Here is a 110140-nt window from a genome sequence, read left to right on the forward strand (position 1 = left end):
GCACCGACCCGGCGCTGCCTGTGGACATGGTGGAGCGCCTGAAGTCGCATCTCGGGCGCGGCCGTTCCGGGGTCGGCGCTGCGAAGCGCCGCGGAGACGATGCCGCGGTGGCCGAGGCTCGGACGAGGGTCGGCCTTGCCAAGCACGGGCTCGGGGAGCGCGGCCCGCGCTGGTGGGATGAGCCGGAGGAGGTGCGTCTGCAGCGCGCTCGGGAGGCGCTCACTGATCTCGACGCCCTCGACGAGTCGGGCACCTGAGGTCTCGACTGCCACACGATCGACCACCACTGTTTACACGTGGGAAACTGTGTTCACTGGATACTTGGTTCATGAGCACTGAATTCCTGAGCGTCGACGCCGTGACCACCGCCGTACCGCCGTTCCGGGTGACCCCGGACTTCTGGTCCGAGCTGCCCCGGATGCCGCTCGAGCAGTACCCGGGCACCGATGGCTACATCGCGGACGTCTACTCGAACCCCGACGGATCCGCCATGTCGGCCGGCTACTTCGCGTTGAACCACACCGATGCGCCGCTCGACTACTTCTACGACTACGACGAGATGAAGGTCGTGCTCTCCGGCACATTCCGCCTCGAGAACGTCGACACGGGGCAGGTCTCGTTCGCGGGCCCGCGGGACGCGATCTTCTTCCCGAAGGGATCGCGCATCCTGTTCAGCACCGAGGATTCGGCGCTCGCGTTCTACGTCGGCCACCGCTCCGTCGCGCCCTGACCGTGATGGAGGCGACAGTTGTGGAACCGGTGGCAGGCGCTGCAGCGGTCGAGACCGAGGTCGCCCCGGGGGTGAGCCTGGCCGCGACGAGCTCGGCTCGCTGGCGGCGGCTGCTGGCCTCGGGGAGCAGCCGGGAAGTGGACCCCGACCTGGGTGAGGACGCTCGCGCCCGCTGCATCACGTTCCTCGTCGACACGGCGGATGAGGCGTGTACCCGCGACGGGGCCGGCGCCGGCATCGTCGTCGAGCTCGGGGACGTGGCCTCGCACGCATCCCGAGCACGGATCGACGCCGCGCTCGCGCGGGCCCGGACCGGGTGGCGATTCCGCGTCGGCGGCGACGAGGCCGCTCTCGGTGCGTTGCGGGCGATCCTGCACGGGGCGGGTGTCCTCGACGAGGAGATCGAGTTCGTGCTGGCGGCGCCCGGGCAGAGCGACGCGCAGGTCACGGTGTACTGCGGCCACTGCCACGCGAAGACGCGCACGACGGCGGCGCAGGCGAGCAGTCCGGCGGATTCGGCGCAGCAGGCCGCGCCGGCCGAGCTGGTGTCCTGCGGGGGATGCGGCATCGCACTCACCGTGTACTACCACTACTCGCGTCGCCAGGGCTCCTACCTGGGGTACTTCGCCGCCGCAGAGCAGGGCCGTGCCGAGCAGGAGCCCGCCGAGCAGGAACCTGCCGAGCACTCCTCGGCGGGTCGGCGCCCCGTCAGTCGTGAGCGCTCAGAACTGGCCCTCGCGTGAGCGGCGCCGTCCTCGACATGGTCGTCGCCGGTGTCAGCGAGCTCTGCGTCGGCGTCCGCGCCATCGAGCTGCGGGATCCGGAGGGCCGCGTGCTGCCGTCGTTCGCGCCGGGGAGCAGCATCGCGGTGCAGCTCGGCGACGGGTCGCGCAACTCCTACTCGCTGACCGGCCCCGGTCGCCGCCCCGACCACTACTCCGTCTCTGTGCGGCTCGACGACCGAGGGCGAGGCGGGTCGCGGTGGATGCACGATCGCAGGATCGGCGACCCCGTCACGGTCAGCGTGCCCTCGAGTGCGTTCCCGCCCGTGCTGTCCGCCCGGCATCACCTGCTCGTCGCCGGCGGCATCGGCGTCACGCCGATCCTGTCCCATGCGAGGGCGGCGGCCGAGTGGGGTCGCTCGTTCGAAGTGGTCTACGCGTTCGGCGACGGCGGGGGTGCGCACCGTGAGGAGCTCGAGCGCCTCAGCGGCGGGCGTCTCACCGTGTGCGGCAGCAGGACCGCGTTGAGCGAGCACCTCGACCAGGCGCTCCTCGACCAGCCCCTCGGTGCCCACCTCTACGTGTGCGGGCCGGTGGCCATGATCGACGCCGTCCGCAGGGCGGCGCTCGCCGCCGGGTGGCCCGCGGCGCGCATCCACGCTGAGGCCTTCACGGCTCCAGAGCTCGAGCCAGGCGAGGCGTTCGACGCGCGGCTCCTGGGCCTCGGTCGGACGATCCGCGTCGAGTCGGGCACGACGCTCCTCGACGCCCTGCTCGCCGAGAACGTTCCGGTGCCGAACCTCTGCAGGCAGGGCGTCTGCGGTGAGTGTCGCGTCGGCGTCCGACCGGCGCGCGGCGCGGAGATGGCCGGCATCGAGCACCGCGACAGCTTCCTCACCGAAGAGGAGAAGGGCCGCGGCGACTGCCTCATGCCGTGCGTCTCCCGCCCGAGAGGCGAGATCCTGGAGCTTGAACTGTGACCGCATTCGCCGCCCGCGAGGTCGACCATTCGGTCGCCGTCGCCGGATTCCCCTTCCCGTTCCCCAAGGAGACCTACCGGTACAGCACGAACGTGGAGCCCGCCTCGGTGCCCCGCGCGACGCCGGTCGGCTCCTGGGGCGAGCATCCGGTCGACATCGACCATGCCTACCGCGGCGAGCTCGCTGAGCGGGCCCGCATCCTCAGCGCCGACCCCTCGCGGCTGCAGTGCCTGCCGCACATGGTGCCCGCCGCGTGGGATGCGATGTTCGTGCTCATGGAGCGGCTCTCCGAGGCCTACCCCGAGCACATGAGCCTCACGCGTGAGGGCGGGGGCTGGCACTGGCACAACGGACTCCTCGGCATCGACCGCTGCTTCGCGGTCGGTGAGTCCTCCTCGATGCCGGAGGGGCCCCTCGGGTTCATCGGCCAGCAGATGCAGGAGGACGTCGTGCTGCTCGACCAGCGCGACGACGAGCTCTGGGCCGACGCCGGGCTCGTGACCTTCGCCGCGGACTGGTCGTTCGGCTTCGACGTAGGTATGTCGTTCCTCGAGATCCACGGGCCGGTGCCTCGCGTGCACGACGAGGGGGTCATCCCTCGGGCCCAGGCGTTTCTCATGCGGCTCGAGCCTGGACAGAGCTACCGGCGCACGAACTGGACCCTGACCGTGGATGGGAAGCTGGACACGTCGACGGAGACGTACCCCGAGTGGGGGCCGGACAGGACCTCGCTCGTCGACGGGCCGCTCGCGGACGTCGGCACGCGACTCCACCTTCGAACCGAGGTGCAGCACCTCATCCGCCTGCCAGAGTCGAACGCCATCATGTTCCTGATCCGCAGCTACCTGCTGCCGTTCGCGGCGCTCGCGACGGTGCCGGAGTGGGCGGTGCGGACGGCGGATGTGCTCGAGGAGCTCCCGGAGGACATGGCCGAGTACAAGGGCGTCAGTCGCACGCGCGAGGTGGGCATCCGCTGGCTGCGGGAGTTCGGCGGAGCCTGCGATGGCGAGGCCGCAGGGGCTGCCTAACTGCTCTGCTGGCTGCTGGCCGCCGGTCAGGTCAGCCAGCGCTCGCGCTCACGGCGGTGGCGTCGGGCTGCTGTGTAGCCTTGCCGTCATGGCTGATGCTGACCAGGTCCCATCCGAACTCGCCGACGAGACTGAGCCGCCAGCGCTCACCCAGCAGGAACGCGCCGAGGCGACGCTCCGGTCGATCATGTCGGGCGGCAACCTGACCGCCGAGACCATGAAGCTCTCGAACGAGTTCACCGACCGCCACGTGTCACGCCTGAAGGCGCTCTTCCGGCGCTCGCCCTAGCAGGTGCGGGCTGGCGGCCGGAGGCGAGGAGCGATCTCGGGCAGGCAGCGATCCCCGGCGAGCACCCGCCCCAGGCGAGTGGCGATCTCAACCGAGCCCAGGGCTCAGCCGAGGAGCGTTCTCGGACCTCAGACGAGCAGGTAGACGGCGCCGGCGACCGTGAGTACGAGCACGATGCGGTCGAAGACCTTCTGGCTCAGGCGGGGTGCGAGCCAGCGCCCGAGGAAGGCCCCGCCGATGAGGAGCGGCACGAGGAGCAGGTCGAGCACGAGGGTGCCCGGAGTGATGAGCCCGAGGCCGACCGAGAACGGCAGCTTGGCGATGTTGACGATCGCGAAGAACCAGGCGGCCGTGCCCAGGAAGGCCTTCACGGGGAACTTCGCGGCGAGGAAGTACATCGCCATGACCGGGCCGCCGGCGTTGGCGACCATGGTCGTGAACCCGCCGAGCGAGCCGTAGCCAGCGCGAGCGACCTTCGCCGCCCGATCGCTCGGCGTCTCCGGGGTGCGGTAGCGGCGCCACACGGTGATCGTGACGAGGATGAGCAGGATGATGCCGATGACACGGCGAACCCAGCTGTCGTCGGCGAAGGCGAGGAACGCGGCGCCGGCGAGGAGGCCGACGGCGACGGCCGGGATCAGCTTGACGAGGGTCGGCCAGTCGGCGTGGCGTCGGTACGTCCACAGGGCGAACATGTCGCCGACGATGAGGAGGACGAGCAGCGCACCGGTCGACTGCTTGGCGGGGAGTACCGCGGCGAAGGTCGCGACGGAGAGCGTCGTGACCCCCGGCAGTGCGGTCTTCGAGACGCCGACGGCGAACGCGGCGACGGCGAGCAGCACCCAGGCGAATGTGGGGAGTTGGGGGAGCAGCTCGAGCATCAGAAAAGTCTAGGCCCGAACTCGGTTTTGTCCTGTCGTGACGACAACGGAGTGCTCGGTGCCCGTCGGTCGGTGTCGCTGCGCCTGCGCCCGCTGCCGCGCGCCTGTTACCCCGCACCTGCTGCCTCGCGCCCGTTGCCCCGCGCCCGTCGCCGAGCGTCAGAACCCGAGCGCCGGATCCCGAGCACCAGCCTCCACCCTCCACCCTCCACCCCGAGGCACGGCCCCGAGGCACAGACCCGGGGCGCCCTAGCCGAGTCGGGGTGCTGGCTCCTCGCCGGCCAGCTCCTGCGGCCAGGGTGGGTTGGCGCCCGCACGCGCCACGGTGACGGCCGCGCTGCGTGCCGCGGTCGCGAGGGCCGCATCCGCCCACGCATCTTCATCGAGGCCTTCGACGAGCGCGTGGCGGGTGCTCGCGGCGGAGACGGCGTGCAGGAGTCCGGACATGAAGGCGTCGCCGGCGCCGACGGTGTCGACGACGCGGACCGGCGGAGCCTCTGCGGTGAGCTCACGCCGTGACGTGCGCGCGAGTGCGCCCTCGCTGCCGCGGGTCATGACGGCGAGGCGCGCTCCGAGCGTCGTGAAGCGCCGCAGCACCTCGGAGGGGGAGACGCCCGGGTAGAGCCACTCGGCGTCTTCGTCGCTCAGCTTCACGACGTGGCTGAGCGAGGCGAGGGCTTCGACGCGCTCGCGCACCGTCTCGCGGTCGCCCATGATCGCCGCGCGCACGTTGGGGTCGTAGCTCGTGAGGATGCCGCCGCGTGCCCTGGCCTCGGCGAAGGACGCACGGACGACGGCGCCGCCAGGGTCGACGACCGCGCCGATCGACCCGGTGTGGAGCACGTCGACGCCATCGAGGTGCGGCGTCGGCAGCGAGAAGTCGAGGTCGAACTCGTAGCTGGCGCTGCCCTGCGCGTCGAGGGTGGCCTTCGCCGTCGAGGTGCGCTCGCCGTCGAGTGCTCCGTCGACGAGCGCGACGCCGGACTCCTCGAGGTGCGCGAGCACGAGGCGCCCGAGCTGGTCGTCGGCGAGGCGTGCGGCGAGCTGGGAGGGATGGCCGAGACGCGCGAGTCCCACGGCGACGTTCATGGGGGAGCCGCCCGGCAGGGCGCGCCCCTCCGGGGAGCCGGCGTCTCCCGGCAGGAGGTCGACGAGGGCTTCACCGAGCACGAGGGCGCTCGCGAGGTGGGCGCTCGTGAGGTGACCTGCGGAGTCGTGGCGCTCGGACCTGTCGTGGTGCTCGGAGCTGGACGCTGTGCTGTCGGTGGATGGTTCCCGCTGGTTCATGAGATCGCCTCCGGTGCGACATCGCGACCGCTCAGCCACATGAGCAGGTCGATGGCTGTTCCCCGGACGGCCGGCCCGTGGCCGAGCGTCAGAGATCGGTCTGGTGAGGCACCCGCGTCGATCGCGACGAGGGTGCGGTCGGCGGCGAGCTCCCGGCCGCCGCCCATGGCGACGGGCGTCTTGCGCTGGTGGGCGATCGCCTCGAGCACCGCGGCGCGCGGGTACGTGTGGGTGATGCCGAGGGGCCTGCGGATGTCCTCGCCGTGCACGAACGCTTCCACGTAGCGCGTTGCCACGGGCGTCGGCGCGCTCGAGGTGCGTCCGGCGGCGGCTCGGAAGCGCTCGAGCGTGTCGCGCGGATGCTCCTGCCGCTCGGCCTCCATGCCTCGCTGGTTGAGGGCGTCGAAGTCGAAGCGCGCCGACGCGAGCTGCGCGACGAAGCTGAACGGCGTGGTCTTCGCGTCGTTCACCAGGTGCGCGAGCACGTCGTGCACCGTCCACCCCGTGCAGAGGGAAGGGGTCGCCCAAGCCGTGTCGTCGAGCCGCTCGAGGTCCGCGATGAGCGCCTCGCGCTCCGCGTGCACGACGCTCCAGGGTGCTCCCGATCGACTCACGTGCACGACGCTACCGCCTCGGCGAGCTCCCGGCGAGCCGCAGACACGGCTGGGAAGTCAACCCCGCGCGGCGCAGAGGCGCCGGTCCGTAGCCTCGGGGCGAACCCCAGGGATCTCCGGGCGCCCGCTCGAGGCAGGCGCCCGTTCTCCCGCGAAGAGAGGAATCCTCATGCGCGCACTCACCTGGCAGTCGACCGGCAAGGTCACCGTCGAGACGGTCCCGAAACCCCTGATCCAAGAGACGGGGGACGCGATCATCCGCGTCACCTCCGCCGCGATCTGCGGCTCCGACCTCCACCTGTACAGCGTCTTCGGGCCGTTCCTCGCGAAGGGCGACATCCTCGGCCACGAGACGATGGGCATCGTCGAGGAAGTCGGCGACGGCGTGACGAAGCTCAGCGTCGGCGACCGCGTGGTCGTGCCGTTCGTGATCGCCTGCGGCGACTGCGTCGCCTGTCATTCCGGCCTCTCCACCCAGTGCGAGGTGACGCAGAACACCGATCAGGGCACCGGTGCCGAGCTGTACGGCTACACGGAGCTGTACGGATCGGTGCCAGGCGGGCAGGCGGAGTACCTGCGCGTGCGCCTCGCCGACAACAACGCCATCAAGGTCGGCCACGAGCTGTCCGACGAGCGGTACCTGTTCCTCAGCGACATCCTCCCCACGGCCTGGCAGGGCGTCCAGTACGCGAACGTCCCGGCGGGCGGAACCCTCGCGGTCCTCGGGCTCGGACCGGTCGGCCAGTTCGCGGCACGCATCGGGAAGCACCTCGGCTACCGAGTGCTGGGGGTCGACCCGGTGCCCGAGCGTCGCGCGCTCGCGGAGCGCTACGGGGTCGAGGTCTTCGACTACGACTCGCAGACCGCTGAGGCCCTCCGCGCCGCGACCGAGGGGCGAGGACCGGACTCGGTGGTGGATGCGGTCGGGCTCGAGGCGCACGGTGCCGGTGACGGCAGCGGGATCGCAGAGATCGCGCAGAAGGGCGCCGGGCTGCTCCCGGATGCGCTCGCCAAGAAGGTCATCGAGACGGTCGGCGTCGACCGTCTCTCCGCCGTCATGCTGGCCATCGACGCGGTGCGCCGCGGCGGGACGGTCTCGCTCAGCGGCGTGTACGCGGGAACGGCCGACCCGATGCCGCTCATGACGATGTTCGACAAGCAGCTGACGCTGCGCATGGGCCAGTGCAACGTGCAGCGGTGGATCCTCGAGCTGCTTCCGCTCGTCGAGGACCGCAGCGATCCGCTCGGCACCGAGGACCTCGTCACGCACCGCATGCCGCTCGAGGACGCGCCCCGCATGTACGAGGTGTTCCAGAAGAAGACGGATGGGTGCATCAAGGTCGTCCTGAAGCCCCGAGGCTGACGCGCGACGTCTGAAACCCGTGCGGCTGATGCACGTCGACTGATGCAGCGAGGCTGACGCACCACGGTTGGCGGATGACGGGCTGGCAGATCATGGGCTGGCAGAGATCATGGGCTGCCAGCCGTTGCGCGTCTCGCAGGGCCGACCAGGCGACCCATGCGGGCGCCTGGTCGGCACGCGGAAGATCTCCCTCGCGCGCTGCAGCGCTTGACCTGTCAGCGAGCTACGTGCCTGGCGAGGTTCTCGAGAGCCTGGGTCCAGCCGTCGTGGACGTTGTCATCACCCGGCTCGCCCGCGATGCCTCGCACGTGCAACTCGACCTCGGTCTCGTCGCCGCTCGCGATGACGTCGACGGTCACGACAGGGGACTCCGCGGGGTCGTCGTCGGGGGAGCCCCACGTGAAGACGAGCCGGTCGGGTTCCGAGACGAGGAGGTAGGTGCCCGCCGTCGGATACTCCTCACCATCCTCGTCGTTCACCATCGTGTACCGGTAGGTGCCGCCCTCGCGCACGTCGACGGCGATGGAGTCCCGTGGCGTCGAGACCCCGGCCGGGTGATGCCAGAGGGTGAGCTCGTCTGGGTCGGTCCACGCACGCCAGACGCGCTCGCGGGGAGCCCCGACGCTGCTGTGCAGGGTGAATTCGGGTTGGGCGACGGCTTCCGGACTGGTCATGGCGTCTCTCCTCTGCCTCTGTCGACTCGAGGGCAGCTGCAGATTCGTCAGCGTGCGAGCCGAGCTGGCAGCAGGCTAGGTGCCACGGTTTGGAGTCGCCTCGGAGCGTCCGGAGCGTCCGGAGCGTCCGGAGCGTCCGGAGTGCCCGGGTCGGTCAGGTCGTCCGGGCCGGTCGGAGCGGCTGCAGGGTGCGATCAGAAGAGCGGCCAGGGGGCGGCGGGCATGTCGCCTTCAGGGGCGGGGAACTCACCGTCCTGAACCAGTCGGTCGACGCGCGCTGCGAGCTCGTGGAGCTCGACGTCGGACAGCAGCTCGGACAACCGCGCCCCGAGCCCGGAGTCGCGTTTGTCGTCGAGTGCCGCCCGGAGCTTCCGGACGCTTGCCAGCTCCTTGCCCGTGAACCCCTCGCCGACCCAGCCCCAGAGCACGGTGCGCAGTTTCGGTTCGGCGTGGAAGGAGAGGCCGTGGTCGACGCCGTAGCGGTGGCCGTCGGCCATGGCGAGGACGTGTCCGCCCTTGCGGTCGGCGTTGTTGACGATGGCGTCGAAGATCGCCATGTGGCGCATGGTCTGGGAGTCCTCGTGCACGAGGACGACCTCGCGACCGGTCTCGTCCTCGCCCGTGAGCACGGTCCGCCATCCGTTGTCGGGCACCTCGGAGGCGTCGACGAGGTCGACGGCATCCTGAGATTCGTCGATGTCCTGCCACAGCTGCAGCATGCCCGGCCCGAACTGGCCGTCGCCGAGCCAGGTGCGGGGCACGATATTCCAGCCGAGGCTCTCGGAGACGAGGTAGGCGGCGACCTCCCGCTTGGCGAGGTCGTTGTTCGGGAAGTCCCACAGCGGGCGCTCGCCCTGTGAGGGCTTGTAGACGACCTCGACGGGTTCCTCACCGGGCACCGTGTAGTTCCCGACGAAGGAGGCGTTGGAGGCGCCCATCAGCCTCGCGGTGAGCTCGAGGGTCGGCCCGTTCGGCGTCTCGACCGACGAGGTCCCGTCGTCGGGTGTGTCATCGTGCGCCACGTCAGCGTTCGGTTCTGTGTTCGGTGCTGGGTCGGTCACAGGCCGTCGTCGGCCGGGCAGTCGTGGCCTTCGGGATCCTTGGGGAGGCCGCAGCGCGGGCAGAGCGATCGGCCGGCGCCCACGATCTCGAGGGTGCGCTTCGCGAACGCGCGCGCCGAGCCGACGGGGATGCGGACGCGCAGCAGCTCTTCCGGCTCGACGGCTTCGACGAGCTCGTCGAGGCCCGCCATGCGGGCGAGCTCGGCCTCGAGGGCCTCGGTGTCCGCATCCGCGTCGATCTCGAGTTCGACTTCGACCACGGGGATCACCTCGAGGATGACCTGCGCGGTCGCCGGCTCCCAGCCGAGGCCGATGGTTCCCACGCGGAAGCGCCCGTCGACGGGCGTGTCGAGCGGTTCCTCGTCGATGAGCTCGATGGGGGTCGAGCTGGGCACGCTGTAGCGGTTCCCGTCCTCGAGCATCAGCTGGTCGAGGATCTCGTCGACCTTCTCGGCGAGCAGGGCCGACTGCTCCTTCTCGAGGATGACGCTGATGACGCGGGCGCCGTCGCGGGCTTGCAGGTAGAAGGTGCGCTCGCCGGGCTTGCCGAGCGTGCCGACGATGAATCGGTCCGGCCAGTCGAATTCGTGCACGAGGGTCGTCATGGTCTCAAGCCTATGCTCAGGACGCTCTGCCCGCGCCGCCGCCGACGGTCGCGTCGCCCGAGTGGGACGCGCCATCCGGGGAAGTCTGGGCCGGGACGAGCCAGGCGAGGTCGCCGGCATCGGAGTTGATGATGGGGACGCTCGGGCGCGCCTTGCCGTAGCTGATGATCGAGGTGGAGGCGGGGCCGACCGCGAGGCGCTGGAACAGGTCGAGGTGCATGCCGAGGGCGTCGGCGAGGATCGACTTGATGATGTCGCCGTGGCTCACGGCGACCCACACGGCGCCGGGTCCGAACTCGCGCTCGACCTCCGCGTCGTGGCGGCGCACGGCGGCGACTGCCCGAGACTGCATGGTGGCCATCGACTCCCCGTCGGGGAAGGTGACGGCGGAGGGCTGCGTCTGCACGCTCGCCCACAGCTCCTCCTTGGCGAGATCGGCGAGCTTCCGGTTCTGCCAGGCCCCGTAGCCGCACTCGGTGAGGTCGTCGTCGACGAGGTCGAGGGCCGGCTCCAGGTGCGCATCCGCGAACGGTGCGGTCGGCTGCTGGGCGCGAATGGCTGCAGCTGTCTCGAGGCAGCGCTCGAGGGGGCTCGTGACGAGCCGTGCCAGGGGCACCGCGGCGAGGCGAGCCCCGGTCGCTGCGGCCTGTGCGCGGCCGGTCTCGTCGAGGAGGACTCCGGGGGTGCGTCCCGCGAGCAGCCCGCTCGCGTTCGCAGTGGTGCGTCCGTGTCGGACGAGGATGACGGTGGCCATGCGGCACAGCCTAGGACGTGCGCAGCGGCGGGAGCCGTGCGGGCGTCCAGGTCCGAGCCGTGCGCGTCGGGAGGCTCTGTCGTCGGGAGGCTCTGCTGTCGGAGGCTCCTGCGTTCGGAGGCTCCCGGGGCGCGGCCGCGACGGTCACCGTTCCGTGAGCTGACCGCCCTCGACGTGCCAGGCGCGGTTCAGCTGCACGGTCTCGAGCATCCGCCGGTCGTGCGTGACGAGGAGGAGGGTGCCCTCGTAGCTCTCGAGGGCCTGCTCGAGCTGCTCGATGGCGACGAGGTCGAGGTGGTTGGTCGGCTCGTCGAGCACCAGCAGGTTGACACCCCGGGCTTGGAGGAGCGCGAGCCCTGCCCGGGTTCGTTCGCCGGGGGAGAGCTCGTCGGCGCGGCGTCCCACGTGGTCGGCCTTGAGGCCGAATTTGGCGAGCAGGGTGCGCACCTCGGCGGTTGGCCAGTCGGGAACCTGGGCTTCGAACTGCTCCGCGAGCGGCGCTGGCCCGGTGAGGGCGGCCCGTGCCTGGTCGATCTCACCGAGGGCGACGCTGGAGCCGAGGCTCGCGGTTCCCGAGTCCGGCTGGATGTGCCCGAGCAGCAGGCGCAGGAGCGTCGATTTTCCTGCCCCGTTCGGGCCGGTGATGCCGATGCGGTCACCGGCGTCGACCTGCACGGAGACGGGCCCGAACGTGAAGCTCCCGAGGTGCAGCTCGGCGCGGGAGAGCGTTGAGACCACGGAGCTGGAACGGGGAGCCGTGCCGATCGTGAACTGCAGCTGCCATTCTTTGCGCGGCTCCTCGACCTCGTCGAGGCGCGCGATCCGGCTCTCCATCTGGCGCACCTTCTGCGCCTGCTTCTCGCTCGACTCCGTGGCCGCTTTCCGCCGGATCTTGTCGTTGTCCGGTGCTTTGCGCATGGCGTTGCGCACGCCCTGGCTCGACCATTCGCGCTGCGTCCTGGCCCGCCCGACGAGGTCCGCCTTCTTGTCCGCGAACTCCTCGTACTCCTCGCGTGCGTGGCGCTTCGCCGTTGCCCGCTCCTCGAGGAACGCCTCGTACCCGCCGCCGTACACGTGGTTGCTGTGCTGGGCGAGGTCGAGTTCCAGCACGCGGGTGACGCTCCTGGCGAGGAACTCGCGGTCGTGGCTCACGAGGACGACGCCACCGCGGAGGCCCTGGATGAACGCCTCGAGCCGTTCGAGCCCATCGAGGTCGAGGTCGTTGGTCGGCTCGTCGAGGAGCACGATGTCGAAACGGGAGAGCAGGAGGGCGGCGAGGCCGACTCTCGCGGCCTGCCCGCCGGAGAGGGAGGTCATGAGGGCATCTGCGCTGAGCTCGAGTCCGAGCTCGGCGAGGACGACCGGGAGGCGCTCTTCGAGGTCGGCCGCTCCGCTCGCGAGCCAGCGCTCGAGGGCGACGGCGTACACGTCGCCGGGGTCCGGGGCACCTGGCTTCGCCTCCTCGGCGAGGGCCTCGGCCGCAGCATCCATCTCCGCGGTGGCTTCGGTGGTGCCGGTGCGGCGGCCGACGTACTGGGCCACGGTCTCTCCGGCGACGCGCTCGTGCTCCTGGGGGAGCCAGCCGATGAAGGCGTCCGCCGGGGCCAGCGACACGCTGCCCTCCATGGGCTCGTCGATGCCGGCGAGGAGTCGCAGCAGCGTCGACTTGCCCGCGCCGTTCGCGCCCACGACGCCGACCACGTCGCCGGGGGCGACGACGAGGTCGAGGGACGAGAAGAGCGTGCGGTGGTCGTGGCCACCCGCGAGGTCTTTGGCGACGAGGGTTGCGGTCATTGCTCTATGTTCGCGCACTCTGGGAGCCCGTGCAGACGGCTCGAGGGCTCGCGCACCTCTGCGGCATTCGGCGGCGACCACTTGACCGGGTGCGGGGCCGGGTCGACACTGAACTCGCAGCCGACATACCTTCGCTGGCTGCGTTGCCGCTCGTCTCCGGATGCTTCCGGCTCGTGGGCCGCGGAAGAAGGTTCGGGAGAGGACAGCCAGTGGCAGAGACGCCGTCGAACCCGCCGCAGGAGCCTCCGCTTGGAGGGCCACCGAAGCCGCCTCATACCCTGGGCCGTGCAGCTTCAGGCTCACCGAAGCGAATCGTCGCGTTCGTCGTGACGGGGGCGCTCGCGGTCGCCGCGATTCTCCTCGGTGCGGAGGTGCTGCGGGTGAGCGGCGACACCATCGAGCAGGGGGACCTCGCTGCGTTCTACGTGCAGCCGGACGGGGACATCCCCACAGAGCCAGGGACGCTGGTGCGCAGCGAGCAGCTGTTCGGGACTCCGATCGGCTCGCAGGCGTGGCGCATCCTGTACTCGTCGACCGACCTCCACGGGGCTCCGGTGCTCCTGTCCGGGGTTGTCGTCGTCCCGGACGGCGAAGCCCCCGCAGACGGGCGGACGGTACTCGCGTGGGGTCATCCGACGACCGGCACGGATCCATCGTGTGCGCCGTCTCGGGCCTTCGATCCGTTCATCGGCATCGAGGGGATGCGCCTCATGCTCGACCGGGGCTACGCGGTCGTCGCTACCGACTACCTCGGAATGGGGGTCACCACTGCGGACGGAGCGCAGGCGGGGCAGGACTCCTACCTCGTGGGGGAGACGGCGGCGCGCAGCATGCTCGACTCGGTGCGAGCCGCTCAACAGATCGACCCAGTGCAGGCAGGCGACGACGTCGTGCTCTGGGGGCACTCGCAGGGCGGTCAGGCTGCGCTCTTCGCGGCGCAGGAGGCGCCGAGCTATGCGCCGGAGCTCACGATCGCCGCGGTGGCCGTCGCGGCACCCGCCGCTGACCTCACGAGGCTCATGGGGTCGCACCTGGACGACATCTCCGGGGTCACGATCGGCTCGTACGCGTTCCCGGCGTTCGCCGAGGTGTACGCGAGTGTGCCGGGCGCGGAGCTGTCGAGCATCCTCACCCCGGCCGCGATCGACAGGGCTCCGCAGATGAACTCGCTGTGCCTGATGAGCAGCCTCACCGAGCTGCACGACATCGGGCAGCCGCTCGTCGGCGAGTTCACGCTGAGCGACCCCACTACGGCGGAGCCGTGGGCAACTCTCCTGCGCGACAACTCGGCCGGGAGCAAGGGAATCGATGCGCCTCTCTTCGTCGCGCAGGGAAGCGCCGACGAGCTTGTGCTCCCGGCCGACACGGCTGCGTTCGTCGCCCACGAGGAATCGATCGGGATCGAAGTTCACGCCGTGACCGTGCCCGGAGCGAGCCACGGAACTATCGCCTACGAGGCGCTCCCCGAGCTCGAGCGCTGGCTCGAGTGGCACGTGCCCACCAACGGAGTTCCCTGATGCTCGAGTTCCCACGCCCCGCATCCGTCGGTCTTGCGTTCGCCGCGACAATCGGGCTTGCTGTCGCCGTGAGCGGATGTTCGACGCAACCCACAGCGACGTGTACTGCCCGTGGTCCGCGAAGATCACCGAGATCGAGGTGCTCGAGTAGCGGCCATCAGGGGGCGGCACGCCCAGATGGTGGCGTCCCCGGGTGGGTGGCGGGGTTTCGAGCGGTGTTGACTGACTCGCCGGGCGGATTGACCGGCCCCGTCTGATGGGCCCGCCGGTGCTGTCGTGGCACCTGGCCGGTTGCGCGGATCCGGGGCGAGTCCACGTCTCGCGTGCACGCCGTTCGGAGCCTCGAGTGCTTCCCTGGGGTGAGGGGGGCGGCAGTCAGTCGCCCGCGAGGATCCGAGCGCAGTGAGGCGGCGAAGATCATGGGAGTCACCAACATCGAAGAGGGAGTTCCCGAGGGCGAGGAGAGGTGGCGAGACGAAGGCGGCTCCGGTGAGAGCACGCACTTCCACGCACACGGCTGGCGTCCCGACCCCGTGGTGCCGAACTCGGCGCCGTCAGCAGGGGCCGCACCCGATGGGGTGACGCCGCCCGTCTCGGTGCCGACCGGATCGGACGAACAGGCTCGCTAGCTCCGGGGCCGCTCGCTGACAGTGGGACTCGAGGTCGCGCAGGAGGAGACGTGTCCGAGATCGCGTCCGGCACGACGCTGAGCGGGGCAGCCCTGGACTGGAGCGCTCGGTATGACGCAGCCGCACGGGGCAGTCCAGCTGGGTGCGCCGGTTTTGCGGCTGGGCCGCTAGCCGGACGCACCTGAAATCCTGATGCGCCCGCTTGCGGCTGGACCCGCCATCCGGACGCACCGCTGTGCAGATGCACCCGCTGTCCGGATGCACCCACCGTGCTCATGCGCCCGCTCTGCAGCGGGGCCGGACATCTGACTGGGGCCGCTACCCGGCTGTGCGGGTGTTGGCGGGAGCGCGGCGTCCGGTCCGGCGGCGCCGGGGACGTGCCGCCGCGACGTCCGATTGGTCGTGCTCGACGGGGAAGAGGGCCTCGGAGAGGGCTTCCTGGGCTTCGTCGAGCGTCCCGTAGTCGCCGATGCTCTGGCCCTGTGGGCCCTGGAGGGTGTGCAGTCCGGTGTCTGCGATCGTGATGAAGCCAGCGAACTCGTCGCTGATGGTTGCCGCGTACACGTCGTCGTCGGCTTGTCGCCAAGAGACTCGAGGTGCGGGCAGGGTAAATGGTATTGCGAGTGTGATGCGATTCTTCGTTTCGTTGCGGCGCAACCCGCCAGCGTTGGCGGGGCGCGTTCTTTCAAGCATGTGTGCGCCGCTGTGGGCGCCTGCTGGTCAGCCGACTCGTGCTCGTGAGCAGGGTGGGCGTCTCGGACTTGGGTCCTGGTGGCCACGGATCCGGTGGCGCGGATGGCGACAGGCAGGATCTGGAATGTCCGCGAGAAGCGGGGTGACCATGCGTCGACTCAACCACTATACGGCACGAAGCCTGAATGAGAAGGTTTTCTCATGAGCGATGACATCAACGGCAGCGTTTGCGGGCCGCCGCTCTCGCTGACGGTGCTGCTAGTCGGTGGCGACCGGGTCGAGCGTCGGGTACTTCGGCGTGCGCGAGTCGCCTGACGACTTGCCGGTGAGTCGACGACCAATCCAGGGAAGCACGTACTCACGCCAGTACTCGGAGTTGCGGGGTCGCTGGATGCTGGGGGTCTGGGGCCCGAAGTCAGGTGCGGGCACGTCGAGGGCGGTGAGGACGTTCGCGGCGACCCTCCGGTGGCCGCTCACCCCCATGTGGAGGCGGTCGCGCGACCAGTAGTCGAGGTGGCGCAGCTCAGGGTCCGCCCAGTTGTCGACGAAGGTGACGCCGGCTTGCGGCGGCATCTTGGCGTGCACCGCGGCGGCGAGCGCGTCTCCGCGGGCGGCGATGCGCTTGCCCATGGGGAGGTGGTCCGAAGGATTCGCGCCCGAGAGGAGGATGACGTGGATGCCGGCGTCGAGGGCCTGCTTGGCGCCGTCGACGAGACGCTGGGCGACGTCATCGATGGAGACGCGTGGGCGGAGGATGTCGTTGCCGCCGCCGTTGAGGCTCATGAGCTGCGGCTTGAGGGCAATGGCGGCGGGGAGCTGCTCTTCGAGGATCGCGTCGAGAAGTCGCCCCCGGATGGCGAGGTTCGCGTAGGTGACCGGCTCCGGTGACGAGACAGCGAGACCCTGCGCGACGAGGTCGGCCCAGCCGCGCACCCGGCCATCCGGCAGCTCATCGCCCACGCCCTCGGTGAAGCTGTCACCTACGGCGACGAAACTCGTGAATCCCATGGGGAGAGTCCATCACACCGGAGCACCCGCGCCGCTCAGGAGCGGAGACGCGCGCCGGAGCCAACTCGCGCTCTTCCTGCAGACTCGGCGGCGGGGGAGTTCAGAGCAGAGCTGCTGTGCGGGACGCAGCTCTGCTCTGCTCCGCTCTGCTCTGCTCTGCTCTGCTCAGCTCAGATCAGGCAGGCGTCGCCCTCGCAGGCGATGCCTGCGTCCCCCAGCATCGTGAAGCCGCCTGCCTGAACGGACCCCGGAGCGGCGTCCGATTCCGCGTCCAGGGCAGCTGGCGTCACGACTGAAGCGCTCAGGGTGCCAGTGCTCACGCTCGAAGTGCCCGAGCCCGTGCCCGTGCCTGAGCCCGCAGTCGCGGCCGCATCCGCAGATGCACCTGGAGTCGCCGTCGCCGTCTCCGGAGCCGCCGCAGCTGGATCCACGGCCGCAGCAATAGTGGGGGCGTCGGTCGTGGCGGTGGCGGACTCGTTCACGCTGTCGGTCAAGTGGTCGGTCACGCGGTCGTGTTGTCGCGGTCGGTGGTGACCTTGTTCAGGACATCCGCGAAGGTCGCCGCTTCCTGGGCCCCGGAGACGCCGTACTTGCCGTCGATGACGAAGAACGGGACGCCTTGGATGCCGTACGCCTGCGCCTGCTGCTGGTCGGCGAGGACATCGTCGTGGTGGACTCGCTCTTCGAGCGCGTGCACGGCAGCGGCGCGGTCGAGGCCGAGCTCTTCGGCGAGGTCGGCCAGCACTTCGATGTCGCTGAGGTCGCGTCCTTCGACGAAGTAGGCCTTGAGGAGGCGCTCCTTCGCGTCGAGCTGGCGGCCGTTGGCCTTCGCGAAGTGGATGAGCTCGTGCGCGCGCACGGTGTTGACGTGCTGGACGGAGTCGAAGTCGTAGTCGAGGCCGACGTCCTTCGCGATGCCGGTGACACGGTCGAGCATCTGCTCGACCTGCACGACGGGGAGCCCCTTGCGCTCGGCGAGGTACTCGGTGGTCGAGCCGTGGAAGTCGATGGGCGTATCGGGGGACAGCTCGTAGCTGTGGTATTCGATCTCCACGGCCGGGGCGTCACCCGACGCGGAGAACTGCTCGATGCCGCTCTCCAGTTTCCGCTTGCCGATGTAGCACCAGGGGCAGGCGATGTCCGACCAGATGTCGATGCGGATCGGAGCCTGGGTCGATGCGGCCTGAGGTGTGTTCTGAGTTGCTGTCGTCACACGCAATGCAACAGGGCCCCTTTCTCGCCTATTCCCAGGCGAAGCCTGCGGGCCGACGGTCCAGACGGCACGCCGACGGACCCCTTCCTCAACCCTCGAGTGGAGTCGAGTCGAGTCAGAACGGTGGCTCGGGAGGGGCGCTGGGCGCCGCGGGCGGAGGATCCTCGTCTCTTTTGCGGGGCGGTTTGCTGCCTCGCCGCCAGGGCAGGTCGTCGGTGGGTGTGAAGGTGGGGCCGTGGGGTTCGGGGTGATCGATGTAGGTTTTTCCGCTTGGGGTGGTCCATTGGAGGGTGCCGCCGTCGTGTTGGGTGACGGTCCAGGCGGTGTGGTGCTTGATGATGTGGTGGTTTTTGCAGAAGTCGCTGAGGTTCCAGGTGGCGGTTGTGCCGCCGTATTGGTGGTCGATGGTGTGGTCGAGTTCGCAGTTCGTGGCGGGTTGGCGGCAGCCGATGAAGCGGCAGTGGATGTCGCGGGCTTTTAGGAAGGCGCGCATGGCCGCGGTGGGGGTGTAGGCGTCGACGGCTTGGAGTGCTCCGGTGATGGGGTGGGTGAGGAGGCGGATGAAGGCGGGTGCGGTCGCGGCGAGGTGTTTCGCGTCTTCGATGGGCATGGGGGACATGCCCTCGAGCAGCGCCGGTGCGCGGCGAGGGTGGCCATCTCTGTCGGCTTCGGTCGGGCCTCCGCCTCCGCCTCCGCTGCCGTCCGCGCCGGTGTCGGTGTGGGTGTGGGTGTGGGTGTGGGTGAGGAGTGTCGTGATGGGGATGCTGAGCTGGACGGTGGCTTGAATGCCTTTCGCGGCGCTCGAGACGGTGGGGTCGCTCGTGAGGAGCAGGTCGGCGATGACGTCCGCCATGACCTGGTCGAGGGTGCGCTCGTCGGGCGCGACCGGGTCTTCGGTCGTCTCGGTCGTGCTGCTCTCGGGGGTGTCGGGGGAGTGGGTGGCTGGCTTGGGGCGGGCTTTGATGATGGCCTTGCTCTGCTTGCGCGCTCGGTCGCGGATCGCGTGCGCGACGAACGAGCTCATGAGTACCCGCAGGATGCTCATGCCGTCGCCGAGGTCCTCGACGCTCACGCGGCGCCGTTGCTTCGCGCGTTCGTGGCGTTGCTCGATGGACTCCCCGGTGAGCTCTTCCGCGACGCGCTCGGCCGCGTGCTGCAGCGCTGCCGGCGGGAGGGGCTCCCGGCGCACGCGCTCCAGCATGACCTGGACGAACTCGCCGCGCCGGTGTGTCTGCTCGGCCGGGTCGTCGTGGTTGATCTTCAGGCCGGTCTCGACGAGCTTGTGCACCTGCGCGGGGGTGGTGGTGTTCGTCTCGAGCGCGAGGGCGAGGGCCGGGAACTCGCGCAGCGTCACGGATGCTGACGCGAGGTGTCCCTGGGCGGTGCCGGCGGCGAGCTTCACGAGCAGAGCGACCTCGTTCGCGATCGATCGCACGTGCATGGCCGATTCCGCGCATCCCTCAGCGACATCGAGGGCGTGCCCGAAGTCGTACGCGGCGGCGTGGGCTCGCAGCTGCAGGGCGGCGCCGGCCGCGAGCATCGCCGCGGCTGCTTCCTCCATCGCGAGGATCTCGGAGCGGCGAGCCGCGACAGAAGCCGGGTCCGAAGGGTCGAACCCCGGATCCGGAACCGGGCTCGGCCCTGTGGCCAACCCCTCGTGTCTGTCGCGCTGCTGCATGCCCAAAGTCTACGAACGACCACCGACATTCGAGAGGGTGGTGGATAACTTTCTCGGAGCACTTGGGGTGCGGCTTGCGGTTCAGTGAGTCTGTTCACAGACATGACATGCACTTCATTCGGCAGTTATTGGTACGTGTGTTCTATCCGATGCGGATGAAAACCAGAACTCACGTTAACCGAGAACTGCGACACTCACTCCGCCTTGACGACCGCCAGCTCGTCCCAGTGGGTGGTTGCGCGGGGTGAGACCATGTCGCGGCGCATGGTCCAGCTCCGCCCGCTACGGAGGCCGGCGATGCCGAGCCCAAGCGATTCCTGGCCGAACTTCGCGGCGACGGCGTCGAGGGCCTCGCCCACGCGCCTGTCTTCGCCGCGCTCGTCGAAGATGTCGAGCGCCGCGTACGAGTCTCGCGCGACGAACTCGAAGAGCGAGACGCCGACGCGCACGTACTTCAGCTCGGCTCGCAGCTGCGGGCCGAGGGCGGTGGCGGCGGCGCGGAAGAGCACGACCGGGTCGTCGGTGGGTTCCGGGAAGGCGACGGACACGGCGTGCGACTCGTGCCCTTCGCGGAAGGGGGAGGTCGCCGCGTAGCAGCTCATGGCCCGCGTGAGCGAGCCTTGCGCGCGGAGCCGGGCGGAGGCGCGCTGCGTGTACACGGAGAGCACCTCCTCGAGCTCCTGCACGGTCGAGATGGGCACTGCGAAGGAACGGGAGAACTGGATCTGCTCGCGCTCCGACGGGACCTCATCGATGGGGAGGCAGTCGATGCCGCGCAGCTCCTGGACGACGCGCTCCTGGACGACGCCGTAGCGGTGGCGGATGGCGGTGGGCGAGGACTCGCGGAGGTCGAGGGCGGTGCGGATGCCGAGGCCCACGTATTTCGCGGCCATCTTGCGCCCGACGCCCCAGACGTCGCCGATGTCGATGGTGCTGAGGATCCCGCTGAGCTGCTCGCGTCCGTAGGCGCCGAGGTGGCAGACGCCGCCGAGCGACGGTTCGGATTTGGAGCCGCGGTTGGCGAGCTTGGCGAGCGTCTTGCTCGGGGCGATCCCGATGCTGACGGGGATGCCGATGAGCTTCCGCATCGCCACCCTGATCTCGCGGGCGACGGCGAGGGCCTCCCGGCGGTCGCCTGGCAGCCGGATGAAGCTCTCGTCGATCGAGTACACCTCCTGCGATGGCGTGTAGCGGCCGAGGAGCTCGATGGTGCGGGCGTTGATGTCGCCGTAGAGCTCGTAGTTGCTGGAGCGGGCGACGACGCCCTTCATCGCGGCTTCCGGGGCGATGGCCTGCCAGGGGGCGCCCATCGGGATGCCGACGGCTTTCGCCTCCTCGGAGCGCGCGATGACGCATCCGTCGTTGTTGGAGAGCACGACGATGGGCTTGCCTTCGAGGCTGGGGTCGAAGATGCGCTCGCAGGATGCGTAGAAGTTGTTGGCGTCGACGATGGCGATCGCGGGCTGCCGGAGCGCCAGCGGCGAGGCCTGGGTCGAGTCGCGCGTCGCGTCCGTCATCTCAGACACGGTGGAGGCATCTCGTGACGACGCCCCACACGGTGAGCTCGCTGAGCTCTTCGAGCACGATGTCGGCGTACGCGGGGTTCTCGGGCGCGAGGCGCACGCGGCCGTGCTCGAAGCGCAGGCGCTTGACGGTGAGCTCGCCGTCGACGACGGCGATGACGACGTTGCCGTCGTGCGGTTCGAGGGAGCGGTCGACGATGATCTCGTCGCCGTCGAAGATGCCGGCCCCGATCATGCTGTCGCCGCTGACGCGGACGATGAAGGTCGCGGCGGGGTCGTTGATGAGGTGCCGGTTGAGGTCGACGGGGCCGGAGTAGTAGCCCTGGGCGGGTGAGGGGAAGCCGGCTGGGACTGCTTCGTCCGCGCGTTCCGGGAGCTGCGCATTGGGCGTGCTGCCGGATTCGACCTCTTCCGGGTGCCCGAGGGGAGCGAGGATCTCGACGCCTGCATCGCTCACGGTCGGCACCCTGTCCTTCGTCTCGGCGGAGAGAGCGGGGTGTGGTCCCGCTCGCTCACGCGTGTGTTCGAGCCCCAATTGTCGCGGATGAACCTTCGGGATGCGTGACGGATGCATCCGCCGAGTGGTGGCGACCGATGGGCACCATGAGCGGCCGGCCCGAGACTGGGTCCTCCACGACGAGGCTCTCGAGCCCGAAGACGGCGCGCACCGTGTCGACCGTGAGGACGTCGCCGGGCTCGCCCGCTGCGTGCAGTCCGCCGTCGGCGAGCGCGATGAGGTGGTCGGCGTAGCGCGCTGCCAGGTTGAGGTCGTGGAGCACCATGACGATGGTCGTGCCGCGGGACTGGTTGAGGTCGGTGAGGAGGTCGAGCACCTCGATCTGGTGGCTGACGTCGAGGAAGGTCGTCGGTTCGTCGAGCAGCAGGAGGTCGGTCTGCTGGGCGAGGGCCATCGCGATCCACACTCGCTGCCGCTGGCCGCCGGAGAGCTCGTCGACGTGGCGGTCGGCGAGGGCGGTCGTCTCTGTCGCTTCGAGGGCGGCGGCGACGGCGAGGTCGTCGTCGTGGCTCCACCTGGAGAGGATGCTCTGGTGCGGGTGGCGACCGCGGCCGACGAGGTCGGCGACCGTGATGCCCTCGGGGGCGATGGGGGACTGGGGGAGGAGCCCGAGGATGCGCGCGAGCTGCTTCGCGGGTGTCCTGTGCACTTCCTTGCCGTCGAGGAGGACGTGCCCGTCGCGAGGCGTGAGGAGCCGCGACATGGAGCGCAGCAGCGTGGACTTGCCGCACGCGTTCGCACCGACGATCGCCGTGACCTTGCCTGGCGGCACGAGGAGGTCGAGCTCGTCGATGACGACTCGGTCGCCGTAGCCCAGGCTGAGCTGCTCGACGATGAGGGTGTGGTCTGCGGTCATAGCGAGCCTCCCGCGCGGTTCGTGCGGATGATCAGGTAGATGAGGAACGGCGCACCGAGCACGCCGGTCACGACGCCGACGGGGTAGCGGGTGCCGAGGAGGAACTGGCCGACGAGGTCGGCGACGAGCACGAGGAGGGCTCCGACGAGGCCGGCGGGGATGAGGAGTGATCCGCCTCCGCCGAAGAGCCGGGCGGCGATGGGTCCGGCGAGGAACGCGACGAAGGCGATGGGGCCTGCGGCGGCTGTCGCGAAGGAGAGCACGCCGACGGCGGTGACGATGACGATGAGCCTCGTGCGGTTGACGCGCACCCCGAGGGCCGCTGCGGTGTCGTCGCCGAGCTGCGTTGCCGAGAGGCTGCGGCTCTGGGCGAGGAGGATCGGGACGAGCGCGACGATCGAGATCGCGACCGGGAGGATGGCGTTCCAGGATGCGCCGTTGAGGCTGCCGTTGAGCCAGCGCAGCGCTTCCTGGAGGTCCCACTGGGCGGCCTGCGAGAGCACGTAGTTGGTGATGCTGTCGAGCATGGCGGCGATGCCGATGCCTATCAGGATGAGGCGCGTTCCCGTGACGCCGCCCTTGAACGACAGGACGTAGATGAGGATGGCGACGCCGAGGCCGACGAAGATCGCGAAGAAGGACACCTCGTTCGCGCCAAGCGAGAGCGTGACGATGCCGAAGGCCGCGGCCGCGCTGGCGCCGGAGGAGATGCCGATGATGTCGGGGCTCGCGAGCGGGTTGCGCAGCATCGTCTGGAAGGTGACGCCGGCGAGGCCGAACGCGAGGCCGGCGAGGATCGCGAGTACGGCACGCGGGAGTCGGAGCCGCCCGACCGTGAAGGTCGCGCCCTGCACGTCCTGGCCGAGGACGACGGCGATGACCTGGTCGAGGCCGTAGAAGGTCTGTCCGACCATGAGCGAGACGACGAAGACGACGAGGATGAGGGCGACGAGTACCAGCATCAGCAGTCGGCGTCGCGCGCTGCGTCGGCCGCGGCTGCGCGCGACGGCGCGGGCTGTCGCCTCGATGACGGAGTTCGGGGAGGCCGGGGCGAGCGAGGTCGGCGAGGAGGCTGGCGCGGCAGAGCCCGTAGGGCGGGTCGCGGTCATAGGGCGCGCACTTTCGAGCGGCGGACGATCCAGATGAAGATGGGGGCTCCGATGATGGCCGTGATGATGCCCACGTCGATCTCGGACGGGCGGGTGAGGATGCGGCCGAGCACATCCGCCCCCGTCAGCAGGGAGGCGCCGACGACGGCGGAGAAGGGCAGTACCCAGCGGTGGTCGACGCCGAACATGAGGCGGCAGGCGTGAGGCACGACGAGGCCGACGAACGCGATGGGGCCCGTGACGGCGGTGGCGGCGCCGCAGAGCACGACGGCGCCGAGGGCCGCCGCGCCGCGCGTCAGCGCGACGCGTTCGCCGAGCCCAGCGGCGAGATCGTCGCCGAGGGCAAGCGAGTTGAGGCCCTTCGCGGAGGCGAGGCTGACGAGGAAGCCGACGATGAGGAACGGCAGGACCTGCGAGATGCTGTCCCAGGTGCCTCCGCCGACGCCGCCGATCTGCCACGACCTGGCGCTCTGGCTGATGTCGCCCCGGGGCAGGATGATGGCGGTCACGAACGACGCGAGCGCGGCCGACGTCGCCGCACCGGCGAGGGCGAGCTTGAGGGGCGTCGCGCCGCCCCGCCCGAGCGAGCCGACGACGTACACGAAGACGGCCGCGAGGGCCGCGCCGGAGATGGCGACCCAGATGAAGCTCGACGCGGAGGACAGGCCGAAGTAGGCGATTCCCGTCACGACGGCGAGGGATGCGCCCATGTTGACGCCGAGGATGCCCGGGTCTGCGAGCGGGTTCCTGGTGACGCCCTGCATGACGGCGCCCGAGACGCCGAGGGCGGCCCCGACGGCGACGGCGAGGAAGGTGCGGGGGATGCGCTTCGCGATGGCCGCCTCGTCGAAGCCGTTCGTCGATCCGCCGAGGGCTGCCACCGCATCCGCCCAGCTCACGTCGCGCGATCCGATCATGACGGACACGACGATGAGCGCGCCGAGCGAGGAAATCGCGAGGAGGAACCACAACGCCCGCAGCCGCCGGGGGCGTCGCACGATGGCGACACCCCCGGCGGCTACGGGAGGAGCGGTCTGGGTCACTTGACCTGTTCTGCTGCCTGCGAGAGGAGCGCGACGTAGTCGTCGAGGATCCACGAGATGGACAGCGGCGTGGGGTTCGCGGCCGTGCCGAGCGGCTCTGTGCCTGGCAGGTTGACGATCGAGCCGTTGGCGACGGCGGGGATCTGCGAGAGCACGGGGTCGCCCTGGAGGGTCTGGACGAGCTCCTCGCCACCGTAGGTGACGATGATCTCGACGTCGGCGAGCGTGTCGCTCTGCTCGGCGCTGATGGTCTGCGAGAACTGGTCGGTCGATGCCGACGCGTCGACGAGGCTCTGCGGGAACGTCATGCCGAGGTCCTCGAAGAATGCGCTGCGGGTGTCGTGCGTCGTGTAGAAGCTGACCTGGCTGAGGTCGGTCTCGTCGACGTGGGTGAGGAACATGGTCTTCTTGCCCTGAATGGCCGGGTACTTGGCCGCCGTCGCCTCGATCTCACCCTCGAGCTCGGTGATGAGTGCGTCGCCTTCGGCCTCGAGGCCCATGCCCTGGCTGTTGAGGCGGATCATGTCGCGCCACGAGGTCGCCCAGGCCGTCTCCGGGTAGGCGACGACCGGTGCGATCTCGGAGAGGGTGTCGTAGTCCTCCTGCGTCAGGCCCGAGTACGCGGCGAGGATGACGTCGGGGTTCGTGTCCGCGACGGCCTCGAAGTCGACGCCGTCGGTCTCGTCGAAGAGCACCGGGGTCTCGCCGCCGAGCTCTTCGAGCTTCTCGCTCACCCAGGGGAGGATGCCGTCGCCGTTGTCGTCGCCGAAGTCGGCCCTGGCCATGCCGACGGGCACGACGCCGAGGGCGAGGGGCACTTCCTGGTTGGCCCAGTTGACCGTGGCGATGCGCTCGGGCTTCTCGGTGATCGCCGTCGTGCCGAGGGCGTGCTCGATGGTGATCGGCGTGAAGTCGCCGTTCGCTGCGCCCGGCTCCGCGTTCGTGCCGGCGGAGGGGGTGGTCGAGCAGGCGGCGAGGCCTGCCGTGAGCAGCGCTGTCGCGGCGAGGGCGACGAGCTTGGAAGCGCGGGGCATGGTGTCCTTTCGAGGGGGGAGCTGAGCCTTTTGCGCACGCCGATGAACGCCGTCTGGCGGCGGAGAGGCGGGGTGCGGTGTCGAAGTCAGCGGCAGCCGTGCAGGGCCGAGAGCTTGCCCTGTTAGGAGTGCCTTACCAAAGCTAAGCGACGCGCGTCGCGTTTGCAATCGAGGCGAACCGACACATTTCTTTGCGAAACAGACACCGTGTGGTGCGTGTGGTCGCGATCGGCGGCTGCTTCAGCCCGCCAGGGCTACTGAGCCCGGAACCGCCCCGGACTCATCCCCGTGACCCGCCGGAACGCGGTGCCGAAGGCGCTCGCCGACCGGAACCCCGTGGCGACCGCAACGTCGTCGATGCTCTCTCCGTCAGTGAGGAGCACGATGGCGCGCTGGATGCGAGCCGTTGCGACCCAGCGGCTGAAGCCCAGGCCGGTCTCCGACTGGAACTGCCGTGTGATCGTGCGGGCGCTCACACCCAGCTCGACCGACCACTCCTCGAGTGTGCCAGCGTCGCGGACATCCGCCCTGACCGCGTCGACGATGGGAGCGAGCAGGGGCGAGTCGGGGATGCGCAGCAGCAGTTCATGCGGGGAGGGGGCGAGCACGTCGAGCACCATCGCCTCGGTCGTCGCCCGGGACGCGTCGTCGAGTCCGGGCTCCGCGAGACGGTCGAGCAGCAGGCGCAGCAGGTCGGTGACGTCGACAGCGACGGGTTCGTCGGCGATGGGGGCCGTCGTCTGCACGCTGAACATCGCCGTCCGGTACCAGGTGCCGGCCGGCGTCCACGCCGTGTGCCTGACCCCGGCGGGGATCCAGAGGCCGACGGCCGGCGTGATCGTCCACGTGCGTGGGCCGACGGTCAGCGAGGACGCGCCGCGCGTGTTCCAGATGAGCTCGTGCGTGGGGTGGGAGTGCTCCTCCCAGAACGTGTTCCGCTCGATCGCCTCATTCATGCCGTCGATGACATACGGCACGTCGATGGAGCCTGCCTCATAGAGGGGCAGGCTCCTCCGGTCGACCTCCGGAGCGCCGAACGTGCTCATGGCACCAGCCTACGGAGCCGAGCGGATGCCGCCCGCACGGCGGTCGTCGTTCAGCTGTGCTCGGCCTTCAGCCAGTCACCGGACGTCGGCGTCCACCCGTAGGCGTCCCGCGCGTACTGCCCGGTCGCGGCCTGGTCCTGCAGGAGCGCGTCGGCGAAGGGGGCGCCGAGCCGCTCGCGGCTCGCATCCGGTGTCTCCTCGACGAGCTCGACCGTGCCGTGCCCCGACGAGGCGATCTCGCGAACCGTGGGGTTCTCTCCGCTGGCCGCGATCACGTAGCCGACGGCGGCACCCTTCTCGAGGACCCGGACGTACAGCTCGGCGAGGTCGTCGACGTGGACGAGTGTCCACCGCTGCCTGCCGTCGCCGACGAGGGACACGGGGCCGGACCCGTCACCAGCGAGGAGCTGGGTGACGCCGCCCTGCCCGCCGTAGACCACCGCGGGTGCGATGATCGCGGTGTTGACGTTGCTGTTGATGACCTGGCGGTCGATGGGGACGCGCCACGACACGATCTCGGGTGCGTCGGTTTCGGACTCCTCCGTGATGGACGAGTTGTCGCCGAACAGCCAGATGCCGCTCGTGTGCACGAACTGCGTCGGGGAGTGCACCAGCTCGTTGAGCACGCTGGGCACGAAGCTGGGGTCGACGTCTTGCGCCGATGCGGTGTGGATGACGCCCTCCGCCTGGCGGAGCAGCGGGGCGAGCGCCGCCCGGTCGGTGAGGTCGACGACAACCGCCTTTGCGCCGGTCTCTCGAACGCGCGCCGCCTTCTCCTCGCTGCGCACCGCGGCGGTCACGGCGTGGCCGTTCGCGAGGAGCGCGCGCAGGACTGCCGAGCCGATGTAGCCGGTCGCTCCGGTCAGGAACACCTTCATGTTGTCGCCTTCCGCTGTGTCGAACTGGACACTGGGGTGCAACCGAGGCGGGGTCGGAGTCATTCCGGGCGGTCGCACCCGCCGACCGGATCCTCAGCTTTCGTCCGGCCCCGACGGACGGGCGCGGGTGCCCTGCTCGACGGGCGTCGGGTTGTGCTCGTAGGAGTGCTCGTCGAGTGAGCCACCGGACTTCAGCACCCGCAGCTCCTCGGTCTGCACCCGGAGTGCGGGGGCGGCCGCCAGGTTCGACGGCTGCTCCGGGGTGCCGGGGAGCCACACGTTGAAGAAGAGGTTCAGGACCACCGAGACGATCGCCGCCGCGCTGATGCCCGAGTCGAAGATCGTCACGAACCAGTCGGGGAACGCGTGCCAGAACTGCGTCGAGACGACCGGGATGAGCCCGAAGGCCAGCGACGAGGCAACGATGATCATGTTGTTGTTGCCGGTGTAGTCGACCTTCGAGAGGGTGCGCACGCCGCTGGCCGCGACGCTGCCGAAGAGCACGATGCCCACGCCGCCCAGCACGGGGCTCGGGATGACGCTGAAGACGGCGGCGGCCATGGGGGAGAGGCCGAGGAGGACCAGCAGCCCGCCTCCGGCCGCGACGGCGAAGCGGCTCTTGATGCCGGTCAGTGCGACGAGTCCGACGTTCTGCGCGAAGGCGGTCGCGGGGAACGAGTTGAAGACGGGGCGATGAGCGAGGACAGCATGTCGGCGCGCAGCCCGTCGCCGACGCGGCGCGAGTCGACTTTCGTTCCGACGACCTCTCCGACGGCCAGCACGTCTGCCGTCGTCTCGACCATGATGACGAGGATCACGATCGTCATGGAGACGATGGCGCCGATCTCGAAGATCGGCATGCCGAAGGCGAAGGGCTGCGGGAACGCGAAGATCGACGCGGACCCGACGGCGTCGAAGTCGGCCTGGCCGAGGATGAGCGCGAAGACCGTGCCGATCGCGAGGCCCAGCAGCACGGCGAGCCGGGAGAGGGCGCGGATCTTGCTCAGGATTAGCACCACCGCGAAGGTGAGCAGGGCGAGGCCGATCTTGTCGGCGGATGCGAATCCCTCGGCGGTCGGGTCGGAGCCCGTCACCCAGCGTCCCGCGACCGGCATCAGGGAGAGGCCGATGACGGTGATGATCGATCCGGTCACGACGGGAGGGAAGAACCGCACGATCCTGGCGAAGAACGGGGCGATGATGAGGCCGATGGCGCTCGCGACGATGACGGCGCCGAACACGGTCTGGAGTCCGGTCTCCCCGTTGCTGCCGATGATGGCGAGCATGGTCGAGACGGCCGCGAACGAGATCCCCTGCACGAGGGGGAGCCTCGAGCCGAAGTACGGCACCCCGATGGTCTGCAGCACGGTCGCCGCGCCGCTGACGAAGAGCGCGCAGGCGACGAGCAGCGCCTTCTGGCCGACGTCGAGGCCGGCGGCGCCACCCACGATGAGGGGAACGGCGATGACGCCGCCGAACATCGCGAGGATGTGCTGGACGCCGTAGCCGACGGTCTTGCCCGGGCTGAGCCGTTCGTCCTCCGGGCGAGCATCCGGTGACGGTGATGCGGACGCTGACGGAGGAGTCGAGGGCGCTTGGCTTCTGCGGGGATCGGGAGACATGAGCTGACCTCTCTTGGGGTCGTCAAGCAGCGCTGCCACGCGGGAGCTGGGCGGAGCGCTGAGCTGAGGGTGTGCGGAGAACGCCGGCTCGCTGGCCGGCAGGACCCTAGATGAACCCGGGCGTGTCTGCCCAGGCCTCGGGCGCCGGTGCGACGCCGTCTCGGATGACGGTTCCCTCGATGAGGCCGTAGGGGCGGTCGGCGGCGAAGAACACCTCGCCGGGGTTGTCGAGGTCGAACGGGGAGAGGTCGACGAGGAAATGGTGCTTGTTCGGCATCGCGAAGCGCACCTCCGCGATCTCGGGGAACTGCTCGATCGCGGCCTTGCCCATCTGCCACAGGGTCTGCTGCAGGGCGAGGGAGTGGACGGTCGCGAAGGTCGAGATGAGGACCGCGGAGATCGCCTCGTAGAGGGCGTTGTAGTCGGGCTCCGCATCCACGGCCTCTGGCATGTAGCGCCAGCGCGCCGTGACGGAGGTCGCGAGGATGCGGTCGGTCGCCTCCGCGAGGGTCGTGTACTTGTCTCGCGGGAAGCCGTGGAACTCGCTGCCCGTCGATTTGAGCACCGTCAGGTCCTTGAGCCCGGCCGTGACGTGGGTCGCCCCGTCGATCTTCTGCACGGTCGCGAGCCGGGTCGCCTGGCCTTTGCGCACGAAGGCATGGTCGTGCTCGGCGCCGTCCACGCGGATGCGCTCCCACTCGAACTGCTCGGCCTGCCACAGGCCGCCCTCGATCCACTCGAAGGCGTCGACGAAGTGCGAGCCGAGCTTGAGGAGAAAGCTCTCGGGGGAGCCGACGCCGTGTTCGCGGGCGAACGCGAAGATGGTGTTCTTCTGCGTGTCGGTGGCGACGACGAGCGAGTTGTCGCCGTCCAGGTAGGACCCGGCGAGGGCCGCTCCGCGCAGCTGGCTGGTGATGTTGAGGTCTTCGATCTCGTGGCGATCGGTGTCGCGGGTGATCCTGACGAGGCGGTTCTCCGCCTTGCCGTACTTGTTCGCGCCGAGACTCACGGTGACGTCGGTCATGGTCAGGTCCCCCTGTAGGTCGAGTAGGCGAATGGGCTCAGCAGCAGTGGCACGTGGCAGTGCGGCGGGTCGCCGTCGCCGGGCGTGCCTGGTGCGCTCGCGACGGTGAACGCCACCGTGATGTGCGGGTAGAAGGTCGCGACGCCGCGCTCGGCGAAGTACGCGCCCGTCTCGAAGACGAGCTCGTAGGAGCCGGCGGGGAGGGCCTCCGGGCCGAGGTCGGTGACGCGGCCGTCCGCATCCGTCACCGCCTGCGCCAGCTCCCGGCCGTCGAGTGTCCGGAGGCGGATGTGCACACCCGCGGCGGCCAGTCCGACAGAGCTGTCGAGCACGTGGCTCGTGATGTGGCTGGTCATTCGGTCACCGATTCGTCGAGGCGGAGGAGGGTGATGTCGCGGAGTTCCGAGGCGACGACGGCGAGCTCCGCGTCGTCGTCGTTTTCGAGGCGCGCGTCGAGCTGCTCCAGGATCTCGGCGGGGGAGCGGCCCGCCGCCCTGACGAGGAAGATGCGGTCGAAGCGCGCCTCGTAGCGGCGGTTGCCTTCGGCGATGCGCTCGCGGAGCTCATCGCCCGCGGTGGCGACTGCCCCCTGCTCCCTGGCGGAGTGCCCGGCGCCCGGTTCGGCGGCGCTGGCCCGCTCGCCGATGCGCGGGTGGCCGGACAGCGCGAGCTGCACCTCAGCCTGGCTCCAGGCGGACGCCGCCTCGGCGGCGCGCTCTCGCATGGCGGCCTTCGAGGCGAACGGTCGCGATCGAACCATCGTGGTCGTGAAGGTGGGTATTGCGACGAGCGTCGCGGCGAAGTCGGCTGCATCGGCGTCGCTGAGCCGATTGAAGTCGCTGATGAGCACAGGCAGATCCCTCCGTGGCGGATAACCGTAAAGCTATCCCTTCACGCCCCGTGGGAGATTTCAGCGAGGTAAAAGAGAGGTTTCGATGCGTTTCGAGAACACCGCCGACGAGCCCGCCTCAGCGGAGGGGTGAGCTGCCGTCAGCTGCGCGCGGTGTGCGACTCGGAGAACAGCGGATCGCTCGGGTCGGAGTGCGGGGCCCTTGCGATGACCCAGTTCGCGACGCACGGCTCCGGCGAGCGGTTGCTCACACGGTGCGGTGTCTCCGAGGAGTACGTGATGGAATCGCCGGCACGCAGGGTCACGGTGTCGCCATGCACCTCGACGGTGAGCTCGCCGGAGATGACGACCCCTGACTCGACGCCCGTGTGGGTCGCGAACGAACTCGCGTCGCCCGCAGAGGCGGAGGTCATAGGCGGGAAGGTCGACTCGAAATGGTCGATGCCCGAGGTGCGCGAACCGGAGAGGCGGCGGTAGATCACGCCGTTCTCGAGCACCACGGGAGCGATCTCGCCCTGCCGGAGCAGGCTGTAGCTGCCGAAGCTCGAACGCTCGGCATGCGCGCCAGTGCCGCCCGCGAAGACATCCGTGATGGAGGCACCCAGCTCGCCGACGATCGCGATCAGCCGATTCACGCTCGGCCGCATGACGCCACGCTCGATCTGGGAGACGGCGCTGGCGGAGATGTCGAGGCGCCTCGCCAGCTCCCTGAGGGAGAGGCCGGCCTCCTCACGGAGCACCCGGAGTCGGGCACCCAGCTCGGCGGCGTCGCCCGCCTGATCGGCGAGCGTCGAAGCAGCGGCGATCTCCGCGTCGGACCTGGGGGTGACGGTCTCTGGTTCTGGCACTGGTCACGCGCCTCTCGGCTCTGGGAACCCACAGAGTAGCAAGCGCGAGCTTCACACCGCCGGTAGCCGAAGCTCCGGCGGTGTGAAGGACAAGCTACGCCGTCGTCGGTCCCAGGTCCGGGTCGGTGGCCTCCGCGGCGGGCGCAGGCGCGACGACGTCGCTCTTCGGCACGCCGTCGGTGTCAGCCGAGCTGCCCGCACGGTCGGTGGAGTCCGGGCCGCGGCGCTCGACGCCGACTGTCACCTGCGTCACGAGCGCTGCGATCGCACCCACCGCGACGAGCACCGGGGCGAGCGCCGCGGCGACGACGGTGACGGCGAGGCCAGCGGTCAGGGGGATCTCGAGGAGTGTCGTGCCGTCGTCGTTCTTGATGAACACGCGACGCACGTTGCCCTCGTGGACGAGCTCCTTGACCTTGCCGAGGAGGTTCTCCCCGGAGACCTTGAACTCTTCGTATCCGCTCTTCTTTTCCGTCATGTGGTGCATCCCTTTCGTCGGTGATCTTGCGTTTCGGTGGAACTGGGTCAGGTCATCTTGGAGGAGTCGGGCAGCTCCTGGATGGACCAGGAATTGCCGTCAGGGTCGGCGAAGGAGATGAAGCGCCCCCACGCCTGCTCGTCGATGTCGCTCACGGCGACGCCTCGGCTCTGGAGGTCGGCGTGCGCCTCCTCGATGGACGCGACGACGCACTGGAGCGCGCGCAGGGAACCTGCAGGCATGTCGCTGATGCCCATGCCGAAGGCGATCGAGCACGCGGAGCCCGGAGGGGTCACCTGCACGAACCGGATCTCGTCGCTCACCACCTGGTCGTGGTCGACCGGCCACCCCAGCGTCTCGCCGTAGAAGGCGCGCGAGCGGTCGACGTCGGCGACGGGAACGCCGACGAGTTCGATGCGGTACTCAACCATGATGATGCCCCTGGTTCCCCTCGTGTGCCGTTCGGCCGCGACCGGTGGATGCCGGTGCGTCGACGGTGCAACGTGCGGGCAATCTAGCACCGGCCGCCGACAGTTCCCGGAGGTGCTTTGGACGGGTCGCTCTCGGGTGTCAGCGAACCTCGCGCCAGGCCGCGAGCGCGGCTTCCCGCCCCTCTTTCAGCCCCACGATGGGTTCCGGGTACTCGTCGCTGCCCGCCTCGGGGACCCATCGCTGCACGTACGCCCCGTGCGGGTCGAAACGCTCGGCCTGGCGCTCCGGGTTGAAGACCCGGAAGTAGGGCGCGGCATCCACACCGGAGCCTGCGACCCACTGCCAGTTGAAGGGGTTGGAAGCCTGATCGGCGTCGACGAGCGTGTCCCAGAACCACTCCTCGCCGCGACGCCAGTCGGTGAGCAGGTGCTTGGTGAGGAACGAGGCGGTGACCATGCGGATGCGGTTGTGCATGCTGCCCGTGCGCCAGAGCTCGCGCATGCCGGCATCCACGATGGGGACCCCGGTGCTGCCGCGCTGCCAGGCGTCGAGCGCATCGCGGTCGAGCTCGGGCCACGGGAAGTCCTCGTAGGCGGCTCGCCAGGGCCGCGTGTGCAGCTCAGGGAAGCTGTAGAGCGTGTGCCAGGCGAACTCCCGCCAGAGCAGCTCGCGACGGAAGGTCGCCGCCCCCTCGCCCGTGCGGCCCTCGAGGGCGTGCCAGGCCTGGGCGGAGGAGATCTCGCCCCAGCGCAGGTGCGGGCTGAGCCGGCTCGTGCCCTCGAGGTCTGGCCGGTCGCGATCGGCCTTGTAGTCGCCGACGACCCCGTCGAGGAACGCCTCGAGACGCTCGTGGGCACCGTGCTCACCGGGGGTCCACTCCTCGCGGAGGCCCTCGGCCCAGTCAGGGCGTGTGGGGAGCAGCTCCCAGGAGTCGAGGGGGTCGGAGTCGAGCGAGCTCGCCTTCGAGCCGTGGGGCAGGGCGTCCGGGGCCTCGAGCGGCACGCGGGGCGGCTCGTGCTGGAAGCGGCTCTGGCAGGCGTTGGCGAAGGGCGTGTACACGCGGTAGGCCTCACCCTGGCCGGTCTGGATCTGCCAGGGCTCCGTGAGGAGCGACCCGGGGAGGCTATGCGCCTCGATCCCACCGTCGACGAGGCCCTGCTTGATGCGAGCGTCGATCTCGCGCTCTGCCCCGCCGTAGCGCCGGTTCCAGACGACGAGCTCGGCGCCCGCGTCCTCGGCGACTGCTGGCACGATCTCCTCGGCCTGGCCGCGGCGCAGCACGAGCGCCCCGCCGATCTCCTCGAGGCGCTCGCGCAGGGCGAGCAGGCTGTGGTGCAGCCACCACTTCGCGGCGCCCCCGAGCGCGCGCACGCCTGGGGATTCCTCGTCGAGCACGAACAGGGCGATGACGGGCCGACCGCGCTCGAGCGCGACGTGGAGGGCCGGGTGATCGTGGATGCGCAGGTCGTCACGGAACCAGACGAGCGTTGGGGAGGCCATGCGGCAAGGCTATTGGGCGAACCTCGTCCGCTGGCTGGACGTGAGGCTCGCCCGTGTCATCCCAGAGGAGCATGCGGCCGCGACCTGGGGTGGACGCGACCCAGCGGGGCGCGTCCGTAGCGTCGATGACATGAACACCACACCCCCACTTGTCGCGAGCGTCGTCGACGTTCGGAAGATCTACGGCACCCACGGCAGCGTCGCCGCCCTCGACGGCGTGAGCCTCGGCATCAGAAGCGGTGAGTTCACGGCCATCATGGGCCCGAGCGGCTCTGGCAAGTCGACGCTCATGCACGTCATGGCCGGCCTCGACGGTGCCTCGTCCGGGCGCGTGTTCCTCGGCGACACCGAGATCACGGGCATGAACGACGGCGAGCTGACGGTGCTGCGGCGCCGAGCGGTCGGCTTCATCTTCCAGGCCTTCAACCTCGTGCCCACACTGGATGTGCGCGGCAACATCATGCTGCCGTTCGACCTCGATGGCCGGACCGTCTCGCGCGACGAGGAAGCCTGGATCTCGCACCTCATCCAGACGCTCGGGCTCTCGCAGCGTCTCGCCCACCGCCCGTACGAGCTGTCCGGCGGGCAGCAGCAGCGGGTCGCCATCGCCCGGGCCCTCGCGACCCGGCCGAAGCTCATCTTCGCCGACGAGCCCACGGGAAACCTCGACTCCAAGACCGGCCGCGAGGTCCTCTCGCTGCTCTCGACGGCGAGCAGCCAGTACGGGCAGTCGATCGCCATGGTGACGCACGACCCGATCGCCGCGAGCCACGCCGACCGCGTCGTGTTCCTCGCCGACGGCAAGGTGGTCGCCGATCGTCCGCGCACGAGCGCCGCCGAGATCGCGAACCTCATGCTCTCCATGGAGACGGCAGCATGAGTGCCACGAGCACCGCACCTGCGGCGCAGGCCAGCAGCGCCGCCAAGGCGCAGCGCGCCCCCGAGTCCCAGCAGAGCAGCGGAGGTGCCGCCGTCGTGATCGTCTCCGCCCTCTCGGCGGCCTTCGGCACGGTGCTGATCATGATCGTCGCCGACCTGGCCGCCTACTTCGACGCGATGGGCCTCAGCGAGATCGGCGCCCTCGCCAGCGTGCTCGGCACGGTTGCCGCGCTGTTCTTCGCGATCGCGCTCTTCGTGGGCGCCGTCGTCACGTCGAACTCGGTCGCCACCGTCATCGCCGGACGCACCAAGGAGATCGCGCTGCTGCGCCTCATCGGCGCGTCCGGTCGGTCGCTGCGCCGGCGCACGGTCCGCGAAGGACTCGTCCAGGGTGCCTCGGGTGCCGTTGCCGGGGCCTCCCTCGGCGTCGGGCTGACGGCCCTCGGCGCGCAGCTGGCCATCACGAACGGTGCGCTCGACCCGTTCCCGTTCCCGATCGTGCACCCCGCGATCCTGGCGCCTGTCATCGCCGTCACGGCGGCGACCATCATCGCGTCCTGGGTCGGCTCGCGACGGGTGCTCACGGTCTCGCCGATCGCGGCGACCTCGTCCAGCGCAGAGCCCACCATGCAGGAGCTCCGCGCCGGTCGCGGGCGCAGCGTCACGGCGACGATCCTCATCGCCCTCGGCATCGCCATGCTCATCGGCGGCGTGTTCTTCGGCCTGCAGAGCCCGAGCGGCGTGCTCGTGAGCCTCGGCGGCGGCATGCTCTCGTTCGTCGGCGTCATCATCGGCGCTCCCGTCATCCTCCCGCCCCTCATGAGCCTCGTGGGGAGCGCCCTCGGTCGCGGCCCCGTGCCGCGCCTCGCCGCCGCCAACGCCGTGCGCAACCCCGCGCGAAGCAGCCGCGCCGTCATCGGCCTCGTGATCGGCATCACGCTCGTCACGATGTTCGCGGTCGCCAGCGAGACCTTCCGCGCCATCACCCTCCAGTTCGGGCAGATGGAGCCCGAGATGTACGCAGCCTTCGAGCAGGTCATCGACGTCACGACCGCCATCATGAGCGTCCTCCTCGGCTTCTCCGTGCTGCTCGCCGCCGTCGGCATGGTCAACACGCTGTCCCTGAGCGTCATGCAGCGGCGGCGGGAGCTCGGGCTGCTGCGAGCGCTCGGCTTCACCGTCGGCCAGGTGCGGCGGATGATCGTGACCGAGGCGGTCGCCATGATCGCCTCATCCGCGCTCTTCGGTCTGCTCCTCGGGGTGTTCTACGGGTGGGTCGGCGCCCAGGCCACCTTCGGGTCGCTCGTCGGCCAGCTCGTCCCGCCCAGCATCCCGTGGGTGACCGTCGCCGCCGTGCTCCTCGTGACGCTGCTCATCACCGTCGCCTCCTCGCTGCTGCCGGCTCGTCGAGCCACCCGAGTCTCGCCCGTCGCGGCGCTCGCCGTCGACTGAGGCGCTGGCGCCGGTTGCGAGTCGCCGCCGCCGGCGGTCTCCGCTGGTGCCCGGCCCCGTGCGCACGGCCGCCCGCCCCGCGTGCACGGCCGCCCGCCCGCAGAGTTGTGGCCCGGTGCTGCTCCCGAGATCGGGAGCAGCACCGGGCCACACTTCTGCGCTCAGGCAGGCTCAGGCAGGCTCGGGAGCGTGCCGACGCTACGGCAGCGTGTGGCCGGCCGCAGTGAAGATGCGGTAGTACTCCTCGCGCGTCAGGTGCACGTCAGAGCCCGCGGCCGACTCGGCGACGCGCGACGGGGTCGTCGTGCCGAGCACCACCTGGATGTTCGCGGGGTGACGCGTGATCCAGGCCGTCGCGATCCCCATGGGCGTGACGCCGTACTTGTCGGCAAGCGCCTCCAGCACGTCGTTGAGCTCGGCGAAGTGCTCGCGGTCGCCGAGGAAGACGCCATCGAAGAACCCCTTCTGGAACGGCGACCACGCCTGCAGGGTGATGCCGTTGAGGCGCGCGTAGTCCAGCATGCCGTTGTCGCGGTCGATGGACTGGTCGAGGCCGACCATGTTGGCCGCGATCCCCGACGCAATGATCGGAGCGTGGGTGATGCTGAGCTGCACCTGGTTGATGATGAGGGGCTGCGCGACCACCGACTTCAGCAGCTCGACCTGACCGGGCGTGTGGTTGGAGACGCCGAAGTGGCGGACCTTGCCGCGGCTGTGGAGCTCGTTGAACGCCGTCGCCACCTCCTCCGGCTCGACGAGGGTGTCGGGACGGTGCAGCAGGAGCACGTCGAGGTACTCGGTGCCGAGGGCCTCGAGTGACTCGTCGACCGTGCGAAGGATGTGCTCGGCCGAGAAGTCGAAGTAGCCCTCGCGGATGCCCACCTTCGACTGGATGAGCACCTGCTCGCGCTCGGCAGGGGACAGGCGGATGGCCTCGCCGAAGCGACGCTCGCAGGCGTGCCGCTCGCCGCCGTAGATGTCGGCGTGGTCGAGGACGTTGACGCCAGCGTCGAGGGCCGTGCCGACGAGGGTGCGCAGCTGCTCGTCGTCGAGGTCCATGATGCGCATGAGACCGAGGACGATGCTCGAGGCACGCACGTCGGTCTGGGGGAGAGTGAAGGTCTTCATGCTGGCATCATCTCAAGCCACCTCCCGCCGAACCTGGTCGTCGCGGAGCGTCACAGTCGTTCCCCTTTGGGCCGCACGCGCCTACCCTTTCGGCACAGCATCCGCTGCCACCCCGGGGCTGGCTTCGCTTGAAGCCGTCGCCGAGGTCACCCCCGGAAGACGGAGCATCATGTCGGCACAGACTCGCATCGACCCACGCGGGCCGCGGTTCGGGGCAGCGATCACGGCTGTCCTGCTCCTCGTCACCGTCTTCCTCGGCCTCGTCGCCCCGGCGGCGGAAACGCTGGCGGGCAGGCTCGTGCAGCCCGGCTTCCTCCTCCTTGCCGCCCTGACGGCGCTCTTCGCGTGGGGCGCGTTCGCGGGCATCCAGCGGCACCCCTACGGGCGATTCTTCGCCGCGGTGATCCGTCCGCGGCTCGCGCCACCCGCCGAGACGGAGGAGGCGGCGCCGCCGACGTTCGCTCAGGGAGTCGGGTTCGCGGTGACCCTCATCGGCGTCGTGCTGCACGTGCTCGGTGTTCCGCTCGCCGTGCCTGTGGCCGCGGGGGCGGCCTTCATCGCGGCCTTCCTGAACGCCGCCTTCGGCTACTGCCTCGGCTGCCAGCTGTACGTCGTGCTCCTTCGGGTCGGCGTCATCCGCCCGCGCGGCGTGCAGGCCTGAGGGAGTCGCCCGTGGATGCTTCGCTCGCCGTCATGGTGCTCGTGGGACTCGTCGTCGTCGCCAGCGTGATCGGCGTCGTCCTGCAGCGGACGAACGGTCGCCTGAAGGCCTCGCGTGACCCAGCCGGTGCAGCAGCGGAGGCTACGGACCTGCACCTCCTCGGGGCCGGCGTCGAGCCGGGGGACAGCGCCACGATCATCCTCTTCTCCACGGAGTTCTGCGCGAGGTGCCCCGCCACGAAGCGGATGCTCGACCAGCTCGCCTCGACGGCCCCCGGCGTCGTCGTGGCCGAGGTCGACCTCACCGACCGTCAGGACCTGGCCAGGAGCTACGACGTGCGGCAGACGCCGACCGTGCTGGTGCTCGACGCCGACGGCAAGCGGGTCGCACGCATCGGCGGCCCTCCGAGACGAGCTGAGCTCGAGGCGCAGCTCCTGCAGCTCAGCTCGTGACGCGAACGCCCGCGGACCTGACCTCCGAACCCCCGAGTATGGGAGGCTGAGCGCGTGGACGGATCAGTGGTGTTGCTCGTGATCATGGCGCTTGTGCTCATCGTCGCCGTCGTCGGGTGGGTCGCGCGACGAGGGGTGAGCCGCTTCGACGGCGAAGGCGAGCCCGAGCCCGAGCAGTCCGAGATCGACCTCGAGCTCCTGCCCGAGGACGTGCTGCCCGGCCGCCGCGCGACGATCGTGCTCTTCACCGCCCCCGACAGCGCGGAGTGCGCCGCCACGAGGTGGATGCTGCAGGACGTCGCGGCGACCTCGGCGGGGGTTGTGCTCGCGGAAGTCGACACGAGCATCCGGCCCGAACTCGTGCTGCCCTACGACATCGTGGTGACCCCCACGGTGCTGCTCCTCGACGCCGACGGGAACCGCGCCGGTCGCTTCGACGGGTCCCCGCTGCGTGAGTCGGTCGAGGCGCAGCTCATCGAGCTCAGCGTGCGCTGACGGCGGTCTTGGTGGCAACCCGCGCCGGCACCGGCGCCGTCAGGTGTTGAACGGCCAGAAGTCGAAGCTCGCCGAATGCGCGAGCGCGTCTCTGAGCAGGAAGAAGCCGACGATGGCGATGATCCAGGCTGTGTTCTCCGCGGCGTTGCGGCTCAGCCAGTCGGCGAGCCGACGCAGGCGCGGCTCGACCGCGCGTCGAGCGGCGACGCGGCCGAGGAGCAGCAGCAGCGCCGGCGCGACCATGACCACGCAGTAGGCGGCGAGGAGCGGAGCCGAACCGGCGATGCCGAGCCCCGAGCCCGTGAGGAGGCCGACCGCCGCCAGGTACGGGATCATCGTCGCGAGCTCGATGAGCCCCGCCGCCAGCGCGAGCGCGATGACGGTCACGGGTGGGCCATCTCCGAGGGCGCGGTCGCGCCAGCGGGAGAGCCTGCCCTTGGCGGGCTTCGCCGGCTCCCCGGGGCGTGCCGGCAGCGCTCTCCCGTCCTGGGCGGCCCCGGCCCCGGCCGCGACCCGGTCCCGCTTCTTGGTCGGCATGCAGATGCCCACAACAAGCAGTCCGCCGCCGACCACCAGCTGAACGGCGTAGGCCGCAGGGGTCTCGAGCACGGCAGCCGCGTTCTCCAGGAAGGCGGATGCGCCGGCCGTGAGGGCGAGCCCGACGAGGAAGTAGAAGCCGGCGATCGTCCCCAGGTAGGTGAGGATGCGTCCGAAGCGGACGCGGCCGGTCGCGAGCAGGAAGAAGATCGGGATGAGGAGCGTGCCCGCGCTCAGGCTGTCGACGAGCGCGAGACCGAGGAGCGAGAGCAGGAGTTCAGTGGACATGCCGCAACCCTCCTGCGCGCCGGCTCCCGGCCGCATCCGCTGAAAGATGCCAGCCGCGGTGCTCGCGTACATCGTTCGGGTGACCGCGCGTTGGCGTCCGTGTGCTGGGATGGTGCCATGACCGAACCGCAGAGCGCCGTCGCGCCGGGAACCCGGCACCTCCGCGCCGGTTGGCGGCCCGACGAGGACGCGACGACCACGCTCTTCGCGATCGCGGCTGCCGTCCTGCTGGCGCTCTTCGACTCGCCCCAGCACATCGCGCTGAGCCTCGGTGCGGTTGCGCTCGGCGGGCTGGCGCTCACTCAGAAGCGGCGCTTCCCCGTGCTGGTGCTGCTCATCTGCGTGACCATTTCGGTGTCCGCCTTCGTGCTCGTCGGCGTCATCGGCGGGGCCGTTCTGGTGCTGGATGCCCTCTATATCGTCGGCCGGTACAGCCCGCCGGCGGCGCTGCGAGCGGTGCAGGTGCTCGTCGCGGTGGCCGTGGTGGCGGCTTTCGCCGTGCCCGTGCTGCTTGGCGAGGCGCTGCGACAGGGCGTGTTCTTCGGACTGCAGGCCCTCGCGATCTTCGGCACGCCGCTCTGGTGGGCGAGTTCGGTGCGTCAGAGCGCGGAACTCGCGCGAGTGCAGGAAGCGCGCGCGGACGACGCCGAGCGTCTGCTCGTGCTGGAGCGGGAGGAGGCGGTGCGCGACGAGCGGGAGCGCATGGCCCGCGACCTCCATGACGTTGTAGCGGCCAACCTCTCGGCGATCGCCATCACCTCGGAGGCGGCCCTCGCGGGGTCCGGGGTTCGAGGCCGGGAGGCGGGGGCGCTGCAGGCGATCCGCGACTCGGCCCTCGACGGGCTCGACGAGATGCGGTCGATGATCCTCATCCTCCGAAGCGGTGCCGGCGACGGGGAGGTCGCGGCGCCGCCGAGGCTGGCTCAGGTCGCGGAGCTCTTGGCCTCGGCGGAGTCGGTCGAGGCGAGGATCGTCGGGGAGGTGCCGAGTGCATCTGCCGCCACCGAGCAGGCCCTCGCCCGTGTGGTGGCCGAGGCCGTCTCGAACGCCGGGCGGCACTCGCCGGGTGCGGTCGTCGAGGTGCGCTTCGAGGAGCGGGCGGACTGGCTCTCCGTCGTCGTGACCTCGACGGGCGGCACCCGGATGGAGGCAGCGCCGGGCACCGGCAACGGGCTCGGTCTCATCCGCGAGCGGGCGGAGCGCCTCGGCGGCCACCTCGAAGCTGGGCCGACGGCAGAGGGCGCTGGGTGGCGAGTCGCAGCGACGGTGCCGCGCACCGCGGGCTCGAGGGCGCAGACCACTGAACGACCCGAGGGGAGCGCATCGTGACCGAGGAGATCGACGGCCCCATCCGTGTGCTCGTCGCCGACGACCACGCCGCGGTCCGGGCCGGGCTGCGGCTGCTGCTCGAGGCCCACGGCGTCGAGGTCGTGGGCGAGGCCGGCGACGGGGCCGCGGCGATCAGGAACGCGCGCGCCCTGCGACCCGACGTCGTGCTCATGGACGTCCGCATGCCGGGGACCGACGGCATCGAGGCCACGCGAGCCATCGTCGCCGACTCGCTCGCGCAGGTGCTGGTGCTCACCACCTTCGACCTCGACGAGTACGTGTTCGGCGCCGTCCGGGCAGGGGCCGCTGGTTTCCTGCTGAAGACGACGTCGGGGCCGGCCCTCCAGGCCGCAGTCGAGGCGGTGGCTCGGGGCGAGGGAGCCCTGTCGCCGGAGGTGACACGGCGTCTCCTCGATCGCTTCGCGCAGACAGCTGACGGCGCTCCGACGCCGAGTCCGGAGGTGCCCGGGCTCGCCGAGCTCACGGCGCGAGAGCGGGAGGTGCTCTCCGCACTGGGCGAGGGGCTGTCGAACTCCGGCATCGGCCAGCGGATGCACATCAGCGCCTCCACGGCGAAGACCCACGTCTCGCGGGTGCTCGCGAAGCTCGGCGTCGTGTCCAGGATGGAGGCCGCCGTGCTCGCGCGTCGGGCCGGCCTCAGCGACTGACGCGCGCCCGCATCCGCGAGACGCGGCTCACCTGGCGACGTCGAAGGACTTCTCCGTCATGGCATTCGAGAAGGCCTCGTGCTCGACGCGCGGAGCTCTCGCAGTGCGCGCGGCGCCCGGCTAGGGTTTTTCCGTGACGACTGAACGGGTGCGGTGGGGAATTCTCGGGGCTGGCAACATCGCGAGGACCTTCGTGGGCGACCTCGTGGCGCAGGGCCTTGAGGTGGCGGCGGTCGCTTCTCGGGAGGCGACGCGCGCCGCCGAGTTCGCCGCCGAGCTGTCGATTCCGACCTCCTACGGCAACTATGAGGCCCTGGTCGCCGACCCGGGCGTCGACGTCATCTACATCGCGACGCCGCAGGCGTTCCACGCCGAGCAGGCGCTGCTCGCGATCGACGGCGGGAAGCCGGTGCTCGTGGAGAAGTCGTTCACGAACGACGCCCCCGAAGCCGAGCGGGTCGTCGCGGCGGCCCGCGCCAAGGGCGTGTTCGCGATGGAGGCCATGTGGACGCGCTTCCTGCCGACGGCCGACGCGATCGGCGACGTCCTCGAGCGCGGCTCGATCGGCGAGCTCGTGAGCGTGTCGAGCTCGCACTTCCAGAACCTCGACGTGGCTCCGACGAGCCGCCACGGGAACCCACAGCTCGGCGGCGGCGTCATGGCCGACCTCGGCGTCTACGGCATCTCGTTCGCCTCGAGGTACCTCGGCGAGCCCACCTCGATGCTCGTCGACGGCGAGGCCTCGGAGCTCGGGGTCGACCTCTCGGCCTCCGTGCTCCTGCGTCATGGTGCCGGCCGCACCTCGGCGACCCTCACGCGCATGGATGCGCCCGGCTCGAACCGCGCGGCCATCGTCGGCTCGGACGGCTGGATCGACATCGACTCGGTCTTCTACGCGTCGACCTCGTTCACGGTCTACGACGGCGGCCGAGGGCAGCGCGAGGTCCTCCGCTTCGACAAGCCGCAGCACGTGGGTCGCGGCATGCAGTTCCAGGCGCTCGAGGTCGAACGGTGCCTCAGCGCCGGCGAGCTCGAGAGCCCGCGCATGCCGCTCGACGAGTCGATCGCCATCATGAGAACGCTCGACGAGGTGCGGGCGCGCATCGCGGCCGCTCGTTCCAGCTCGGTCTCGCGCTAGGAGCTCGACCAGACCCCGAGCTCGTTGCCCGCAGGGTCGGTGAAGTGGAAGCGGCGGCCACCGGGGAACTCGTAGGGCCCGCTCACGACCTCGCCGCCGGCCGCGCGCACCTGCGCGACGCTCGCCTCGAGGTCGTCGGAGTAGAGCAGCACGAGCGCCCCGCCTGGAGTGACCTGGGGGTCGAGTCGGAAGCCGCCCACCTCGTCGGTCGCGTCACCGCCGGGTCGCCGGATGCCGACGTAGTTGGGGCCGGGGCCGTAGTCGTTGAAGCTCCACCCGAAGGCATCGCCGTAGAACTGCTTGGCCACGGCGAGGTCGGTGACTCCGAACTCGAGGTAGTCGATGGAATGGTGGGCGCGGGCTGCTGGTTCCGTCATGCGAACCAGTCTGCCCGCAGCCACCGACATTTCACCGTCGCCTGGCAGGAGATCAGCTTGCCGCCGCGAGCTCCGCGAGCACCTCGCCAGCTGCGATGGGGCTCCCCGCCTCGGTGCGCTGGCGGAGGACGCCAGCGGCCGTGACCTGAACGGGCGTCTCCATCTTCATGGCCTCGACGACGGCGACGGCGGTCCCCGCCTCGACCTCGGCGCCGTCCTCCACGAGCCAGCGCAGGAGCGTGCCCGCCATGGGGGCCGTGACCGACGAGCCGGACTCGCTGCCAGCATCCGCTGCCCCTGCAGAACCTGCCGCACCGGCAGGCGACGCCGCGGCAGCCGAGCCGCCAGCGGCGAAGAGCGCCGTGGGGAGCCGGAGGGCGACGCGGCGGCCGTCGAGCTCGACCCACGTCGAGACCACGGAGGGGTCGCTCGGCTCGACGGCGAGCGCCTGCTCGGGGACCCGCTCGGCGAAGGTCGTCTCGATCCACTGCGTGTGCACGCCGAAGCCGGGAACGCCGTCGGCACTCTCGCCGCCGATGAAGTCCGGGTCCTCGAGCACCGCACGGTGGAAGGGCAGCACCGTCGGCACGCCTTCGACCTCGAACTCGGCGAGGGCGCGGCGCGCGCGGCGCAGCGCCTCCTCGCGGGTCGCGCCGGTGACGATGAGCTTCGCGAGCATGGAGTCGAACTGGCCGGAGACCACGGAGCCGGTCTCGACCCCCGAGTCGACGCGAACGCCCGGTCCGGACGGTGCGCGGAACAGCGAGATGGTGCCCGGCCCCGGGAGGAAGCCGCGCGCCGGATCCTCGGCGTTGATGCGGAACTCGAGCGAGTGCCCGCGGGGCGTGAACTCGGCTGCGTCGAGCGCGAGCCCGTCGGCGATGCGGAGCTGCTCGACGACGAGGTCGACACCAGCGGTCTCCTCGGTGACGGGGTGCTCGACCTGCAGGCGCGTGTTGACTTCGAGGAACGAGATGACGCCGTTCGCGTCGAGGAGGAACTCGACGGTGCCAGCGCTGCGGTAGCCGGCGGCCGCGCAGATGTCGCGGGCCGAGGTGTGGATGCGCTCCCGCTGCTCCGCGGTCAGGAAGGGGGCAGGTGCCTCCTCGACGAGCTTCTGGTTGCGGCGCTGCAGCGAGCAGTCGCGGGTGCCGACGACGACGACGTTGCCGTGCTCATCGGCGAGCACCTGCGCCTCGATGTGGCGCGGCGACTCGAGGAACTGCTCGACGAAGCACTCGCCCCGGCCGAAGGCGGCGACGGCTTCTCGCCCGGCGGCGGCGAAGAGCTCCTCGACTTCGTCGAGGCGGCGCGCGACGCGGAGGCCGCGGCCACCGCCCCCGAACGCGGCCTTGATCGCGATGGGGAGGCCGTGCTCCTCCGCGAAGGCGCTCGCCTCTGCGGGGGAGTCGACGGGGCCGCTGGTTCCGGCGACGAGTGGCGCGCCGACCTGCTCGGCGAGGCGGCGGGCCGAGATCTTGTCGCCGAGCAGTTCGATCGCCTCGGGTGACGGGCCGATCCAGACGAGCCCCGCCCCCTCGACGGCACGCGCGAACTCGGCGTTCTCGGAGAGGAAGCCGTAGCCCGGGTGCACGGCGTCGGCGCCCGTCGACGTCGCGGCAGCAAGCAGCTTCTCGGCATCGAGGTAGGTCTCCTTCGACGTCGCGCCCTCGAGCGGCACCGCCTCGCCGGCGAGGCGCACGTGGAGCGCATCGGCGTCGCCGTCGGCGTACACGGCGACGGAGGCGACCCCGTAGTCGGCGCAGGCGCGGGCGACGCGCACGGCGATCTCGCCGCGGTTCGCGATGAGGACCTTGGTGATGCGGGTCATCGGAGTTCTCCTGGAGTCTGGGTGCGTGGGGTGTGGGTGCGTGGTGCCACGATGCGGAATCGCACGGCGGCGCCGACGGGCAGCTGGCCCGCGAGGGGCAGGTCATCGGTGATGACGGCCCCGAGCACGGGGTAGCCGCCGGTGAGGGGGTGGTCGGCGAGGAAGAGCACCGGCTGCCCGTTCGGGGGCATCTGGATCGCCCCGCTGACGCAGCCCTCGCTGGGCAGCTCGCCGCTCTTCGCTCGGGTGAGGGCGTCGCCGTCGAGTCGCACGCCGACCCGGTTCGATTGTGGCGTCACGTGCCAGTCCTGGCTCGTGAAACGCTCGATCTCCTCGGCCGAGAACCAGTCGTCGCGGGGGCCGAGCACGATGCGCAGCTCGACGGTGTCACCGCCGGCCCGGGGAAGCTCCCGCGGCTGGGCATCCGCGACGGGGCTCGCAGCGACGAGGGTGGCGTGCGGCGCGAGGACGCCGAGCACGTCTCCGGCTTGCAGGGCGTCGGGGCCGAGCCCCGCGAGGAGGTCGGTCGCGAGGCTCTCGAGCACCGGGGGCGCGTCGAACCCGCCGCGCACCGCGAGGTAGCTGCGTACTCCGGCGGCAGGGGAGCCGAGCTGCAGCTCGTCGCCGTCGTCCAGCGCGAACGCCGCTCCGAACGGGGCGGTGCGGGGAAGGGCGCCGGACACGGTCAGGGGCACGTCGGCGCCCGTCACTGCGACGACCTGCGGGCCGCGTGCCCGCAGCACGAGGCCGCCGTAGGCGACCTCGAGGGTGGCGGTTGCCGCGGTGTTGCCGACGAGGCGGTTCGCCTGGCGGTGGGCTGGCGCATCCAGTGCCCCTGAGGCGGAGACGCCCATGCTGGCATAGCCGTCGCGTCCGAGGTCCTGGAACAGGGTCTGCAGGCCGGGGGAGAGCACCTCGAGGGCGGACCCGCGGTCGGCGTTGCCCCTGGGACGCTCGGATTCAGCTTCCCGGGGCGCGTTCGCCCTGGCAGCGCTCAGGGTCGAGCGCGCCCGCTCGGTCGCGGCGGCGACGCTGAACGTGACGAGGTCTCCCGGCGCCATGAACGCGGCCGGGTCGCGGTCGAGGTCCCACATGGGCACCTCGGTCGTGCCGATGAGCTGCCACCCGCCGGGGCTCTCGCGCGGGTAGACGCCGCTGTACGTGCCTGCCAGCGCGACGGAACCCGCGGGGATGCGCGTGCGGGGCGTCGACCGGCGCGGCACGTCGAGCACGGGGTCGTCGCCGGTCAGGTACGCGAAGCCGGGAGCGAAGCCCACGAACCCGACCGTGAAGGTCGAGCTCGTGTGGCGGCGCACGACTTCGTCGGCGGAGATGCCGAGGAGCTCGGCGACCTCCGCGAGGTCCTCACCGTCGTACCGCGTCGGGATCTCGAGGCGCCTCGGCTCTCCCGTGCGCACGCCGCTGAGGTCGGCTGCCGCCGCGGCGGCCTCGATCTCCTCGGCGGTGACCCGGGCTGGCCGGAACGGGACGAGCAGGGTGCGCGCACCCGGCACCATCTCGCCGACACCGGGGATGCGCAGTGCGGTCAGGGCGTCGAAGAGCGCGATCGTCTCGTCGAGGCTGCTGCACTCGATGAGGACCGCGTCGTCGCGGGCGGTGAGGACTCTCATGGGGTCAGGCCAGCTTTCCGGCGGCTGCCGGGGCGGCTGCGAACGGGCGCAGCTCCACGCCGGCCTCCGTGAGCGCGAGCCGCACCTGCCTCGCCATGTCGGTGGCCCCAGGGCTGTCGCCGTGCACGCAGATCGAGTCGGCCCGCAGCTCGAGCGTGCTGCCGTCGATCGCCTCCAGCAGGCCCTCGGTCGCGAGGCGCACCATGCGCTTCGCGACCTCGTCGACGTCGTGCAGCACGGCGCCGGGCTCCCGACGGGAGACGAGCGTGCCCTGCGGCGTGTAGGCGCGGTCGGCGAAGGCCTCGATCGCGGTGGGGATGCCCGCCTCGGTGGCGAGGCGGAGCACGGCCGAGCCCGGCATGCCGAGGAGCACGAGGCTCGGGTCGACGAGGCGCACGGCCTCGACGACGTCCGCCGCTTGCCGCTCGTCGTGCACGATCGTGTTGTAGAGAGCCCCGTGCGGCTTGACGTAGCTCACGCTGGTCCCCTCGGCGGCAGCAAGTGCCTGCAGGGCGCCGATCTGGTAGACCACATCGGCGACGAGGTCGTCGGAGGCGACGTCGATGTTGCGGCGCCCGAAGCCGGCCAGGTCGCGGTAGCCGACGTGCGCGCCGATCGCGACCCCCGCATCCGCCGCCCCCTTGACGGTGGCGCGGATGGCGCGCGGGTCGCCGGCGTGGAAGCCGCAGGCGACGTTCGCGCTCGTGACGATGCCGAGCATCTCCTGGTCGTCGCCGAGTGTCCAGCGGCCGAAGCCCTCGCCGAGGTCGCTGTTGAGGTCGATGGAGCGTGCGTTCATGTGGTCAGCCTTTCGCTCGGGATACGGATCAGGTGTTGAGGAGGTCGAAGATCGGTCCGACCGCGTTGACGGCCATGTACCAGGTGATGAGCGTCGCGAGCGTGCCGACGATGAGCAGCCACTTCGGGTACTTCGCGCCGCCCAGCTTCGACGGGCGGAACCAGCCGATGTACATGAACAGGGTGAGGCCGATCGGCAGGATGAGGCCGTTGAAGCCGCCGACGAACACGAGGAGCGTCGCGGGCGGGGTGCCGATCGACAGGTAGATGGCCAGCGAGAAGAGGATGAAGCCGACGGTCCAGAAGTCGGCGGTGCGGCCCGCGATGCGCTTCGAGAAGACCGGGAGGAACGACACCGAGGTGTAGGCGGCGCCGATGATGCTCGTGAGGGCGGCGAGCCAGAAGATGGCGCCGAAGATACGGAAGCCGGCCTCGCCGGCTGCTGCCTGGAAGGCGTCTGCTGCCGGGTTGAGGGTCGTGTCGAGCACGACGCCGCTCGCGACGACGCCGAGGATGGCGAGGAACAGCACGTAGCGCATGATGCCCGTGATGAGGATGCCGGTCACGGCCGCGCGGTTGACTTCCTTGATGTGCTCAGGTCCGGCGTTGCCGGAGTCGAGCAGCTTGTGCGCCCCCGAGTAGACGATGTACCCGCCGACGGTGCCGCCGACGATCGTCGTGATGGTCGCGAAGTTGATGGTGTCGGGGAGGACGGTCTGGCGGAGTGCGTCGCCGATGGGCGGCTGCGCGACGATGGCGACGATGACGGTGAGCAGGATCATCGCGACGCCGGCCACGATGACGACCCGGTCCATGACGATGCCGGCGCGCTTGATGAGGAAGATGGCGATCGCGATGGCGGCGCTGATGACGGCGCCGACCTTGACGTCGAGGCCGAGCAGCACGTTCAGGCCGAGCCCGGCGCCGCCGATGTTGCCGATGTTGAAGACGAGGCCGCCGATGACGATGAGCACGGCGAGCACATAGCCGCTGCCGGGGAGGGCGTCGTTGGCGAGGGCGCTCGCGCGCTTCCCGGAGAGCGTGATCATGCGCCAGATGTTGAGCTGGACGGCGAGGTCGATGAGTACCGAGATGAGGATGCCGAAGGCGAACGCGGCGCCGAGCTGCTGGGTGAAGGTCGCCGTCTGGGTGATGAAGCCGGGGCCGATGGCCGAGGTGGCCATGAGGAAGAGCGCGCCGACCAGCGAGGTGCGACGGGCTTTGGCGTACTGCTTGAGCTTCTCGGGGGTGCTCGCCTCGTCGGCGGCAGAAGAGCCGGACGCTGGGGACGCCGGGGAAGCGGGAGGAGGTGTGGAGGTCATGACTCGTTCCAGTTCGGTAGGGGAGCAGCGAGTGATTGCGGCAACCCTACGGTTGTTCAACGCTGAGCAACAGATTGTTCAACGATAGACGCGTAAATGTCTTGTTACAAGATGTATCGGGCATATTTCGTGCAACGGGTCGCCGCAGAGCGCCGCCGGTAGAGTGCGAAGCGTGAACGCAGCCGACGAGACCCTCGACAGGGCGGAACGGGCGGCCTCGAGCCTCCGCCAGATGATCGTCACGGGCGAGATCGTCCCAGGGCAGCGCCTCTCGGAGAGCGCCATGACCGAGCGACTCGACGTCTCGCGCAACACCCTCCGCGAGGCCTTCCGCATGCTCACGGCGGAGCGGCTGCTCACCCGGCGCCCCAACGCGGGCGTCTTCGTGGCCATCCCCTCGCTGGCCTCGATCCTCGACATCTACCGGGTCCGGCGCATGATCGAGGTGCAGGCCCTGCGCGCCGCCCCGGGGCGGCACCCGGCCGGGACGCGGATGCGCGAGGCCGTCGAGCACGCCATCCGAGGGCGAGAGGCCGGCGACTGGGCGGCGGTCGGCACCGCCAATATGGCGTTCCACACGGCGATCGTCGCGCTCGCGGACAGCGAGCGCCTCGACCGCGTCTACGCGAACGTCTCGGCGGAGCTGCGGCTCGCGTTCGGCTTCCTCGAGGACCTCGAGTACCTGCACGCGCCCTACATCGAGCTCAATCAGCGCGTGCTTGAGCTCCACCTCGCCGGCGATACGGACGAGGCGGCGGCGGCGCTCGACGAGTACCTCGTGCGCTCCGAGCGCACCGTGCTCGCCGCCTACGCGCGCATCGCCCCGGCGCCGACGCTCTGACCTAGCGCCCTGACCCCACGCCCTGCACCGACGCCCGACTCGTCGCCTCGAGTCGCACCCAACCCCAAGGAGCCCGCCGTGTCCCTCACCGCTCTGGTCGTCCGCCACGTCGTCTTCGAGGACCTCGGGCTGCTTCGTGACGTGCTCACGGAGCGCGGCTACGACATCCGCTACCTCGAGGCCGGGCAGGACGAGATCACTGCCCAGCTGCTCGTCGACGCCGACCTCGTCGTGGTGCTCGGCGGGCCGATCGGGGTGGGGGATGCGGAGCGGTACCCGTTCCTGACCCCCGAGATCACCGCCATCAGGGCTCGCGTCGAAAGAGACCGGCCCACGCTGGGCGTCTGCCTCGGGGCCCAGCTCATGGCGGCAGCCATGGGCGCGGCGGTCGCGCCGACGGGGCGAGTCGAGATCGGCTTCTCTCCGCTCACGCTGACCCCGGATGGGGCAGCTTCGGTGCTGGGCGGCCTCGCCGACGTGCCGGTGCTGCACTGGCACGGCGACCAGTTCGAGATCCCCGCCGGAGCCGAGCGACTCGCCGAGACCCCCGGTTTCCCGAACCAGGCGTTCGCTGCGGGCCGGAACCTTCTCGGACTGCAGTTCCACCTCGAGGTCGACCCGCGGATGGTCGAGACCTGGCTCATCGCGAACGCCTACGAGCTGGCCATCCACGAGCTCGACCCGCGGGCGATCCGCGCGGATGCGCTCGCGTTCGCCCCACGCCTCACGGCCGCCGCGCGGACCGTCGTCGGTGGCTGGATCGACGCGCTCGATCCCCTCGACGCCAGCGTGACCGAATCCGGCGGGAACGACGCCAGCGGGAACTAGGCCGGGGAGCCCGTGCCCTCCCGTGCGCTCTCCGTCGAGCGAGGGTGGGGCATCCCGCGCGGCACGACGAGCGGCCCGCCCGTGATGGGGTCCTCGATGACGACGTTCGGCAGGCCGTAGATCTCCTCGACCCGTTCGCTCGTCACGACGTCGCGGGGTGTGCCGGAGGCGAGGATGCGCCCGTCGCGCATCGCGATGATGTGATCGGCGTAGCGCGCGGCGTGGTTGAGGTCGTGCAGCACGGCGACGATCGTGCGGCCCTGCCGGTTGAGGTGCGCGAAGAGCTCCATGAGCTCGACCTGGTGCGCGATGTCGAGGAACGTCGTCGGCTCGTCGAGCAGGAGGAGCTCGGTCTCCTGCGCGAGGACCATCGCGACCCAGACCCGCTGGCGCTGGCCGCCGGAGAGCTCGTCGACCCGTCTCGACGCCAACGGCAGGGTGCCTGTCGCGTCGAGGGCGTCGCGGACCGCTCGCTCGTCGGACTCGGACCATTGGCGCAGGAGACGCTGGTGCGCGAATCTGCCGCGGCCGACGAGGTCGGCGACGGTGATGCCATCCGGGGCCAGGGCCGACTGCGGCAGCAGGCCGAGGCGGCGGGCGACGTCCTTCGCCCGCATGCTCGTGATGGCCTTCCCGTCCAGCACGACCCGGCCGGCGTCCGGCGCGAGCAGGCGGGACAGGCCGCGGAGCAGTGTGGACTTGCCGCACGCGTTCGGGCCGATGATGACGGTGAAGGAGCCGTCGGGGATCTCGGCGCTCAGGTGCTCGATGATCGGTCTGCCGTCGTAGCCGAGGGTGATGTCCTCGGCGCTGAGACGCGACGAGGCGGGGAGCGTGGCGCGCTCTCGGTGCGTGCGGGCGGTGGGTGGTGGCTGGTGCTCAGGCACGGCGGCGGATCTCCTGGACGATGGTGAGTACGAGGTAGAGGCCGCCGACTGAGACCGTCACGACCCCAACCGGCAGTGTGACGGGAAGGACGTGCTGGGCGATGAGGTCGGAGGCCAGGAGGAGCAGGGCCCCGACCAGCGCTGCGAGCGGCAGCGACAGGTACGGGGTGCGCGCGATGCGGCGCGCGATCTGGGGAGCCGCCAGGGCGATGAAGGCGACGGGGCCGATGACGGCGGTCGAGATCGACACGAGGCCGACCGCGGCGAGCAGGACAAGCGCGCGGACGAGCTGCGGCCTGGCGCCGGTCGCGGCGGCCACGTCGTCACCGAGGTCGAGCTGACGCAGCTGCGGGGCGAGGAAGAGCAGCACGGCGAACAGCGGGATGCCGCAGGCGATCGCGCCGGCGAGGGGCGGGCCGGTCACGCCGTTGAGGGTGCCGGCGCCCCACGCGGAGGCGAACATGGCGGTCTCGAGCTCGACTTCGAGCAGCATCCACGTGTTCGCGGAGGCGAGCATGGCCGAGACGCCGATGCCGATCACGATGAGGCGGAACCCCTGCGCGCCACCGCGATGCGCGAACGCCCAGATCACGAGGGCCGTGAGGAGGCCGCCGATCACCGCGCCGGCGGTCATGAGCGGCCAGGATGCGGAGAACACGACGACGCTCACGAGCATGCCCGTGAAGGCGCCGTTGGAGAGGCCGAGGATGTCGGGGCTGGCGAGCGGGTTCCTCGTGACCGTCTGGAAGAGGGCGCCGGCGACGGCGAGGAAGGCTCCGAGGGTGATGGCCGCGATGACCCGAGCGAGTCGCCACTCGTAGACGACGGTGCGGTCGAGTGCGTCGCCGCCGCCGAGCAGGGCGCGGACGACGGCATCGGGGCTGAGCGGATACGTGCCGAGCCCCAGGCCCAGGATTCCGAGGACCAGCACGGCCGCGGCCACGGCCGCACCGACGATCGCGCTGCGCAGGCGGACGGAGACGGCGATGGGGCCGGCCCCGAGGCGGAGCTGCCGGTAGCCGAGGTCGACGGACTCGAGGCGGTCCTCGGTGGGGGTCGGGGTGTGGGGCGCTGTCATGAGAGGGTGCTCGCCTTCCGCTGTCTGGCGAGGGCGATCAGGATCGGGGCTCCGACGAACGCCGTGACGATCCCGACGGGGATCTCAGCGGGCGCGATGAGGACGCGGCCGAGCACGTCCGAGAGGAGCACGATGACGGGGGCGAGGATCACGGAGATGACGAGGATGACCCGCTGGTCGACGCCGAACAGCCACCGTGCGACGTGCGGCACCATGAGGCCGATGAACGAGATGGGGCCGGCCAGTGCGGTCGCGGTCCCCGCGAGCACGGTGACGGCGAGGATGACGCCGACTCGGATCGCGCCGACGTTGGCGCCCTGGGAGCGGGCAACGTCCTCCCCGAGGGCGAGGGCGTTGAGGCCGGGGGCGAGCAGGAGGGCCCCGAGCACTGCGAGCGCGATGAAGGGGAGCACGGGCAGCAGGACGTCGAAGCCGCGGCCGAGCAGCGAGCCGGCGTTCCAGGACCGCATCCGCTCGAAGGCGTCCGGGTTGCTGAGGGTCATGCCGGTGGTCATCCCCGAGAACACGGCGCCGAGGGCCACCCCGGCCAGGGTGAGGCGGATGGGGTCGGCGGGGCCCCGGCCGGAGGAGCCGATGAGGTACACGGCGACGGTCACGATGAGGGCGCCGAGGAACCCCAGCCACACGAACGACGAGATGTCTCGCAGCCCGAGGAACGCCACTCCGATGGCGATCGCGAATGCGGCCCCGGCGTTGACGCCGAGGATGCCGGGGTCGGCGAGCGGGTTGCGGGTGAAGGCCTGGATGAGGGATCCGGCGACGCCGAGGGCGATGCCGACGACGATGCCCGTGACCGTGCGCGGCACCCGGAGCTCGGCGACGACGTAGCGCGCTTCGGAGGAGCCGCCGCCCCGCAGCACGTCGAGCACGACGTGCGGCGCGAGCGCGTTGGAGCCGAGCATGAGGGAGAGCGCCGCTGCGGTCACGAGCAGGCCGAGGAGCACGAGGGCGCCGGTGGTTGCGCGCGCTCGTGGCCCCGCCCTGAGTCGAGCCGGGGTGCGATCGGTGTGGAGGAGCGTCACCGTTGGGTTTCGAGGAAGCGCTCGATGTCGTCGAGCACGAGCGCGCCGCCCTTGGGGCCGACGCCGGACACCCAGTAGCTGGTGTCGACGAGGGTCACCGAGGGGAACTCGGCGGCGTTCTGGGTGATCGCGGCGGGGATGGTGGATGCGTCGTCGACGTCGGCGGTCGTCACGAACACGTAGTCGGCCTTGGCGTCGAGGATGTTCTCGGGGGAGAGGTCGGCTTGGAGTCCGTCCTCCCATTCCTGCTCGGGGATGGTGAGGCCGGCGCATTCGAGCGCGCCGCCGGCGAACGAGGTCGGGCCGTAGAGGCTGAGCGTCGTCTCGTCACGAGGGCGGATGAGGTTGGCGGTCTTGCCGTCGACGCCGAACTCGGTCTTGATCTCCTCGCAGCGGTCGTTGAAGCCGGTCAGCAGCTCCTGTGCCTCGTCCTGCTGCCCGAGGGCTTCGCCGATGAGGAGGACGTTCTCCTGCCACGGGTCGGCCTGGCTTGCCATGAAGACGGTGGGGGCGATGGCTCCGAGCTGCTCGTAGAGCTTCGAATGCCGCGACTCCGTGCCGAGGATCAGGTCGGGCTTGAGGGCGGCGATGGCCTCGAGGTCGGGCTCCGGCACCGTACCGACGGGCTCGACGCCGTCGACGCCCAGGTACTCGGGCACGCCGGCGACGTTGCTCGCGACTGCTGCCCCCACTGGGGTGACGCCGAGGGCCACGGCAGTGTCGAGCTCGACGGGTTCGAGGACGACGACGCGCTGGGGGTCGTTCGGGACCTCAGCCGTGCCTCGGGCGTGCTCGACGGAGCGGGTCCCGGATGCGCTGCCCTCCGCGTCTCCCGCGGTCGGGGCGTCCGCGGCTCCGGCCGAGCATCCGGCGAGCAGCAGGCCCGTGAGGGCTGCGGAGGCGATGAGCGTTGCGGCTCTGCGTGTGGTGCGTGTGGTGCGTGTGTGCATGGTGAACGACTTCCGTGGGGTGGGATTGGGAGGGGGATGCGCTGCGGCGAGTGCCTACCGGTAGTAGACGGCGAGCGGGTAGTCGCCGTCGTGGCGCACCTGGATGGGGGTGCCGAAGACCTGCTCGAGCGTCTCGGTGGTCATGAGCTCGCTGGGGCTGCCGGAGTGCGCGAGCTGGCCGTCGGTGAGGGCGACGATGTTGTCGGCGTAGGCGGCCGCGAAGTTGATGTCGTGGATGACGATGACGAACGTCTTCCCGAGCTCGTCGGCGGCGCGGCGCAGCTGGCCCATCATGGCGACGGCGTGCTTCATGTCGAGGTTGTTGAGGGGCTCGTCGAGGAGGATGTAGTCGGTGTCCTGGGCGAGCACCATGGCGACGTAGGCGCGCTGGCGCTGCCCGCCGGAGAGCTGGTCGAGGTAGCGGTGCTCGAGTGCCGCCAGGTCGAGGAACTCGATGGCCCGGTCGATGTGCACCTTGTCGTCGGCGGTGAGGCGCCCCTGCGAGTGGGGGAAGCGGCCGAAGCCGACGAGCTCGCGCACCGTGAGCCGGGTGACGAAGTGGTTCTCCTGGCGGAGGATCGAGACGACCTTCGCGAGGTCGCGGCTCTTGGCCTTCGTGACGTCGTGTCCGCCAACGGTGACGGTGCCGGTGCTCGCATCCGTCAGCCTGCCGACGATCGTGAGGAGCGTCGACTTGCCTGCGCCGTTCGGCCCGACGAGCGCCGTGATGCCGCCAGCCGGGATGTCGAGGGTCACGGGGCCGAGCACGGTGGTCTTGCCGTAGGTCTTGGTGACGTTCGAGAGCGAGATCACAGAGCACCCTTTCGGAGGAGGTAGCCAGTCGGAGTCACAGTGCACCTTTGCGGAGGAGGTAGACGATGAAGAACAGGCCGCCGACGAACTCGATGATGATCGAGAGGGACCCGGCCGCGTAGAACACGTGGCGCAGCACGAAGTAGCCGCCGAGCAGCGTCAGCATGCCGAGCAGCATCGCGAACGGGATGACGTGCTTGTGCAGGGAGGAGCCCGTCAGCTGGTAGGCGAGGGTCGCGACGATGAACCCGAAGAACGTCATGGGGCCGACGAGGGTGGTCGAGATGGAGATGAGCACGGCCGTCAGGATGAGGAGCACCGTGACCTTGCGCTTGTAGGCGACGCCGAGGTTGACGGCGGTGTCGCGGCCGAGGGCGAGCACGTCGAGGGTGTGCCGGGTGCGCCAGATGAAGGCGAGCACGACCGCGATGATGAGCGCAGCCCACGGCAGGTACTCGGGGTTCGAGTTGCTGAGGTTGCCGAAGAGCTTCGCGGAGAGCACGTCGAACTCGCTCGGGGTGAGGAGGCGCTGCATGAAGGTGGAGAGCGAGCCGAAGCCCACCCCGAAGACGACGCCGATGAGCAGCATGATGTGCAGGTTGCCGCGTTTGCCGGAGAACAGCCACGTGTAGAGCAGCGTCGCGAAGCCCACCATGAGGAAGCTCTGCAGGAACACCTTGGGCAGGCCGTCGGTGGAGGCGAGGGCGGCGCCGCCGAGGAAGAACACGAGCGCGGTCTGGAAGACGACGTAGATCGCGTCGAACCCCATGATCGAGGGGGTGAGGATGCGGTTGCCGGTCGCGGTGTGGAACAGCACGGTCGCGACGGCCTGGCAGGCGGCGACGACGATGACGGTCGCGACGGTCACGACGCGCAGGTTCACGGCGAGCCAGAAGCCGCGGCTGCCGGGGTCCATGGCGATGTCGTAGGTGAGGACGCCGACGGCGGCGAGGATGACGAGGGCGCCGAGGATGCTGAAGCGCAGCCACAGTCGGGGAGCCTTCGCGGGGCGGCTGGCGTCGCTGACCTGGTCGCCGATGCGACGGGACGTGGATCTCGGAAAGCGGGGCACGGTCTCAGCCATTGCGGCGCATCCGGAGCAGGAGGGTGATGAAGACGGCGGCGCCGACCATGCCGAGGATCATGGAGACGGGCAGCTCGAAGGGCATGCGGATGACGCGGCCGATGATGTCGCAGACGATGATGATGCCGACGCCGAGCACGCACACCCAGGGCAGGTTCGATCTGAGGTTGTCGCCGCGCGCCATGGAGACGAGGTTCGGCACGATGAGCCCGAGGAAGGGCAGGAAGCCGACCACGACGGTGGTGACGCCGGTGGCGATGGCGACGAGGGCCGTGCCGATGAACATGACGAGGGTGTAGTTGAGCCCGAAGTTCGTGGCGATGTCCTTGCCGAGGCCCGCGACGGTGAAGCGGTCGGCGACGAAGTACGCGATGACGACGATGACGGCCACGATCCACAGCACCTCGTAGCGGCCGCGGACGACGCTCGTGAAGCTGCCCATGAACCAGGTGCCGAGCATCTGCAGGTAGTTCGTCTCGATGGCGAGCCAGGTCGTGAAGGCGGAGACGACGGCCCCCAGCATGATGCCGATAAGCGGCACGATGAGGGCGGAGCGGAGGGCGACGCGGCGCAGCACGGCGAGGAACACCATGGTGCCGATGAAGGCGGAGACGCTGGCCATGACCATGCGGGTCGTGAGGCCGGCCGCCGGGGCGACGATGTAGCTCACGAGCAGGCCGAGGGCCGACCACTCGGTGGTGCCGGTCGTCGTGGGCTCCACGAAGCGGTTCTGGGTGAGCAGCTGCAGGATGAGGCCGGAGACGCTCATCGCGCAGCCCGCGAGCACGAGCGAGACGGTGCGGGGGACCCTGGAGATCCAGATCATCTCGCCGCCGAACTCGTTGCCGGCGATGTCGTAGGCGCCGACGAAGAGCGACAGGACGGCGAGACCGGCGACGGTGACGATGCCGATGGGGAGCGCCCCTCGCCGGTTGAGGAGCGGCACGTGCGGCTTCGGCGCGGCTCGGGGCGCCGGCGCTGCTGGGGGTGGGGCTGTTGCTGTCATTCGCTCGCTGTCGTGGGTGACGTGCGGAGGGGTGCCGCGCGGCTGCCGCGGATTGCGCGGCTGTCGCGGCGGGAGACCCCGGGGAGCCCGGGGCCGGTTCGTGCCCCGCCGCTCGGGTGCCGCGAGGGCACCGCGGGAGCGGCGGGGCACGAGAGCCCGGAGCGTGGCTAGCTGCTCGCGCCGGAGAACGCCGCTGCGACGTCCGTGTACAGGCCCGTGTAGGCCTGGATGCCCTCGTCGAGGTAGAAGGACGGGTCGAGGTAGACGATCTGGTTCTTCTGCACGGCTGGCACGTTCTGCAGGGCCTCGGCGCCGGCGATCAGCTCGGCTGCTGCCGTCGCGCCCTCTTCGCCGGTGCCGGCGTCGCGGTCGAGCACGATCATCCACTCGGGGTTGGCCTGGGCGATGGCCTCGACGCTGATGTCGTCGCCGTGGGAGGCGTCTTCAGCGGCCTGGTCGATGGCGGGGGTGAGGCCGATCGTGGGGAAGAGCTGGCCGACACCGCGTCCCTCGCCGGGTGCCGCGTAGGCGATCTCGCCGCCGGAGGTGATGAGCCCGACGACCGTGTCGGTGCCGTTGTAGGCGCTCTTGGCGTCGGCGATGGCGGTGTCGAACGCGGCGACCGTCTCGGCGGCTTCCGCTTCCTTGTCGAAGATCTGGCCGAGGATCTCGACCTGGCGCTTCAGCTCGCTCGTGGCCTCTTCGCCGTCGCGGGGGTTGATCTCGATGGTCTTGGGCTGGATGCCCTTGAGGTCCTCGTAGTAGTCCTGGAAGCGGTAGCCGCCGATGATGAGGTCGGGCTCGGCTTCGATGACGGCCTCGAGGTCTGGCTCGCGGTGGAGGCCGACGTCGAGCACCTCGTCGCCGCCAGCGAGGTCGGGCCAGACGCTCTCCATGAGCGGCTTGGGGGCTGCGACGACGTTGATGCCCCAGTCGCTGAGGGTCTGGAACGTCGTGTTGTCGAGGGCGATGACGCGCTCGGGGTTGACGGGAACCTCGATCTCGCCGTGGTTGTCGGTGATGGTGACGGTTCCGGATGCAGCGGCGGTCTCTTCGGGCGCGGCGCCGGTGGTCGCTGGGGCGCATCCGGCGAGGAGGAGCGCGGAGATGGCGAGCAGGCCGGCACCCTGGATGCGGGCGGCCGTGCGCCGCGTGGAAGTCGTGAGCGTTTCGGGCATGGCGGATCCTCGGTTCGGGGATGTGCTGTGCTGCGCGCACAGGGAGTGGAGCCGTTGCAGGGGCCGCACGGGCGCTTTGGGGGCGGACGGGCCAAGCCTGCGCGTCGCGCTGAACGTCCAACGCGACTCGGCTTTGAGTAAGGCGAGCCTATCTTAAGTTCGGGGCCGTGGTCAGGGGTGGCAGACGGGGAGAAGTCCCCAGGGCGGGGAGATAATGGCGCAATGCCTTTTTCCCGACACGAGCTGATTCCTGGCTGGCGCGACCTCGTGACGATGGGGCCCTATCGACGTGACCACTGGGTGGCGCTGCGGGTTGCGCTGGCGATCGGCGCGCCACTGGTGCTCCTGTGGGCGACCGGATCCATGCAGCTGGCGATCTTCGCCGTGTTCGGCGCATTCACGAGCGTCTACGGTCGCGGGCTGGACGTCTTCGCTCGCCTCCGGCTGCAGTCGATCGCCGCGGGGGCGCTGCTCGTCTCCGTCGGGGTGGGTGCGCTCATTTCCTTGTCGCCCGAGCGCGGGCTGCTCGTGCTGCCCATCGCCGCCGCATGGGCGTTCCTCATGTCCCTCCTCGGCGACCGGGTGCGGTGGGCGCCTCCCGGCCCCATGTTCCAGATCTTCGCCCTCGCCGCGATCGCGGCGCTCGCGGTGGACGGGGCGGTGCTGCTGCGCGGTCTCGGCGTGGCCGTCGTGACGGCCGTGTGGTCGCTGCTCCTCGGCCTCGTGTTCGGCGCGGTCGGGGAGCTCGTGGACAGGGGCCGAGCGGCGCGCGCTGCTGGCGGCGGGGCCGGTGCTCCTGCTCAGGCTCCGGGGCCAGCTTTCTCGGGACCAGCCGCCTCGGGGGCCTCCGCTACGGGTGCACCCGCCTCGGGGGCCTCCGCTGTGGGTTCGCTGTCGACGGGGTCGATCAGGTCGGTTCGTCCGGCGAGGCTGTCGACGGGGTCGATCAGGTCGGTTCGTCCGGCGAGGTCGACGCCGCTGGGGCGTGCGTGGATGTTCGCGGTCGGCACGCTGGTGGCTGGGGCGATTCCGCTGCTGATCGGCATCGGGCATCCGTACTGGGCGATGGTGTCCGCGATCGCCGGTCTGTCGGCGGCGACGGGGTTCCATCGAGTGCTGCGGGCGACGCATCGGCTTGTGGGGACGGTGCTCGGCCTCGGGGCGGCGGCCGTGCTGATGGCGTTCGAGCCGAGCGGCCTGGTCGTGGTGCTGCTGGTGATCGCCCTGCAGGGTGGGGTCGAGCTGTTCATCGTGCGCAACTACACGCTGGGGCTGCTGTTCCTGACGCCGCTTGTGCTGGTCATGGGGCGCCTCGCGGGGGATGTCTCGGCCGGCCAGCTGCTGCTCGAGCGGGGTGTGGAGACGCTCATCGGGGTGGCTGTCGCGGTGGCGATCGCGGTGGTTCTCGAGCGCCTGCCTGCCTCTTCCAAGTTATAAATCACCAGGGGGCTTGCCGCAAGGCCCCGTCGAGGCACCAGAATGAGCGATCGTGACATCTTCTGCTGAAGTCTTTGCCCTCCCGCCCCGCCTTTCTTTCAAGTCCGACCCGGAACTGGTGGGTGCTGATGCTGAGCAGTTCGCTGCGGTCGCTGAGGCGCTGGCCCTGCAGAAGGGCGAGCTCGCGGCGCGGCTCGACGAGCTGCGGCTGACGGAGGGCGGCGCGGGGCAGCAGGCGCTCGATCGGGATACGGAGATCCATCGCCTGTCGCGGCAGCTGCGTGGCCTGGAGCGTTTCGGGGTCGATGCGTGCTTGGGGCGCATGACGCCGGCGGATGGTTCGCCCGACGTGTATGTCGGCCGGTTCGGTCTCGCCGACGAGGCCGGGCGTCGACTGCTCATCGACTGGCGTGTGCCGGCGGCTGAGCCCTTCTTCGCGGCGACGCACGCGAATCCGCTCGGCCTGGCGAGTCGCCGACGGTACCGCTGGAACGTGGAGCGGGTCGTCGACTACTGGGATGAGGTGTTCGTGCCCGGAGATCTCGTCGGGCGTGTGGCGCTGGACGACCAGTCGTCGTTCATCGCGAGTCTCGGGTCGGCGAGGTCGGGGGAGATGCGGGACGTGCTCGGCACGATCCAGGCCGATCAGGACGCGATCATCCGTGCCCCTTCGCGGGGTGCGCTGGTCGTGGATGGCGGGCCCGGCACCGGCAAGACGGTTGTGGCGCTGCACCGCACGGCGTTCCTGCTGTACTCGGACCCCCGCTTCAAGCAGGGGCGCGGCGGGGTGCTGTTCGTGGGCCCGAGCCGCCCGTACCTGAACTATGTGGCGAACGTGCTGCCGAGCCTCGGCGAGGACAGCGTGCAGCTGTGCACGCTCCGCGACCTGCTCCCGGAGGGAGCCGACGCGCGGGAGGAGACCGATGCATCCGTCGCCCGGCTGAAGTCGTCGCTCGACCTGGTGCGGGCCGTCGGCAAGGCGGTGCGGTACCACCAGCGTCCGCCGCGGGCGCCGTTCTCGGTGACGACGACGGACTCGCAGGAGCTGACCCTGGATGCCCGCGACTGGGCGGAGGCGTTCGTGGCGTACGAGCCCGGGCTCACGCACAACGAGGCTCGTGAGCAGGTGTGGGAGGAGGTGCTGCGGCTCCTCGTCGACAAGCGCTCGCCGCAGGCTTCCGAGCACGCGGTGCGGGCGTCGCTGGTGCGTGATGAGCGGTTGCGGGCCGCGTTCGCGAAGGCGTGGCCGCTGCTCGACCCGGCTTCCGTGATCGCCGACCTCTGGTCGGTGCCGGCGTACCTGCAGTGGTGCGCCCCAGAGCTGAGCGCTGAACAGGTTCGGGCGCTGCAGCGGGCGGATGCTCGCTCATGGACCGTCTCGGATCTCCCGCTCATCGACGCGGCGAGGCGACTCACGGGCGACCCGAACGAGTTCCGGCAGCGGGCCCGGCGGGCCGAGGCACTGGTGTCGCAGCAGGAGAACATGTCGCACGTGGTCGACAACCTCATCGAGGGCGACGACGACGGCGAGGGTGTCGTCACGATGCTCCGGGTCGAGGATGCGCAGCACTCGCTCATCGACGAGGATTCCCTGCCCCCGGTCGACTTCGACGAGCTGGCTGGCCCCTTCGCGCACGTGGTGATCGACGAGGCGCAGGAGCTCACCGATGCCGAGTGGGCGATGCTGCTTGCGCGGTGCCCCTCGCGCAGCTTCACGGTCGTCGGCGACCGGGCGCAGGCGAGGCACGGCTTCCGCGAGACGTGGGAGGAGCGTCTGCGAGGCATCGGCCTGCCGAAGGTCGAGGTGGCGCAGCTCACGATCAACTACCGCACGCCGGAGGAGGTCATGGCTGAAGCTGCGCCCGTCATCCTGGCGGCGCTCCCGGATGCCAACGTTCCGGTGTCGGTGCGCAGCAGCGGGCTGCCCGTCGTGCACGGATCGGTCGCTGACCTCCAGCAGGTGCTGGATGCGTGGCTGGACGAGAACCTCGAGGGAATCGCCTGCGTCATCACGGCCGTCGGGAGCGAGAGCGGTGGCGGTGATGGCCCGAGCGAAGTCGAGTTCGACAACCGAGGCCGGGTGCGCTCGCTCACTCCGGAGACGGCGAAGGGCCTCGAGTTCGACCTGGTCGTGCTCGTGGATCCCGAGCAGTTCGGGACCGGGATCGAGGGTGCCGTCGACCGGTACGTCGCCATGACCCGGGCCACGCAGCGCCTCGTGGTGCTGACCACCGACTGACTCGGCGGGCCGTGTCGCCGCTGCGGTTGCTGCGGCCGCCACGGTGCGTGTGACCTCTGTCGACAGCCTCGGAGGGGGTGTCAGCATCGGTCACGCCGCCACGGCGAAGTACTCGGCCTTGTCGAAGTGGCGCACGCCCTCGCGCGACGCGAGGAGCTGCGCGCGCACGGAGAGCTCGCGCACCTCGCACGCGATGCCGAGCGCGGCTGCCCACAGCCGCTCGTCTGGCGTGGAGTCGCCAGGGCCTGGCCGCTCCCACGTGAGGATGATGCTCGCGGCCCGCAGCTCGGCGACCATCTCGGCGATGGCGCCCGCGATCTTCTCGAGGTGCGGATACGTGGGCCTGTTCGGGTAGGCCTCGATCGGCATGAGCACTGGGAGGGCGAGGTCGTCGGCGTCGAGGAACATGAGCCAGAGCTGGCGCCGGTAGGCCTCTCCGACGAGGCCGGTCACGTGACGGAGCACCTCCTCGTCGGTGATGATGGGCTCGGTCATCGGGGCTGGGATCGCTGTCATGCGACGAGTGTGCGGGCGACGAACGGGCCGGAACCGCGCTGCCCTCGCGCCTGTGGAAGGTGCGCGTCCACAGGCCGCGCGTCTGCGGAGTCGCCCCTCGCCCGCGCGGTCCATGCGAGAGCATCTGTTACGCCCGTCTGGCTGGGCTCTTGGCAGCGGAGCCGCGCCGTGTGAAGCTGACGGGGTGACGACTTCCCCCGCCGGCAACCAGGTTTCGCGACGCCTGCTGCATGGGCCGCGCGATCCCGGCGACGCGTGGGTGTATTCCGAGACCGGACAGCGCTACTGGGGCCGGTTCGGTGCCGCAGGGCTCGTGGCCGTCGACCCGCAGCGCGGCATCCTGCTCCAGCATCGCGCCGAGTGGAGCCATCACGGCGGCACGTGGGGCATCCCGGGCGGGGCGCTGCACGAGGGCGAATCCCCGGCCGTCGGCGCCCTCCGGGAGGCCGCAGAGGAAGCGGGTGTGCCGTGCGGCTTCGTCTCGCCGCTCTTCACGAGCGTGCTGGAGCTGGGCTTCTGGCGGTACACGACGCTCGTCGCTCGCGTCGTCGAGCCGTTCGATCCGGTCATCGCCGACGCGGAGAGCCTCGAGCTGCGCTGGGTTCCCATCGACGAGGTGGACAAGCTGCCGCTGCACCACGGCTTCGCAGCCTCCTGGCCTGCGCTGCGGGCCGCCCTCGAGGTGCGCCCGGCGGTTGTCGTCGACGCGGCGAACGTGGTCGGCTCGGTCCCCGACGGCTGGTGGCGAGACCGTGCGGGCGCAGCCGAGCGGCTGCTGTCGAAGGTCGAGGCCTTCGCTCGAGCCGGAGCGGCCCTGCCTGCGTCGTCCGGATCCACGTCGATGACGTCCGGCGTCTCGGCCGAAGATTTGGGGCTGGGCGGCACGAGCTGGTTCCCGGAGTTCGCGGTTGTCGTCGAGGGCGCCGCGCGGGAGATCCGCGGCCCGTCGGACGACGAGGCACAGCACGCCCAGGTTCGAGTGGTGCGCGCGAGCGCGTCAGGGGATGACGCGATTGTCGATGAGGCACGTCGCCGGGTCGATGGGGGCGAGACCGTGACGGTCGCCACGAGCGATCGCGAGCTCAGCGAACGCGTCGCGGCCGTCGGCGCGACCGTGAAGGGTGTCGGCTGGCTGCGTGAGCTGATCGGCTACGGCGCTCGCCGCTAGAGCACACGCCTTTCGTCTCGCTCCCAGGCGCCGCGCCGGGAGTGCACGGCGGGCATCCGGGAGACACGAGGGGGATTCGGAGGCCCCGTGCGTACGGTCGCCGGGTCCCGTCAGCGGGAGCGCCCAACGACGGGCGCGACGACGCGCACGATCTGATCCCCCGAGGAGCAACACATGACCGACCACACGACGCACGACGGCCACGGAACCCACTCGAACGCTTCGCATGCCGACGAGGTTGCGAAGATCGCGAAGCTCGTCAAGGAGTTCAGCTTCGCCATGCTCACGACGATCGAGGGCTCGGGGTCGCTGGTCGCGCATCCGCTCACGATTCAGGAGGCGGAGTTCGACGGCGACCTGTGGTTCCTCATCCAGAAGGACTCGACGACGGTCCGCAACCTCGCAGCGGATGCTCGAGCCGGGGTCTCACTGAGCTCGAACGACTCGTGGGTCTCGCTCTCCGGGACGGCGGGGGTCGTGGATGCGCCGGAGAAGCTGCGCGAGCTCTGGAACCCTGCGGCCGAGGCGTGGTTCCCTGACGGACCCGAGGACCCGAACGTGGGCGTCCTGAAGTTCACGGCGAGCGGTGGCGAGTACTGGGACACCCCGGGCGGCCGCATCGCGACGGTCTTCAGCTTCATCAAGTCGAAGGTCTCCGGAGAGCCCATCGAGGGGGACAGCGGCAAGGTCCAGCTCTAAGCGGCGCGGAGTCGGCTCGGAGCCGGACTCCTCTGACTCCCTCGACCACGAGCACCACGCGGTGCGGTTCATGGTCGGGGGCGTTTGCCGTGGCCGCGACGCATCGATCGCCTCTGGCACTCGAGAGCGTCAACATCCACGCCGCATTCAGTTAGATCGTTTAGCTTCTTTGCATGTCCTCCGATCTTCTCCGCCGTCTGTTCGTGACCGTCTCCGGAATCCTCTGCGTCGTCGGGACCCTCTACGGGGTGGGTCTCTTCGGCGGCACTGAGGTCAATCAGTCGTCGAGCGGCAACCTCTCCGCCGACGCAACGCTCATCGCCCCGGCCGGCACGGCCTTCTCGATCTGGTCGGTCATCTACCTCGGCCTGTTCGCCTACGTCGTCTGGCAGTGGCTGCCGAAGCAGGCCACGTCGGCCAAGGCTCGCTCCACGGGCTGGCTGGCCGCGCTGTCGATGCTCCTGAACGCCGGATGGCTCCTTGTCACTCAGTTCGGCCTGATCTGGGTGAGCGTCGTCGTCATCGTCGCGCTGCTCGCCGTGTGCATCGCGCTGGTGAGCCGCATCGCCGCGCGCCCTGCCGAGAACTGGGGCGAGCGCCTCGCGGTCGACACGACCTTCGGCCTCTACCTCGGCTGGGTGTCGGTTGCGACCCTCGCGAACCTCGGGGCGGCCATCGTCTCGACCGGGGTGGCTGCGGAGAGCACGCTCGGCGAGATCTCGACCACCGCGGCCCTCGTCGCCGTCCTCGGACTCGCGACGTTCTACGTGTGGCGATGGAAGAACCTCGCCGTGTCAGCGGCCATCATCTGGGGTGTCGCCTGGGTTGGCTTCGGGCGGCTCGCGGATGCGCCCGAGTCGACGCTCGTCGGCGTCGTCGCCCTTGCGGTCGCGATCCTCATCGCCGTCACGGGGGTGCTCGCCAAGTCGATCGACTCGCGCAACGCGAGCAACCAGCAGGCCGCCCTGGCCTAGGTCCCTGCCTCGAATGGCCCAGTCACCGCTTCCGCGGTGGCTGGGCCATTCTGCGTGCCATGTGCTGCGCTCCCGCGGGACACGATGTCGCTAGCATTCGAGTATGGAAGCTACCGATGGAGCCCTTCTTCGAGACGAGACGTGTGCTCCAGCCCGCGGCGAGCGCTGGATGCGAGTCCCACGATGAGGGTCGCGCTCCACTCGGAGATCAAGCCGGGATCGATCGAGGGGTACCGCGCGACCCACGCCGTCGTGCCTGACGAGCTCATGGCCGCGTTCGACCGGGTCGGCATCCGTAGCTGGACGATATTCCGCTCCGGGCATCGGCTCTTCCACGACGTGATCTGCGATGACTGGGATGCGGCCATCGCCGCGCTCGACGTCGATCCCGCGAATGTGAGCTGGCAGGAGGACATCGGACGCTTCGTCGAGTTGTATCGAGACTCCGATGGTGAGGAGGGCTTCTCCCCGCTCGAGCTCGTATGGGATCTCGAGGCGCAGAAACACGGCGGCTGACGCGCGGAATGCGCCGGTTCTCTCATCCGTTCTCGGCGTTTCCAACTTGCTCCCGGAACGATCATGGGCTTACACTCGAATCCTTGGGGGATGCGTTCTTGAGACGCCTTGTCTGGTGCAATTCCAGAGTCCTCCACCAATCTTTTCTGGTGAGTTTTCCTCTCACTGGATCTAGGCTCTGGCCATGAGCGGTATCGAAGGCGATTCCCCAACTGCCGGGCCATCCCTTGAGCGCGGTCTCAGCAACCGACACATTCAGCTGATCGCTATCGGCGGTGCGATCGGAACGGGACTCTTCCTGGGTTCCGGCATCGGCATCCATAAGGCTGGCCCGTCGATTCTGCTCGTGTATGTCGTCGTCGGGGCGATGCTGTTCGTGATGATGCGGGCGATGGGGGAGCTGCTGCTCTCGAATCTCGGCTATCGCACCTTCCAGGACTTCGCCGCCGACTATCTCGGTGAATGGGCGCGCTTCTTCATCGGCTGGACGTATTGGCTGTGTCTCATCTCGATCGCGACGGCCGACATGGTGGGCGTGCAGACGTATGCGAGGTTCTGGTGGCCGGATCTTCCCGGTTGGGTGCCGATGGTCATCGCGGTCGCGTTTGTGCTGGCGTTGAATCTCATCGCCGTGAAGGCGTTCGGAGAGGCCGAGTTCTGGTTCGCGCTCATCAAGGTGGTCACGATTCTTGGGCTGATCGTGGTCGGCATCTTCCTCATCGCGACGGCGTTCACGGCTCCGAACGGGGATACGGCGAGCGTGGCGCATCTGTGGGACGACGGCGGCTTCTTCCCGAACGGTCTCATCGGGTTCCTTGGTGGCTTCCAGATCGCGATCTTCGCGTTCGCGGGTATCGAGCTCGTCGGCACGACGGCGGCCGAGGCGAAGGATCCGGAGAAGAACCTGCCGAAGGCGATCAACCAGGTGCCGATGCGCATCCTCTTCTTCTATGTGCTCGCGCTCGGCGTCATCATGTGCGTGACGCCGTGGAGCGAGATCGACCCGAGCGAGAGCCCATTCGTGGCGCTCTTCCTGCTCATCGGTCTCGGTGGGGCGGCAGCCCTCATCAACGCCGTGGTGATGACGTCGGCGGTGTCAGCCGCGAACAGCGGCTTCTTCTCTTCGAGTCGTATGGCCTACGGCCTCGCGACGAGGAGGCAGGCTCCCGCGATGTTCGGGAAGCTGACGCGGACAGCCGTGCCTGGCCGTGCCCTGCTGCTGTCGTGTGGGGTCGTGCTGCTGGGCGGATCGCTCGGGTTGATCTTCGACGACGCGTTCCAGCTCGTCACGGCGGTCTCGTCGATTCTCTTCATCTTCGTGTGGTCGATGATCCTCGCGTCGTACCTCGTGTACCGGCGCCGCCGTCCGGAGCTGCATGCCGCATCCGCCTACCGGCTGCGTTTCGGGGTGCCGCTCTCGTGGGTGGTGCTCGGGTTCTTCGTCTTCATGCTCGTGGTGCTCGGCATGTTCGACGACACTCGGGGGCCGCTGCTGTTGACCCCGGTGTGGTTCGTCGTTCTCGGCATCGCGTGGATGCTCGTGAGGCGTCGGGTGGGGCGCGTTGCGGAAGCGCGTGACGCTGTGGGGTCGGCCCGCCCCTAGCTGTCGCTCGTGAGCGTGGTGGCCGAGGGCTGGCGGAAGCTCGTTCAGGTGCCGGTAGAGAGTCCGAGCACGGGGTAGAGCACGTCGAAGCCCTGGGTGAGGCCGCCGCTGACGGCGTCGCCGCCGTGGTCGGCGCCCTGCACGAGGAACAGGGTTGTGGCGATGCCGACTGCCTCGGCCGCTTGCGAGACGGCCGTTGCCGCCGCGGCGAACGTGGGGTCTTCGCTGCCGGCGGTGAAGATCGCGGTCATACCGGAGTAGCTGCCGGCGGGGGCAGCCTTCATGATGTTGATGGGCTTCGAGGCTTCGAAAGCGGTCGTGTCGCCGCCGTAGATGTCGGCGGTCGCAGCATCCGCGCCCTCGGAACCGGGGAACTCCTCGCCCGAGACGCTGATGACGTTCTTGAAGAGGTCGGGGTGCTTTGCGCCGTATTTCGCGGCGCATCCGCCGCCGTTCGAGTAGCCGGCGATGGTCCAGTACTTGGGGTCTTTGATGACGTTGAGGTTCGCGTTCGCCCAGTTGACGACGTCCGTTGTGATGTAGGTCTCGGCGTTCCCGTATTTGGCGGAGTCGGCGCAGGCCGGGTCCTGGACGCCGGCGGCGCCGAGTTGGTCGGCGATGATGACGATCGGCGCGAGGCCGTTGTTCTTGGCCGCGAACTCGTCGAGCACGTCGCTGATGATCGTGCCGTCGGGGTTTCCCGGGTACCCCATCATCATGATGACCACGGGGAGAGCGGGGGCGTTGTCGACCAGAGCCGCCGGGGGCAGGTAGATGCCCGCGTCTCGCGCGACGAAGCCGGATTCGGTCCCGGGGATGGGGGCCGAGCCGCGCTCGCCGACGGAGGGCATGTTGCTGGGTGCCTGCCAGGTTGCCGCGATGGGCTGCGCGGGGGCGGCCCGATTGTCTGGGTTGGAGTCCGGGAGTGAGATCTGCGCTTCTTCGACGTCGCCGAAGACGGAGCCGAGTGTGGGGTTGAGGCCGTAGAACGCGTTGATGCCGGTTGCTCCCGCGAGGAGGTAGGCGAGGATGGCGACGCTCGCGACGACCTTGCGCCACGGCTTCGCGTCCGGGAAGGAGGCGATGGCGAGGCCGACGCCCGCGAACATGGCGGTCGTCCACACGCCCACCATGAGGGGCAGGTTCACGCCGAAGAGGTCGAGCAGGTTGCCGGCGAAGTAGGTGCCCATGCCGAGAAGCGCTCCCGCGACGGCGCCGATGGAGGCGCGCACGAACCACTTCGGGTCGGGGTCCCGCACGAGCAGCGTGATCGTGAGGGCGACCGCGACGAGGTAGATGATCCACATCGCGGGCGAGTCGACGATGGGCAGCTCGAGAATGGCGCTCATGCGCGCGCGGGGAACGACATCTGGTGCTCCTTCGTACGAAGCGCTACGGGGATTCTGGTGAATCTCGGGTGCCGGTGGACTCAACTTCTCACACGGGGTGAGAGAAAGCTACACGCGAAGGCGGAGCGAATTGCTGGGTGGCGATGGGTGGATGTGGGGCTGAGATCACGCACAAGCGCTCGGCCGGGACCGCGGGTCGCCGCGGAGGCTTCCGAGTCGACGGCATCGGCGCTACGTTTCGAGGGTGAGCACCCCAGGGAAGGTCGACGAGCCCGTCGACGAGCGCCAGCGCGACGTACCGCTCGGCGTCGTCATGGTGGGCATGGCGGCGGTCGCCTGGTGGCCGGCGTTCACGCTCGGAGCGTGGGGAGAGGTGTTCTTCGACGACATCCTCGGGTTCTGGGCGGCATCGACAGCCGCGTTCGTGTTCGTGCTCCTCGAACGGCGGAGGGTGTGGGGCAGGCTGTGGCGCGCGGGGCTGCTGCTCGTGCCGACGATGTGGCTGGTCCTCAACTTCCTCGTCGACGACGACTCGGGCAACCTGGGTGTCGCCTTCGTGGACCTCGCCGCGATCCTCGTCGTGCTCGTGTGCGTGCCCTTCACCCTCTGGGTGCTGCTGCGCATCGTGTGGCCCGACTTCGTCGACCGCACCTCACTGCATCGGCGTTGGCTGATCGTCGCCGTGGTCGGCGGCATCGTCGTGGTGGCCTACGTGCTCGGCCTCAACCAGGCGCACTTCCTCACCTGCGACGACTTCGCCATCAGCGGGAACTCGCTGCCGCCGGGGTGCGTGCAGACGAGCTGACTTGTTTTCCCGCCCTCACGCGAGGACCAGTCGCCTCTATGGTTGGAAGCTGATCGCTGCACGGGGGAGAAGCTTGATGACGTCGATCTATGTCAACCGTCAGCGCAGTATCGAAGCTGACCCGCAGGCACGAAAAGCCCTCGAGACGCTCTTCAGGCGGATGCTCAAATTCGGTGCGGATTCCGCGCCCGGGCTTGAGCGTGTTCCCGGGGCAACAGACTCGCGGGCGCGACTGGTGGCTCTCGATGGCGGATACTCGGCGCTGGTCTTCGTGCTCGAGGTGTCGCCGGCTTCGAGCGCCGCGGTAATCGCCGGGATATGGCCTGCAGTTATCGCCCGAGAGAAGGCACGCACTTTGGTGCTGCAGCTGAACCCGGTCAACGGTCTGCCTGAACTCGAGCAGGCGGCGAGCCCCGAGGCCGCAATCGAACGCCGCGCTGAGATGCAGCGCATGATGCGTTCGAACGCTGAGCGGTGTTCTGAGCACTTTGCGCCATTGAGCGAAGAGGAACAATCGGAGCCGGGGAACGCCCCAGAGCTCACAGACAAATCTGAAGCCTCGGACGACGCTGACGCTCAGTGGAGGGCAGCCACCGAACGAGTGATGGTGGAAGCTGCAGCCAAGGGGGATCCAATTGATGAGGCCCTTGGTGAGTGGATCGGTTCGCGAACGCAGAGCGGCGAGGTGACGGCCGTGTTCGTGACGTTCGAGCAGATGCGTGCCTTCGAGCAGGGGCAGCAAGACCAGAATGTGGATGGCTTCGAAGGTATCCATGGTCGTTTCCCGCCCATGGACGTCGAGCGGCGAATCGGTTTGCCTCGAGAACTCTTCGCGCGTGCATGGGATGCACGAACCCAGAGCGCCTTCGACGCGGTTGTCGACTCCTGCGAGAACGAATGGCAACGTCTCGTGTTGACTCGCATGCTTGTGCAGCCGACGGTCGACGACGTTCTGGCCGAGTTCTCTCTCGAGATTCAGGTGGTGCCGTCGGACCCGGAGCCCACGGCAGAGCAGTGGGATTCTTACGAGAGAGATGTCGAAGCTACCCGAGACCGCTGGGACGCGGGCCAATTCGTCGACGAGCCTGAGGTGCCGGAGCCGCCGTACCTGGTAGAACTTAGTCTCCCCGCATCAGACGCTGAGATCATTGCGTCCTTCGAGCATCCGACTGCTCGACTGCAGTTTCAACGCTCTCGCTCTTGACCCGCTGTTGGTTCGAGACCCGGTGACGATTTGGCTACTCGCAGCCGATGCCGTCACCGTCGCGGTCGAGGTGTGGGCCGTAGCCAGGATCCCCGGAGTAGACGGGTGCTGCGCCTGCGTCGCGAGCTGCGGTGCAGTTCTTGTAGTAAACGTTTGACGGCTGCTCGACGGGTTCCGCGGCGAGCGGCACTGGCGCCGTTTCGGGTTCAGGTGCGGGCTCCGGCGCCGCGGGCGCCGCTTCGGGAACGCTGACTTCTTCAGCTGGGACGACAACTTCAGGGGTCGCTGTGACGGTGACTGTCACCGTCTCGACGGGAAGCGTGGCCGTCGCCGTGACGGTGACCGTTGGGGCTGGCTCGGCGACTGGCTCGCTCGCGGACGCGCATCCACTGAGCACTCCGAACGCGACGATCGAAAGGGCCGCTGCCGCAGCCAAGAGGGTGTGGCGGGGCAGGCGCGACTTAGGGGCGCGAGGGGAGTGCACGATGAGGGGCTCCAGAGATGGGGGAGAGCGAGGAAGACCGGGCGAGCATATGCGACCAGAGTTCATGTCGTGAATTGCCCGGGTGCTGGGTAATTGGGTGCTCAGCTCTGAGCGGAGAGGGAGAACGCGCGTGTGGCTTGAACTCGACGCACCCGCGAGCTTTTCCTCGTGCACGGCTATGGCTAGTCTAGAAACGTGGATTTCCCCTGGCCCATACGCATCGGTGAGACCCTTCGGCGACGCCGAATCCACGAGATGCTGGGCGGGCAACAACAGCAGGGAATATCGACTCCCCGTGGAAACCCGAATATCCTCATCTTCACGGACCCCAAGAAGGGGCAGCGATATGGGTACGACCTCCACGAAGGCCTCCGCGCCGACGGAATCTACGCGTATACGGGTGAAGGAACCCTCGGTAATCAGCAGTTTCTTCGCGGAAACGCAGCCATCATGTCCTCTGTGCAAGATGGTCGACTGATCAGGCTCTTCACAGTGCGGGGAGTTGATGCCACCTACGTCGGCGCTTTCACCCTTGCTGACCCGGCGTTCGAGTACCAGGAGATACCGGACGTAGAAGGGGGATCCCGCCGCGGCATCATTTTCCTACTCGCTCCGGTCGACGCGGACGTGGCGCGGCTCATGCCGAGTGGCGCGCCCGAGGCTGAACAAGTCGTCATCGCTGATTGGGTCATGCCCGAATGGGGAGGCTTCACTGTCGAGCTGCAGCCTCGTGAACTGGAGATATCGAGGGTCGAATTCAATCTCCAGGCAGCATTCGGAACCTGGCTGAAGTCAAAGAACCATGTGGTTCAGTCTATGTCGCTGACAGTCGGAAACACTCGGATCCGTCCAGACTTCTACGACAGCACCGCGGGCGAAGTCATCGAGGCGAAGAAATCCACCGCTCGCTCGTACGTTCGCACGGCCATTGGGCAGTCGCTCGACTACGCGCACAATGCGCGGCGAGCCGGCTACCCCGTGAAACCGGCGATCCTCATGCCAGGTCGCATGGAAGACGACCTCTCAGAGCTCTGTCGCGAGCTCAACGTTCGGGTCCACACGCGCGTGGGAGAGGGTTTCGTCGAAAGCGACTGGTGAACGGGGCGTTTCGGCTCAGCCGACGCTCCGTATGAGTGCCCCCACAGTTGGAAGATCTGGTTTCGCCCATTCGAGAGCCGCGAGCTGGCTAATCGGGACCCAGCGCAGAAGATCGTGGTCCGTGCTGCTGCTGGGCTCAGTTTCAAGAGCCTCGACGAAATAGCAGCTGAGGTCGATGGTCACATCTTGCAGCGTCGTCCTCGAACGATCGACGAGTTCTAGAACGTTGACCTGGATGGAAAGTTCCTCCGAAATCTCCCGAGCAAGCGCCACCTCGTGTGTCTCGCCAGGTTCCACTTTGCCACCGGGGAACTCCCATGATCCGGCCCCACTTTTGTCCGAGCCTCGTCTGCAAGCGAGCACGTTTCCATCTTGAAGAAAAACGCCCGCGACGACTGTAATCGTTGTCTCGCGTCCGGTGGTCACGTTGACAGTCTGGTCCAACTTTCGTGCGTCGGCGAGTTGTGGCAGTCGATACCGTGACTTTGCCCCCACCTACGCCCCGAGGTTCACCCGCGACAGGAACTCCACCGTCTCGGGCCGCTGCGGGTTCGTGAAGAACTGCTCAGGCGCGGCGCGTTCGATGAGCACGCCGTCCTTGAGGAACACGATCTGGTCGGCGACGCGGCGCGCGAAGCTCATCTCGTGCGTCGCCATCAGGATCGTGGCGCCCTGCTCCTTCAACTCGAGCACCACATCCAGCACCTCACCCACCAACTGCGGGTCGAGCGCGCTCGTGATCTCATCCAGCAGCAGCACCTTCGGCTCCGTCATGATCGCCCGCGCGATCGCCACCCGCTGCTGCTGACCACCCGACAGGCGATCCGGGTAACTCGTCGCATGTGCACCCAGGCCCACGCGCTCGAGGATGGCCGTGCCCCGCGCCGCTGCCTCAGCCCGAGGCGTCTTGTGCACCTTTCGGGCAGCCAACGTCACGTTGTCGAGCACCGTCATGTGCGGGAACAAGTTGAAGTGCTGGAACACCACACCGATGCGGCTCCGCACCGCGTCCGCGTTCGCGCGCGGGTCGGAGATGTCCTCGCCGTCGAGGAAGATCTGCCCATCGTCGACCCGCTCGATCAGGTTGATCGTCTTCAGCAGCGTCGACTTGCCCGAACCGCTCGACCCGACCAGCACGATCACCTGATGTGGCAGCACGGAAAGATCGATGCCGCGCAGCACCTGCACGTCACCGAACTGCTTGTGCACGCCCCGAACCTCCAGGACCGGCTTCAGGTCACCGGTGGTGCCAGCGGATGCAGCAGCGCCCGCGGCGGCAGGCTCGTCGTCGTACGCATACACGTCGTTCATACCGTGCCCCCGATCTGCTCGCGCTTCTGCGCCCGAGCCGTGTACCAATCCGTGAGACGGATCATCGGCAGGCTGATTAGCACGAACAGCAGACCCGCGACCACGTACGGCGTGTAGTTGTAGGTGAGCGCCGTCTCGATCTGCGCGGCCCGCACCGCATCCACCGCACCCAGGATCGAGATGAGGCCGACGTCCTTCTGCATGGAGATGAAGTCGTTCATGAGGGCCGGCGTCACCTTCCGCACACCCTGCGGCATCACCACCAGGCGCAACGTGGCAGCGTGCGAGAGGCCAAGCGAACGCGCGGCCACGCGCTGCGTCGGATGCACCGACTCCATGCCCGCCCGCAGCACCTCGGCGACATACGCCGAGTACACGAGCACAAGCGCGAGGGTGCCCCAGACGGCCGCATCCACGCGAGGGAAGATGCCCAACGCCGGAACGCCGATACCCACGAGGTAGAGCACGATGATGATCGGCATGCCCCGGAACAGGTCCGTGTACACCGTCGCGACGGCACGCAACGGGAAGAAGACCGGTCCGCGCAGCGTGCGGATGACCGCCAGCAGCGTCGCGAAGATCGCGACCCCCACCACGGCGACGGCCAGCACGCGGATGTTCAACCACAGACCCTCGAGCACCGTCGGCAGCACCTCGATCGCGTAGTCGAGATCGAAGAACGTCTCCGACACCGCCGCCCAGCCAGGCGTGTTGATGAGCGTCGCCCAGACGATGACCGCGAACGCGAGCGTCGAGACGAGCGCCACCAGCACCGAACGCTGCGACTGGCGTCGCCGGAACGCGCGCCGCTCGAGCTCGATCGCACTCGGCGACCACGGCTCGGCGGCCGCGGCGCTCGCCGACACGTCGGGAGGAGGAGGGACCTGCGACACGAGCTACTTCAGCGTCGGAACGTCAACCGACGTCTCGAGCCACTCGGTCTCGAGCTCGCCGAGCTTGCCGTTGTCACGCAGCGCATCAACGGCGGCCGTGACCGGCGCCGTCAGCGCCGAGTCCTTCGGCAGCACGATGCCGAACTCGTCGCCACCCTCGGTCGAGTCGAACTGGCCGATGATCTTGCCATCCTCGAGCTCCACCCCGGTGAGGTAGAACGCCGTCGGCAGGTCGGTGACCAGCGCGTCGATCTGGCCGCTCTTCAGCGCCAGCACCGTGTCCTCGTTCGAGTTGAAGACCTCAGGATCCTTGCCGAGCGCATCCTTCGCGACCGAGTAGCTCGTCGATGCCGCGGCGACACCAACCTTGGCGTCCGCGAAATCGGCGATCGACGCAGCGTCCGCGACGCTCGACCCCTCGGTCGTGATGATCGCCTGCGTCGTCGTGTAGTACGGCGACGAGAAGTCGACGGCGTTCTTCCGCTCCTCGGAGATCGTGAACTGCTGCAGGTTCAGATCGAAGTCCTTCGGCCCCGGCGCGACGGCGCTGTCGAAGGTGGTGCGCACCCACTCCACATCCTCCGGCGCGTACCCCAGCTCCTCGGCAACCGCCAACGCGACGGCGGCCTCGAAGCCCTCGCCCGTCTCCGGAGCGTTGTCGATGACCCACGGGTAGTACGCCGGCTCGCCGGTCGCGATCGTCAGCTTGCCGGGCGTGAGCGTCTGCAGCCCGTCACCCTCGGCAGCCGGCTCAGTCGTGGACGTGCCGGAGCACGCGGAAAGCGCGAACAGTGCGGCGATGACGCCAGCGGCGGCAGCGCCCTTGCGGATGCGGGAGGAGAGAGTCATGACAAGCCTTTCGTTCACTGCTGAAGATAGGGGAAGGCGCACGCAGGCATGCGCCCATTACGCCTGGTTGCAGGCAAGGCAGGCTCACGCCTCGTGATCGTCGACCAGCGTGAAATCGTCGAAGCTGAAACCGGGGGAGACGAGGCAGCTCACGAGCACCTCGTCCTCGCCCGGCAGCGTGCGCTGCCAGTGCCCGGCGGGGACAAGGGCCTGCGCGTGCCGGAGGTCGAGCGTGACGGGCTCGCGGGCATCCGGCGCAGACCCGTTGCCGCCCAGCTGCAGCTCGAGCGAGCCGGGGCCGTGCCACATCCAGATCTCGTCGCTCGTCACGAGGTGCCAGGCCGACGACTCGCCAGGTGGGAGCAGGAAGTGGATGAGCGTGGCCGCGGGCCGCTCGCCGTTCGGGGTCTGCAGGCGGTCGCCCGACGTCCACGTGCGGCGATACCAGCCGCCCTCGGGGTGCGGCTCGAGGCCCAGCTCCCTGGCGCGCGCGGGGATGGCGGACGGCTCGCGCGTATCCGCATCATGACGCCCCTGCGTAACTGACCCTTCGACTGCAGTCGCCTGCGTCTCGCCCTGCTGCTGCTCTGCGTTCTCCTGCTCAGCCACGTGAAACCTCCAGCTCAGTGGTGTCGGCGGCCCAGACGAGCTCGCCGCCGATCATGGTCGCGGACGCACGGCCTGCCCCCGCCTCGGCGAGCGCGACGATACCGTCAGCCACCGACACCACGGGCACGTCGAAGAACGCCAGGTCGGCGCGCGCGCCCACGGCGAGGTACCCGGTGCGGTCGGGACCGAGGTCGAGGCCCAGCGCGTGCGCCCCGCCGAGCGTCGCCGCCGACAGGATCCGCTCGTGCAGGTCGTCGCCCCGATACCCCTGCGAGCGTGCCACCTCGACGAGCGTCGCGACATCGTGCATGAGGTCGAGCGACGGACTCGACGACAGCGAGTCAGTGCCGATCGCGATCGGGCTGCCCTCCACGAGGTACTCCGCGACCGGCGGCGCATCGAGGCCGATGACCTCGTTCGACCGCGGGCACAGGGCGACGCTCGTACCCCGCTTGCGCAGCAGCGCCCGGTCCGATGCCGTCATGTACACGCCGTGCGCGACGTGGCAGTCGGGGCCAAGCACGCCGAGCTGGTCGACGAACTCGGTCGCGCTCATCCCGAAGCCCGCCGAGCGCATCGCCCGGAAGCTCTCGAGCTTCACCATCTGCCAGGGCTCGCCGTCGACGCCGCTGCCATCGCGCTCACCCTCGAACGCGGCCTCGCCGAGGTGCAGGTGCGTGCGCAGCCCGCGCTGGCGCACGATGTCGGGGATATCGAGCAGGGGAATCGCATCGAGCGAATACGGCGCGTGCGGGGAGAGCCCGGCGCCGGGCGTGGTGGGGATGCGATCGAGCTCCTCCACGATGAGCTGACGGCCCCGCTCCTGCCAGTCCTCGTTGGTCCAGCTCATCACCTCCCAGTAGGTGATGCCATGCAGGCCCGACTCGTGCAGCACGGGGATCGCCGTCGGGTCGGTGACGATATCGGCGACGCTGGTCGTGCCCGCGCGCAGCAGGCTCTGCGCGCCCGCCATAGCGTCGGCGTACCAGTCGTGGGGGAGCACGTAATCGCGGTTGAAGGCCTCGGCCCAATCCTCGAACCCGTTGTACTGGCGCTGCCCGACCGCGGCCATGCCCGTGTACTGCAGGTGCGAGTGCGCGTTGACGAGCCCCGGCATCAGGATGCCGTCGTGGTGCACCTCCCGCGCCACGACGCCTTGCTCGGCGAGCGACTCCGTCACCCAGGCGCGCTCGCCGACGTGCACGATCTTGCCGCCGCGCACCGCGACCGCGCCGCCCAGGATCGGGGGCGCGGTGATCGGAATGACCAGCGTCGCCGTATAGACCGTGACGTCGTTCGTCGAGGTCGTCGCTGCGTTCTGCACGGGCGCTCCAGTCATGCTTTCGGGAATCTGGTGGGATGCCAGGCGGGCCTCGAGCTCGGGCTCAGGCGCGAACCCGGGGCCGTCGGTTCGGACTCTGGCTCGGCCTCCGACTCGGTCTCCGCGAGTTCCGGACTTTTCGGCCCGTCGTCGGCACCGAGCATCCCGGCCGCGATGGCCTCGTCGGCGCTCGGGGGCAGCGGATGCACACCCGGCCCCCGCACGTCGCCGCGCGCCAGCATGCCGGCCGCCGTGAGCTGCGCCGCGAACGAGAGGTCCATGATCTGCACCGGGTTGCCCTCCGCGGCGGTGATGTTGATGCAGCCGCCACGATCGAGGACCAGTGCGGGGGAGTCGCCGGAGACGGAGCTGGCCGCGGACCCGGACGCGGATGCCGCTGCCGCGTCGTCGCCCGCCCGGTCGCCGTGCTCGACCCCGGGCCAGAGCACCGCGTCAACCTTCCACGCCCGCGATTCCAGACGCGCACCCCGCGACTGCGCGTCGTCGAGCGCGATCTCGTCGAGCACGCCGCCCGCGACGGCAAACGCCGTGCCGGGGCCGGCCGCGCGCAGGTGGGCTGCGGTGATCGTCTGCGGCTCACCGGTCGCGGAGACGACGACGTCGGCGGTGCCCACCGTGTCCTCGAGGGGCGCCGTGTCGTAGCCGGCGTACCGCGCCTCGAGCGCCCGCACCGGGTCGAGCTCGCACACCGTGACCACCGCCCCAAGCGCGGACGCGTGCTGCGCGACCCCAACCCCGACCGGGCCGAACCCGACCACCGCGACGCGTGCATCCGCGAAGCCCCTGCCGAGCTGGTCGAGGAGGTCGGCGATCGCGAAGACGCACGACTGGCCCGTGCCGTACCGGTTGTCGAAGCGGGTCTTGACGCGGGCGTCGTTGACGGCGAGGACGGGAATGCGCAGCGCATCGCCCATGGCGTGCAGCGGGCGGAGGCCGCTCGTGGTCTCCTCGGCGGCACCGAGCAGCTCGACACCGTCGTGGGCCGCGAGGCGGATGAGGTGCGAGCCGTCGTCGAGCAGGAACTCGTGGCCCTCGGCGAGATACGCGCGCGCGTTCGCGAGCTGCCCGTCGGCGTCCGCGCCAGAACCGGCGTGGACGGCGAAGCCGCGAGCCCGGAGGGCATCGGCGACGGCGTCGTCGGTCTCGTCGCTGTGCGCGTAGAGCGACACCTGCGCCCCGGCCCCGGCGAGCAGCAGCGAGAGCACGGCCGTCTTCGGCTCGAGCACCATGCTCACCCCGAAGCGACGCCCCCGCAGCACTCCCTCTGCCGCGAGCGACGCGGCCACCCTCGAGGAGGCTGGCATGAACCGGCGAGCCCAGTCGAGGCGCAGGTCGGCGTCACGGGCGGCCGCGTCGGAGCCAGGTTCGAGCGCCTCGGCCCGGCGGCGAGTGGAGTCGAGTCGCGCAGTGACGGGGTCAAGGCGCAGAGCGGCGGGGTCCAGCCGGAGCACGTCGAGGCCGCGGCCGTCGGCGAGGCGGTAGCGTTGCGAAGGCGGCCGCGTCGCGAGCGCTGCGAGGCCGCGTGCCCCCAGCGCGATTGTAAAAGCCCCGTCGTCGCTCGCGTCGACAACGATCGCCCCGTCGCGGAACGGCAGCTCGTCCGCTTCAGCAGCCGACGGACTGGCTCCGTCGGCGGTCAGGAAGACGTAGTCGGCCCGGTCTGACCCGCTGGAGACCGCGCCAAGCGCGCGCAGCAGGCTGCGGAGCGCGCCGGCCAGCTCGCCCGCACCAGTGACGTGGATGCGCTGCCCGGCGATCACCAGGTTCGTGGCGGCAGCGAAGGCGCGCACAAGCCGCTCGGCAGTCCAGGAGGCGTCATTCACGGCGCAAGTCTAGAGACAGCGGGCGACCGACTCGGGACACACGACCGGATTTCGTCACCGTCCGACATCGCATGCCCGTCCGTCGCTCGTGCTAGCCTCCATCCCACGTTCACGAGCTGCAGCGTCAAGTACCTGGCTAGCTGCACGGCAACCCTCCACCTGAGTGGGGTGCCCCAGGGGAAGAACGGGTCGGCACCGCCCGGTGCGCGACAAGTCAGTTCACGCACCAGCCGGTGCCGAGCGGGGCAACCCGCGCGTGCATCCGCCGAACGCGTGGCGTACCCGCGAGGAGCGCACCCATGCCCGAAACACCAACCCCAGGTGGCGACACCACCCGCAACCGGCGTGGCGTCCACCTCATTCACGCGAGGCGCGACTGGGACGCGGAACTCGACCAGGACGCCCTGGCCGCGTTCCGAGGGCTGCCCCACGAGCTCCGCCGCGAGTGGCTACTCGCCGTCCTGCGCTGGCCGCCCCACTCGCACGGCACGCCGACCTTCGCCATGGCGTTCCTGTCCGGCATGTTCCGCAAGGGGCAGGTGGACACCAAACCCGACTGGCAGGAGTTCGCGGGGCGCTGGCACCAGCTCGGCTTCTCGCCGATGCTGTTCCTGCTGCTCAACGTGACGGCGCAGAGCCGCGCGCGGTTCCTGCTCGAAGCCCACGAGAAGGCGCCGAACGGGGCATCGCCCGCGCCGCTGCTCGAGCGCGCCGGGTTCGAGCAGGGGCGCATCGGCTACCGGGCAGGTCACCTGCGTCCCAGCGACTGGAAGGAAATCCCCGCCGCCTACGAGAACGGCGACTTCGCCAGTGCGGTCGGCGTCTGGCTCACGAGAGCGGGGGAGGCTCAGGGCGGATGCGCGAGCTGCGTCGCCCGCAGGCTCGAACGGCGCGCCTTCCGCGATGAGGGTCCGCGCGGCGACGGCCGGCTGCGCGACAGGAACCTCGAGCACCTGAGCCGGAAGTCGACCGAGCGAGACTGAGGGGCAGCGTTCTCTCGAAACCACCGAACAGCGGGCGCAGGACGCCGTGCAGTGGTTTCGAGAGAAAGGTCATGCCCTCGCCGGCTGCCCTCGAGCGGGCGTCGGACAGGAGGAGCAGGGACGCCTACGCGTCGACGACCCCCGTAAAGCGGGTCCCGATGCCATACGAGAACTCCCGGGTCGTTCCGGCGGCAGGCTCCGGCAACTCGTCGAGATCATGGTTGTCGCACGACACGTACGTGAACTCCGGCCACCACTTCTTGGGCCGCACCTTCTCCACCGTCCCGCACACCTCGCACGTCAGCGTCGCCCACACGGGGCGCTTGCCCGTGCGGTTCGCCCGCGACTGTGCCAGCCACGCCGGCGGGTTCGCGTCCAGCTCCGCCAACGCCTCCTCGGCGATGTACGGGGGCAGGCCGTTCCGCTTCGCCATCTCCAGAGGGATGTCGAGGCGGATCGCTGCATCATGTCGGCTGAGCTTCATCCCGCCAGCCTAGAGCGCAGGCGCGCCGGCGGAGTCCGCGGCCGGGTCCGCGGCCGTGTTCGCAGCCGGCAGCGGAGCGAGGTACCTGGCCAGGCTGTCGTCGAGCTCATCCACCCACTTCGTGTGGTGCGTGGATGCGATCGTGCCGGTCATCACGGAACGGTAGGCGCGGTCGCGGTACCCCATGATGTCCTCCGCCTTGTCGTGCTTCCACTCGAGGAAGATCTCCACGACCTCATCGAGGTCGAACATGGGGTAGTCGGTAGCCTCGATGAGGTCACGCACGTAGTCGGCCTGGAAGCGGATCTCGTCCGCGGCCCCGCCGATCGCGTGGAAGCGCTCGAGCCAGGCCTCGATGTCGGCCCGGCGCGCATCCACGCTCGGCAGCACGACGTCGCCCAGGATCACGTCGCGCACGAACCAGGCCTGCGCGTCGAACATGTTGAACGTGAACCACTGGTCCTGCGCGCCCAGGTAGAAGAGGTGCGGGTTCTGCTCCCACACCACGCCCTTGTAGAGGCCCTCCGGGTACACGTTGTTGGGGGAGTCGAGCGCCAGCTCGCTCCGGAGGAACGGGTACTTGTGCAGGTAGCCCGTGCACAGGACGACGGCGTCGAAGTCCTTCTCCGTGCCGTCCGCGAAGTGCGCGGTCGAGCCGTCGAACCGCGTCACGAGCGGGCGCTCCTCGAAGCCGAGCGGCCAGTCGTAGCCCATCGGCGCCGTCCGGTAGCTCGCGGTCACCGAGCTCGCACCCATCTTGTGGGCCTGGCTGCCGATGTCCTCCGCCGAATAGCTGGAGCCGATGACCAGCACGTCCTTGCCCCGCAGGTTCTCCGCGCCGCGGAACTCGTGCGCGTGGCTCACCTGGCCGGGGAACGTCTCCAGGCCCTCGAACGTCGGCATCTTCGGGAACGAGAAGTGCCCGGATCCCACGACGATGCGGTCGAACACCTCGCGGCTCGTCTTCTTCGACTCCAGGTCCTCGCTCACGAGCGTGAACTGCTGCGTCGCCTCGTCGAAGTCGACCCAGCGCACCACTGTGTTGAAGCGCACGTGCTTGCGCACCCCGGCGCGCTCGACGCGGCCCGAGATGTAATCCCACAGGGCCGGCCGCGGCGGGTACGAGGAGATGGGGCGGCCGAAGTGCTCGTCGAAGCTGTAGTCAGCGAACTCGAGGGCCTCCTTCGGGCCGTTCGACCAGAGGTTGCGATACATGCTCGAGTGGACGGGCTCGCCGTGCTCGTCGAGGCCGGTCATCCACGTGTAGTTCCACTGGCCGCCCCAATCCGCCTGCTTCTCGAAGCAGACGATCTCCGGGATCTCCCGCCCCTGCTCTGCCGCCGACTCGAACGCTCGAAGCTGTGCCATGCCGCTCGGGCCCGCACCGATGATCGCAATTCTCATGTTCTGTTGTTCCCTGGTTCTGTATGTCTGGTCGAGTTACGTATGACGCTGTACTGACCACCAGGTTAACAAGTCGCGTTCTCGTCGCCGCCGCCGGCGACGCGGATGCGCCGCTCAGGGCATGCAGACAGCGCTGTCCTCTTCGACCTCGGTGCCCGACGAGTCATAGCCGCCGGTCTGCACCGAGCCGGCGACGATGGCCGTCCCCATCGTCGAGAACGTGTACGTCGTCGTGACGAGCGGGGTCGGCTTCGCGGGCGCCTCCGTGTCGAGTCCGTAGACCGCGCCGAAGTCAGGAAGCTCGGGGAGCTCCAGCTTCTCGGTGTCCGTCTTCAGCGTCAGCTCGTGCTCGTCGGCGAACGCCTGCATGGAGGACGCAGTCCAGCCCTCCTGGCTGCGGGTCGCATCCAGCGCCGGCTTCAGTTCGGTCTGGCACCGCTCAGCGAGCGTCGAACGGAAGACGAGCGTGCCCCCGAAGATCGTGGCCGCGATCGCCAGCAGGCAGAACACGACGCCGCCGAACCTGATGTAGCCGAGGTACGCGTCGCTCCAGTTCGGCTCGCGGTCGCGGAACATCCACCGCTGGCCCGTCGATGCGGCAGCCGCCGGCCAGCCGGCCTGCCACACCCCGAGCACGGCGAAGAGTGCGGCGACGGCGAAGATCGGGAAGAAGTCCATGAGGGCTGATGCTAGACCCGAAGCGGGGCGTCAAGCGCGCTCCGTGAACGCCAGGTCACCGCGTCGTCGCGCCTCGCTCAGCAGGCGCAGGTCATGCTCGCGAACTGGTTCAGCCCGACGACCGCGAAGACGACGCCGGTGATGAGGAACACGGGCGCCCCGAGGATGCCGCACCAGAAACTCGGCGCCTGCTTCTCGCTCGGCAGGAAGAAGGTAACGATCGCCACCGCGATCGCCCACAGCGACACCGGGGCCAGGAACGGCTGCTCGAACACCCAGATCATCGGCACCCAGTGCAGGCCCACGATGAGCAGCATGACGGGCGCCATGAGCTCGCCCTTCTTCTTCCGCAACAGGATGATCGCGGCGATGAGGCCGCCGACGACCTCGACCGCCACCATGGCGATGTAGACCGCGAACGGCACGGAGTCGACCCGCAGGGCCGTCGCGCTCGTCCAGTTCCTGATCGCCGTCGGCAGCGTGATGCCCACAAGTGCGACGCCGGCGAGGCTCAGCACCCCGAAGACGATGCGCCAGGCCCAATGTCGGGGCCGCTCCTGCGCCCACCCCGCCCATACGAAAGTCGCGAAGCCGAACAGGGACGCAGTGAAGATGACATCTCTCGGGAATTCCACGGACAGCATGCGCACCCCTTCATCGTTCATCGATGTGCGGCTCAGCCTAGGGGAGCGAGCCGCCCCGGGGCGGGGGAGAAGTGCCCCGACTCCTCGTCAGATCAGGTCGCGGATCGCCCCGTAGCTCGCATCCACGTCGTGCAGCCAGAACGGGTGACCGACCTCGGGAAGCTGACGCACCTGCCACCCGAGAGCCTCGAGCTCGGCGGGCATCGGGGCGGGAACCACGGCCTTCCCCTCGGCGGAGAGCACGATCGTGGATGGCACGACCGGGACGGCAGGCGTGTACGGAGCATGCGCGACCTGATCGAAGATGCCCACCGTCATCTTCCCGTCGAAGCGCTTCTTCGCCCGAGCGTTCAGCGCCCGCGTCTCTGCCGAGTACCGCTTGGTGTCATTCGTGCCCGATGCGGCGCCCGCCAGCATCACGAGCGGCAGCGTCACTCCGGACAGCGCCCAGAACACGCGCGCTCCGACTCCCTCGCTTGGCAGTCCGAGCTTGAACCCCGGATCGAGGTAGATGGCCCGTTCGGGGCGAAGCCGGGGCACCGCCCGCACGAGCAGGGCGCCGCCGAGCGAATGCCCGACCGCGCTGTGCAGATCGTGCGGAAGCGTCTCGATCAGGTCATCGACGAACTCGTCGAGTCGGTAGCTCTCGGCCCGCGGGCTCTCGCCGTGGCCCCGCAGGTCGACGGCGATGGCCGTGTACTCGCCCGACTCGGCGATGCGCCCGGCCAGCGAGCCCCACAGCTCGGCGCTCGCGCCGATACCGTGCACCAGCGCCACCTTCCGGGGGCCGTCGCCGGTGGTGATCGTGTGCAGCTTCATGCATCCGCTCCAGTGCTCGTGTCCGAATCGCCGCCCACGCTACGCGTGCCCGCTGTTACTCTGAGCGCGTGTCGGAACCCGGGGTCTTCCTCATACCGGCCCTCGCAGTGCTGGCCCCCCTCTTCACGCGCAGCATCTCGCGCTGGGTGAAGGTGCCCATCGTCGTGTTCGAGCTCCTCCTGGGCATCGCCGTCGGGCCGAGCTTCCTCGGCTGGGTCGACAAATCGGACCTGCTCGACTGGCTCTCCGAGTTCGGCCTCGCCGCCCTCTTCTTCGTCGCCGGCAACGAGATCCGCTTCCGCAGCCTCGGCGGCGGCCCACTCGCCCGCGCATCGCTGGCCTGGGTCGCGAGCCTCGTCATGGGCCTCGCCGCCGGGTTCCTCATCGCGCCGGGAGAGGCGGCCGTCATCATCGCGATCGCCCTCAGCTCGACCGCGCTCGGCACGCTCATCCCCATCCTCCGTGACGCTGGGGAGCTCAGCTCGCCCTTCGGCAAGGCGACGACCGCGATGGGAGCGGTCGGCGAGTTCGGGCCCCTCGTCGCGATCTCCATCTTCCTCGGCACCCGCTCCCCGGGCGTCTCCACGCTCGTGCTCGCGCTGTTCGTCGTCATCACCGGCGTCGCGATCTTCGTCGCGGTGCGCATGCAGCACGGGCACCTGCATCGGCTCGTGAGCGCGAGCCTCCACACCTCAGGTCAGTTCGCGGTGCGCGTCGTCATCTTCACGCTCGCCTGCCTCGTCGCCCTCAGTGCGATGCTCGACCTCGATATCCTCCTCGGCGCCTTCGCCGCCGGAGTCATGTGGCAGATCATCATGCGCAGCGCGCCGGAGGCCGACCGCGAGCAGGTCGAGAGCAAGATCGAGGCCATCGCCTTCGGCTTCCTCGTGCCCCTCTTCTTCATCTACACGGGCGTCACCTTCAACCTCGATGCGCTCCTCGGCAGCCAGCTCGCGCTCATCCTGCTGCCGGTGTTCCTCATCCTGCTGCTGGCGATCAGGGGGCTACCCGCCCAACTCGTCGCACCGCGAGGCGCGGGCAACCGCGAACGGGCGGGTATCGGCCTCCTCAGCGCGACAGCCCTGCCCATCATCGTCGCCGTGACCGCGATCGGGGTCGACCAGAAGGTCCTCGACCCTGGCCTCGCATCGTCGCTCGTCGGGGCGGGAATGCTCTCCGTGCTGCTCTTCCCCATCCTCGGCATGGCACTGCGGCCAGCGGACGCGAAGCGGCGCGAGAGCGCCAACGTCTGACGCAGCGGGATTGCTGCAGGGACGCGGCGGGATTGCCGCCGGAACACGGCAGTTCGACCGAACCGTCAGGTGTGAGGGCCGTCAGGTGCGGCGACCGTCAGAGACGGGGCTGGTGTCGAGGGGTCAGCGCGGCGCTCGGAAGGCCGTGATGTTCGCGGAGTTCCAGCGCAGCGCATCCCACTCGCCGTGGAACGTCAGAACGGTGATCCCCGAGGTGGGGTAGCCGTGCCGGATCTCCCGCGCCAACTCCGAGTCCTTGTCGGCGGCCAGCGCGATCGCAGTGCCCGAGACGGTCGGCTCGTGGCCGATGACGAGCAGTGTCTGCACCTCGGCGTCGGTCTCCTTGACCTGCTCGAGGTAGTCGTCCTCGCCGCCCATGTAGAGGGTGCTCGGGAACTCGGCGGGAGCGAGGATCTCGGCGGTCTCGAGCGTCTGCCGCGTGCGGGCAGCCGGCGAGCAGAGCACCTTGTCGACCTTCGGCGCGTTCGCGCGCAGCCAGTCGCCGGCCTCCGCGGCCTCCTGCACGCCCCGGTCGGCGAGCGAGCGCTGGCGGTCGTCGATCGTCATCGGATGCTCGGCCTTGGCATGGCGGAGAAGGATCAGAGTGCGGGGCATGGGGCCAGCCTAGAGAACGAGATGGGCAACACGTCGAAGGCTGACCGCGTCGGTCGCTTTCGCGAGCTGCATGGGTCGGCAGCGACTGTTTCGCTACGCGATCGCGCCCCGCGCATCCGCTTTATATCTTTGATATCTGCGGAGGCGCGGGGCGCGACGTCGTGCGGACTGCTCGGTCTGTCAGGCCTTGACGAACTTCAGGAGCGCCGCGTTGACTTCCTCGGTGTGGGTCCACAGGAGTCCGTGCGGGGCGCCGTCGACCTCGACGTACTCGGCCTCAGGGAACGCCGCGTGGAACGGGCGCCCCGTCGCGTCGATCGGCAGGATGTTGTCGCTCGTGCCGTGCAGGATGAGCGACGGCTTGCCGCTCGCGCGCACCGCCGCGACGTCCTCGCGGAAGTCCTCGATCCACGTGGGCACAACGGCATAGGCGGCGACCGGCGCCGACTGGGTTGCCGTCGTCCAGTTCGCGTCGACGACCTCCTGGCTGATGCGCGAGCCCAGGTTCTCGTCGAGGTTGTAGAAGTCCTTGTAGAAGTTCGTGAACCAGGCGAAACGGTCGGCCTTCGCGTTGTCGGAGATGCCGTCGAAGACCTCCTGCGGAACGCCCGTGGGGTTGTCGTCGCGCTGCACGAGAAACGGCTCGAGCGAGGCGAGGAAAGCCAGCTTCGCAACGCGGTCGTGACCGTGCTTGCCCACGTACCGCGCCAGCTCGCCGGTGCCCATCGAGAAGCCGACCAGGATCACGTCGCGCAGGTCGAGGGTCTCGAGGACCACGTTCAGGTCGTTCGCGAACGTGTCGTAGTCGTAGCCCTCGGTCACCTTGCTCGACTCACCGAAGCCGCGGCGGTCGTACGTGATGACGCGGTAGCCAGCGGCCAGCAGTTCTCGCGTCTGCCGCTCCCAGCTCGCCCCATTCAGGGGGTACCCGTGGATGAGGACCACCGGCTGCCCCGCGCCGTGGTCCTCGTAGTAGAGCTCGATGTCCGTGCTGTTCTGCGTCCCGACCTTGATGTAGCCCATGGCGGTGCTCCCTTCATCGTGGCGAATGCGACCGGCCCCGCGACGAGATCGTGCGGCGAGGCGTCGCGGAGACAATCCAAGGACACGCGCCTGACCGCGAACCGAGACTGTGACGCCGGAAGGCTCCGAGCGTCGCCGTCTTGAGTGCGTAGGCGAGAGCCTCAGCGGGCGGGGCGAGGACTGGTGGGGGCCGTGGTCGAGGTGAGTCAGGTCGTCTGGACTGCGCGGAGGTCACCTGCTGGTGGGAACGGCAGCAGGTACTCGTTGTGCGGCACGGTCATGTCGCCCCAGTCCTCGCGCTTCACGCGGATGCGGATCGCCGACACCTCCGTGATGCGCACACGGGTCCAGCGGCCGTCCTCGAGGCGCAGCTCGTAGGCGTCGGCGAGGTAGCCGATGCCGGTCTCCTCCAGGAGGGTCTCGGCCTCCAGCCAGTCGATGGCATCCGAGCGCTCCCGCCCGAGCAGGTCGATGACGACGAAGCCGTCGCCGCGCGGGCACATCCACCCGAGAAGCTCGCCGTCTCCTCGTCGGTGCTCGATCCATTCGCTGGGTGCAGTCATGCGCCGATGCTAGCCAGCCTCCGGAGACGGTTGGCGAGGTGTGGATAACTTCTGCGCGAATTCTCGGAGGCCACTACGTTGACGCCCATGCGTTCAGGGGAGAGAAGCAGGCGTGCCGTCAGGGCCGCGCTGCTCGTCATGCTCAGCGTCGGGTCGGCCATCGGGGTGAGCGGATGCGCGCCCCAGGAGCCGGCCCCAGGGCCAACCCCCAGTCCAACGCTCAGCGCGCCGCCCGGCACCGCGCCCGTGCTGCCGACCAACGAAGAAGCCCTCGCGATCGTGGAGGAGCTCGTGCCGAAGTTCCTGGCGGCGGAGGCGGCAGTGTTTGCAGGAAGCGCGGAGTTGGAGGGGCTTCGCGCTCTTGCAACCGATGAATACGTTAGCGCCATAGGCGAATCTCTGAGCGAGATGTCGGCGGCGGGCCAACAGGCTACGGGTTCTTCTCGAGCAACTGACTTCCGAATCCAGAGCGTCGAATCCAGGAGTGGGGAGGCCGCCATTAAAACATATGCGTGCTACGACGTGACGGACTTCGATGTTGTCGATGCATCTGGCAACAGCGCGCGTGTGGAGGATGTCCCGAATCGGTTCACCGTCGTGTTCGAGGTCGTCCGTATCAGTGAGATGTACAAATTCAACGGAAGCGAACCATGGTCTGGCGCAAACTCCTGCTCATGAGTCTGGCGCTGACCGCCACAATTCCGGGCCCGGCCACAGAGTCAATCCAAGCGACCTGCAACTCGAGCGATTTTGTGCTCGGCGGTTGCACTCCAAGCAATTCTGGGTCCGGAGTCACCTTGGACGTCGAGGAGACGTACTCGGACGAGTCCACATCTCCGGACCTCTCCGACGGCGGCGGGGGCGGGTGGGACGACGGAGAGAGCGGCGGAGATGGTGGCGATGCAGCTGCCCCGGGCGGCCCGCCTTCGTTCACGCCCAGCGTGAGGGCTCTGGCGTCGCCGATGAGCTCGCTCCTCACGCCGGTGCAGTGCCGAGGCTGCGGTGGCGGTGGGGGAGGCGCACGACCGACCGCGCCTGCCCCGCCCAGGAGCTTCACGATCAGCGACGTGCTCACGCTCGCACCGGCATCGGTGACGCTCGCTGCGGAGCCGTCCACGTGGAGCATCGTCGGGTCCCACACGAACTTCTTCACCACAGCGACTAAGCACGCCGCTGCAGGCACCGTCCTCGGGCACCCCATCACCGTGACCTTCACGCCCGTGTCCTACCGATGGGACTCCGGCGACGGCACCACGAGGGAGACGACCACGCCGGGAGCGAGCTGGGCGGCACTCGGCCAGGAGGACTTCACCGCAACGGCAACCAGCCACGTCTACCGCGAAAAGGCCAACGTGCAAGCTTCCGTCACCGTCACATACACGGCAAGCGTGACCCTCGCGAACGGGGCGAGCATCCCCGTCACCGGCACCCTCGACCGAGCGTCGGCGGCTGTGCCGATCGAGCTCTTCACCGCCGACACCGTCATCACCGTCGGCGACTGCAGCGAGCACCCGCAACAGCCCCGTTGCTGATCTGCCCCAGACAACGACCGTCGCGAGCGAAGGCGAGCAATCGCGAACGCGAACTCGAACCCAGCTCGAGGCCGGCTACTCCTGCCCGGCCTGATCGAAGACGACGGAACCGTCAGGCAGCACCGCCCAGCCCGGGTTGTGCGCCACCTCCCAGACGACGCCGTTCGGGTCCTCGATGAGCCCGTGGAAGACCCCGCCGAACTCACCCTCCTGCGGCACCTTCAACATCACCCCGCCACCGGAAGCCATCGCCGACACCACCGCGACGACCTCCTCCCGGCTGCCAACGTTGTGCGCCAGCGTCACACCGGACACCGTCGACCGCTGCTCGCCCGTGCCCAGGTCACGGTCGAACTTCTCCGCATCGAAGAAGCCAAGCACCTGACCGGCCCCGATCTGGAAGAACAGCACCTCGCCCACCACATCCAGCAACGGCTCCCACCCCAGCGCCTCCGAGTAGAAGCGCCGCGCCTCGTCCAGATCACGAGTCGCGAACGTCACGAAGTTCACCTGCTGCTTCACGAGCGACCCACGAACGCCGACAAGTTCTCCAGCGACGACGACATACCGTCGACGTGGTCCGCCTGAGCGATGCCACTCGGCACGTCGTAGGCCGAGACCGTCACCAAGGTCCCGCCAGGGAACTCCGCCAGCTCCCACACCATCGTCATCGTTCCAGCGAACGCGGGGTCTTCCGACTCGAACACGACCTGCTGCGAGACCCGCTCGTCGGGCACGAGCTCCACGAGTACAGACGCCGAGACATCCCGAGACTCGGACGTCTTCCCGCCACCCGCCGGCGCCTCCGCGTAGGTGAGCTCGAGCACGCTGCGCCCGCCCACCCAGGGCTCGAAGCTCAGGTATCTCCCCGACATGCCCTGCGGCGGCAACCAGGACTCAAGCGCCCGCTGGTCCAGCAGCGCTCCGTAGACACGGGATGCGCTCGCTGGCAGCACCCGGGAGACCCGGTCGACGCGTGGTTCGAAATCGCTTGTCATGACCGGAAGGTAACAACCCGAGGTGGGGATGCGCCGACCGGCCTGCAGAAGAAAATCCAAAGAGATTCCGACGTGTGTCGATTCCGCTGGCCCCCGTTCGACGCAATAGTAGAAGGGTGCTGACCGGCACCCTGAAACCGGCCCCGAATGGGTCGCAGACAAGGAGAACCATCATGAAGTTCATGCTCATCATGCGCGCCACCGACGAAGCCAAGGCCTCCTACGAGAACACCGACTTCACCGAGATCATCAACGCCATGGGCAAGTACAACGAGTCGATGATGGAGGCCGGTGTCCTGCTCGCAGGCGAAGGGCTCGCCGACGACCTCAGCACGGCCTTTGTCGTCGACTTCACCGGCGAGCAGCCCGTCGTCACCGACGGCCCCTACGGCGAGACGCATGAGCTCTTCAACGGCTTCTGGATCATCGAGACCGCAACCCGCGACGAAGCCATCCAGTGGGCGTCCCGCGCCCCACTCCAAGGTCCAGGGTCGAAGCTCGAAGTTCGCCGCGTCACCGACATGAGCGATTTCGAAGGCCACGAAGACAACGAGTACCTCCGCAAGGAAGAGGGCTGGCGCGAGGAACAGGCGGGCGCCTGAGACCCGGCACGTCTCGAGTCCTCACCTCGCCAACGGCCATGACCGCCTCCGAGCACGGCCACGAACCTGAGACGCGCCGCGGCTCCGCCGGGGGTGCTGCCGCTTCCGCTGCCGTTGGTGTCGAGGTCGATGTCGACGTCGACGTCAGCAAAGCTCCGCGGGCGAGCGTGGCGGCTATCGATGCGGTCTGGCGCATCGAGAGCGCGAGAATCGTCGCCACCTTGACGAGGATGGTCGGCGACGTCTCCCTAGCAGAGGACCTCGCGCAGGAAGCGGTCGCCGACGCGCTGACGCAGTGGCCAGCGTCGGGCGTCCCGCTCAACCCGGGTGCCTGGCTCACGGCCGTCGCCAAGCGCAAGGCCATCGACGGATGGCGGCGGCGCGAGCGACTCGACGAGCGCTACAGCGCCATCGCGCGCGACCTCAGCGAAGCGGATGCATCTGCGAGCGACGAGTGGGAGCCGATCGGCGACGACGTCCTTCGGCTCATGTTCGTCGCCTGCCACCCGGCGCTCTCCCGCGAAGCCCAGGTGGCCCTCACTCTGCGCATCGTCGGTGGCCTGACGACTGGCGAGATCGCGCGCCTCTTCCTGCTGCCGGTCGCGACCGTGCAGCAGCGCATCGTGCGCGCCAAGAGGAGCCTCGGCGCCGCCAAGGTGCCCTTCGAGACGCCCGACCCCAGCGAATGGACCGCCCGCCTCAAGGGGGTCCTCGCCGTGATCTACCTCATCTTCACGGAGGGGTACGCGGCGACTTCCGGCGACCGCTGGCTGAGATTCGACCTCGCGGCCGAGGCGCTGCGCCTCGGCCGCGCCCTCAGCAGCATGCTGCCGCGCGAGCCCGAGGTGCTCGGGCTCGTTGCGCTCATGGAACTGCAGTCCTCGCGCTTCGCGGCGCGCGAAGCGGCGGATGGCACCCCGATCCTCCTCGCAGACCAGGACCGCCGCCGCTGGGACCGATCTGCGATCCTCCGCGGTCGCACCCTCCTGGCGCGAGCGGATGCGCTGGGCAAGGGGCGAGGCACCTACTGTCTGCAGGCCGCCATCGCCGAGCGTCATGCGGTCGCACCATCCGTTGCGAACACCGACTGGCCGCAGATCGTCCTGCTCTACGAGGTCCTCGGACGCATCGCGCCGAGCCCCGTCGTCGAGCTCAACCGTGCGGTGGCCGTGTCGATGGCGACGGGACCCGCCAGCGCGTTGGCGATCGTCGACCGGCTGGGTGCATCCGGTGCTCTCGCCGGCGGTCCGCTGCTCGCGAGCGTCCGCGGGGAGCTGCTGGTGCAGCTGGGGAGGGTGGATGAGGCTCGCTCCGAGCTGCTGGTCGCCGTCCAGCTGAGCGGCAACGAACAGCAGCGCCGGGTGCTGCAAGGGAAGCTCGACGCGCTCGGGGCCTGAAACCAGGGCGGCACGAGAGCTGCGTCACGCAGAAACGACCAACTTGCGTGACAGACGGGCTGCCCGGGCCGAGTTCTGGCCAGATGCACCGGTTCTGTCACGCAAGTTGGTCAGCGGATGGAGTGTGAGGACGGGCGTGTGGGGGCGGCTTGGGGACGAAGCCCAGGCCGGAGGTGTCGGCTGGGGCGATGAACGCTAGGCGCGCTCGAGCACCAGGAGGAACTCGACGTCGCCAGTGGGCTCCACGGAGACGAACCCGAGGTTCGGCGCCTCGACACCGTAGTCGGCGAAGGTCACGGGGATGCTGCCGGCGACCTGCACGGTCTCGCCGTCGAGGCCGGCCGTGATGTCGATGCTCACTTGCTGGCTGACGCCGTTGAGCGTGAGCGTGCCCGTCGCCGGGATGGTCTCCTGCGTGCCCTCGGCGAGGCCATCGAGTGCTGCGACGGGCTCGTCGAGCGTGAAGGTCGCTTCCGGGTTCGTGGTCGTGTCCATGGCTTCGGTGCGGAAGTACTCGTCGCGGCGCTGCTCATCGGTCGCGATGGACGCCACGTCGACCGTGATGTCGGCGGCCGTGAGCTCGGTGTCGGTGGTCGTGAGGGTGCCGGAGACGGTCTCGGTGCGTCCGGTGACGGTCACATCCGTGCCGTTGAGGACCTCGTCGACGCGGTAGCCCGCGTAGGAGCCAGCGGCGACGGTCCAGGAGCCGGCGAGCGATCCGACATCCGCGCTGCTCGGGGTCGTGGATTCGATCTCGAGGGCAGGGGCTTCAGCTGCGGGGGCGGCGATGACATCGCGGTAGATCATGGGGCCGAACACTGCGGCCGCGATGCCGATCACCACGACGACAGCCGCGATGACGATGCCGATGGTGGCTTTCTTCGATGGCTTCTTCATAGTTGTAGCTTGAAGCACTTTTCTATGGACGAGCTATGGGTTTGGCGTCACCTTCGTCTGAGAAGAGGACTGGTGCTTTCATCCGCGACCCGTCTATGGCACGGCCCTGACCGACGCACGGCTCCAGCACAACCGCCCCGTCATAAGGTTCGAGTGCACCGCTGTGCGCGCAGCCGTGATCGTCGAAGGGACCCCGGTGAACGACGCCAACGAGACCAGCAAGACTTCCGCCCTCGCATCCCGGCCATGGCTGGCCGCCTACGCGGAGGACGTGCCCCACGACATCCCGGAGGTTCGGGAATCGCTCGTGGACCTGCTCGACAACGCGGTCAAGCGGTTCGGGTCTCGACCCGCGCTCGAGTTCTTCGGGGCGGAGACCAGCTATGGCGAGCTCGGCGAGCAGGTTGCTCGGGCTGCTGAGGGGCTCCGCAAGCTCGGAGTCGGGGCCGGAGACCGGGTGGCGCTCGTGCTCCCCAACTGCCCGCAGCACGTCGTCGCCTTCTACGCCGCGCTCCGGCTCGGGGCCATCGTCATCGAGCACAACCCGCTCTACACGGCCCGGGAGCTGCGGCACCAGTTCGAAGACCACGGCGCGAAGCTCGCGATCGTCTGGGACAAGGTCGCGGACCTCATCTCCGAGCTGCCGAGCGATGTGGTGCCGGAGACGATCGTCGCCGTCAACATGTCCTCGGCGCTCCCGTTCGGGAAGCGACTCGCCCTGCGCCTGCCCATAGCCAAGGCCCGCGAGTCGCGCGAGGCCATGACGGCAGCGCCCTCGGACCGCAGGGTGCTCAAGTGGGAGCGCATCGCGAACGCCAAGCGCATCTCGAAGCGAGTGCCGCATCCCGGCATCGATGACGTCGCGCTGCTGCAGTACACGAGCGGAACGACCGGCAACCCCAAGGGGGCGATCCTGACGCACCGCAACCTGCGCGCGAACGCGGCGCAGGGACGCGCCTGGGTGCCGGGCCTCACCGAGGGGCGCGAGACCTTTTACGGCGTCCTTCCGCTCTTCCATGCGTACGGCATGACGCTGTGCCTGACCTTCGCCATGAGCCTCGGCGCCAAGCTCGTCCTCTTCCCGAAATTCGACGTCGATCTCGTGGTCGCGGCGGCGAAGGCGTCGCCGCCGACGTTCCTGCCCGCGGTTCCGCCCATCTACGACGCGCTCTCGCGGGCGTCCTCCCGCAAGGGCGTCAGCTTCACGAGCATCCGCTTCGCGATCTCCGGGGCCATGAGCCTGCCAGTGAAGACCGTCGAACGGTGGGAGGAGGTCACCGGCGGACTCCTCGTCGAGGGGTACGGCATGACCGAGACCTCACCGGTCGCGCTCGGCAACCCGGTCGGTCCGAGCCGCCGCCCCGGCACGGTTGGCGTGCCGTTCCCGAGCACGCACATCCGCGTCGTCGACCCCGAGGACCCGACCGTGGAGCGTGCCTTCGGCGAACCGGGCGAGCTGCTCATCCGCGGCCCCCAGGTCTTCCAGGGCTACTGGAAGCGCCCTGACGAGACGCGGGAGGTGCTGCTCGCCGGCGGATGGCTTCGTACGGGCGACATCGTCACCGTCTCGGACGACGGGTTCGTGACGGTCGTCGACCGCATGAAGGAGCTCATCATCACGGGAGGCTTCAACGTGAGCCCCTCCGAGGTCGAGGAGGCGCTCACGGCGCATCCCGACGTGGAGGGGGCGGCAGTCGTCGGCCTGCCCCGCAGCTCTGGTGGTGAGGATGTGACCGCCGCGGTTGTCCTCCGGGAGGGCGCCGCGTTCGATGCAGATGCCCTTCGTGACTTCTGCCGCTCTCGCCTCGCCTCCTACAAGGTGCCGAAGCGGGTTGTGCAGGTCGACGAGCTGCCGAAGTCGCTCATCGGCAAGGTGCTCCGTCGACAGGTGCGGGACGGGCTCGTCGCGAAGCGCAGCGAGTAGCGCCGAGAGGCTAGCGAACGAGGCGCGCATCGAGCCAATCGAGGAGCACCTCGTTGACCGCGGTGCGAGCGAGCGGCTCGCAGTGTGCGTCGGCGCCGTTGACGGCGGTGAAGCGGACGAGTTCTGCTTCGGGGACAAGCGACGCGAGTTCCTCGGATTGTCCTGGCCAGAACTGCTCGTTCTCCGGTGCCGTGATGAGCAGTGGCGTCGTGATCGAGCTGGCGAGCTCAGCCGTGAGGCGATACTTCTCGACCTCCCGGTAGACGGCGAAGTAGCCGGTGCTGGCGTACGGCTTCGCGCGGAAGCTCCACACTGCGCGCTCCGCAGCGCTGTGGCCGAGACCCAGCTTCATGTACTGGTCGAAGTGCTTCGAATCGCCCTTCGCGAGTTCGTGGCGCAGGGGAGCGGGCAGGTGCGAGAGCCATGAGGTCGACACGTCCGTCACCCCGGGGTCGACGATGGCCGCGGCCACGCGGTGCTCGAACGCGAGCGCTCGTGGCACCCAGTAACCGGCCTGGCTGACGCCGTAGACCGCGACTCGTGAGGCATCCACGCCGGAGAGTCCGAGCGCCGTGTCGACGACCGGCGTCAGCACAGCCTCGAAGTCGGGCCTGAAGTGCGACCCGGTGACGAGCTGGCTCTGCTGGCCGGGGCCGTCGAAGTACAGCACGGCGTAGCCCCGGGCGGCGGCAGATGCTCCGATCGTGGAGTAGAGGTCGGTGAGTGTTCCGTCGCTGCCGTTCACGAGCACCAGGAGCGGAGACGGCCCGTCCGCGGCACCGACCTCGGGACGCTGCAGGTAGCCGGGGAGCCTTCCCTTTCCGAAGCGGATCGAGAGTCGCTCCAGCGGCACTCGCCGGATGTCCGCGAAGCGGTCCCAGGCAGCGCGGTGCAGCGCGAAGGCGTTCGTGTATCCGTCATCGTCGCCGATCGCAGCGATCGCGTTCAGGGCGTGGCCGTAGTAGGCGGATGCGCGCAGCCACTGGGCTGCGGCCGTCGCTGTTCGCCCATTGCCCGTCGAGACCTCGGCAAGCTGCCGCGTGACCTGGGCTCGGGCGAACCATGCCCTGATCCACGACTCCCGCTTCCCGTCCTCGATGGCGGCGAGCGTTGCGAAGATCTCGCCCAGATCGCCGGCACCCGCACCGACGGATCCGAGGACGACCTTGGCCTCGAAGTTCTGGTCTACGTCGTGGAACAGCGGCCGCGACAGTGCTGGATGGTGCGACATAGCCTCATCTTCCTCCTGCTCTGGCGGGCCCGGTCCGATCCGCAGGCATTTGGAAGGAAGGTCGGGTCGTTAGGATGCCAGCACGGTTCTCCGGCCAGAGGCGAGCCCAGGGAGGGTGCATCCATGTCGTTCCAGTCGTACCTCGACAACATCGAGGAGAAGACGGGCCTCACGCCGCGTCAGTTCATCGCGATCGCGAAGGAGAAGGGTCTCGATGCCGAGGCCACGAAGGCCGGGGAGATCCTCGCCTGGCTCAAGGAGGACTACGACCTCGGTCGAGGCCACGGGATGGCGCTGGTGCACGTCATCAAGAAGGGGCCGAAGATCAGCGACAAGCACGTCGGAAAGGCGGGCCCGCACGGCGACGAGTCGGACACCCTGTGGCTGGATGGCAAGGCCACCAAGCCTTCGGCGGCGAGCGAATGAGCGAGGCAACGGCAGCGTCCCACGACGCGGCGCCGGGCACGGAGACCCAGCCCGAGACCCAGTCTCGGGCGGAGCCCTGTCCGTGCGGAAGCGGGGCCACGTACGCCGAGTGCTGCGGCGTCTTCCACGCAGGCGCCCCAGCTCCGACAGCTGAGGCGCTCATGCGATCCCGGTACTCGGCGTTCGCTCGCCGGTTGCCGGACTATCTCAACGCGACCTGGGACGCGGAGACCCGCCCAGCTGACCTCGAGCTCGAAGACGGCACGGTGTGGCGGCGTCTGCAGATCGTCGACAAGTTCGACGGCGCAGAGGGCGACTCGACGGGGGTCGTCGAGTTCCGGGCGTCGTACCGTGACGCCGACGGTGCAGGTCTCCTCCACGAGCGCGCCCGCTTCAGGCGAAGCGACGGGCGCTGGGTCTACGTCGACGGCAGGGTCATCCGCGACTGAGGCGCGCACCTGGGAGGGACTTGCCCTTTCGTGTCTCCACCAGCCAGCCGGGCCACAACGACGAAGAGGCCGCCATCCCCGCGGGGATGACGACCTCTCGCTGCGTCGGCGACACGAGTCGCCGGCGGCGTCAGCCGGTGTTCTGGAGACCGGCGGCGACGCCGTTCACGGAGAGCAGCAGGAGTCGCTGGAGCTCGGCGGCCTCATCCCCGTCCGGCTTCCTGGCGTCGTCACGCAGCCTGCGGAGCGCGCGCAGCTGCAGGAGCGAGAGCGCGTCCACGTAGGGGCTGCGCATCTTCACGGCGCGCTGCAGCACGGGCTTGCGCTCGAGCAGCTCGGCGCCACCCGTGATCCGGGTGACCCAGCTCGCCGTGAGATCGAGCTCGCTCGTCACCAGCTCGGCGAGCTCCGGGCGGTCGCCGAGCTCCAGGTAGCGGCGGGCGATGCGTCCGTCCGTCTTCGCGAGACTCATCGCGACGTTGTCGATCATCGACCTGAAGAGCGGCCATTCGGCGTAGGCGGCCTGCAGCTGGTCGAGGTCGCCGACCGCGTCGAGCGCCGTGCCGAGGCCGAACCAGCCGGTCAGGTTGATGCGCGCCTGCGTCCACGCGAACACCCACGGGATGGCGCGCAGGTCTTCCAGGGACTCAACGGAGAGGCCGCGGCGGGCGGGGCGCGACCCGAGGGCGAGCATCCCGACCTCCTCCATGGGGGTCACTCTGGCAAACCACGGTGCGAACCCGGGGGCCTTCACGAGCGCGAAGAACCGCTCGCGTGACGCGGAGTCCATGGTCGCGGCGACCCCTGCGTACTTCTCGGCGGCATCCGCGTTGCGGGTCTCCGTCGACGGGGCCGAGGCGAGGAGCGTCGCCGAGATGACCTGGTCGATGTGCCTGGCCGCGATGTCCGGGTCGCCGTACCTGGCGAAGATGACCTCACCCTGCTCGGTCAGCTTGAAGCGACCGTCGACGGAGTGCGGCGGCTGGGCCAGGATCGCGACGTTCGCGGGGCCGCCGCCGCGGCCGAGCGCACCGCCGCGGCCGTGGAAGAGGGTGAGCTCGATGCCGTTCTCGCGGGCCCAGGCGGCGATCTGGCTCTGCGCCTCGTACAGCGCGAGCGTCGCAGCCACTGGCCCGACGTCTTTCGAGGAGTCGGAGTAGCCGAGCATGACCTCGAGCCTGCGCCCGTTGCCGGCGAGCAGCTCGACGACCTCGGGCTGCTCGAGCATCTCGGCGAGGATGCGAGGAGCCGCCTGCAGGTCGGCGAACGTCTCGAAGAGGGGGATCACGTTGAGCGCGGGGGGAGTCGCCCCGGGGCCCGTCGCCGCGACGGCGAGCTTGTAGACGTTGGCGATGTCCTCGGACGACTGCGTGAAGGACACGATGTAGCGGCCTGCCGCGCGCGGGCCGTGGCGCTCCTGGATGAACGCGATCGAGCGGAACACGTCGAGCACCTCGGCGGTCAGCTCGCTGGGCTCCGCGCCCGCCTCCTGCTCGGCGAGTTCGGCGAGCACCTTGCGGTGCACCTGCGAGTGCTGGCGCACCTCGAGCTCGGTGAGGTGGAAGCCGAACGTCTCGACCTGCCAGATGAGGTGCTGCAGCTCGCCGTAGGCGTGCCGGCCAGCGCCAGCGGCGACGAGCGATGCCTGCAGGATGCGCAGCTCCCGCAGCAGCTCGTCCGGCACCTTGTAGGCGAGGTCCGCGTTGCGTCTCCGGGTGGCTTCGATGCGGCGGGCGATGAGCAGCAGGATGCGGCGGTGCGGCTCTCCGGGCGAGCGCTGGGCAATCTCGGCCGCGGCACTCTCGTCGCCGCTGCCGAGGCGCGCGAGTAGGGTCGCGGCGGCCGCGTCGAGGGGCGTGGTGTCGGCGCCGAGCGTGAGCGTGCGCCCGATTCGAGCCGAGGCGCGCTCGAGGCCGAGGAGGACGTGCTCGGATGCGATGACGGCGGCCTGACGGCTGACCTTCGCGGTCACGAACGGGTTGCCGTCTCGGTCGCCGCCGATCCAGGAGCCGACGCGCACGAAGGGTTCGGCGATGGGCTTCGACGTTCCAGAGAGCGCACCCTGCAGGGCCTCATCGACTCGGCGGTAGACGCGGGGGACCGTCGTGAAGAGGGTCTCGTCGAAGACGGCCATGACGGTGCGCACCTCGTCGACGGGCGTCGGCTTGTCGCTGCGCAGCGGCGAGGTGCGCCACAGCAGGTCGATCTCCTCGAGCAGGCGACGGGTCAGCTCCTGAGCGGCGGGGCTGCCCCCGGATGCGCCACCCGAGAGCCGCTGCTCGTCGCGTTCCTCGAGCAGGTCGCTGATGCGACGGATCGCGGAGGAGACAGCCCGTCGGCGGGCCTCGGTCGGGTGCGCCGTGAAGACGGGGTGGAAACGCAGGGCGCGGACCCGCACCGACGCGGCCTCCGCACCGATCTCGTCGCTCAGGCGCGCGAACGCCTGCGAGATCGTGTCTTCCTGCTGCTTCGATGGTGAGGTGCCGCGGGCGCGAAGCACGCGCACGCGGTGGTGCTCCTCGGCGAGGTTCACGAGGTGGAAATAGCAGGTGAACGCCCGCGCGACCTCGTCTGCTCGTGCCGGTGAGAGCGCATCCACGAGCTCCTCGGCGGAGGCGAACGAGTCGTTCGCGGCCGCGCCGTCGTGCTCGTAGGCCGAGATCGTGAGGCGACGCAGTCGCTCGACGTCGTCGAGGAGCTCGGGGCCTCCCGTCTCTGTCAGGACCTGGCCGAGCAGGGTGCCGAGGAGGTGCACGTCAGAGCGCAGCTCATCTGGCAGTTCAGCGCCAGCCTCAGTGCGGCTGGCGGGGGAGTTCGTTGGGGCTTCGAGCATGAGCCCAGGCTACCGATGCTGTGTATCGACAATGTGACACGGCATCCATCATGACCGGGAATGACATCCGCTCGGGTGATGCGAGGAGAAGTGGGGATCGCGCGGTCGGTCAGGCCTCTGCAGAGGGGGCATCCAGGTAGTCCTCGAAGACGGGCGTCTCGAGGCCGTCCTTGGCCGCCAGCATCAGGTCGAGGTAGTAGTTCCAGCCTGCCCGGATATCCGAGAGCATCGCCACGGGCACCTCGAAGTGCTCGAAGACGAGCCGAGTGGCCTCGCCCCGCGCCCCGGACTCCGCCAGCGAGACACGCAGGTGCCACGATCCGGCTGCATCCTCGGTCGTGACCTCCAACAGGCTCGGGGCCTCGCAGCGCCGGATCGTCGCCGCGCTTGCCGGGGCACCCTCCTCGGCCACGAGCTGCAGCCCGATCCGGCCGCGCTGCTCGTCAGTGAAGTGCCACGGGCCGATCCACTTGGCCGTCTTCTCGCTCGCCGTGAACCACAGCCACAAATCCTCCCGAGCGGCGTCCACGCTCCGCTCGAGACGAATGGTCTCGGTGGCGACTGCTTCGGAGGGTTCTTCGGGCATGCGGTATCTCAGCACACCGGGTCGAGAACCAGGTCGAATTCGGCGAATCCGTGCCGGACACCGTTGACCTGCAGCTCGATGGCATGCACGCCGGGATGGTAGCGGCGCGTGGTGATGGGTCTGACGGCGTGCCGTTTGCTGATGCTGAGCGTGGCGCCCGGTGCGAGTGTCGTCGTCGAGATCTTGAACGTCTTCGGGGTGCGGCTGCCGTCCGCCTTGACGTGGTGCACGACGTAGTCGACGACGAGATCCGCCGCGACCTCACCACGATTCGTGATGCTGGCGGTGATGAGCAGTTCCTCGCCGAGCACCATGCTCGCGCGATCGAGCGTGGGCCCCTCCACGGCGACCTCCGCCGAGCCGAAGCCGAGGAGCGCCAAGGCATCGGGGTCCCCCCGTTTCACGAGCGTCCTGAGGGCGTGGCGAACGAGTCTCGGCGTGTGCTCGTCACCGTCGGCGAGCCACGAGGCGGCCGTCTCGCAGACCAGGGTCGCGTCGTGCCTGCTGATGTCGTTCAGGTGGTTGGCGACCGAACGGCGAACGACCTCGCTGTCGTCGCGGTAGAGCGCATCCAGAATCGGGATGCACAGGCGCGCATCGCGGGTGATCTCGGCGACCCGAGTGCCCCACGGCAGGTACGGCCGTGTCCCCTCAGACGCGAGCCGACGCACATGCTCGTCGTCGCTCCTGGTCCACTCGAGCATGATCTCGAGTGCCCGCTCGAGCCTCGCCCGCAGCATGGGCCGGACCGCCCACTCGCAGGTCAGCCGAGGGGTGAGTTCCGCGAGGAGCTGCATGCCGTCGTCGAACGCCGCAGCGCCGCCATCGGCGATGGCGGCAGCGGAAACCGCATTCGAGATCGGCCACACCATCCACCCTTCGAGGGCGGACGACTCCAGCGCACGGCGGATGATCGCGGCGAACTCGGGGTAGCCGACCGGGAGGTCCTCCAAGATGGAGGCAGCGAGGTGGGAGCTCCGCGCGCCGAGGGCGAGCCCGTCGAGGCCATCAGCGGTCGCCCGCGTCGCGGAGAGCTGACGGCCTCCGGCCGCCGATTGCAGCAGCTGCACCATCGCGGACGCCTGTTGGGCTCCGAGGAGCTCATCAGCGAAGGGCATGCTGAGCCTCCTCCGTGCGCGACGTGCTCAGCGCGTCGTCAGTCATCTCGGAGACGCCGGTGGTCTGGTAGTCGCCGAAGGCCGAGTCCACGAGCTTCTCGACGCGCTCGGCGCTCTCGGGCGTCGTGAGGCCGAGCAGGATCATCCGCCAGTGCACGCCGATACGCTCCACGAGGTCCTGCCGGTCGGTCAGCGCCCCAGAGAGCAGCTGCGTGCCCGTGAAGGACGAGACGAAGAGCGAGCTGACGTGGTCGGCGCTGAAGTCGCCGCGGATGCTGCCCTCTCGCTGGCAGATCCGAATGACGGGACGGATGCGCGCGAGCCAGTCGAGATAGGAGCCGTGCGACAGGAAGCTCGAGCCGATCTCCGACGTCACGATGACGCCTGCGAGGACCACGACGTCGCTCTGCAGGAGCTTCGCGAACGCCACGGACACCTTCAGGAGCGCGTCGATGCCGCTCGCCGCCGACCTCGTGGCCTCGGCCACCGCATTCGATGCCCGCGCCGCGTACTCGCCGAGGACCGCCTCGGCGACCGCCTCGCGGGTCGCGAAGTGGTGGTAGAAGGCCCCGTTCGTGACTCCCGAGTTCGCCCGAATGCGCGACAGGGTCGAGCTGGCGAAGCCGTACTCCACGAAGGTGGTGGCCGCCGCGAGCACCAGGCGACTCCGAGTCTGGATGCTGCGCTGCTGCTGGGGTCCGCCGGCCGATCGGGCGAGGGCATTCATAGCCAGTGAGTGTAGTGACGATCGGGGCAGTACCGCACCCCGTTCGGGGTGGGTCCAGGATGGCGGTATCGGCCATATGTGAAGACGAATTCGTCGCGAACGGGCCGACACTGCTCCGTCGGCATGCTACGTTGCGCGGAGATTTTCAGTGCGGAGCAACACCGCTCGTGAGTTTGGAGAGCCGTGGGAGTACTCGTACATCCGGACCAGGACGTGCATCCTGACGTCCGATTGGCGATCGTTGAAGGGCGTCTTCGAGTTGTCGCCGACCACGGCTCGGGTGCACCGTGGCTGCTCGCGCGACCATTGGAGCGGGCGCTCACCGAGGTCCGAACGAGGCACCTCGACCTCATCTTCCTCACTCGCCTCTCCAGTGAGCCGGCGACGTCCGTCGTGCTGCGGGCCCAGGGGCGACGATTCCTGGACGAGCTCGACGATGTCCCGGAGCTGCTCGTGCCATCCGCGATCATGATCGCCAAGGACCGGACCGGGGCGCTGCGGGTCCAAGGCGCACGCCTCGGAGAACGAGGGGAGAGCAGGCCGGTGTGGCTGGAGGAAGGCACGTCGGCGTTCATCAGCGACGACCCCCGACTTCTCGAGGAGGTCTTCTCGCCCCGCTCTGGGCACCTCGACCGGGACGCCTGGCAGTCGATCAAGACCGTCCCGGCGGGCGCCTGGCTGCACACCCAAGCGGGCAGGAGCCCGCGAGTGCGAGCGATCACGGACGACCAGGGCTCTTCTCCGTCCCAGGCCGCGCGCACCGGGGCTGGCGCCACCAGGAGCTGAGCGTCGCGCTGCTCGGCGGGCGACCCCCAACTGCCCTGAGACCGGGCCACCTGGCATCCTTGGGGTATGAAGCTCTCGCATCGCGCCCAGACGGTCGAGCCGTTCCACGCCATGGCGTTCGGGCAGCGTGCCGCCGCCCTCGAAGCGGAGGGCAAGCGCGTCGTCAAGCTCTCGTTGGGGGAACCCGACTTCGGGGCGCCGCCTCAGGTTCGCGAGGCGATGCGCGATGCCATGGATGGTCGGCCGCTCCCGTACACCGTCGCGCTCGGGCTCCCAGCGCTCCGCGAAGCGATCAGCGAGTTCTACCGCATCCGTCACGACGTCGAGGTCGACCCGGCCCGCATCCTCGTGACCTCGGGCGCCTCGGCAGCCCTCCTGGTCGTCGTGGCCGCCACCACCGACCCCGGTGACGATGTGGTCATGGCCGATCCGTCGTACCCCTGCAATCGGCAGTTGGTCGAGAGCTTCGGCGGACGGGTGGTCGGCGTGCCCACGAGCATCGAGTCCCGCTACCAGCTCGATGTGTCCAGCGTCGAAGCGGTCTGGGGTGAGCGGACGTCCTCGATCATGGTCGCGACGCCGTCGAACCCGACCGGCACCTCCGTGCCCTTCGAGGAGCTCGGTGCCCTCTGCGCGTTTGCCCGAGAGCAGGGCGCGTGGCGAATCGTCGACGAGATCTACCTGAACCTCTCCGACCCGGGCGAGGACGGCACCCCTCCGCGGAGCGTCCTGAGCGTCGACCCGGAAGCGATCGTCATCAACAGCTTCTCCAAGTACTTCGGCATGACCGGCTGGCGACTCGGCTGGGCCGTGCTCCCCGAGACTCTTGTTCCGGCCGTCGAGAAGCTCGCGACGAACTACTTCCTGTCGGCGTCGGCACCGGCGCAGCTTGCCGCTCTCGCCGCGTTCACCCCCGAGTCGCTGTCGATCTGCGAGGAGCGCCGGGTCGAGCTCGCCAATCGTCGCGAACTGGTGCTCGAGGGCCTGCAGCGAATCGGGCTCCCGGTTCCGGTCCTGCCCGACGGTGCCTTCTACGTGTACTTCGACGTGTCCCGGACCGGTCTGTCCTCGTGGGATTTCTGCGGACGGGCGCTCGAGGAGGCCCAGGTCGCGCTGACACCTGGCCGCGACTTCGGAGCGCACACGGGCGAGACCCACGTCAGACTCTCCTATGCCGCCTCGCGAGCGGAGCTCGTCGAAGGGCTGCGCCGTCTCGAATCGTTCGTCGAGGGGCTGCGGCCGTGAGCGGGTCTGGTCCTGGACGAGGCGATCGCGGTCCTGGTCGAGCGGAGGATGGCTGCGTGCCAGTCGTCCGCGTCGAGGGTCTCTCGGTGAAGCGCGGGGGCACGCGGGTGCTCTCCGATGTCGATCTCGCGGTGCCGGCCGGATCGGTGCTGTGCCTGACGGGGTCGAACGGCTCAGGGAAGACGACGCTGCTCCGCGCGCTGGCCGGGCTCGTCACGCCGAGCGACGGCAGAATCCTCCTCGACGACCGGCCGGTGGATGAACGGAGTCCGCGGTTCCGGCGCAGCCTTGCGGCCCTGCTCGGGTCGGTCCCCTTCTCGCTCACCCTGACTGCACGAGAGCATCTGACGGCCGTCGCAGCATCGTGGGGGACCACCACGCTCGAGGGGGAGCGTTCCGCAGATACGGTGCTGGCGCGCCTCGGCATCGAGCATCTGGCCACGCGGTTCCCGCACGAGCTCTCGTCCGGGCAGTTCCAGCTGCTCTCACTGGCCACCGTTCTGGCGCGTCCGTTCGACGTGCTCGTGCTCGACGAACCCGAGCAGCGTCTCGACGAGGAGCGACGTGAGCTGCTTGCCCGCATCCTCGTGGAAGAACGAGACAGGGGCGCGGCGATCATCGTCGCGACCCACAGCCGAGCGCTCATCGAGGCGCTGGGTGCGGACGAGTTGCGGCTTGCCGGCGAACGCGAACGCGAACGCGACGGCGACGACCAGGGCGGTGGGCGTGCGACGGCGTGAGGGTGCGTATCGCGCGTACCTCGTGGGGGCGGTGGTGCTCGTCGCGGTCGCGCCACTGGCGCGGATGCTGTTCATCGCGCTCCTGGAACCGGCCTCGATCGCCTGGCTCACGTCTTCGGTGTTCGCTGAGCAGCTTCGGATCGTGGCTGCCGCGGTGGTTCCCCTCGGACTGCTGGTGGGGACGACACGTGGTCCGGCCCTGCTTGATCCCTTCGCCACGGTCACCCTCGGTTCCAATGACGTGCCGAGGCGCGTCTCGTTGCGGCGGCCGTTCCGGCGGAGTGCACTCGCAGCCTCGGCGGGGACGGGGCTATTGGCCTGTCTCCTGGGGGCCGCGTTGGTCGTGGGCGTCGGGGCCCCTCTGGTGCCAGTGGCGTGCTTCGTGGCGGCGTCCGTCGCCCTGGCGTGCCTCGGCGTGATCGCGGCGCTCGTGGGCCAGGTCATCGGCAGCCCGCGCGCGTGGGTGGCGGCGATCGCTCTCGGTCTTCTCGGGGTGTCGCCCCTTGGGGTCGGGGCATCGTTCGGGTCGATCTGGACCGGCGTCGTCGGCCTGAGCGGCGGGAACGGTCGAGGGCTCCACTCGGCCCTCGAGGGCTGGCTTGGGCATGACGCGGGCCTGAGTCTCGTTCTCGTCGGTGCGCTGGTGCTCCTCGGGGTCTTTGCGGTTGCGCTCGCCTCCGTGCCTCGGCTGCTGGATCGACTGCGGGGTGACGAGCTCCTCCGGCAGGCACGGCGCCGTGAGGCTGCCGCCTTCGCCGCAGCGGCAGGGGAGTTGGCGGGCGCATCGGCGGCGTACCGCGAGGTGCCCTCGATGGGGAGGGGGCTTCGAGCCGTCGTCGGCGGGCCGCGCGTGCTGTCCATGCTGGTCCGCGATGGGGTCGGTGCGTTGCGGACACCGCAGCGGACCGTGTTCGGGCTCGTCGGGGTTGTGGCCGCGGCCCTGCTCCTGGGTTTGGCCGTCAGCCCGTCGGCGGTCGCCGCGCTGGCCGCGCTCGGTGGCTCCATTCTGATGTTCCTCGCCCTGGCCCCGTTCACCGAGGGGTTCCGGCATGCGGCCGACGCTGCCGCAGGGGCCGCCGTCTTCGGAACGCCGACGGGCGAGCAGTTCTTCCTGCACGCCGCGTTCCCGCTGGTCGTCGTCGTCCTTGTCGTCGGAGTCACGCTCCTCGTCTCGGGTGGTGGCGGTGGTGGTGCCGCGCCCCTGCTCGCAAGCCTCGCCATGGTCGCCGTGCGCGCCTACGAAGCGGGCCGCGGGCACCTCCCTCCGCTGCTCCTGACGCCCATGCCGAGCGAGGTCGGCGACGTGTCCGTGCTCGCGAGGCTCGTCTGGCAGCTCGACTCGGTCATCATCTCGGGGCTCCTCGGGCTGGCCGCGACGATGCTCTGGGCTGTGGGCCTTCCAGTCGTCTCGATCGTGCTTCTGGTCGCGGGCGCGCTTGTGCTCGCTCTGGCGACGAGGTCACGCCTTCGTCACCTCCGCGGGTAGCTCACCTCGTAGCGGGCTTCCACGAACTGTCCCCGCGCGTGCGCGGAGGTCAGGCGCAGCGCATCCGCTTCAATGCGGCGGGGGAGCACCGGAGCTCCGGAGGGGAGGGTCACCGGCGCGATGGAGAGGCGGACCTCAGTCAGGTGACCCGAGTCGTAGAACTGGCCGGCGAGGTCTCCGCCACCCACGACCCAGACATCGCGGTCGCCGGCGGCCGCTGCAATGGCGCCGATGTGGTCGGCGATGGCACCCCGCACGAGGTGGATGTCGAGTCCCTCAGGGACGGGCAGGTCGCGGCTCGTGAACACGAACGTCGGACGGTCGGCGTAGGAGGATCGCCACTTCTCGGGATGCTCGTCGAGACCCTCGTGGTCGTAGACCCACTGGTAGGTGGTCGATCCCATCACGAGCGCTCCGACGCTCGCCAGGAACGAGCCGAAGCTGTCGTCGTCGGGCTGGTCGACGACGAACAGCCAGTCGAGAGCGTCGTCGTCGTCGGCGATGAAGCCGGAGAGGGTCGTGGCGGTGTTGTAGATCACGTTCGTCATGCGAGGAAGGTAACCCCGACCTCCGACAATCGGGAGAAGGTGACACGCGAGCGGTCTCGGGAATGCGACATGCATCCCAGACGCTGTGCTCAGCATGCGCAAGAAAATCGGCTTCCTCTCGTTCGGGCACTGGCACCCGTCTCCGCAATCGGGCACGCGAACGGGCGGTGATGCGCTCGTGCAGTCCATCGAACTCGCGGTCGCGGCGGAAGAGCTCGGTATCGATGGCGCCTACTACCGCGTGCATCACTTCGCGCGACAGCTCGCTGCCCCATTCCCGCTCCTGGCAGCCGTCGGGGCTCGGACCAGCCGCATCGAGATCGGCACCGGCGTCATCGACATGCGCTACGAGAACCCCCTGTACATGGCGGAGGAGGCTGCCGCTGCCGACCTCATCAGCGCACACGCCGGTGGCGAGGGGAGGCTCCAGCTCGGTCTGAGCCGAGGCTCGCCCGAGCCCGCCCAGGACGGCGCACACGCGTTCGGCTTCACCCCGCCTGAGGGCAAGACCGATGACGAGCTGGCCCGCGCGAAGACGGAGCTGTTCCGAGCGGCGATCACCGGTGCGGGACTCGTTGCCGGCAACCCGCAGATGACAGGCTCGACGGCGCCCCTCCCCATCCAGCCGCAGTCCGCCGGCCTGGACGACCGCATCTGGTGGGGCTCCGGAAGCCGAGCCAGTGCCGTGTGGGTTGCGGAGCAGGGCATGAACCTCATGAGCTCGACGCTGCTCACGGAAGACACGGGCGTTCCGTTCGATGAGCTGCAGGCCGAGCAGATCCAGGGGTACCGGGACGCGTGGGCGGCCGCCGGACACCGTCGAGAGCCCCGGGTCTCGGTGAGTCGCAGCGTCATCCCCATCACGACCGATGAGGACGTGACCTATTTCGGCGGGCGAGGCGGCGGGGAGGGCGACCAGGTCGGCATGCTCGACGGGATGCGCTCCCGCTTCGGTCGCACCTACCAGGGCACTCCCGACCGTCTTGCCGAGGAACTCGCGGCGGATGCTGCCGTCCAGGCAGCGGACACGCTCCTGCTGACCGTGCCGAACCAGCTTGGTGTCGCCTACAACACGCGGATGCTCGCCACCATCGCGGAGCACATCGCTCCGGCGATCGGCTGGTCGCGCGAGGGGTAGTCGACAGCGCGGTTCAGCGCAGGACGCGGTATCGGAGATGCACGACGCCCGACTCGAAGGTTCGTGAGTCGAGCAGCTCGAGGTTCGTGCGGCGGTCGTTCTGTGAGAAGAACGGCGTGCCGCCTCCGACGAGGACGGGACAGACGCGCAGCAGGTACTCGTCGACCAGGTCGAGATCAGCAACCTGATGCGCCAGCTCTGCTCCACCGATCGCGATCGGTCCTTCTCCCGGTTCGGCCTTCAGGCGCTCGATCTCCTCGGCGAGCCCGTCTTCGGCGATCCTGGTATTGCCTTGCACCTCGGTGATCGTGTTCGAGAACACGATCTTCGGCAGGGCGCGCCAGAGCTTGGCGAACTCCGTCTCGAGCTCCCCATATTCCCGGGCTTCGTCGGTCGGCTCCCAGTAGACCATCGTCTCGTAGAGGCGGCGACCCATCAGGTGGAAGTCGGCCGCTCGCACCTCCTCGGTCGCCAAGCGGAACACCTCCTCGCTGGGGTCTCCCCAGTCGAAGCTGCCGTCTGAGTCCTTGATGTACCCGTCGAGGGTGAGGGCCAGCGAGTAGGTGACCTTGCGCATCAGCGAACCTCCTTGTTCGTGCCTTTCAAGCTACCACCGGCCGGGGGCCGGTCGTCTCCCTGCTTCCCGGAAACTCGCCGTTTGATCTGGGGTTTCGCTGAACGGTGAGTCCCCGGGGCGCCAATTGTCGGTGGTCCGGTCCAAGATTCGGGTATGTCTTCGAACGATGATGTGACGCCGACCGGGCTGGGGTGCGATCCCCGCGATCCGGGGTCGGTCGCTGCGCGTCGTCGGCTGCTCCTGGCGAGGGAGACGGGGCTGATGGCAGCGGCGGCTGTGGTCGCGGCGGCGCAGGTCCGAGTTCGGGCTGAGCTGGCGGAGATCGCAGCAGCCTTGGATGCGGCTGAGGGCTCGGTGGAGCACCGTCTGCATGTGCGGTCATTGGCAGCCGAGGTGGCGCTGGTCGAACAGGTTGGGCAGTCGGTCGCGGAGGGACTCCTGCAGGAGGCGGTGACCGCGGTGCGTGAGTTCCCGGGGCTCGTGGACGCACTGGGGGCGGGCGCGGTGAGCGAGGCGCAACTGCGGGTTCTGACCGAGGCAG

General features: G+C 69.4%; 117 protein-coding genes and 1 riboswitch (2 of these 118 only partly in view). Of the genes, 44 read left to right on the top strand and 73 right to left on the bottom strand.

Features of this window, described 5'->3' with window-relative positions; translation table 11 throughout:
* The 6 genes from ITJ61_RS00795 to ITJ61_RS00820 all read left to right on the top strand — a co-directional run.
* A protein-coding gene (locus ITJ61_RS00795; RefSeq protein ID WP_194686659.1) for a biopolymer transporter Tol crosses the window boundary here: on the top strand, window positions 1-257 show its 3' portion. Its footprint begins 28 nt before the window's first position; the window shows 257 of its 285 coding nt (coding positions 29-285); its start codon lies beyond the left edge, outside the window; the stop codon is at window positions 255-257.
* Between the two features lie 71 nt (window positions 258-328).
* Window positions 329-730, top strand: a complete 402-nt coding sequence (locus ITJ61_RS00800) for a cupin domain-containing protein (protein WP_104240990.1) — start codon at window positions 329-331, stop codon at window positions 728-730.
* A gap of 29 nt (window positions 731-759) precedes the next feature.
* Window positions 760-1473 carry a dimethylamine monooxygenase subunit DmmA family protein gene (locus ITJ61_RS00805; RefSeq protein WP_194685209.1) on the top strand — a complete coding sequence of 238 codons (714 nt, stop codon included), beginning with the start codon at window positions 760-762 and terminating at the stop codon, window positions 1471-1473.
* Window positions 1470-2432: a PDR/VanB family oxidoreductase gene (locus ITJ61_RS00810; protein ID WP_219819538.1), complete on the top strand. Its 963-nt coding sequence runs from the start codon at window positions 1470-1472 to the stop codon at window positions 2430-2432. Before ITJ61_RS00805 ends, ITJ61_RS00810 begins: the two co-directional genes overlap by 4 nt.
* On the top strand, window positions 2429-3460 hold the full coding sequence (locus ITJ61_RS00815; protein ID WP_104306478.1) for a heme-dependent oxidative N-demethylase family protein: 1032 nt from the start codon (window positions 2429-2431) through the stop codon (window positions 3458-3460). Before ITJ61_RS00810 ends, ITJ61_RS00815 begins: the two co-directional genes overlap by 4 nt.
* An 88-nt stretch (window positions 3461-3548) precedes the next feature.
* Window positions 3549-3749, top strand: a complete 201-nt coding sequence (locus ITJ61_RS00820; protein WP_104240994.1) for a hypothetical protein — start codon at window positions 3549-3551, stop codon at window positions 3747-3749.
* A 128-nt stretch (window positions 3750-3877) separates the two neighbouring features.
* Here ITJ61_RS00820 and ITJ61_RS00825 read toward each other — a convergent pair whose 3' ends face one another.
* The 3 genes from ITJ61_RS00825 to ITJ61_RS00835 form a co-directional block, all read right to left on the bottom strand.
* Window positions 3878-4630, bottom strand: a complete 753-nt coding sequence (locus tag ITJ61_RS00825) for a sulfite exporter TauE/SafE family protein (protein WP_104240995.1) — start codon at window positions 4628-4630, stop codon at window positions 3878-3880.
* A 249-nt stretch (window positions 4631-4879) separates the two neighbouring features.
* Window positions 4880-5917: a carbohydrate kinase family protein gene (locus ITJ61_RS00830; RefSeq protein ID WP_194685210.1), complete on the bottom strand. Its 1038-nt coding sequence runs from the start codon at window positions 5915-5917 to the stop codon at window positions 4880-4882.
* On the bottom strand, window positions 5914-6531 hold the full coding sequence (locus tag ITJ61_RS00835; protein ID WP_194685211.1) for a maleylpyruvate isomerase family mycothiol-dependent enzyme: 618 nt from the start codon (window positions 6529-6531) through the stop codon (window positions 5914-5916). The genes ITJ61_RS00830 and ITJ61_RS00835 overlap by 4 nt, the downstream gene beginning before the upstream one ends.
* Window positions 6532-6700: 169 nt before the next feature.
* On the opposite strand from ITJ61_RS00835, the gene ITJ61_RS00840 reads away from it, so the two are divergent.
* The gene (locus ITJ61_RS00840) at window positions 6701-7894 is read left to right on the top strand and encodes a zinc-dependent alcohol dehydrogenase (protein ID WP_194685212.1); all 1194 of its coding nucleotides are present in this window, start codon (window positions 6701-6703) and stop codon (window positions 7892-7894) included.
* Window positions 7895-8109: 215 nt separating this feature from the next.
* On the opposite strand, the gene ITJ61_RS00845 is transcribed toward ITJ61_RS00840, so the two are convergent.
* From ITJ61_RS00845 to ITJ61_RS00865, 5 genes are all read right to left on the bottom strand, one after another.
* The gene (locus tag ITJ61_RS00845; RefSeq protein WP_194685213.1) at window positions 8110-8568 is read right to left on the bottom strand and encodes an SRPBCC family protein; all 459 of its coding nucleotides are present in this window, start codon (window positions 8566-8568) and stop codon (window positions 8110-8112) included.
* A 194-nt stretch (window positions 8569-8762) separates the two neighbouring features.
* Entirely contained in the window at window positions 8763-9506 is a 744-nt protein-coding gene (locus tag ITJ61_RS00850; protein ID WP_194686660.1) for an SCO1664 family protein, read from the bottom strand.
* Between the two features lie 119 nt (window positions 9507-9625).
* Window positions 9626-10234: a DUF3090 domain-containing protein gene (locus tag ITJ61_RS00855; protein ID WP_104241000.1), complete on the bottom strand. Its 609-nt coding sequence runs from the start codon at window positions 10232-10234 to the stop codon at window positions 9626-9628.
* A 16-nt stretch (window positions 10235-10250) separates the two neighbouring features.
* The gene (locus tag ITJ61_RS00860; protein ID WP_104299540.1) at window positions 10251-10988 is read right to left on the bottom strand and encodes an MSMEG_4193 family putative phosphomutase; all 738 of its coding nucleotides are present in this window, start codon (window positions 10986-10988) and stop codon (window positions 10251-10253) included.
* A gap of 144 nt (window positions 10989-11132) precedes the next feature.
* On the bottom strand, window positions 11133-12782 hold the full coding sequence (locus ITJ61_RS00865; protein WP_194685214.1) for an ABC-F family ATP-binding cassette domain-containing protein: 1650 nt from the start codon (window positions 12780-12782) through the stop codon (window positions 11133-11135).
* A gap of 209 nt (window positions 12783-12991) precedes the next feature.
* Between ITJ61_RS00865 and ITJ61_RS00870 the strand changes: the two genes are divergently transcribed.
* Window positions 12992-14299: an alpha/beta fold hydrolase gene (locus tag ITJ61_RS00870; RefSeq protein ID WP_323744274.1), complete on the top strand. Its 1308-nt coding sequence runs from the start codon at window positions 12992-12994 to the stop codon at window positions 14297-14299.
* 419 nt (window positions 14300-14718) lie between these two features.
* A complete protein-coding gene (locus ITJ61_RS00875; protein WP_194685215.1) occupies window positions 14719-14928 on the top strand; it encodes a hypothetical protein in 210 nt (69 codons plus the stop codon).
* Between the two features lie 318 nt (window positions 14929-15246).
* On the opposite strand, the gene ITJ61_RS00880 is transcribed toward ITJ61_RS00875, so the two are convergent.
* The 22 genes from ITJ61_RS00880 to ITJ61_RS00980 all read right to left on the bottom strand — a co-directional run bounded on the left by ITJ61_RS00880 (window position 15247) and on the right by ITJ61_RS00980 (window position 34280).
* The gene (locus ITJ61_RS00880) at window positions 15247-15492 is read right to left on the bottom strand and encodes a hypothetical protein (protein ID WP_104241004.1); all 246 of its coding nucleotides are present in this window, start codon (window positions 15490-15492) and stop codon (window positions 15247-15249) included.
* A gap of 387 nt (window positions 15493-15879) precedes the next feature.
* The gene (locus ITJ61_RS00885; RefSeq protein WP_194685216.1) at window positions 15880-16629 is read right to left on the bottom strand and encodes an SGNH/GDSL hydrolase family protein; all 750 of its coding nucleotides are present in this window, start codon (window positions 16627-16629) and stop codon (window positions 15880-15882) included.
* Window positions 16630-16799: 170 nt separating this feature from the next.
* Window positions 16800-17135, bottom strand: a complete 336-nt coding sequence (locus ITJ61_RS00890) for a hypothetical protein (RefSeq protein ID WP_194685217.1) — start codon at window positions 17133-17135, stop codon at window positions 16800-16802.
* Entirely contained in the window at window positions 17132-17842 is a 711-nt protein-coding gene (locus ITJ61_RS00895) for a DsbA family oxidoreductase (RefSeq protein WP_194685218.1), read from the bottom strand. Before ITJ61_RS00895 ends, ITJ61_RS00890 begins: the two co-directional genes overlap by 4 nt.
* A 115-nt stretch (window positions 17843-17957) precedes the next feature.
* Entirely contained in the window at window positions 17958-19520 is a 1563-nt protein-coding gene (locus ITJ61_RS00900) for an HNH endonuclease signature motif containing protein (protein ID WP_194685219.1), read from the bottom strand.
* A gap of 194 nt (window positions 19521-19714) precedes the next feature.
* Window positions 19715-21037, bottom strand: coding sequence for a Y-family DNA polymerase (locus ITJ61_RS00905; RefSeq protein WP_194685220.1), 1323 nt, complete (start codon window positions 21035-21037; stop codon window positions 19715-19717).
* A gap of 1 nt (window position 21038) precedes the next feature.
* On the bottom strand, window positions 21039-21500 hold the full coding sequence (locus ITJ61_RS19660; RefSeq protein WP_258063096.1) for a LexA family protein: 462 nt from the start codon (window positions 21498-21500) through the stop codon (window positions 21039-21041).
* 55 nt (window positions 21501-21555) lie between these two features.
* Window positions 21556-22416 (bottom strand): ABC transporter ATP-binding protein, encoded by an 861-nt coding sequence (locus ITJ61_RS00915; RefSeq protein ID WP_194685222.1) that lies wholly within the window; start codon window positions 22414-22416, stop codon window positions 21556-21558.
* The gene (locus tag ITJ61_RS00920; protein WP_194685223.1) at window positions 22413-23525 is read right to left on the bottom strand and encodes a FecCD family ABC transporter permease; all 1113 of its coding nucleotides are present in this window, start codon (window positions 23523-23525) and stop codon (window positions 22413-22415) included. Before ITJ61_RS00920 ends, ITJ61_RS00915 begins: the two co-directional genes overlap by 4 nt.
* On the bottom strand, window positions 23522-24568 hold the full coding sequence (locus ITJ61_RS00925) for an iron ABC transporter permease (protein ID WP_323744275.1): 1047 nt from the start codon (window positions 24566-24568) through the stop codon (window positions 23522-23524). The genes ITJ61_RS00920 and ITJ61_RS00925 overlap by 4 nt, the downstream gene beginning before the upstream one ends.
* Window positions 24565-25602 (bottom strand): iron-siderophore ABC transporter substrate-binding protein, encoded by a 1038-nt coding sequence (locus tag ITJ61_RS00930; RefSeq protein ID WP_194685224.1) that lies wholly within the window; start codon window positions 25600-25602, stop codon window positions 24565-24567. Before ITJ61_RS00930 ends, ITJ61_RS00925 begins: the two co-directional genes overlap by 4 nt.
* A 254-nt stretch (window positions 25603-25856) precedes the next feature.
* The gene (locus ITJ61_RS00935; protein ID WP_104241014.1) at window positions 25857-26648 is read right to left on the bottom strand and encodes a helix-turn-helix domain-containing protein; all 792 of its coding nucleotides are present in this window, start codon (window positions 26646-26648) and stop codon (window positions 25857-25859) included.
* Window positions 26649-26698: 50 nt separating this feature from the next.
* The gene (locus ITJ61_RS00940; protein ID WP_104341219.1) at window positions 26699-27526 is read right to left on the bottom strand and encodes an NAD-dependent epimerase/dehydratase family protein; all 828 of its coding nucleotides are present in this window, start codon (window positions 27524-27526) and stop codon (window positions 26699-26701) included.
* Between the two features lie 93 nt (window positions 27527-27619).
* Window positions 27620-28159: a solute carrier family 23 protein gene (locus tag ITJ61_RS20455; protein WP_416366856.1), complete on the bottom strand. Its 540-nt coding sequence runs from the start codon at window positions 28157-28159 to the stop codon at window positions 27620-27622.
* Window positions 28156-29148: a uracil-xanthine permease family protein gene (locus ITJ61_RS00945; RefSeq protein WP_416366841.1), complete on the bottom strand. Its 993-nt coding sequence runs from the start codon at window positions 29146-29148 to the stop codon at window positions 28156-28158. Before ITJ61_RS00945 ends, ITJ61_RS20455 begins: the two co-directional genes overlap by 4 nt.
* Window positions 29149-29254: 106 nt before the next feature.
* Window positions 29255-30172, bottom strand: coding sequence for a factor-independent urate hydroxylase (gene pucL, locus ITJ61_RS00950; RefSeq protein ID WP_194685225.1), 918 nt, complete (start codon window positions 30170-30172; stop codon window positions 29255-29257).
* 2 nt (window positions 30173-30174) lie between these two features.
* The gene (gene uraH / locus ITJ61_RS00955; RefSeq protein ID WP_194685226.1) at window positions 30175-30528 is read right to left on the bottom strand and encodes a hydroxyisourate hydrolase; all 354 of its coding nucleotides are present in this window, start codon (window positions 30526-30528) and stop codon (window positions 30175-30177) included.
* Window positions 30525-31022, bottom strand: a complete 498-nt coding sequence (uraD, locus tag ITJ61_RS00960; RefSeq protein ID WP_194685227.1) for a 2-oxo-4-hydroxy-4-carboxy-5-ureidoimidazoline decarboxylase — start codon at window positions 31020-31022, stop codon at window positions 30525-30527. The genes uraH and uraD overlap by 4 nt, the downstream gene beginning before the upstream one ends.
* 140 nt (window positions 31023-31162) lie before the next feature.
* A complete protein-coding gene (locus ITJ61_RS00965; protein ID WP_258071214.1) occupies window positions 31163-31870 on the bottom strand; it encodes a helix-turn-helix domain-containing protein in 708 nt (235 codons plus the stop codon).
* Window positions 31871-31964: 94 nt separating this feature from the next.
* Entirely contained in the window at window positions 31965-32348 is a 384-nt protein-coding gene (locus ITJ61_RS00970; protein WP_194685228.1) for a DUF4342 domain-containing protein, read from the bottom strand.
* Between the two features lie 47 nt (window positions 32349-32395).
* The gene (locus ITJ61_RS00975; protein ID WP_194685229.1) at window positions 32396-32779 is read right to left on the bottom strand and encodes a VOC family protein; all 384 of its coding nucleotides are present in this window, start codon (window positions 32777-32779) and stop codon (window positions 32396-32398) included.
* A 139-nt stretch (window positions 32780-32918) separates the two neighbouring features.
* Window positions 32919-34280, bottom strand: coding sequence for a cryptochrome/photolyase family protein (locus tag ITJ61_RS00980; protein ID WP_194685230.1), 1362 nt, complete (start codon window positions 34278-34280; stop codon window positions 32919-32921).
* Between the two features lie 130 nt (window positions 34281-34410).
* Between ITJ61_RS00980 and ITJ61_RS00985 the strand changes: the two genes are divergently transcribed.
* Both ITJ61_RS00985 and ITJ61_RS00990 read left to right on the top strand, forming a co-directional pair.
* Entirely contained in the window at window positions 34411-35160 is a 750-nt protein-coding gene (locus ITJ61_RS00985) for an ABC transporter ATP-binding protein (RefSeq protein WP_104241985.1), read from the top strand.
* Complete coding sequence (locus tag ITJ61_RS00990) at window positions 35157-36611, top strand: ABC transporter permease (protein ID WP_228496542.1); 1455 nt, start codon at window positions 35157-35159, stop codon at window positions 36609-36611. Before ITJ61_RS00985 ends, ITJ61_RS00990 begins: the two co-directional genes overlap by 4 nt.
* 198 nt (window positions 36612-36809) lie before the next feature.
* Here ITJ61_RS00990 and ITJ61_RS00995 read toward each other — a convergent pair whose 3' ends face one another.
* Window positions 36810-37739, bottom strand: a complete 930-nt coding sequence (locus ITJ61_RS00995) for an aldo/keto reductase (RefSeq protein WP_104241021.1) — start codon at window positions 37737-37739, stop codon at window positions 36810-36812.
* 169 nt (window positions 37740-37908) lie between these two features.
* Between ITJ61_RS00995 and ITJ61_RS01000 the strand changes: the two genes are divergently transcribed.
* From ITJ61_RS01000 to ITJ61_RS01010, 3 genes are read left to right on the top strand one after another with little or no spacing between them, the layout of a single operon-like run.
* On the top strand, window positions 37909-38400 hold the full coding sequence (locus tag ITJ61_RS01000; RefSeq protein WP_104306501.1) for a DUF4395 domain-containing protein: 492 nt from the start codon (window positions 37909-37911) through the stop codon (window positions 38398-38400).
* 11 nt (window positions 38401-38411) lie between these two features.
* Window positions 38412-38852 carry a thioredoxin family protein gene (locus tag ITJ61_RS01005; protein WP_104306502.1) on the top strand — a complete coding sequence of 147 codons (441 nt, stop codon included), beginning with the start codon at window positions 38412-38414 and terminating at the stop codon, window positions 38850-38852.
* Window positions 38853-38906: 54 nt separating this feature from the next.
* Complete coding sequence (locus tag ITJ61_RS01010) at window positions 38907-39347, top strand: thioredoxin family protein (RefSeq protein ID WP_146080186.1); 441 nt, start codon at window positions 38907-38909, stop codon at window positions 39345-39347.
* A 39-nt stretch (window positions 39348-39386) separates the two neighbouring features.
* On the opposite strand, the gene ITJ61_RS01015 is transcribed toward ITJ61_RS01010, so the two are convergent.
* Entirely contained in the window at window positions 39387-40172 is a 786-nt protein-coding gene (locus ITJ61_RS01015; protein WP_104306503.1) for a GAP family protein, read from the bottom strand.
* 117 nt (window positions 40173-40289) lie between these two features.
* Between ITJ61_RS01015 and ITJ61_RS01020 the strand changes: the two genes are divergently transcribed.
* The 3 genes from ITJ61_RS01020 (at window position 40290) to ITJ61_RS01030 (ending at window position 43307) form a co-directional block, all read left to right on the top strand.
* Window positions 40290-41501, top strand: a complete 1212-nt coding sequence (locus ITJ61_RS01020; protein ID WP_194685231.1) for a sensor histidine kinase — start codon at window positions 40290-40292, stop codon at window positions 41499-41501.
* Window positions 41498-42169: a response regulator transcription factor gene (locus ITJ61_RS01025; protein ID WP_323744276.1), complete on the top strand. Its 672-nt coding sequence runs from the start codon at window positions 41498-41500 to the stop codon at window positions 42167-42169. Before ITJ61_RS01020 ends, ITJ61_RS01025 begins: the two co-directional genes overlap by 4 nt.
* A gap of 133 nt (window positions 42170-42302) precedes the next feature.
* Window positions 42303-43307 (top strand): Gfo/Idh/MocA family protein, encoded by a 1005-nt coding sequence (locus tag ITJ61_RS01030; protein WP_194685232.1) that lies wholly within the window; start codon window positions 42303-42305, stop codon window positions 43305-43307.
* Here ITJ61_RS01030 and ITJ61_RS01035 read toward each other — a convergent pair.
* The 5 genes from ITJ61_RS01035 to ITJ61_RS01055 are packed head-to-tail and all read right to left on the bottom strand — an operon-like array spanning window position 43304 to window position 49266.
* Window positions 43304-43684, bottom strand: coding sequence for a VOC family protein (locus ITJ61_RS01035; protein WP_104241028.1), 381 nt, complete (start codon window positions 43682-43684; stop codon window positions 43304-43306). The genes ITJ61_RS01030 and ITJ61_RS01035 overlap by 4 nt on opposite strands.
* A 52-nt stretch (window positions 43685-43736) precedes the next feature.
* A complete protein-coding gene (locus ITJ61_RS01040; protein WP_228496544.1) occupies window positions 43737-45515 on the bottom strand; it encodes an acetyl/propionyl/methylcrotonyl-CoA carboxylase subunit alpha in 1779 nt (592 codons plus the stop codon).
* Window positions 45512-47146, bottom strand: coding sequence for a 5-oxoprolinase/urea amidolyase family protein (locus ITJ61_RS01045; protein WP_104341164.1), 1635 nt, complete (start codon window positions 47144-47146; stop codon window positions 45512-45514). The genes ITJ61_RS01040 and ITJ61_RS01045 overlap by 4 nt, the downstream gene beginning before the upstream one ends.
* A gap of 4 nt (window positions 47147-47150) precedes the next feature.
* Window positions 47151-47945, bottom strand: a complete 795-nt coding sequence (locus tag ITJ61_RS01050; RefSeq protein ID WP_104341163.1) for a LamB/YcsF family protein — start codon at window positions 47943-47945, stop codon at window positions 47151-47153.
* A gap of 28 nt (window positions 47946-47973) precedes the next feature.
* A complete protein-coding gene (locus tag ITJ61_RS01055; RefSeq protein WP_194685233.1) occupies window positions 47974-49266 on the bottom strand; it encodes an NRAMP family divalent metal transporter in 1293 nt (430 codons plus the stop codon).
* 172 nt (window positions 49267-49438) lie between these two features.
* Between ITJ61_RS01055 and ITJ61_RS01060 the strand changes: the two genes are divergently transcribed.
* Window positions 49439-50107 carry a GntR family transcriptional regulator gene (locus ITJ61_RS01060; RefSeq protein WP_194685234.1) on the top strand — a complete coding sequence of 223 codons (669 nt, stop codon included), beginning with the start codon at window positions 49439-49441 and terminating at the stop codon, window positions 50105-50107.
* Between the two features lie 78 nt (window positions 50108-50185).
* On the top strand, window positions 50186-50935 hold the full coding sequence (locus ITJ61_RS01065; protein WP_194685235.1) for a glutamine amidotransferase: 750 nt from the start codon (window positions 50186-50188) through the stop codon (window positions 50933-50935).
* Here the strand turns inward: ITJ61_RS01065 and ITJ61_RS01070 are convergent.
* From ITJ61_RS01070 to ITJ61_RS01105, 8 genes are all read right to left on the bottom strand, one after another.
* Complete coding sequence (locus ITJ61_RS01070) at window positions 50932-51822, bottom strand: ABC transporter ATP-binding protein (RefSeq protein WP_194685236.1); 891 nt, start codon at window positions 51820-51822, stop codon at window positions 50932-50934. The genes ITJ61_RS01065 and ITJ61_RS01070 overlap by 4 nt on opposite strands.
* Entirely contained in the window at window positions 51815-52900 is a 1086-nt protein-coding gene (locus tag ITJ61_RS01075) for a FecCD family ABC transporter permease (RefSeq protein ID WP_194685237.1), read from the bottom strand. The genes ITJ61_RS01070 and ITJ61_RS01075 overlap by 8 nt, the downstream gene beginning before the upstream one ends.
* Window positions 52897-53943: a FecCD family ABC transporter permease gene (locus ITJ61_RS01080; protein ID WP_323744277.1), complete on the bottom strand. Its 1047-nt coding sequence runs from the start codon at window positions 53941-53943 to the stop codon at window positions 52897-52899. Before ITJ61_RS01080 ends, ITJ61_RS01075 begins: the two co-directional genes overlap by 4 nt.
* Window positions 53940-54893 (bottom strand): ABC transporter substrate-binding protein, encoded by a 954-nt coding sequence (locus tag ITJ61_RS01085; RefSeq protein ID WP_194685238.1) that lies wholly within the window; start codon window positions 54891-54893, stop codon window positions 53940-53942. The genes ITJ61_RS01080 and ITJ61_RS01085 overlap by 4 nt, the downstream gene beginning before the upstream one ends.
* Before the next feature lie 54 nt (window positions 54894-54947).
* Complete coding sequence (locus tag ITJ61_RS01090) at window positions 54948-55706, bottom strand: ABC transporter ATP-binding protein (RefSeq protein WP_194685239.1); 759 nt, start codon at window positions 55704-55706, stop codon at window positions 54948-54950.
* 34 nt (window positions 55707-55740) lie between these two features.
* Window positions 55741-56790, bottom strand: coding sequence for an iron chelate uptake ABC transporter family permease subunit (locus tag ITJ61_RS01095; protein ID WP_194685240.1), 1050 nt, complete (start codon window positions 56788-56790; stop codon window positions 55741-55743).
* A complete protein-coding gene (locus ITJ61_RS01100) occupies window positions 56783-57796 on the bottom strand; it encodes an ABC transporter permease (protein ID WP_104341156.1) in 1014 nt (337 codons plus the stop codon). Before ITJ61_RS01100 ends, ITJ61_RS01095 begins: the two co-directional genes overlap by 8 nt.
* Before the next feature lie 167 nt (window positions 57797-57963).
* Entirely contained in the window at window positions 57964-58974 is a 1011-nt protein-coding gene (locus ITJ61_RS01105) for a siderophore ABC transporter substrate-binding protein (protein ID WP_194685241.1), read from the bottom strand.
* A gap of 222 nt (window positions 58975-59196) precedes the next feature.
* On the opposite strand from ITJ61_RS01105, the gene ITJ61_RS01110 reads away from it, so the two are divergent.
* Window positions 59197-60411: an FUSC family protein gene (locus ITJ61_RS01110; protein WP_194685242.1), complete on the top strand. Its 1215-nt coding sequence runs from the start codon at window positions 59197-59199 to the stop codon at window positions 60409-60411.
* A gap of 49 nt (window positions 60412-60460) precedes the next feature.
* Window positions 60461-62650 carry an RNA polymerase recycling motor ATPase HelR gene (gene helR, locus ITJ61_RS01115; RefSeq protein WP_194686666.1) on the top strand — a complete coding sequence of 730 codons (2190 nt, stop codon included), beginning with the start codon at window positions 60461-60463 and terminating at the stop codon, window positions 62648-62650.
* Between the two features lie 90 nt (window positions 62651-62740).
* Here helR and ITJ61_RS01120 read toward each other — a convergent pair whose 3' ends face one another.
* On the bottom strand, window positions 62741-63166 hold the full coding sequence (locus tag ITJ61_RS01120) for a hypothetical protein (protein WP_146081330.1): 426 nt from the start codon (window positions 63164-63166) through the stop codon (window positions 62741-62743).
* Between the two features lie 184 nt (window positions 63167-63350).
* On the opposite strand from ITJ61_RS01120, the gene ITJ61_RS01125 reads away from it, so the two are divergent.
* From ITJ61_RS01125 to ITJ61_RS01145, 5 genes are all read left to right on the top strand, one after another.
* Window positions 63351-64334 (top strand): NUDIX hydrolase, encoded by a 984-nt coding sequence (locus ITJ61_RS01125; protein ID WP_323744279.1) that lies wholly within the window; start codon window positions 63351-63353, stop codon window positions 64332-64334.
* 174 nt (window positions 64335-64508) lie between these two features.
* Window positions 64509-65033: a pyridoxamine 5'-phosphate oxidase family protein gene (locus ITJ61_RS01130; RefSeq protein ID WP_194685244.1), complete on the top strand. Its 525-nt coding sequence runs from the start codon at window positions 64509-64511 to the stop codon at window positions 65031-65033.
* 173 nt (window positions 65034-65206) lie between these two features.
* A complete protein-coding gene (locus ITJ61_RS01135) occupies window positions 65207-66007 on the top strand; it encodes a tryptophan-rich sensory protein (RefSeq protein ID WP_181057890.1) in 801 nt (266 codons plus the stop codon).
* A gap of 183 nt (window positions 66008-66190) precedes the next feature.
* Complete coding sequence (locus tag ITJ61_RS01140; RefSeq protein WP_181062915.1) at window positions 66191-66523, top strand: L-rhamnose mutarotase; 333 nt, start codon at window positions 66191-66193, stop codon at window positions 66521-66523.
* A 184-nt stretch (window positions 66524-66707) separates the two neighbouring features.
* On the top strand, window positions 66708-68126 hold the full coding sequence (locus ITJ61_RS01145; RefSeq protein WP_194685245.1) for an amino acid permease: 1419 nt from the start codon (window positions 66708-66710) through the stop codon (window positions 68124-68126).
* 44 nt (window positions 68127-68170) lie between these two features.
* Here ITJ61_RS01145 and ITJ61_RS01150 read toward each other — a convergent pair whose 3' ends face one another.
* Window positions 68171-69475 (bottom strand): alpha/beta hydrolase, encoded by a 1305-nt coding sequence (locus tag ITJ61_RS01150; protein ID WP_194685246.1) that lies wholly within the window; start codon window positions 69473-69475, stop codon window positions 68171-68173.
* A 244-nt stretch (window positions 69476-69719) separates the two neighbouring features.
* Here ITJ61_RS01150 and ITJ61_RS01155 point away from each other — a divergent pair, with 244 nt between their 5' ends.
* The gene (locus ITJ61_RS01155) at window positions 69720-70280 is read left to right on the top strand and encodes a hypothetical protein (RefSeq protein WP_323744280.1); all 561 of its coding nucleotides are present in this window, start codon (window positions 69720-69722) and stop codon (window positions 70278-70280) included.
* Window positions 70281-70356: 76 nt separating this feature from the next.
* Complete coding sequence (locus ITJ61_RS01160) at window positions 70357-71484, top strand: hypothetical protein (protein WP_194685247.1); 1128 nt, start codon at window positions 70357-70359, stop codon at window positions 71482-71484.
* A 34-nt stretch (window positions 71485-71518) separates the two neighbouring features.
* Here ITJ61_RS01160 and ITJ61_RS01165 read toward each other — a convergent pair whose 3' ends face one another.
* Window positions 71519-71968: an excalibur calcium-binding domain-containing protein gene (locus ITJ61_RS01165; protein ID WP_323744281.1), complete on the bottom strand. Its 450-nt coding sequence runs from the start codon at window positions 71966-71968 to the stop codon at window positions 71519-71521.
* Between the two features lie 195 nt (window positions 71969-72163).
* Between ITJ61_RS01165 and ITJ61_RS01170 the strand changes: the two genes are divergently transcribed.
* The gene (locus ITJ61_RS01170; RefSeq protein WP_194685249.1) at window positions 72164-73066 is read left to right on the top strand and encodes a hypothetical protein; all 903 of its coding nucleotides are present in this window, start codon (window positions 72164-72166) and stop codon (window positions 73064-73066) included.
* A gap of 15 nt (window positions 73067-73081) precedes the next feature.
* Here ITJ61_RS01170 and ITJ61_RS01175 read toward each other — a convergent pair whose 3' ends face one another.
* The 7 genes from ITJ61_RS01175 to ITJ61_RS01205 all read right to left on the bottom strand — a co-directional run bounded on the left by ITJ61_RS01175 (window position 73082) and on the right by ITJ61_RS01205 (window position 79893).
* Window positions 73082-73492, bottom strand: a complete 411-nt coding sequence (locus tag ITJ61_RS01175; protein ID WP_323744282.1) for a (deoxy)nucleoside triphosphate pyrophosphohydrolase — start codon at window positions 73490-73492, stop codon at window positions 73082-73084.
* Between the two features lie 69 nt (window positions 73493-73561).
* The gene (locus ITJ61_RS01180) at window positions 73562-74377 is read right to left on the bottom strand and encodes an amino acid ABC transporter ATP-binding protein (protein WP_194685250.1); all 816 of its coding nucleotides are present in this window, start codon (window positions 74375-74377) and stop codon (window positions 73562-73564) included.
* Window positions 74374-75270 carry an amino acid ABC transporter permease gene (locus ITJ61_RS01185; protein ID WP_323744283.1) on the bottom strand — a complete coding sequence of 299 codons (897 nt, stop codon included), beginning with the start codon at window positions 75268-75270 and terminating at the stop codon, window positions 74374-74376. Before ITJ61_RS01185 ends, ITJ61_RS01180 begins: the two co-directional genes overlap by 4 nt.
* 3 nt (window positions 75271-75273) lie before the next feature.
* Window positions 75274-76119, bottom strand: a complete 846-nt coding sequence (locus ITJ61_RS01190) for an ABC transporter substrate-binding protein (protein ID WP_194685251.1) — start codon at window positions 76117-76119, stop codon at window positions 75274-75276.
* 84 nt (window positions 76120-76203) lie between these two features.
* Window positions 76204-76728 (bottom strand): cupin domain-containing protein, encoded by a 525-nt coding sequence (locus ITJ61_RS01195; RefSeq protein ID WP_323744284.1) that lies wholly within the window; start codon window positions 76726-76728, stop codon window positions 76204-76206.
* Window positions 76721-78067 carry an amidohydrolase family protein gene (locus ITJ61_RS01200; RefSeq protein ID WP_194685252.1) on the bottom strand — a complete coding sequence of 449 codons (1347 nt, stop codon included), beginning with the start codon at window positions 78065-78067 and terminating at the stop codon, window positions 76721-76723. Before ITJ61_RS01200 ends, ITJ61_RS01195 begins: the two co-directional genes overlap by 8 nt.
* On the bottom strand, window positions 78064-79893 hold the full coding sequence (locus tag ITJ61_RS01205) for an adenosylhomocysteinase (protein WP_194685253.1): 1830 nt from the start codon (window positions 79891-79893) through the stop codon (window positions 78064-78066). The genes ITJ61_RS01200 and ITJ61_RS01205 overlap by 4 nt, the downstream gene beginning before the upstream one ends.
* A 107-nt stretch (window positions 79894-80000) precedes the next feature.
* A riboswitch (SAM riboswitch) is annotated at window positions 80001-80115 on the top strand.
* A 77-nt stretch (window positions 80116-80192) separates the two neighbouring features.
* Between ITJ61_RS01205 and ITJ61_RS01210 the strand changes: the two genes are divergently transcribed.
* A complete protein-coding gene (locus ITJ61_RS01210; protein WP_194685254.1) occupies window positions 80193-80876 on the top strand; it encodes a hypothetical protein in 684 nt (227 codons plus the stop codon).
* 124 nt (window positions 80877-81000) lie between these two features.
* Here ITJ61_RS01210 and ITJ61_RS01215 read toward each other — a convergent pair whose 3' ends face one another.
* The 5 genes from ITJ61_RS01215 to ITJ61_RS01235 form a co-directional block, all read right to left on the bottom strand.
* Complete coding sequence (locus tag ITJ61_RS01215; RefSeq protein ID WP_104241063.1) at window positions 81001-81360, bottom strand: hypothetical protein; 360 nt, start codon at window positions 81358-81360, stop codon at window positions 81001-81003.
* 9 nt (window positions 81361-81369) lie between these two features.
* A complete protein-coding gene (locus ITJ61_RS01220) occupies window positions 81370-82764 on the bottom strand; it encodes an NAD(P)-binding domain-containing protein (protein ID WP_194685255.1) in 1395 nt (464 codons plus the stop codon).
* 114 nt (window positions 82765-82878) lie between these two features.
* Entirely contained in the window at window positions 82879-83442 is a 564-nt protein-coding gene (locus ITJ61_RS01225; RefSeq protein ID WP_194685256.1) for a hypothetical protein, read from the bottom strand.
* A 77-nt stretch (window positions 83443-83519) separates the two neighbouring features.
* The gene (locus tag ITJ61_RS01230) at window positions 83520-84086 is read right to left on the bottom strand and encodes a hypothetical protein (RefSeq protein WP_146081959.1); all 567 of its coding nucleotides are present in this window, start codon (window positions 84084-84086) and stop codon (window positions 83520-83522) included.
* 87 nt (window positions 84087-84173) lie between these two features.
* Window positions 84174-84905 carry an alpha/beta hydrolase gene (locus ITJ61_RS01235; RefSeq protein WP_194685257.1) on the bottom strand — a complete coding sequence of 244 codons (732 nt, stop codon included), beginning with the start codon at window positions 84903-84905 and terminating at the stop codon, window positions 84174-84176.
* Between the two features lie 68 nt (window positions 84906-84973).
* Here ITJ61_RS01235 and ITJ61_RS01240 point away from each other — a divergent pair, with 68 nt between their 5' ends.
* Window positions 84974-86158 (top strand): cation:proton antiporter, encoded by a 1185-nt coding sequence (locus ITJ61_RS01240; protein WP_194685258.1) that lies wholly within the window; start codon window positions 84974-84976, stop codon window positions 86156-86158.
* 123 nt (window positions 86159-86281) lie between these two features.
* Here ITJ61_RS01240 and ITJ61_RS01245 read toward each other — a convergent pair whose 3' ends face one another.
* From ITJ61_RS01245 to ITJ61_RS01255, 3 genes are all read right to left on the bottom strand, one after another.
* A complete protein-coding gene (locus tag ITJ61_RS01245) occupies window positions 86282-86773 on the bottom strand; it encodes a SixA phosphatase family protein (protein WP_104241069.1) in 492 nt (163 codons plus the stop codon).
* A 180-nt stretch (window positions 86774-86953) separates the two neighbouring features.
* Window positions 86954-87796: an alpha/beta fold hydrolase gene (locus tag ITJ61_RS01250; protein ID WP_104241070.1), complete on the bottom strand. Its 843-nt coding sequence runs from the start codon at window positions 87794-87796 to the stop codon at window positions 86954-86956.
* Window positions 87797-88002: 206 nt separating this feature from the next.
* Complete coding sequence (locus ITJ61_RS01255; RefSeq protein WP_194685259.1) at window positions 88003-88359, bottom strand: hypothetical protein; 357 nt, start codon at window positions 88357-88359, stop codon at window positions 88003-88005.
* Window positions 88360-88638: 279 nt separating this feature from the next.
* On the opposite strand from ITJ61_RS01255, the gene ITJ61_RS01260 reads away from it, so the two are divergent.
* Window positions 88639-89037 (top strand): hypothetical protein, encoded by a 399-nt coding sequence (locus ITJ61_RS01260; RefSeq protein ID WP_194685260.1) that lies wholly within the window; start codon window positions 88639-88641, stop codon window positions 89035-89037.
* 284 nt (window positions 89038-89321) lie between these two features.
* Window positions 89322-89891: a hypothetical protein gene (locus tag ITJ61_RS01265; RefSeq protein WP_194685261.1), complete on the top strand. Its 570-nt coding sequence runs from the start codon at window positions 89322-89324 to the stop codon at window positions 89889-89891.
* Between the two features lie 75 nt (window positions 89892-89966).
* Here the strand turns inward: ITJ61_RS01265 and ITJ61_RS01270 are convergent, their stop codons facing one another.
* The gene (locus tag ITJ61_RS01270) at window positions 89967-90413 is read right to left on the bottom strand and encodes a VOC family protein (RefSeq protein WP_194685262.1); all 447 of its coding nucleotides are present in this window, start codon (window positions 90411-90413) and stop codon (window positions 89967-89969) included.
* Window positions 90410-90889 (bottom strand): SRPBCC domain-containing protein, encoded by a 480-nt coding sequence (locus ITJ61_RS01275; RefSeq protein ID WP_194685263.1) that lies wholly within the window; start codon window positions 90887-90889, stop codon window positions 90410-90412. The genes ITJ61_RS01270 and ITJ61_RS01275 overlap by 4 nt, the downstream gene beginning before the upstream one ends.
* A gap of 173 nt (window positions 90890-91062) precedes the next feature.
* On the opposite strand from ITJ61_RS01275, the gene ITJ61_RS01280 reads away from it, so the two are divergent.
* Both ITJ61_RS01280 and ITJ61_RS01285 read left to right on the top strand, forming a co-directional pair.
* Complete coding sequence (locus tag ITJ61_RS01280) at window positions 91063-91491, top strand: YciI family protein (protein WP_104241075.1); 429 nt, start codon at window positions 91063-91065, stop codon at window positions 91489-91491.
* 38 nt (window positions 91492-91529) lie between these two features.
* A complete protein-coding gene (locus ITJ61_RS01285) occupies window positions 91530-92888 on the top strand; it encodes an RNA polymerase sigma factor (protein ID WP_194685264.1) in 1359 nt (452 codons plus the stop codon).
* A gap of 195 nt (window positions 92889-93083) precedes the next feature.
* Here the strand turns inward: ITJ61_RS01285 and ITJ61_RS01290 are convergent, their stop codons facing one another.
* Entirely contained in the window at window positions 93084-93785 is a 702-nt protein-coding gene (locus tag ITJ61_RS01290) for a YceI family protein (RefSeq protein ID WP_104241077.1), read from the bottom strand.
* Window positions 93786-93981: 196 nt separating this feature from the next.
* Between ITJ61_RS01290 and ITJ61_RS01295 the strand changes: the two genes are divergently transcribed.
* A complete protein-coding gene (locus ITJ61_RS01295) occupies window positions 93982-95709 on the top strand; it encodes a long-chain-fatty-acid--CoA ligase (RefSeq protein ID WP_194686670.1) in 1728 nt (575 codons plus the stop codon).
* A gap of 10 nt (window positions 95710-95719) precedes the next feature.
* On the opposite strand, the gene ITJ61_RS01300 is transcribed toward ITJ61_RS01295, so the two are convergent.
* Window positions 95720-96940 carry an alpha/beta hydrolase gene (locus ITJ61_RS01300; protein ID WP_194685265.1) on the bottom strand — a complete coding sequence of 407 codons (1221 nt, stop codon included), beginning with the start codon at window positions 96938-96940 and terminating at the stop codon, window positions 95720-95722.
* A 123-nt stretch (window positions 96941-97063) separates the two neighbouring features.
* On the opposite strand from ITJ61_RS01300, the gene ITJ61_RS01305 reads away from it, so the two are divergent.
* The gene (locus ITJ61_RS01305; protein WP_104241079.1) at window positions 97064-97366 is read left to right on the top strand and encodes a DUF4287 domain-containing protein; all 303 of its coding nucleotides are present in this window, start codon (window positions 97064-97066) and stop codon (window positions 97364-97366) included.
* Window positions 97363-97815, top strand: a complete 453-nt coding sequence (locus ITJ61_RS01310; RefSeq protein ID WP_104241080.1) for a YchJ family protein — start codon at window positions 97363-97365, stop codon at window positions 97813-97815. Before ITJ61_RS01305 ends, ITJ61_RS01310 begins: the two co-directional genes overlap by 4 nt.
* Window positions 97816-97945: 130 nt before the next feature.
* Here ITJ61_RS01310 and ITJ61_RS01315 read toward each other — a convergent pair whose 3' ends face one another.
* From ITJ61_RS01315 to ITJ61_RS01330, 4 genes are all read right to left on the bottom strand, one after another.
* On the bottom strand, window positions 97946-100648 hold the full coding sequence (locus tag ITJ61_RS01315; RefSeq protein ID WP_194685266.1) for a phosphoenolpyruvate carboxylase: 2703 nt from the start codon (window positions 100646-100648) through the stop codon (window positions 97946-97948).
* A gap of 109 nt (window positions 100649-100757) precedes the next feature.
* The gene (locus ITJ61_RS01320; RefSeq protein WP_104241082.1) at window positions 100758-101234 is read right to left on the bottom strand and encodes an SRPBCC domain-containing protein; all 477 of its coding nucleotides are present in this window, start codon (window positions 101232-101234) and stop codon (window positions 100758-100760) included.
* Between the two features lie 8 nt (window positions 101235-101242).
* Entirely contained in the window at window positions 101243-102352 is a 1110-nt protein-coding gene (locus tag ITJ61_RS01325) for a DNA alkylation repair protein (protein WP_104241083.1), read from the bottom strand.
* Window positions 102339-103079 carry a TetR/AcrR family transcriptional regulator gene (locus ITJ61_RS01330; RefSeq protein ID WP_104299107.1) on the bottom strand — a complete coding sequence of 247 codons (741 nt, stop codon included), beginning with the start codon at window positions 103077-103079 and terminating at the stop codon, window positions 102339-102341. The genes ITJ61_RS01325 and ITJ61_RS01330 overlap by 14 nt, the downstream gene beginning before the upstream one ends.
* 183 nt (window positions 103080-103262) lie before the next feature.
* On the opposite strand from ITJ61_RS01330, the gene ITJ61_RS01335 reads away from it, so the two are divergent.
* The 4 genes from ITJ61_RS01335 to ITJ61_RS01350 all read left to right on the top strand — a co-directional run bounded on the left by ITJ61_RS01335 (window position 103263) and on the right by ITJ61_RS01350 (window position 107336).
* Window positions 103263-103865: a hypothetical protein gene (locus tag ITJ61_RS01335; RefSeq protein WP_194685267.1), complete on the top strand. Its 603-nt coding sequence runs from the start codon at window positions 103263-103265 to the stop codon at window positions 103863-103865.
* Between the two features lie 66 nt (window positions 103866-103931).
* Window positions 103932-105110 carry an aminotransferase class I/II-fold pyridoxal phosphate-dependent enzyme gene (locus ITJ61_RS01340; RefSeq protein ID WP_194685268.1) on the top strand — a complete coding sequence of 393 codons (1179 nt, stop codon included), beginning with the start codon at window positions 103932-103934 and terminating at the stop codon, window positions 105108-105110.
* Between the two features lie 56 nt (window positions 105111-105166).
* Window positions 105167-105850: an ABC transporter ATP-binding protein gene (locus ITJ61_RS01345; RefSeq protein WP_323744285.1), complete on the top strand. Its 684-nt coding sequence runs from the start codon at window positions 105167-105169 to the stop codon at window positions 105848-105850.
* On the top strand, window positions 105786-107336 hold the full coding sequence (locus ITJ61_RS01350; protein ID WP_194685269.1) for a hypothetical protein: 1551 nt from the start codon (window positions 105786-105788) through the stop codon (window positions 107334-107336). Before ITJ61_RS01345 ends, ITJ61_RS01350 begins: the two co-directional genes overlap by 65 nt.
* Here the strand turns inward: ITJ61_RS01350 and ITJ61_RS01355 are convergent.
* Window positions 107321-107884 carry a dihydrofolate reductase family protein gene (locus ITJ61_RS01355; RefSeq protein WP_194685270.1) on the bottom strand — a complete coding sequence of 188 codons (564 nt, stop codon included), beginning with the start codon at window positions 107882-107884 and terminating at the stop codon, window positions 107321-107323. The two genes, ITJ61_RS01350 and ITJ61_RS01355, sit on opposite strands and share 16 nt — an antisense overlap.
* A 94-nt stretch (window positions 107885-107978) precedes the next feature.
* On the opposite strand from ITJ61_RS01355, the gene ITJ61_RS01360 reads away from it, so the two are divergent.
* Window positions 107979-109022, top strand: a complete 1044-nt coding sequence (locus tag ITJ61_RS01360; RefSeq protein WP_194685271.1) for an LLM class flavin-dependent oxidoreductase — start codon at window positions 107979-107981, stop codon at window positions 109020-109022.
* A 13-nt stretch (window positions 109023-109035) separates the two neighbouring features.
* On the opposite strand, the gene ITJ61_RS01365 is transcribed toward ITJ61_RS01360, so the two are convergent.
* Window positions 109036-109599, bottom strand: a complete 564-nt coding sequence (locus ITJ61_RS01365; protein WP_194685272.1) for a dihydrofolate reductase family protein — start codon at window positions 109597-109599, stop codon at window positions 109036-109038.
* Between the two features lie 153 nt (window positions 109600-109752).
* Between ITJ61_RS01365 and ITJ61_RS01370 the strand changes: the two genes are divergently transcribed.
* A protein-coding gene (locus tag ITJ61_RS01370; RefSeq protein ID WP_194685273.1) for an HNH endonuclease signature motif containing protein crosses the window boundary here: on the top strand, window positions 109753-110140 show its 5' portion. The gene runs 1283 nt beyond the window's last position; only the first 388 of its 1671 coding nucleotides appear in the window; its start codon is at window positions 109753-109755; the stop codon falls past the right edge of the window.

It is taken from the genome of Pseudoclavibacter sp. VKM Ac-2888 (assembly GCF_015351285.1).
Lineage (GTDB): Bacteria > Actinomycetota > Actinomycetes > Actinomycetales > Microbacteriaceae > Pseudoclavibacter.

What these genes read in the sequence shown, in the direction of transcription:
- ITJ61_RS01120 (WP_146081330.1), bottom strand. Translation starts at nt 63,166, where the DNA reads ATGACAGCGATCCCAGCCCCGATGACCGAGCCCATCATCACCGACGAG.
- ITJ61_RS01215 (WP_104241063.1), bottom strand. Translation starts at nt 81,360, where the DNA reads ATGAAGCTCAGCCGACATGATGCAGCGATCCGCCTCGACATCCCTCTG.
- ITJ61_RS01265 (WP_194685261.1), top strand. Translation starts at nt 89,322, where the DNA reads ATGAGCTCGCTCCTCACGCCGGTGCAGTGCCGAGGCTGCGGTGGCGGT.
- ITJ61_RS01365 (WP_194685272.1), bottom strand. Translation starts at nt 109,599, where the DNA reads ATGCGCAAGGTCACCTACTCGCTGGCCCTCACCCTCGACGGGTACATC.
- ITJ61_RS01300 (WP_194685265.1), bottom strand. Translation starts at nt 96,940, where the DNA reads ATGTCGCACCATCCAGCACTGTCGCGGCCGCTGTTCCACGACGTAGAC.
- ITJ61_RS01095 (WP_194685240.1), bottom strand. Translation starts at nt 56,790, where the DNA reads ATGGCTGAGACCGTGCCCCGCTTTCCGAGATCCACGTCCCGTCGCATC.
- ITJ61_RS01225 (WP_194685256.1), bottom strand. Translation starts at nt 83,442, where the DNA reads ATGGACTTCTTCCCGATCTTCGCCGTCGCCGCACTCTTCGCCGTGCTC.
- ITJ61_RS01235 (WP_194685257.1), bottom strand. Translation starts at nt 84,905, where the DNA reads ATGAAGCTGCACACGATCACCACCGGCGACGGCCCCCGGAAGGTGGCG.
- ITJ61_RS01075 (WP_194685237.1), bottom strand. Translation starts at nt 52,900, where the DNA reads ATGACAGCGCCCCACACCCCGACCCCCACCGAGGACCGCCTCGAGTCC.
- ITJ61_RS01015 (WP_104306503.1), bottom strand. Translation starts at nt 40,172, where the DNA reads ATGTCCACTGAACTCCTGCTCTCGCTCCTCGGTCTCGCGCTCGTCGAC.
- ITJ61_RS01285 (WP_194685264.1), top strand. Translation starts at nt 91,530, where the DNA reads ATGACCGCCTCCGAGCACGGCCACGAACCTGAGACGCGCCGCGGCTCC.
- ITJ61_RS00995 (WP_104241021.1), bottom strand. Translation starts at nt 37,739, where the DNA reads ATGAAGACCTTCACTCTCCCCCAGACCGACGTGCGTGCCTCGAGCATC.
- ITJ61_RS01230 (WP_146081959.1), bottom strand. Translation starts at nt 84,086, where the DNA reads ATGCTGTCCGTGGAATTCCCGAGAGATGTCATCTTCACTGCGTCCCTG.
- ITJ61_RS00990 (WP_228496542.1), top strand. Translation starts at nt 35,157, where the DNA reads ATGAGTGCCACGAGCACCGCACCTGCGGCGCAGGCCAGCAGCGCCGCC.
- ITJ61_RS01210 (WP_194685254.1), top strand. Translation starts at nt 80,193, where the DNA reads ATGCCCGAAACACCAACCCCAGGTGGCGACACCACCCGCAACCGGCGT.
- ITJ61_RS00975 (WP_194685229.1), bottom strand. Translation starts at nt 32,779, where the DNA reads ATGGTTGAGTACCGCATCGAACTCGTCGGCGTTCCCGTCGCCGACGTC.
- ITJ61_RS01310 (WP_104241080.1), top strand. Translation starts at nt 97,363, where the DNA reads ATGAGCGAGGCAACGGCAGCGTCCCACGACGCGGCGCCGGGCACGGAG.
- ITJ61_RS00970 (WP_194685228.1), bottom strand. Translation starts at nt 32,348, where the DNA reads ATGACGGAAAAGAAGAGCGGATACGAAGAGTTCAAGGTCTCCGGGGAG.
- ITJ61_RS01050 (WP_104341163.1), bottom strand. Translation starts at nt 47,945, where the DNA reads ATGAACGCACGCTCCATCGACCTCAACAGCGACCTCGGCGAGGGCTTC.
- ITJ61_RS01000 (WP_104306501.1), top strand. Translation starts at nt 37,909, where the DNA reads ATGTCGGCACAGACTCGCATCGACCCACGCGGGCCGCGGTTCGGGGCA.
- ITJ61_RS01360 (WP_194685271.1), top strand. Translation starts at nt 107,979, where the DNA reads ATGCGCAAGAAAATCGGCTTCCTCTCGTTCGGGCACTGGCACCCGTCT.
- ITJ61_RS01085 (WP_194685238.1), bottom strand. Translation starts at nt 54,893, where the DNA reads ATGCACACACGCACCACACGCACCACACGCAGAGCCGCAACGCTCATC.
- ITJ61_RS01145 (WP_194685245.1), top strand. Translation starts at nt 66,708, where the DNA reads ATGAGCGGTATCGAAGGCGATTCCCCAACTGCCGGGCCATCCCTTGAG.
- ITJ61_RS00915 (WP_194685222.1), bottom strand. Translation starts at nt 22,416, where the DNA reads ATGACCGCAGACCACACCCTCATCGTCGAGCAGCTCAGCCTGGGCTAC.
- ITJ61_RS00900 (WP_194685219.1), bottom strand. Translation starts at nt 19,520, where the DNA reads ATGCAGCAGCGCGACAGACACGAGGGGTTGGCCACAGGGCCGAGCCCG.
- ITJ61_RS00825 (WP_104240995.1), bottom strand. Translation starts at nt 4,630, where the DNA reads ATGCTCGAGCTGCTCCCCCAACTCCCCACATTCGCCTGGGTGCTGCTC.
- ITJ61_RS01315 (WP_194685266.1), bottom strand. Translation starts at nt 100,648, where the DNA reads ATGCTCGAAGCCCCAACGAACTCCCCCGCCAGCCGCACTGAGGCTGGC.
- ITJ61_RS01355 (WP_194685270.1), bottom strand. Translation starts at nt 107,884, where the DNA reads ATGACGAACGTGATCTACAACACCGCCACGACCCTCTCCGGCTTCATC.
- ITJ61_RS01160 (WP_194685247.1), top strand. Translation starts at nt 70,357, where the DNA reads ATGACGTCGATCTATGTCAACCGTCAGCGCAGTATCGAAGCTGACCCG.
- ITJ61_RS00840 (WP_194685212.1), top strand. Translation starts at nt 6,701, where the DNA reads ATGCGCGCACTCACCTGGCAGTCGACCGGCAAGGTCACCGTCGAGACG.
- ITJ61_RS00905 (WP_194685220.1), bottom strand. Translation starts at nt 21,037, where the DNA reads ATGACGGACGCGACGCGCGACTCGACCCAGGCCTCGCCGCTGGCGCTC.
- ITJ61_RS01150 (WP_194685246.1), bottom strand. Translation starts at nt 69,475, where the DNA reads ATGAGCGCCATTCTCGAGCTGCCCATCGTCGACTCGCCCGCGATGTGG.
- ITJ61_RS01135 (WP_181057890.1), top strand. Translation starts at nt 65,207, where the DNA reads ATGTCCTCCGATCTTCTCCGCCGTCTGTTCGTGACCGTCTCCGGAATC.
- pucL (WP_194685225.1), bottom strand. Translation starts at nt 30,172, where the DNA reads ATGACCGACGTCACCGTGAGTCTCGGCGCGAACAAGTACGGCAAGGCG.
- ITJ61_RS00885 (WP_194685216.1), bottom strand. Translation starts at nt 16,629, where the DNA reads ATGGGATTCACGAGTTTCGTCGCCGTAGGTGACAGCTTCACCGAGGGC.
- ITJ61_RS01040 (WP_228496544.1), bottom strand. Translation starts at nt 45,515, where the DNA reads ATGACCCGCATCACCAAGGTCCTCATCGCGAACCGCGGCGAGATCGCC.
- ITJ61_RS00800 (WP_104240990.1), top strand. Translation starts at nt 329, where the DNA reads ATGAGCACTGAATTCCTGAGCGTCGACGCCGTGACCACCGCCGTACCG.
- ITJ61_RS00985 (WP_104241985.1), top strand. Translation starts at nt 34,411, where the DNA reads ATGAACACCACACCCCCACTTGTCGCGAGCGTCGTCGACGTTCGGAAG.
- ITJ61_RS00945 (WP_416366841.1), bottom strand. Translation starts at nt 29,148, where the DNA reads ATGTCTCCCGATCCCCGCAGAAGCCAAGCGCCCTCGACTCCTCCGTCA.
- ITJ61_RS00830 (WP_194685210.1), bottom strand. Translation starts at nt 5,917, where the DNA reads ATGAACCAGCGGGAACCATCCACCGACAGCACAGCGTCCAGCTCCGAG.
- ITJ61_RS01100 (WP_104341156.1), bottom strand. Translation starts at nt 57,796, where the DNA reads ATGACAGCAACAGCCCCACCCCCAGCAGCGCCGGCGCCCCGAGCCGCG.
- ITJ61_RS01250 (WP_104241070.1), bottom strand. Translation starts at nt 87,796, where the DNA reads ATGGGCTACATCAAGGTCGGGACGCAGAACAGCACGGACATCGAGCTC.
- ITJ61_RS01340 (WP_194685268.1), top strand. Translation starts at nt 103,932, where the DNA reads ATGAAGCTCTCGCATCGCGCCCAGACGGTCGAGCCGTTCCACGCCATG.
- ITJ61_RS01055 (WP_194685233.1), bottom strand. Translation starts at nt 49,266, where the DNA reads ATGACCTCCACACCTCCTCCCGCTTCCCCGGCGTCCCCAGCGTCCGGC.
- ITJ61_RS01110 (WP_194685242.1), top strand. Translation starts at nt 59,197, where the DNA reads ATGCCTTTTTCCCGACACGAGCTGATTCCTGGCTGGCGCGACCTCGTG.
- ITJ61_RS01290 (WP_104241077.1), bottom strand. Translation starts at nt 93,785, where the DNA reads ATGAAGAAGCCATCGAAGAAAGCCACCATCGGCATCGTCATCGCGGCT.
- ITJ61_RS01220 (WP_194685255.1), bottom strand. Translation starts at nt 82,764, where the DNA reads ATGAGAATTGCGATCATCGGTGCGGGCCCGAGCGGCATGGCACAGCTT.
- uraH (WP_194685226.1), bottom strand. Translation starts at nt 30,528, where the DNA reads ATGACCAGCCACATCACGAGCCACGTGCTCGACAGCTCTGTCGGACTG.
- ITJ61_RS01245 (WP_104241069.1), bottom strand. Translation starts at nt 86,773, where the DNA reads ATGCCCCGCACTCTGATCCTTCTCCGCCATGCCAAGGCCGAGCATCCG.
- ITJ61_RS00855 (WP_104241000.1), bottom strand. Translation starts at nt 10,234, where the DNA reads ATGACGACCCTCGTGCACGAATTCGACTGGCCGGACCGATTCATCGTC.
- ITJ61_RS01200 (WP_194685252.1), bottom strand. Translation starts at nt 78,067, where the DNA reads ATGACTGGAGCGCCCGTGCAGAACGCAGCGACGACCTCGACGAACGAC.
- ITJ61_RS01045 (WP_104341164.1), bottom strand. Translation starts at nt 47,146, where the DNA reads ATGAGAGTCCTCACCGCCCGCGACGACGCGGTCCTCATCGAGTGCAGC.
- ITJ61_RS00845 (WP_194685213.1), bottom strand. Translation starts at nt 8,568, where the DNA reads ATGACCAGTCCGGAAGCCGTCGCCCAACCCGAATTCACCCTGCACAGC.
- ITJ61_RS01020 (WP_194685231.1), top strand. Translation starts at nt 40,290, where the DNA reads ATGACCGAACCGCAGAGCGCCGTCGCGCCGGGAACCCGGCACCTCCGC.
- ITJ61_RS01130 (WP_194685244.1), top strand. Translation starts at nt 64,509, where the DNA reads ATGACCGACCACACGACGCACGACGGCCACGGAACCCACTCGAACGCT.
- ITJ61_RS00820 (WP_104240994.1), top strand. Translation starts at nt 3,549, where the DNA reads ATGGCTGATGCTGACCAGGTCCCATCCGAACTCGCCGACGAGACTGAG.
- ITJ61_RS00865 (WP_194685214.1), bottom strand. Translation starts at nt 12,782, where the DNA reads ATGACCGCAACCCTCGTCGCCAAAGACCTCGCGGGTGGCCACGACCAC.
- ITJ61_RS01330 (WP_104299107.1), bottom strand. Translation starts at nt 103,079, where the DNA reads ATGAATGCCCTCGCCCGATCGGCCGGCGGACCCCAGCAGCAGCGCAGC.
- ITJ61_RS00920 (WP_194685223.1), bottom strand. Translation starts at nt 23,525, where the DNA reads ATGACCGCGACCCGCCCTACGGGCTCTGCCGCGCCAGCCTCCTCGCCG.
- ITJ61_RS01190 (WP_194685251.1), bottom strand. Translation starts at nt 76,119, where the DNA reads ATGACTCTCTCCTCCCGCATCCGCAAGGGCGCTGCCGCCGCTGGCGTC.
- ITJ61_RS00980 (WP_194685230.1), bottom strand. Translation starts at nt 34,280, where the DNA reads ATGGCCTCCCCAACGCTCGTCTGGTTCCGTGACGACCTGCGCATCCAC.
- ITJ61_RS00930 (WP_194685224.1), bottom strand. Translation starts at nt 25,602, where the DNA reads ATGCCCCGCGCTTCCAAGCTCGTCGCCCTCGCCGCGACAGCGCTGCTC.
- ITJ61_RS00940 (WP_104341219.1), bottom strand. Translation starts at nt 27,526, where the DNA reads ATGAAGGTGTTCCTGACCGGAGCGACCGGCTACATCGGCTCGGCAGTC.
- ITJ61_RS00935 (WP_104241014.1), bottom strand. Translation starts at nt 26,648, where the DNA reads ATGAGCACGTTCGGCGCTCCGGAGGTCGACCGGAGGAGCCTGCCCCTC.
- ITJ61_RS01275 (WP_194685263.1), bottom strand. Translation starts at nt 90,889, where the DNA reads ATGACAAGCGATTTCGAACCACGCGTCGACCGGGTCTCCCGGGTGCTG.
- ITJ61_RS01305 (WP_104241079.1), top strand. Translation starts at nt 97,064, where the DNA reads ATGTCGTTCCAGTCGTACCTCGACAACATCGAGGAGAAGACGGGCCTC.
- ITJ61_RS00850 (WP_194686660.1), bottom strand. Translation starts at nt 9,506, where the DNA reads ATGGGCGCCTCCAACGCCTCCTTCGTCGGGAACTACACGGTGCCCGGT.
- ITJ61_RS01325 (WP_104241083.1), bottom strand. Translation starts at nt 102,352, where the DNA reads ATGCCCTTCGCTGATGAGCTCCTCGGAGCCCAACAGGCGTCCGCGATG.
- ITJ61_RS00860 (WP_104299540.1), bottom strand. Translation starts at nt 10,988, where the DNA reads ATGGCCACCGTCATCCTCGTCCGACACGGACGCACCACTGCGAACGCG.
- ITJ61_RS01035 (WP_104241028.1), bottom strand. Translation starts at nt 43,684, where the DNA reads ATGACGGAACCAGCAGCCCGCGCCCACCATTCCATCGACTACCTCGAG.
- ITJ61_RS01280 (WP_104241075.1), top strand. Translation starts at nt 91,063, where the DNA reads ATGAAGTTCATGCTCATCATGCGCGCCACCGACGAAGCCAAGGCCTCC.
- ITJ61_RS00875 (WP_194685215.1), top strand. Translation starts at nt 14,719, where the DNA reads ATGGGAGTCACCAACATCGAAGAGGGAGTTCCCGAGGGCGAGGAGAGG.
- ITJ61_RS01180 (WP_194685250.1), bottom strand. Translation starts at nt 74,377, where the DNA reads ATGAACGACGTGTATGCGTACGACGACGAGCCTGCCGCCGCGGGCGCT.
- ITJ61_RS01105 (WP_194685241.1), bottom strand. Translation starts at nt 58,974, where the DNA reads ATGCCCGAAACGCTCACGACTTCCACGCGGCGCACGGCCGCCCGCATC.
- ITJ61_RS01140 (WP_181062915.1), top strand. Translation starts at nt 66,191, where the DNA reads ATGAGGGTCGCGCTCCACTCGGAGATCAAGCCGGGATCGATCGAGGGG.
- ITJ61_RS01255 (WP_194685259.1), bottom strand. Translation starts at nt 88,359, where the DNA reads ATGACTGCACCCAGCGAATGGATCGAGCACCGACGAGGAGACGGCGAG.
- ITJ61_RS01320 (WP_104241082.1), bottom strand. Translation starts at nt 101,234, where the DNA reads ATGCCCGAAGAACCCTCCGAAGCAGTCGCCACCGAGACCATTCGTCTC.